The sequence below is a fragment of the Aquimarina gracilis genome (assembly GCF_035285365.1).
Classification (GTDB): domain Bacteria; phylum Bacteroidota; class Bacteroidia; order Flavobacteriales; family Flavobacteriaceae; genus Aquimarina; species Aquimarina gracilis.
On the sequence record NZ_JAYKLX010000011.1, the window covers coordinates 173,015 to 254,720 of the forward strand.

The 81,706-nt window shown below is 35.6% G+C and carries 77 protein-coding genes (1 of these 77 only partly in view); 29 read left to right on the forward strand and 48 right to left on the reverse strand.

Features of this window, described 5'->3' with window-relative positions; translation table 11 throughout:
• Nucleotides 1-387 carry the 5' portion of a porin family protein gene (locus tag U6A24_RS21525; protein ID WP_324182091.1) on the reverse strand. The gene continues 135 nt to the left of window position 1, outside the view, so 387 of the gene's 522 nt are visible here — the first part of the coding sequence; it begins with the start codon at nt 385-387; its stop codon lies beyond the left edge, outside the window.
• Between the two features lie 161 nt (nt 388-548).
• Between U6A24_RS21525 and U6A24_RS21530 the strand changes: the two genes are divergently transcribed.
• Entirely contained in the window at nt 549-2,117 is a 1,569-nt protein-coding gene (locus tag U6A24_RS21530) for an NAD(P)/FAD-dependent oxidoreductase (RefSeq protein WP_324182092.1), read from the forward strand.
• Here U6A24_RS21530 and U6A24_RS21535 read toward each other — a convergent pair.
• The 6 genes from U6A24_RS21535 to U6A24_RS21560 form a co-directional block, all read right to left on the reverse strand.
• The gene (locus U6A24_RS21535) at nt 2,114-3,328 is read right to left on the reverse strand and encodes a GAF domain-containing sensor histidine kinase (protein ID WP_324182093.1); all 1,215 of its coding nucleotides are present in this window, start codon (nt 3,326-3,328) and stop codon (nt 2,114-2,116) included. The genes U6A24_RS21530 and U6A24_RS21535 overlap by 4 nt on opposite strands.
• Nucleotides 3,329-3,582: 254 nt before the next feature.
• Nucleotides 3,583-5,418, reverse strand: a complete 1,836-nt coding sequence (locus U6A24_RS21540) for a cytochrome-c peroxidase (RefSeq protein ID WP_324182094.1) — start codon at nt 5,416-5,418, stop codon at nt 3,583-3,585.
• Between the two features lie 4 nt (nt 5,419-5,422).
• Entirely contained in the window at nt 5,423-6,880 is a 1,458-nt protein-coding gene (locus U6A24_RS21545; RefSeq protein ID WP_324182095.1) for an alkaline phosphatase PhoX, read from the reverse strand.
• A gap of 142 nt (nt 6,881-7,022) precedes the next feature.
• Entirely contained in the window at nt 7,023-7,796 is a 774-nt protein-coding gene (locus tag U6A24_RS21550) for a TIGR02757 family protein (protein ID WP_324182096.1), read from the reverse strand.
• 4 nt (nt 7,797-7,800) lie between these two features.
• Entirely contained in the window at nt 7,801-8,463 is a 663-nt protein-coding gene (locus U6A24_RS21555; protein ID WP_324182097.1) for an ABC transporter ATP-binding protein, read from the reverse strand.
• Nucleotides 8,464-8,518: 55 nt separating this feature from the next.
• Entirely contained in the window at nt 8,519-10,954 is a 2,436-nt protein-coding gene (locus U6A24_RS21560; protein ID WP_324182098.1) for a DUF5916 domain-containing protein, read from the reverse strand.
• Between the two features lie 143 nt (nt 10,955-11,097).
• Here U6A24_RS21560 and msrA point away from each other — a divergent pair, with 143 nt between their 5' ends.
• The 3 genes from msrA to U6A24_RS21575 are packed head-to-tail and all read left to right on the forward strand — an operon-like array spanning nt 11,098 to nt 12,613.
• Nucleotides 11,098-11,655: a peptide-methionine (S)-S-oxide reductase MsrA gene (gene msrA, locus U6A24_RS21565; protein WP_324182099.1), complete on the forward strand. Its 558-nt coding sequence runs from the start codon at nt 11,098-11,100 to the stop codon at nt 11,653-11,655.
• Nucleotides 11,656-11,660: 5 nt separating this feature from the next.
• Entirely contained in the window at nt 11,661-12,257 is a 597-nt protein-coding gene (gene folE / locus U6A24_RS21570; RefSeq protein ID WP_324182100.1) for a GTP cyclohydrolase I FolE, read from the forward strand.
• A 56-nt stretch (nt 12,258-12,313) separates the two neighbouring features.
• Nucleotides 12,314-12,613: a hypothetical protein gene (locus U6A24_RS21575; protein ID WP_324182101.1), complete on the forward strand. Its 300-nt coding sequence runs from the start codon at nt 12,314-12,316 to the stop codon at nt 12,611-12,613.
• On the opposite strand, the gene U6A24_RS21580 is transcribed toward U6A24_RS21575, so the two are convergent.
• The 8 genes from U6A24_RS21580 to U6A24_RS21615 all read right to left on the reverse strand — a co-directional run bounded on the left by U6A24_RS21580 (nt 12,610) and on the right by U6A24_RS21615 (nt 19,098).
• Nucleotides 12,610-13,131, reverse strand: a complete 522-nt coding sequence (locus U6A24_RS21580; RefSeq protein ID WP_324182102.1) for a DUF6787 family protein — start codon at nt 13,129-13,131, stop codon at nt 12,610-12,612. The two genes, U6A24_RS21575 and U6A24_RS21580, sit on opposite strands and share 4 nt — an antisense overlap.
• A gap of 31 nt (nt 13,132-13,162) precedes the next feature.
• Nucleotides 13,163-13,591 carry a DUF6146 family protein gene (locus U6A24_RS21585; protein ID WP_324182103.1) on the reverse strand — a complete coding sequence of 143 codons (429 nt, stop codon included), beginning with the start codon at nt 13,589-13,591 and terminating at the stop codon, nt 13,163-13,165.
• Nucleotides 13,592-13,678: 87 nt separating this feature from the next.
• Entirely contained in the window at nt 13,679-14,317 is a 639-nt protein-coding gene (locus tag U6A24_RS21590; RefSeq protein ID WP_324182104.1) for a DUF937 domain-containing protein, read from the reverse strand.
• A gap of 388 nt (nt 14,318-14,705) precedes the next feature.
• Nucleotides 14,706-15,374, reverse strand: a complete 669-nt coding sequence (locus U6A24_RS21595; RefSeq protein WP_324182105.1) for a hypothetical protein — start codon at nt 15,372-15,374, stop codon at nt 14,706-14,708.
• A gap of 116 nt (nt 15,375-15,490) precedes the next feature.
• Nucleotides 15,491-16,441: a D-2-hydroxyacid dehydrogenase gene (locus tag U6A24_RS21600; protein WP_324182106.1), complete on the reverse strand. Its 951-nt coding sequence runs from the start codon at nt 16,439-16,441 to the stop codon at nt 15,491-15,493.
• 23 nt (nt 16,442-16,464) lie between these two features.
• A complete protein-coding gene (locus U6A24_RS21605; protein ID WP_324182107.1) occupies nt 16,465-16,800 on the reverse strand; it encodes a four helix bundle protein in 336 nt (111 codons plus the stop codon).
• Nucleotides 16,801-16,847: 47 nt separating this feature from the next.
• A complete protein-coding gene (gene serC, locus U6A24_RS21610; RefSeq protein ID WP_324182108.1) occupies nt 16,848-17,912 on the reverse strand; it encodes a 3-phosphoserine/phosphohydroxythreonine transaminase in 1,065 nt (354 codons plus the stop codon).
• Nucleotides 17,913-18,036: 124 nt separating this feature from the next.
• Nucleotides 18,037-19,098 carry an acyl-CoA reductase gene (locus U6A24_RS21615; protein ID WP_324182109.1) on the reverse strand — a complete coding sequence of 354 codons (1,062 nt, stop codon included), beginning with the start codon at nt 19,096-19,098 and terminating at the stop codon, nt 18,037-18,039.
• A 66-nt stretch (nt 19,099-19,164) separates the two neighbouring features.
• On the opposite strand from U6A24_RS21615, the gene U6A24_RS21620 reads away from it, so the two are divergent.
• The 5 genes from U6A24_RS21620 (at nt 19,165) to U6A24_RS21640 (ending at nt 22,728) form a co-directional block, all read left to right on the forward strand.
• Nucleotides 19,165-19,515, forward strand: coding sequence for a 4Fe-4S dicluster domain-containing protein (locus U6A24_RS21620; protein ID WP_324182110.1), 351 nt, complete (start codon nt 19,165-19,167; stop codon nt 19,513-19,515).
• A gap of 71 nt (nt 19,516-19,586) precedes the next feature.
• Entirely contained in the window at nt 19,587-20,213 is a 627-nt protein-coding gene (locus tag U6A24_RS21625) for an outer membrane beta-barrel protein (RefSeq protein WP_324182111.1), read from the forward strand.
• Nucleotides 20,214-20,345: 132 nt separating this feature from the next.
• On the forward strand, nt 20,346-20,948 hold the full coding sequence (locus tag U6A24_RS21630; RefSeq protein WP_324182112.1) for an outer membrane beta-barrel protein: 603 nt from the start codon (nt 20,346-20,348) through the stop codon (nt 20,946-20,948).
• Between the two features lie 102 nt (nt 20,949-21,050).
• Nucleotides 21,051-21,920, forward strand: coding sequence for an alpha/beta hydrolase (locus U6A24_RS21635; protein WP_324182113.1), 870 nt, complete (start codon nt 21,051-21,053; stop codon nt 21,918-21,920).
• Complete coding sequence (locus U6A24_RS21640; protein WP_324182114.1) at nt 21,913-22,728, forward strand: alpha/beta hydrolase; 816 nt, start codon at nt 21,913-21,915, stop codon at nt 22,726-22,728. Before U6A24_RS21635 ends, U6A24_RS21640 begins: the two co-directional genes overlap by 8 nt.
• A gap of 29 nt (nt 22,729-22,757) precedes the next feature.
• Here the strand turns inward: U6A24_RS21640 and U6A24_RS21645 are convergent, their stop codons facing one another.
• From U6A24_RS21645 to U6A24_RS21660, 4 genes are all read right to left on the reverse strand, one after another.
• Complete coding sequence (locus tag U6A24_RS21645; RefSeq protein WP_324182115.1) at nt 22,758-23,120, reverse strand: hypothetical protein; 363 nt, start codon at nt 23,118-23,120, stop codon at nt 22,758-22,760.
• Between the two features lie 382 nt (nt 23,121-23,502).
• Complete coding sequence (locus tag U6A24_RS21650; protein ID WP_324182116.1) at nt 23,503-24,009, reverse strand: DoxX family protein; 507 nt, start codon at nt 24,007-24,009, stop codon at nt 23,503-23,505.
• A gap of 129 nt (nt 24,010-24,138) precedes the next feature.
• A complete protein-coding gene (locus tag U6A24_RS21655; protein ID WP_324182117.1) occupies nt 24,139-25,845 on the reverse strand; it encodes an alpha-amylase family glycosyl hydrolase in 1,707 nt (568 codons plus the stop codon).
• A gap of 85 nt (nt 25,846-25,930) precedes the next feature.
• Entirely contained in the window at nt 25,931-27,121 is a 1,191-nt protein-coding gene (locus U6A24_RS21660) for a helix-turn-helix domain-containing protein (RefSeq protein ID WP_324182118.1), read from the reverse strand.
• Nucleotides 27,122-27,206: 85 nt separating this feature from the next.
• On the opposite strand from U6A24_RS21660, the gene U6A24_RS21665 reads away from it, so the two are divergent.
• The 7 genes from U6A24_RS21665 to U6A24_RS21695 all read left to right on the forward strand — a co-directional run bounded on the left by U6A24_RS21665 (nt 27,207) and on the right by U6A24_RS21695 (nt 35,954).
• Complete coding sequence (locus tag U6A24_RS21665; RefSeq protein WP_324182119.1) at nt 27,207-28,106, forward strand: 1,4-dihydroxy-2-naphthoate polyprenyltransferase; 900 nt, start codon at nt 27,207-27,209, stop codon at nt 28,104-28,106.
• Between the two features lie 32 nt (nt 28,107-28,138).
• Nucleotides 28,139-28,819: a metal-dependent hydrolase gene (locus tag U6A24_RS21670; RefSeq protein WP_324182120.1), complete on the forward strand. Its 681-nt coding sequence runs from the start codon at nt 28,139-28,141 to the stop codon at nt 28,817-28,819.
• A complete protein-coding gene (locus U6A24_RS21675; protein WP_324182121.1) occupies nt 28,819-29,853 on the forward strand; it encodes an o-succinylbenzoate synthase in 1,035 nt (344 codons plus the stop codon). Before U6A24_RS21670 ends, U6A24_RS21675 begins: the two co-directional genes overlap by 1 nt.
• A gap of 20 nt (nt 29,854-29,873) precedes the next feature.
• The gene (locus U6A24_RS21680; protein WP_324182122.1) at nt 29,874-30,764 is read left to right on the forward strand and encodes a CPBP family intramembrane glutamic endopeptidase; all 891 of its coding nucleotides are present in this window, start codon (nt 29,874-29,876) and stop codon (nt 30,762-30,764) included.
• Between the two features lie 78 nt (nt 30,765-30,842).
• Nucleotides 30,843-31,952 (forward strand): AMP-binding protein, encoded by a 1,110-nt coding sequence (locus U6A24_RS21685; RefSeq protein ID WP_324182123.1) that lies wholly within the window; start codon nt 30,843-30,845, stop codon nt 31,950-31,952.
• Nucleotides 31,953-32,021: 69 nt separating this feature from the next.
• A complete protein-coding gene (locus U6A24_RS21690) occupies nt 32,022-34,280 on the forward strand; it encodes a TonB-dependent receptor plug domain-containing protein (protein WP_324182124.1) in 2,259 nt (752 codons plus the stop codon).
• Nucleotides 34,281-34,634: 354 nt separating this feature from the next.
• Nucleotides 34,635-35,954 (forward strand): M24 family metallopeptidase, encoded by a 1,320-nt coding sequence (locus tag U6A24_RS21695; protein ID WP_324182125.1) that lies wholly within the window; start codon nt 34,635-34,637, stop codon nt 35,952-35,954.
• Between the two features lie 112 nt (nt 35,955-36,066).
• Here the strand turns inward: U6A24_RS21695 and U6A24_RS21700 are convergent, their stop codons facing one another.
• The 11 genes from U6A24_RS21700 to U6A24_RS21750 form a co-directional block, all read right to left on the reverse strand.
• Nucleotides 36,067-36,939: a dockerin type I repeat-containing protein gene (locus U6A24_RS21700; RefSeq protein ID WP_324182126.1), complete on the reverse strand. Its 873-nt coding sequence runs from the start codon at nt 36,937-36,939 to the stop codon at nt 36,067-36,069.
• A gap of 36 nt (nt 36,940-36,975) precedes the next feature.
• A complete protein-coding gene (locus tag U6A24_RS21705) occupies nt 36,976-37,494 on the reverse strand; it encodes a hypothetical protein (protein WP_324182127.1) in 519 nt (172 codons plus the stop codon).
• 279 nt (nt 37,495-37,773) lie between these two features.
• On the reverse strand, nt 37,774-39,354 hold the full coding sequence (locus U6A24_RS21710; RefSeq protein WP_324182128.1) for a CARDB domain-containing protein: 1,581 nt from the start codon (nt 39,352-39,354) through the stop codon (nt 37,774-37,776).
• A 101-nt stretch (nt 39,355-39,455) separates the two neighbouring features.
• Nucleotides 39,456-41,210 (reverse strand): AraC family transcriptional regulator, encoded by a 1,755-nt coding sequence (locus U6A24_RS21715; protein ID WP_324182129.1) that lies wholly within the window; start codon nt 41,208-41,210, stop codon nt 39,456-39,458.
• Nucleotides 41,211-41,390: 180 nt separating this feature from the next.
• A complete protein-coding gene (locus U6A24_RS21720; RefSeq protein ID WP_324182130.1) occupies nt 41,391-41,702 on the reverse strand; it encodes a hypothetical protein in 312 nt (103 codons plus the stop codon).
• An 83-nt stretch (nt 41,703-41,785) separates the two neighbouring features.
• Complete coding sequence (locus tag U6A24_RS21725; RefSeq protein ID WP_324182131.1) at nt 41,786-42,499, reverse strand: TapB family protein; 714 nt, start codon at nt 42,497-42,499, stop codon at nt 41,786-41,788.
• Between the two features lie 4 nt (nt 42,500-42,503).
• Entirely contained in the window at nt 42,504-43,205 is a 702-nt protein-coding gene (locus U6A24_RS21730; protein WP_324182132.1) for a VWA domain-containing protein, read from the reverse strand.
• 23 nt (nt 43,206-43,228) lie between these two features.
• Nucleotides 43,229-43,861, reverse strand: coding sequence for a hypothetical protein (locus U6A24_RS21735; protein ID WP_324182133.1), 633 nt, complete (start codon nt 43,859-43,861; stop codon nt 43,229-43,231).
• A 130-nt stretch (nt 43,862-43,991) separates the two neighbouring features.
• A complete protein-coding gene (locus U6A24_RS21740; RefSeq protein WP_324182134.1) occupies nt 43,992-44,741 on the reverse strand; it encodes a LytR/AlgR family response regulator transcription factor in 750 nt (249 codons plus the stop codon).
• A 24-nt stretch (nt 44,742-44,765) separates the two neighbouring features.
• On the reverse strand, nt 44,766-46,604 hold the full coding sequence (locus U6A24_RS21745) for a tetratricopeptide repeat-containing sensor histidine kinase (RefSeq protein WP_324182135.1): 1,839 nt from the start codon (nt 46,602-46,604) through the stop codon (nt 44,766-44,768).
• A 9-nt stretch (nt 46,605-46,613) separates the two neighbouring features.
• The gene (locus tag U6A24_RS21750; protein WP_324182136.1) at nt 46,614-48,242 is read right to left on the reverse strand and encodes an acyl-CoA carboxylase subunit beta; all 1,629 of its coding nucleotides are present in this window, start codon (nt 48,240-48,242) and stop codon (nt 46,614-46,616) included.
• Between the two features lie 315 nt (nt 48,243-48,557).
• Between U6A24_RS21750 and U6A24_RS21755 the strand changes: the two genes are divergently transcribed.
• From U6A24_RS21755 to U6A24_RS21775, 5 genes are read left to right on the forward strand one after another with little or no spacing between them, the layout of a single operon-like run.
• A complete protein-coding gene (locus U6A24_RS21755) occupies nt 48,558-48,740 on the forward strand; it encodes a CAL67264 family membrane protein (protein WP_324182137.1) in 183 nt (60 codons plus the stop codon).
• A gap of 45 nt (nt 48,741-48,785) precedes the next feature.
• A complete protein-coding gene (gene ettA / locus U6A24_RS21760; protein ID WP_324182138.1) occupies nt 48,786-50,477 on the forward strand; it encodes an energy-dependent translational throttle protein EttA in 1,692 nt (563 codons plus the stop codon).
• A complete protein-coding gene (locus U6A24_RS21765) occupies nt 50,478-51,170 on the forward strand; it encodes an HAD family hydrolase (RefSeq protein WP_324182139.1) in 693 nt (230 codons plus the stop codon).
• Nucleotides 51,171-51,174: 4 nt separating this feature from the next.
• Nucleotides 51,175-51,804, forward strand: a complete 630-nt coding sequence (locus U6A24_RS21770; protein ID WP_324182140.1) for a chloramphenicol acetyltransferase — start codon at nt 51,175-51,177, stop codon at nt 51,802-51,804.
• Nucleotides 51,801-52,283, forward strand: coding sequence for a hypothetical protein (locus tag U6A24_RS21775; protein WP_324182141.1), 483 nt, complete (start codon nt 51,801-51,803; stop codon nt 52,281-52,283). Before U6A24_RS21770 ends, U6A24_RS21775 begins: the two co-directional genes overlap by 4 nt.
• 72 nt (nt 52,284-52,355) lie before the next feature.
• Here the strand turns inward: U6A24_RS21775 and U6A24_RS21780 are convergent, their stop codons facing one another.
• The 3 genes from U6A24_RS21780 to U6A24_RS21790 all read right to left on the reverse strand — a co-directional run bounded on the left by U6A24_RS21780 (nt 52,356) and on the right by U6A24_RS21790 (nt 54,616).
• Entirely contained in the window at nt 52,356-52,946 is a 591-nt protein-coding gene (locus U6A24_RS21780; RefSeq protein WP_324182142.1) for a pseudouridine synthase, read from the reverse strand.
• A 36-nt stretch (nt 52,947-52,982) separates the two neighbouring features.
• A complete protein-coding gene (locus U6A24_RS21785) occupies nt 52,983-53,783 on the reverse strand; it encodes an MBL fold metallo-hydrolase (RefSeq protein ID WP_324182143.1) in 801 nt (266 codons plus the stop codon).
• A 77-nt stretch (nt 53,784-53,860) separates the two neighbouring features.
• Entirely contained in the window at nt 53,861-54,616 is a 756-nt protein-coding gene (locus U6A24_RS21790; protein ID WP_324182144.1) for a sulfite exporter TauE/SafE family protein, read from the reverse strand.
• A 110-nt stretch (nt 54,617-54,726) separates the two neighbouring features.
• Between U6A24_RS21790 and U6A24_RS21795 the strand changes: the two genes are divergently transcribed.
• On the forward strand, nt 54,727-56,502 hold the full coding sequence (locus tag U6A24_RS21795; protein ID WP_324182145.1) for a SulP family inorganic anion transporter: 1,776 nt from the start codon (nt 54,727-54,729) through the stop codon (nt 56,500-56,502).
• Between the two features lie 12 nt (nt 56,503-56,514).
• Here the strand turns inward: U6A24_RS21795 and U6A24_RS21800 are convergent, their stop codons facing one another.
• Entirely contained in the window at nt 56,515-57,480 is a 966-nt protein-coding gene (locus U6A24_RS21800; RefSeq protein ID WP_324182146.1) for a peptidase associated/transthyretin-like domain-containing protein, read from the reverse strand.
• A gap of 393 nt (nt 57,481-57,873) precedes the next feature.
• Here U6A24_RS21800 and U6A24_RS21805 point away from each other — a divergent pair, with 393 nt between their 5' ends.
• Genes U6A24_RS21805 through U6A24_RS21815 form a run of 3 tightly spaced genes read left to right on the forward strand, consistent with a single transcriptional unit; the run spans nt 57,874 to nt 60,332 of the window.
• Complete coding sequence (locus U6A24_RS21805; RefSeq protein WP_324182147.1) at nt 57,874-58,206, forward strand: helix-turn-helix transcriptional regulator; 333 nt, start codon at nt 57,874-57,876, stop codon at nt 58,204-58,206.
• The gene (locus tag U6A24_RS21810) at nt 58,200-59,486 is read left to right on the forward strand and encodes a type II toxin-antitoxin system HipA family toxin (RefSeq protein WP_324182148.1); all 1,287 of its coding nucleotides are present in this window, start codon (nt 58,200-58,202) and stop codon (nt 59,484-59,486) included. Before U6A24_RS21805 ends, U6A24_RS21810 begins: the two co-directional genes overlap by 7 nt.
• Nucleotides 59,487-59,504: 18 nt before the next feature.
• Entirely contained in the window at nt 59,505-60,332 is an 828-nt protein-coding gene (locus U6A24_RS21815; RefSeq protein ID WP_324182149.1) for a DMT family transporter, read from the forward strand.
• 1 nt (nt 60,333) lies between these two features.
• Here U6A24_RS21815 and U6A24_RS21820 read toward each other — a convergent pair whose 3' ends face one another.
• From U6A24_RS21820 to U6A24_RS21885, 14 genes are all read right to left on the reverse strand, one after another.
• The gene (locus U6A24_RS21820) at nt 60,334-60,585 is read right to left on the reverse strand and encodes a hypothetical protein (RefSeq protein ID WP_324182150.1); all 252 of its coding nucleotides are present in this window, start codon (nt 60,583-60,585) and stop codon (nt 60,334-60,336) included.
• Between the two features lie 119 nt (nt 60,586-60,704).
• The gene (locus U6A24_RS21825) at nt 60,705-61,373 is read right to left on the reverse strand and encodes an FRG domain-containing protein (RefSeq protein WP_324182151.1); all 669 of its coding nucleotides are present in this window, start codon (nt 61,371-61,373) and stop codon (nt 60,705-60,707) included.
• Between the two features lie 80 nt (nt 61,374-61,453).
• Nucleotides 61,454-62,608: a PQQ-dependent sugar dehydrogenase gene (locus U6A24_RS21830; RefSeq protein ID WP_324182152.1), complete on the reverse strand. Its 1,155-nt coding sequence runs from the start codon at nt 62,606-62,608 to the stop codon at nt 61,454-61,456.
• 108 nt (nt 62,609-62,716) lie between these two features.
• Nucleotides 62,717-63,580 carry a DUF5694 domain-containing protein gene (locus tag U6A24_RS21835; RefSeq protein WP_324182153.1) on the reverse strand — a complete coding sequence of 288 codons (864 nt, stop codon included), beginning with the start codon at nt 63,578-63,580 and terminating at the stop codon, nt 62,717-62,719.
• 87 nt (nt 63,581-63,667) lie between these two features.
• Entirely contained in the window at nt 63,668-64,012 is a 345-nt protein-coding gene (locus tag U6A24_RS21840; RefSeq protein ID WP_324182154.1) for a GNAT family N-acetyltransferase, read from the reverse strand.
• A 79-nt stretch (nt 64,013-64,091) separates the two neighbouring features.
• Nucleotides 64,092-64,493: an ester cyclase gene (locus U6A24_RS21845; protein ID WP_324182155.1), complete on the reverse strand. Its 402-nt coding sequence runs from the start codon at nt 64,491-64,493 to the stop codon at nt 64,092-64,094.
• Between the two features lie 7 nt (nt 64,494-64,500).
• A complete protein-coding gene (locus U6A24_RS21850; protein ID WP_324182156.1) occupies nt 64,501-65,157 on the reverse strand; it encodes a hypothetical protein in 657 nt (218 codons plus the stop codon).
• 107 nt (nt 65,158-65,264) lie between these two features.
• Nucleotides 65,265-67,250 carry a type I pullulanase gene (gene pulA / locus U6A24_RS21855; RefSeq protein ID WP_324182157.1) on the reverse strand — a complete coding sequence of 662 codons (1,986 nt, stop codon included), beginning with the start codon at nt 67,248-67,250 and terminating at the stop codon, nt 65,265-65,267.
• 94 nt (nt 67,251-67,344) lie between these two features.
• On the reverse strand, nt 67,345-67,776 hold the full coding sequence (locus tag U6A24_RS21860; protein WP_324182168.1) for a GNAT family N-acetyltransferase: 432 nt from the start codon (nt 67,774-67,776) through the stop codon (nt 67,345-67,347).
• 113 nt (nt 67,777-67,889) lie between these two features.
• Nucleotides 67,890-69,716: a serine hydrolase gene (locus U6A24_RS21865; protein WP_324182158.1), complete on the reverse strand. Its 1,827-nt coding sequence runs from the start codon at nt 69,714-69,716 to the stop codon at nt 67,890-67,892.
• Between the two features lie 210 nt (nt 69,717-69,926).
• Entirely contained in the window at nt 69,927-70,283 is a 357-nt protein-coding gene (locus U6A24_RS21870; RefSeq protein WP_324182159.1) for a YciI family protein, read from the reverse strand.
• Nucleotides 70,284-70,324: 41 nt separating this feature from the next.
• Nucleotides 70,325-71,590, reverse strand: coding sequence for an RNA polymerase sigma factor (locus U6A24_RS21875; protein WP_324182160.1), 1,266 nt, complete (start codon nt 71,588-71,590; stop codon nt 70,325-70,327).
• 9 nt (nt 71,591-71,599) lie between these two features.
• Nucleotides 71,600-72,268 carry an SDR family NAD(P)-dependent oxidoreductase gene (locus U6A24_RS21880; protein WP_324182161.1) on the reverse strand — a complete coding sequence of 223 codons (669 nt, stop codon included), beginning with the start codon at nt 72,266-72,268 and terminating at the stop codon, nt 71,600-71,602.
• A 169-nt stretch (nt 72,269-72,437) separates the two neighbouring features.
• On the reverse strand, nt 72,438-73,094 hold the full coding sequence (locus U6A24_RS21885) for a DUF4386 family protein (protein ID WP_324182162.1): 657 nt from the start codon (nt 73,092-73,094) through the stop codon (nt 72,438-72,440).
• A gap of 251 nt (nt 73,095-73,345) precedes the next feature.
• Between U6A24_RS21885 and U6A24_RS21890 the strand changes: the two genes are divergently transcribed.
• The 4 genes from U6A24_RS21890 to U6A24_RS21905 all read left to right on the forward strand — a co-directional run.
• On the forward strand, nt 73,346-73,792 hold the full coding sequence (locus tag U6A24_RS21890; RefSeq protein ID WP_324182163.1) for a hypothetical protein: 447 nt from the start codon (nt 73,346-73,348) through the stop codon (nt 73,790-73,792).
• 307 nt (nt 73,793-74,099) lie between these two features.
• Entirely contained in the window at nt 74,100-75,947 is a 1,848-nt protein-coding gene (locus U6A24_RS21895; RefSeq protein WP_324182164.1) for a glycosyl hydrolase family 18 protein, read from the forward strand.
• Between the two features lie 339 nt (nt 75,948-76,286).
• On the forward strand, nt 76,287-81,077 hold the full coding sequence (locus U6A24_RS21900) for a BspA family leucine-rich repeat surface protein (RefSeq protein WP_324182165.1): 4,791 nt from the start codon (nt 76,287-76,289) through the stop codon (nt 81,075-81,077).
• An 80-nt stretch (nt 81,078-81,157) separates the two neighbouring features.
• Nucleotides 81,158-81,706 (forward strand): hypothetical protein (locus U6A24_RS21905; protein WP_324182166.1); only part of this gene is annotated, 549 nt, incomplete at its 3' end.

Here is an 81,706-nt window from a genome sequence, read left to right on the forward strand (position 1 = left end):
TAAACCAAGATCAAAACTCTCTGCTTCAGCATCAGCCAAAAGATCTTCAAAATCATCTTTTACAACAAAACCAAACTGTGGTCCTGCCTCAACACTTGCAATACCAGCAAACTTAAGTTTTGCAAGAATAGGTATATTTATATAATCGATATCAACATCATCTATACCTTGAGCTGAATACAACACCTCAGGTTGAATAGCTAAAGTTTCCATAAGACTAAACTGAAGAACTGCTCCAATATGATATCCAGTTCTTGCATCGGCATCAAAATCACCAGTTAAATCGGCAAAGTTAAGCCCACCTTTTACACCAAATTTGATGTCTTGTGCTTGAGTAGTCATAGTAAAACCGATTACTGCAATTGCTAATAAAAATAGCTTTTTCATAATTGTAAATTTAAGGTTTGTTTAGATTCAAATATAGGGACTATTACCTTAATAAAAGGTTAAATTTAAAAAGATTTGGTTATTTCATCGATAAATTTTGGACTTTATCTTTTTGAAATATACTGTATATTCGCATAAAAACAGGAAATTATATTTCAAAATTGCAGTACGAATTTAATATACAGGTTTCTCCAGAAATAGCCGCCCATGAAGATCAACTTAAAATCCATGTAGGGGCCAAAAATGGTATTCCTGTTGCGGATATAAGACATGTAGAAATTTTAAAACGGTCTATTGATGCCAGACAAAGAGCAATTAAAATCAATTTAAGACTCAAAATATACGTTCAAGAGGACTTTGTTGAAAACACCATAGGCTTGCCGGATTACCCAAATGTTACCAACGCTCCTGAAATTGTAATTATTGGAGCAGGACCTGCAGGGTTATTTGCTGCCTTGAGGGCTATAGAAATGGGCTGCAAACCAATTATTCTGGAACGTGGAAAAGATGTAAGAAATCGACGTAGAGATCTTAAAGCTATAAACCGTGATCATATTGTTAACGAAGATTCTAATTATTGCTTTGGTGAAGGAGGAGCAGGGACTTATAGTGACGGTAAATTATATACCAGATCAAAGAAAAGGGGAGATGTACAGCGTATACTAAAGTTATTAGTAGGTTTTGGAGCCACAAATCAGATCTTGGTTGAAGCACACCCTCATATAGGGACCAATAAATTACCCGGAATAATAGCTAAAATAAGAGAGAAAATAATCGAATGTGGTGGTGAGGTACATTTTGATAGCCGAGTAGTCGATTTCAAAATCAAAAATTCGGAAATTAGAGATATAATCCTGTCCAATGGAAATGCAATAGCGACTAATAAAGTTATTTTGGCTACCGGACATTCTGCTCGAGATGTTTTTGAGCTTTTATACCAAAAGAAAATAGTGATAGAGGCAAAGCCTTTCGCTCTAGGGGTTCGCGTTGAGCACTCTCAAGAGCTTATAGATCAAATTCAATATAAATGCGAAGTTCGAGGACCATATTTACCTCCTTCACCCTATAGTATCGTAAAACAAGTGCAAGGAAGAGGTATGTATTCCTTTTGTATGTGTCCCGGCGGAGTCATTGCGCCATGTGCAACGAGCCCCGGAGAAGTGGTTACCAATGGGTGGTCCCCGTCAAAAAGGGATCAACCCACATCAAATAGTGGGATTGTGATAGAGTTAAGAAAAGAAGATTTTAAACCTTTTGCAAAGTATGGTCCATTGGCAGGAATGTATTTTCAAAAGAGTATCGAGCAACGAGCATGGAAAGTAGGAGGGGAAACACAAAAAGTACCTGCTCAACGTTTGGTTGATATGGTAGAAGGAAAGGCATCAACAAATCTGCCAGTCACATCATATAAACCGGGGCTCACTTCGGCAGATATGAGTATGGTATTTCCAAAGTTTATACATAGTACGCTGCAAAATGGTTTTAAAGCATTTGATAAAAGTATGCGTGGATATCTAACCAACGAAGCCGTTGTACATGCTCCTGAGTCTAGAACATCATCACCGGTAAGAATACCAAGAGATAAAATTACCCTAGAACATACACAGATTAAAGGTTTATATCCCTGTGGAGAGGGGGCTGGTTATGCAGGAGGAATAATTTCGGCAGCAATTGATGGAGAAAAGTGTGCACAGGCTTGTGCCGAAAGCATTAATGCAAAGGTATCCTAGCAACACTTTTTAATTGAAAAATCGAATGTGGTATATTTTTTTTCTTCTGAAGTTACTTTGATCGTACCCCCAAGTTTTTCTACTAATTTTTTCACAGTAGATAACCCTATTCCATTACCCTTATTTCCACTTCTATCAACTGTATCGGCTGTGGTGAAAAGCTCAAAAATAGTATCCAATTTATCATTTGGAATTCCCATTCCATTATCTGTTATTCTAAAATAATCAAACTTATCATCCCTAAAAGCATCAATAGTAACTACAATTTGTTCTTTATCATTATACTTGATACTATTTCCAATTAGATTAAAGAAAATCTGTTTCAATGCAGATTTGTTGCAATTTAAAGTGGGGTCATCTTCTGGGAAATGAATAGTGAAGTCTGGTTTGATACTTAGTAAATCCACAATTTCTTGTAAGAGTTCATTAAGTTTAAACTTTTCGGGTTTGTTATTTACAAGAGTTTCACTTTCATAATGAGCAAGTACGTCACTGATGTAACCGCTCATCGAAAAAGATGAAGCTTTAATATATTCAAAATACTCTAGGCTTTCTTCATCAAGTTTGTCATCGAGTAAAAGCTTCAACAAATCGGTAGTAGTAACGATATTTGCCAAAGGCATTTTTAAATCGTGAGAAATAACTCTTGCAAATTCCCGCAGGGCTTGATTTTTCTTTTTAAGCTTGGATTGCATCTTTTCTAGATCATTGTTCTTTTTATTAAGCTCAAAAAGAATAATGACTTGCCTGGCCAGTGCATTTAAAGATTCTATTTGCTTTTCAGACAGCTCTCGGGGTTTATCGTCCATCACACAAAGAGTACCCAATGCAAAACCTTCTTTATCCACCAATGGAAAACCGGCATAAAAAACAACCTGTGTATTTTCTAAGCAAATGATGTCTTTATTGAATCGTTGATCTTCTCTTGTGTCTGCTATTATGAGCGGGGTTTCGGGGTTTAAGATTGCATGAGAGCAAAGAGAATTGTTTCTCGGGGTTTGGCATATCTTATCACTTATACCATGTGTTGACTTAAACCATTGTCGATCCTTATCAACCAATGAGATCAAAGCAACCTTTGTATCACAAATATAGTTGGCCAAAGCAGTAATATCATCAAACTCCTTTTCTGTTTTAGTATCAAGGATGTCCAATGATTTTAAAGCTTCTAGCCTGAAGTCTTCGTTTATGGGTATAGCAGTTGATATCATTTGCCTCAAGGAATTGATTTGTGTACGAAACAATTCTTAATAAAATTAACAAAAATAATGCACTTATTAATAATTACTTATCATCACGTATTAATTTTGCGCCTTAACCGTAATTTAAGCAAAAATAAATGTTTTTGTGCAAGGATAACGTATAGTAATACTATAATATTATCCTTGCTATATGTATTGTTTGAGGTATTTTTAGATAATGTTAAGATAATTTATACTTGTAAAAACACAAAAACCGTACACAATTAATCTATACTCGTTAGTTTAGGGTCTGACTCATACTCCTCTGAAGGCCAATCTTCCAAAGATTTCATAAACGCTATAATATCATTTATTTCATTCTCAGAAAGGTGTAATGACTCTGCAGGTAAGGTTTGATATTTTTCTTCTATACCTATACCCGCGCCACCTCCACGATTGTAAAAATCCATTACCTCTTCAAGAGAGTTATATACTCCATTATGCATATAAGGGCTTGTTTTTGAAGCGTTTCTAACAGTTGATGTTTTGAAAAAATGCTTTCTTTCTTGAGTTTTGTATACATAATACCTACCCAGATCTGGGCTAATCTTTGCATTAATAGTATCGTTGGTTTCGGGAACAGCGATTAATTCAATTTCTGATTCTTTATAATCTGGAGGTACCGTACCATTAAATACCGGGGCAAAATGACATGTTGCACATTTGGCTTTTCCATTAAATAAATTAAACCCATTGATTTCACTCTGCGTAATCGTATTTTCGATATCATTAATATTACGATCAAATTTGGAATCAAAAGGCACCAAACTACGAATATAGCTCGCTATAGCATTTCTTATTTGGACATTTGTAACCTTTCTTTTTGGATAGGATTTTTCGAAATGGGCAATATAACTACTGTCTTTCTTTATTTCATTTTCCAAAGTTTGCAGGTCGGTATGAAATTCATTTTTGTTTTCAACTACCGAAATAATTTGCCCTTCTAAACTTCCGGCTCTTTTGTCATAAAAGAATGCCTTTTGTAAAGCAGCATATAACAACGTTGGGGAGTTGCGCGTTACCCCCTTACTTATTTTAAGACCATCGGTAAAAGCTTTTTTGGGTTGATGACAGGTTGCACAACTCATCTTTTTGTCTGAAGATAGCTTCGTATCATAAAATAATCTTTTACCCAAAGCAATTTTATCTGGAGTAGTTTGACCAGAGTTTCTGTCTGAAAAATAAGCGATATTGAACGTATTTTTTGAAAAAAGTGAAGTAGCATTATTTTTTATGGCCAATTCAAAAGGAAAACTAACTTTCCAATCGTTTACCACCTGATTCCATAGTTCTAATTGTTTGTGTGTATGATTTTTTATAAAATGATATCGGTCAAACGAATTAAAATCTCCAGATAAACTGTTTATCGAAGCATCAATTTCATTGTTTAGATCTTTTAACAATGTTTTGTCTGTAAACTGATTCTCAAACAGTTTTAAATAAGTTTTCAGGCTATTATAGACCGTTTTTGATTCTTCTAACGAGTTTTCTAATACTGGTGAATCGAACCCGGTAATTCCTGTTACGGCAATACGAATAATAGATTTTCTAAATAACCACAAGAAATGATATGTTTTGAGATGGCTAAAACTGATATTTTGTCGAATTAGTTTTAATCTATTCGATACAAGATTTACATGTTTGGTAACAATTTTATGATCAACAATTTCTGCAAAAACCTCTTCTTCTAGTACTTGATAACCACTAGGGTTTTTGATTTTAATATCAGTAAAATCTTCTTCTTCTATTTTTAGAATATTGGGTTGATTTAAAAAACCATAATTTTCGATATCGAGTGCAGAAAGAATAGGTTCTGTTTTTTTGAAATACTTTCTGGATTCTAAAAAGTGTTTTTGTGTCAATTCTTGATTTTCTGGAATACTATCCAAAAAGGCTATTGCCATTGAAATATCATCTATAAATTGCTCCTTCATAAGTATATTGAAAGATGCCTTTTCTGGTTTCGCTTCTTTCGAACATGATAAAATACTTATGACGACAAAGAGGCTTATCATAAAATAAGCCCCTTTGGTAATGTTAATTTTTTTGGTAATCATCATATGTTTATCTTTCTAAACCTCGAATTACATAAAGCATACTTCCTTCTTTACGGCTATTTACCAAATCAGGATTTGCTGTCGGATCTGTAAATGGCGTTCCATCTGGCCTTTCCCAACCATGGTTTTGGGTTATTAACAAGAATGTTTCATCTACTCCAATGGTTTCAGAAATATCGATCATACCTGTAAGCTCCCATGTTCTACTAGCTGATCCATATCCTAAAGACTCTGCTCGAACTTGATCACACTCTAAAACTGTTTTCAAGGCACCAGTATTTAGGTTGTATTGATATAATCTTGCATAGTGATTTGCTGCAGCTTTAGAAATACCGTTAGGATCTTCCTGGATATAGGCATAGTTTTCTGTAACAAGGATGTTATCGGGGCTGTGAAACGCTTCAGCTTTACCGCCCTCAACATCGCCATCAAGGATACAAATAATTTTACCGGGAGCTTTAGGATCTCTTGGGTTTAAAATTACCTTGTATATTCTTCCTGCAATAGTTCCTTTTCCAATCAATCCATCTTTTTCTCTACCCGTTACAGCAAAGTATAATTCTTGATTGTTGCTTTTAGAACCTCTTCTCCAGTCAAGATCTTCTAATCTCGAGAATCCCATTACGCCTTTTTCTTTGGCTTCGGCATCCAATAGGTCGATATCTCTTTCTTGTAATTCTACAAATTCCATGTCATATTCGACACCTTCTTTCATATCCACCTCATAAGTAATTTCTGGGGACGTAACTTTAAGTCCGTATAACTTACCACCTTCGAGATCACCTGTTCTTCCAACATACATTCCTAATTGACCAGAAGGTATTTCATTATTGCTATGATCATCTCCTATAAAAACAACTGTTTTACCTGGATATGCTCTTCTACTTAGGGCAACAGCATTTTCTGTAGACCATTGTCCCATGGCTGGCAACATTCTTGGAGCAGATGCCTCTGAAGCGTCTCTATAAGGGTTGGTAGCAAAAACTCCTTTAGAATTTCCTCCCCATTCTCCTCCAGAAAGGTATAATGGACCAAAACCGTGTACCATTGGAGTGATCAAGGAACCAGAACATTGCGCCGTATTTGCTGTAGCAGTAGCATTGAGTATATGCTCACCTTTTACAGGTTTGAAAGTTTCATCAAGAGTTATTCTGGCCACAGAATAATCTGCTTCTATATTATTGATCAATGTATAGGTGCCATTTTTGTTGCGCAATAAGCCTGCGCCATCGGCCATAGATCCATAAGTGAAGCCTGGTAAATAAGTATCCTCTGAAGAAAGAATATTATAAATTTTGATATCAGAAAATTCTGGACTCTTTTCTAATAAAACAGGAGAAATAGAGTGGTTTGCAAATTCAATTTGTCCCGTTGGCGGCTTTGGATTACCTGTAAAGTCATCGACGTCACATGATGCCAAAACCAATGCTGATGCCAGCGCACCTACAATTAAATAATTTTTCATGGTTGTGTGAGTTTTTTGTTTTTACAAATTTAACTCAGGTCCTAGGTGAACAACTTTATGAAGATGTTTTATGTTTATTAAAGAAATGTGATCCTAGTGTTTAGAATGTAAAGGGAATATTATTCTTTAGAATAAATCTAATTTAGAATTTTTCAAAAACGCCAAGGCCAAACAATGCATAATCATACTTAACAGGGTCGCTCGCATCCAATTGCCGTAATTTTGTATCAAGTTCGAGTAGTGCCTTGGCATCATTCTGTTTTCGTTTAAGGAGACCTAATCTGCGAGCCACATTTCCAGAATGAACATCTAACGGGCATGATAACTGGGCAGGAGAGAGGCTGGTCCATATTCCGAGATCCACACCAGGTTTAGGATCTCGCACCATCCATCGTAAAAACATGTTAATACGTTTGGCAGCAGAGTTTTTTAAAGGATCGCTAATATGTTTCTCTGTTCTTTTGGGGTGTGGGAAACCGAAAAACTCTTTTTTGAAATGATGTATGGCATTTTGTAGACTTTCTTCATGACCAAATTGAGAATAAAAGTTTTCCATATCTCCGTGCAGGCTATATAGATGTTTAAGAGCTACAATGAAGTAAGAGAGATCTATACTGTTGAAGGTTCTATGTACAAAGCCTTTAAGATTTTGAAGATTATCTTCGGTATGATTCATGACAAAGTCGTAAGGGCTGTTTCCCAAAAGAGCCATTAATTTATGGGCGTTGGTCAAGATACTTTTTCTATTTCCCCAGGAAATGGTAGCGGTTAGAAATCCAGAGATCTCGATATCTTCTTTTTTGGTAAACAGATGAGGAATTTGAATCGGATCGGTTTCTATAAACTTTGGCTGCTCATAAAAAGCAGCCTTTTCATCCAGAAATTCTTTAAGTTCAGATTTGGTTAACTTCTTCAATGGTTTAATCAATAATCTTTCCGTCTACCATAACTAGTTTTCTATCGGCCATATTGGCAAGATCTTTATTATGGGTAACAATAACAAAGGTTTGTCCAAATTCATCTCTAAGCTTAAAGAATAGCTTGTGCAGGTTTTCTGCGGCTTCACTATCCAAATTACCAGAAGGCTCATCGGCAAAAATTACTTTTGGATTGTTTATTAATGCTCTGGCGACTGCCACTCGTTGTTGTTCTCCGCCAGATAATTCACTTGGCTTATGATCATATCTATGAGAAAGACCTAGGAAATCCAGTAATTCTTTTGCTCTTTTTTCGGCCTCTGTTTTTGGTGTTTTCTTTATAAAGGCTGGAATACATACGTTTTCGAGCGCTGTAAACTCTGGTAACAATTGATGAAACTGAAAAATGAAACCCAATTGCTCGTTTCTGAATTTGGAAAGTTGTTTTTGCGAAAGCGTATTGATGTTTGATTCGTTAATTAATAAATTACTTTCTTTTACTTCATTAGCTCTATCCAAAGTTCCTAAAATCTGAAGTAGTGTTGTTTTTCCTGCTCCAGAAGCTCCTACTATAGAAACGATTTCGCCTTTCTTTATATGAAGATCCACACCTTTTAAAACATGTAATTCTCCGTAATTTTTGTGAATGTTACTAGCCTTTATCATTTACATTTTTCAATTGAAAAGGTGAAAATAATCAATATCATTACAATCCCCAAGATTATCCTTTAGAAGAATGTTTTAAGTTATTCACATCTAGGAAATATACAACTCTAAGTGATACTGTATGTTTGATAGGTTGATTAAAAAGGTTTTCAAGACTTTCGGTATAATCCAAAGCAGATAGTTCATCTTGATTAAAAATCTGATTACGATAGAGCAATGTAGCTACGCTACCGGGAGCAAACCTCCAATTGAAACTCATATCGAGGTTCCAGATATTAAAATTGGTATTGGGGTTGTTTTCTGACAGATCGTAATTTGTTTGAGTGCGAGAACCATCATCATTAAGAACATAAAAAATGTTATCAGAATAATCTGCGGTACTCCAAAAATTTCTAAACCTCAGGTTTATAGCTTTATAGGGATCAAAATTGTAGCTTGCACTTAGAGAATTCTCTATAGTTGTAATATCTCTTTGACCAAGAAAAACATCGCCATCATTGTTGTCGATGTATCCAAAATTATTATCTTGAAAAGAATAATTGGTACTCCAAATTAAAAGTAATTTATCAGAGAATCGATATCTTGGAGATAGGTTTACTCGATATGTTTTTTGCCCATCATCAAACCAATTTCGATAGAATACTCGTGCGTCATAGGCAAACTTTTTACGGTAATCTGAAGAAACCCATGAGTTGATCCCTAGGTTTTCACTATACGTTACAAATCTTCCTTGGACTCTTGGTTCAAAGTAATCATCGGTGTCTGTGTCATAGATCACAAAACCCCCAAACCCCAATCTTTCTTTGGTAACAAAGAAGTAATTGACTCCTATTTGATTCATGGTCTGCACACTTGGATCGTACAATCTACGATGTCTTGCAAATAGATTAACACGATATTTATTAAACCACCTGGATGGTTCAAAAATTTCATATGATGCATTTACTCGGAAGCTGTTAAAGTTGTTCCTGAAATTTACTCCCAAATCATTAATATCGTATGTCGTATTGGCCAGATCGTGACCAAAGCCATACCTGAAGTTTCCCTTGATACGATCAAAATCAATTTCTGAAGCAAAGCCTGTACTATTATTACCAGGTAAATTCACGTGGCTTATGATTGATCTACCAGTGAGCCGATAAGAGTTGGCCTTGTTGGCAAGGTTCCATACCAATCCAGTAGCATTGGCATCCCTAAAGTCACTTCCATTTCTTATGACATTGGTATTGATCACAGAGACGGATGAATTATTATTAAACTGCTGATCCAAAACGAAGATGTTATAGTTTGCCAAAGGTTCTACAACTGCTTTCCTAATATCACCAGTAATTGTATCAGTTATGTTAACTTCAGTTTTTTCGGTAATGGCATTAAAAAGTCCAATACCAAGATTTCCTTGGGTTCTTCCTGAAATTTTTAGAGCATTCAGGAGATTCACTTTTGAAGGAGAATCTTCAACAATTTCATTTTCGTTAAGGTATTCATCGGGCACAGAACCTGTAGGAGCATTTCCTATTCTTCTGGAAAAGAAAATATCCCCTTTATTAAACAACTCTGTACCCTCAGTAAAAAACTGTCTGTTCTCCCCAAAAGTTTGTTCGAATGGGCCTAAGTTTAATCGTACTTCATCAAAAGCTGCCTGTCCAAAATCCGGAATTAAAGTGGCGTCCAAAGTAAAACTATCACTTAAACCATATTTTACATCCATACCAGCACTAAAATCTGTTTCTGTATTTCCGTCTTCACTAGATACTAGCCCTTGTAAGAAAGGAAAAAATGTTAGTCTTACAGGTGGATCAATATCTCGTACACCTTTTACAATACCATTATATTGTGTTCTTTGTCCCACTTCACGATTTATAAAATTCCAAGAATGAGTTTGGTTACGATGTTGTAATCTCCTATAAAAGTTTATGCTCCAATCCTGTACATCAACTTCGGGAAAACGAAGCGCATTATAAGGAATTTTAAATTCGGCATACCAACCCTTTTCATCAAATGATACTTTTGCATCAAAAACAACATTATAACTGAAATCTTCATTAAACTGGTCGGCTCTTGCATCACCAATGGTTCCTGCACTGGTAATATAAAAACGAGTTTCATTAATGCCATCATTATAGGTATTTATGGCAATCGTAAAGTAATCTGCCTGTACAAAAACATCATCTCGTTGGCTAAACTGTCGAAGTACGTCATCTATTTGATCATCTAGTAAATATACAGCAAAGTAAACCGCTTTGTTGTCATAGGCCATTTTTAGTTCGGTCTTTGTACCGGGATCTATATCACCTTCATTTCCAGGTTCCCACATCTTAAAATTACCATAGGAAGGTAATTTTCTCCACACATCTTCATCTAGAACGCCATCGATCCTGGGAGGAGTATTAATTCTTTCTGCAATGATTTCTTTTTTTTCTTGACCAATAGCATGAGCAAATAATAGTAACCAAAATATGATACTAATTTGGGAGCATAATTTTGTATTCATATACGTGTAATAAAAAACCTACTTTTTTGTTAATTGCAAAACTAGACTTTAAAAAGAAACCGGTTACTAATGAAAAGTTAAAAAGAATTAATAGGGTATCCTATCTATGTATTTTCGTGTAAAAATCATATTTTAACATTGCTATGGAAGAAAATAATTTACAGACAGCAGTCTTTGCCGGAGGTTGTTTTTGGTGTACAGAAGCTGTTTTTCAGCGATTAGAAGGCGTTGCAAGTGTAATATCGGGGTATACCGGAGGAACTATTAAGAACCCGGCCTATAGAGAAATTACCACTGGGCGAACAGGACATGCAGAAGCTGTTAAAATAGAATTTGACAGTGATGTAATTAGTTTTGAGGAGTTATTAGAAGTTTTTTTCGTTACTCATGATCCTACTACTTTGAATCGTCAAGGGGCAGACAAAGGTACCCAATATCGAAGTGCAATTTTTTATGTTAATGAGGAACAAAAGACTATTGCTTACAAAATTATAGAACATCTTGACACAGAAAAAGTTTTTGATAACCCAATTGTAACAGAGGTTGCTCCATTGGGGCCATTTTATAATGCAGAGGATTATCATCAAAATTATTATAATCAAAACAGCACACAGGGATACTGTCAATTTGTAATTAATCCAAAACTTAGTAAATTAAATACTACTTTTAGAAGCAAATTGAAAAAAGAAATACAGAAATAATTGCTATGCCATACAAAAATTTTGAAGAGTATAATATTCGAGTTACCGATGGAGTAAAGGAAAAGTTTAGCTCAATAATTGAAGATTTGGGAGAAGATATCTCTAGAGAAGGAATACAAAAGACACCAGAACGTGCTGCAAAAGCAATGATGTTTTTAACCCAGGGATATCATCAAGATCCTGCCGAGATACTGAAAAGCGCCATGTTTAAAGAAGAATATGATGACATGGTGATTGTCAAGGATATTGAATTGTATTCGTTATGCGAGCATCACATGTTGCCGTTTTTCGGAAAAGCGCATATTGCTTACATACCAAATGGATATATTGTTGGTTTGAGTAAACTACCGCGTATAGTAGATGTTTTTGCCAGAAGAATGCAAGTTCAGGAACGATTGACACATGATATTCTTGAGTGTATTAACAATACTTTAAAACCAAAAGGAGTTGCAGTAGTTATTGAGGCTTCTCATATGTGCATGATGATGCGCGGAGTACAGAAACAAAATTCGGTTACTACAACCTCTGGTTTTAGGGGGCAGTTCGAAAAAATTGAAACTCGCAGTGAATTTTTAAGGTTAATTACAGCAGATCTTGGATAATTTTTTGGAATACTATTTGTTCTATTTATTGTATATTAAACCTTAACTGAATAAATATGGCAAAAGATAAGTACAAAAAATTAGGATTAAGTCTGTTGTTTGATGGATTAGGAATGGTAACTTATATCATTCCGGGAATAGGGGAGTTTGGAGATATCCTCTGGGCTCCATTATCCGGTTGGCTAATGACCAGAATGTATAAAGGTAATGTTGGTAAGGCAGCTGGTGTTTTTACATTTGTGGAAGAAGCTCTTCCCGGTCTGGATGTTATTCCTACATTTACTATTATGTGGTTGTATACTTATGTCTTCAAAAAAGAAAAAGTAAAGGATATCATTGATGTAGATGTTTCCTAATCCTTAAAGAAGCGTGCAAATCCCAATCTGCTTAACATCTTCTTTTCAAAATTCCAAAAGAAATTAAATTGGCCAAATAACCAACCAACAACTAACAACAGGACCTGGTAAACAGGAAATATAAGAAAAATTCTTACCGGCCAGTATATCCAACCATTTGTAGTTTCACGATAGAACCCCAGAAAATTAATTATAGGGTCGGATATGCGTGCAGCTGTAGAGCCAGTTATTGCAAAGGCAATAAAGATTGCAATTAATTCCCATCGATAGGTTACCTGCCATTTATGCTCTAAAACGTTGAAAAGTCTTAGGGTAATCGCTAGAAATACACCTGTAAAGAAAATAGTTATTGTGGATAGTAATCCTATATAGGCAATATCAGTTTGAGTAAAACCAATTGATTTTAAAAGATACTTGCTAATCAAATATCCAGAGAACAATAAACCAAGCAACCCAAGTAAAGGAAAAAATAATTGCCAACTGGATTGTATTTCCCAACGATCTTTAAATTTTTGCATGCCGCAAAAATACAATTAAAAACAAACTAAATCAATAATTGCCACCTCGGGATGCAATAAATCTTTGGTGGTATTTTCGTTCGAAAAACAAAAAATAGTTGTACAACAAATAGTTTACCTCGTAACCGTAATGAATCGTGGGTTCATAATTGATTTGCTGAAGATAAAGGTTAGGATTAAATCGAAATGGTTGTAAAACACGTTGATTAAACTCTGTCACATAAATACGATTTCTTGTTTCCAGAAATTGTTCTGAGTAATATCCTCTTGGTCTTTGAGTGGCCAACCATACATTAAACCCTGGTTCGATAATAATAATTTCATATTCCAGGCTATCATTGGCAATTCTTATAGTATCTGAAGCGGTATTGGTGACTGATAGGTCCATATTTTTTTCTTTGGTCGTAGCACAACCAAAAACCAGTATTCCCGATATTACTACATAAAAAAAGATCTTCATGATTTGTTTTTTGTTATTCCCATTTCTTCAAAATACAAAAAAGCCGAAGATTTACCTTCGGCTTTAACCATTATTTATGAGAGATCTTTATTTTCCAAATAGTCCGCCCAGTAAACCACCAAGGCCACCTTTTTTCTTTCCACTACCACTTAGTAGCATTCCAGCAACATCATCAAGAATACTTCCATCTCCATCGGCATCCAAAAAAGATTCGATTAATGATTGTTGTTGAGAACCCCTGGCACCGCCAGACATATTACCTAACATACTTGCTAATCCACTGGCATCACTAACATTATTTTGAGAAGCCTGTTTCCCCAATACGCCCATTAAAATTGGCGCAGCTACTTTAAGAATTTCACCAACAGATCCTGCATCCATACCTGTTTTTTGACTTAGTGCATTTTCTACAGCAGGCTGCTTACCGCCAAGAATATGGCCTAGTATTCCGGCTCCATCATTGGTTACGCTTTGATCTACACCACCTTCAAATAACCCTCCTAAATCGTCTAAAATACCGCCCGAATGTTTACTAGATAAAGCATTTAATATACCTGAAGCACCTTCTGGTGTTGATGCATTACGTTGCATTGCGCCCATAAGCACAGGCATAGCCATACTTAAAAGGTCCCCGGTTTTGCCAGTAGATTGTCCTGTTTGAGAACTAACCCCACTTATGATTTGTTTGCCCACAGGGCTATTTAAAAGATCTAAAATTCCAGACATAGTTTTATGTTTTTTTGATGAGTTCTAAAGGTACATTTTTTATATCAGGAATTGTTAATTCTACTTTGATTTATTTTGTTGAAAATAGGATGAAATGCAAGTTCGTTGGATGAATTACAAAAAAAACACTGCTCAAGGTACTAAAGCAGTGTTTTTGATTTTTTACTTAGAAAATAATAATCTAATTACCTTTTAAAATATTTATATACAGCATAAACTATAAGTATGGCAGATAATAGAAAAAAGAATCTGTTTAAATATATCATATCAGAATCTCTAAATATTTGACCAATTATTCCAAAAAACCATCCTAAAAGTAAAAAGATTATTGGTGATTTTGTTTTTATTTTTTTCATTAAAAATGGTTTTGTTCGCGAAAACATTGCTATTATTTTTTATCGTAATCGTAAAACGTATATTCACAGGATAGGAACGCCCAACCAAGTCCAGCAGGTCCTGCCAGAACTGTTGATATCCGATCTATTGGATTGGCCCAAGTGAAATTTTCATTAATATACGCTTCCATGCATCTATCTATGTAATTACCACTAGTTTCAGTTAAACCTGGCTCAGGATTCTCTTTATTTAAGATCAATTGTGATTCATCATTTTCAATACTATATTTCAGCCATTCAAAGTCAGACAATTCCGTTATAAGAAACTCTTTTTGAGTATTGGTCAATTCTGAAGTATTAGATATTTTAGTCTTTAAAGAATTCGATAAAGTCATGTGTTCTTCAAAACTTCTGTTATTGAAATTTGTTAAAAAAGTTTTGTAAATATCTATTATGTAGTCATTTATAACTAGATCAGCTTGTCTATTCGCTTGAAGTTCCTTAATATCTAAAAGATAATTTTTTAATGTTTCTATATTTCCATTTTTTCTATACTCTTTTATTGTTTTATAGATTTCCTTTCCTATAATACTTTTTTGATCTAGCTCAAATTCTTGATTGTTAAAGTTGCTTTCTTCATTATCAACTTCACAACTTGTAAAAGTAGAGATGACTAATACGGTTAATCCTAATCTTTTTAATAATCCAATACAATTTTTCATTCAAAATTTAATAAATGAAATGCTTTAATTGTTTTTAGCATTTCGGGTTAAACTTAACTTAATTATAAATTTGACGATTGTGATTAATCAAGTTAAAACTTTTCTTCTGGGATCAATTACTTCAAAATACTAATGATTTGATCTGCTAATTCTTGACCGATACGATCTTGGGCTTCACCAGTAGCCGCTCCAATATGTGGAGTAAGAGATATCTTATTGTTCATTAGGACTTTAATTGCCGGGGTAGGTTCGTCTTCGAAAACATCCAAACCAGCAAAACTTAATTTTTCTTTTTCTAGCGCTTCTACCAATGCAACTTCATCTACAACACCTCCACGAGCGGCATTAATAATACCCGCGCCATCTTTCATTTGTTCAATTTCAGATTTCCCAATTACATATTCTTTTTGTGCGGGAACGTGTAAAGTAAAGAAATCGGCATTTTTTAAAACTTCTTCTTTGGATACCGTTTTGATCTTGAAATTAAGTGACTGCCCATCAAAAAACTCCAGTGGGATCTCAACTTCTTCAATGAAAGGATCATATGCAACTACATTCATACCTACGCCAATAGCAATTTTTGCAGTGGCTTGCCCGATTCTACCAATTCCAATAACTCCAAGTGTTTTTCCTCTCAGTTCGACACCTCCGCCATAGGCTTTCTTAAGGTTTTTGAATTTGCTATCACCTTCTAAAGGCATGTTGCGGTTTGCATCATGTAAAAAGCGAACACTTCCGTATAAATGAGCAAAAACTAATTCTGCAACCGATCCTGAAGATGCTGCGGGTGTATTAATAACATGTAGTCCTTTTTCTCTTGCATAGGCCACATCTATATTATCCATACCAACACCACCACGACCAATAACCTTAAGAGTAGGGCAGTTGTCTATGATATCGGTTCTTACTTTTGTGGCACTACGCACAAGTAAAACTGATATTTCATTCTCATTAATATAATCTACCAATTGATCCTGGGCCACGGTAGTTGTTAAAACTTCGAATCCCTCTTTTTCTAATGCGTTTATTCCGCTTTGAGATACTCCATCGTTTGCTAATACTTTCATTATTAAATGTTAAGTTATAAATGTTAAGTTTTAAGTTGGCTTGTCTTAACAATTTTGGTTAAAATTTTTATTATTTTATTTACTTCGTCAAGAAGATCTGATAAATGAAAAACTATTAGATCACTTTCTTTTAACAGACGTAACCAATATCTTGTTTCTCTTGCTTCTTTTGAAGCTATCGCCATTTTGGCAATAAAATCCTTTTTCGATTGACCGGCTCCAGCTTCTGCAACATTTGAACCAATACTAGTTGCGGATCTTAATATTTGATCTGCAAAAACATACTCGTTTGCTTTTCTCAAAGCTTTTACTAATGTAATAGTCCTAAGTGCAAATTGAAAACTACGTTCTTCAATCATACTCTAAACATTTAAAACTTACAACTTAAAACTGAAAATTTGAACTGTTATGCTTTTCTTTCTAAATCTCCCATTACATCTACAAGAGCGGCTACACTTTCCATAGTCATTGCATTATACATACTTGCTCTATAACCACCCACGCTTCTATGTCCATTTACACCATTAATACCGGCTTCTACGCACATGGCATCAAAAGTTTCTTTAAGATCTTCATTCACCAATGTAAATGTAGCATTCATATTTGAACGATCCTCTTTGGCTGCGAATCCTTTAAATAAAGGGTTCAAGTCGATTTCGGAGTATATAAGTTTTGCTTTCTTTTCATTCACCTCTTCGATTGCTTCAATACCTCCTAATTTTTTAAGCCATCTTAAGGTTAACATAGAGGTATACACAGCAAATACAGGGGGGGTATTGAACATGCTTCCTTTGCCAATATGTACTTGATAATCGAGCATAGAAGGGACCTGTCTTTGAACTTTTCCCAGTAAATCTTCCTTAATTAAAACTAGTGTTGTTCCTGCCGGACCCATATTTTTTTGGGCACCAGCGTAAATAAGACTAAACTTAGAAAAATCTAGCTGTCTAGAGAAAATATCACTACTCATATCGCAAACCAAAGGTACGTTGGTGGTAGGGAAATCTTTAATTTGTGTTCCAAAAATGGTATTATTACTTGTATAATGAAGATAATCCAAATCTGCAGGAACTTCGTATCCTTTCGGGATGTAATTGAAATTAGCATCTTTTGACGAGGCAATTTCTATTACTTCACCAAAAAGTTTTGCTTCTTTAATAGCTTTCTCACTCCAACTACCAGTATTTACATATCCTGCTTTAGACTGCAACAAATTATATGCAGCCATAAGAAACTGGGTGCTAGCTCCACCTTGAAGAAAAAGGGCCTTATACCCTTTGCCTTCTAAACCCAATAATTCTAATGCCAAGGTTCTGGCTTCTTCCATAATATCAACAAAATCTTTACTACGATGAGAAATTTCAATAATAGAAAGACCAGAGTTGTTATAATTTAGTATAGCATCAGATGCTTCTTTAAATACTTCTTGTGGTAAAATGCAGGGTCCAGCGCTAAAATTGTGCTTTTTCATCAGTAATTTTTATTGTTATTAATATTCCAGTTATTGTATTTTTTTGTTTCCAAATTAGGAAGAAAAAAACATCACAAAGGTGCTAATAATCTTGTACAAATTCATTATTAAATTGATAAATTATTTAGCTGATTTTTATTAAAAATTCAATTATATCGATACCATCTGCATAATCCGAAAGTTTTGGAGATTGAGTTTGTCCAAAATCTACAGCTTCGGGTAAAAAGTCATTGGCAACGATACATTGTATCTTTTCTTGATCGGCTTCCAATTTCTTTTCTAAGTCTGTTTTAGAATCATAAGTCTCATAAAATAGTGTAGCAATTGGTGAACTATAACTTTGGTCTTCTTTGAGCATTAAAAAGCCATTTTCAAATAGTTTATAATTACTCATTAAATATACTGCCTTATTGTAGTCATAGTTATTGGCATATTTTGCACTATTAATTATGGTATTGTAATCATAAATCGCTTTAAAAAAGTTATCAAAATTGTATGCTTTGGGAATCAATAATTTTGAAACATTTCTACAACCTAAACCATAGTATCTAAAAATGTCTTGGCCTAGTGCATTAAGCTGTTCTGAAGATTCATTACCGTTTAAAACCGCCACAGAGTTCCTGTTTTTGCGAATTATATTTGGTACGCTACCAAAGTAGTATTCAAAATAACGTGCAGTATTATCGCTTCCTGTAGCAATAATAGCATCAAAATGTTCGAATTTTTCATTGGTAAAGGATATATATTTTTCAAAACGTGGCTCTACTTTGATAAGGTATGCTACCAAAAATGGTAACAGCTGATTATCATCTGAAGATTGCTTGATCATTATCTTATGCCCGGCAATAAGCACTGAAAGAAAATCATGAAACCCAACCAAAGGAATATTACCGGCCATAATTACCCCCACGGTCTTTGGAGATGTTTCTTTTAAAGAATATGAAGAAATCCATTGGTTTAAGCGCTCTTTTTTTAAAGCATCGCTCCACTCATTTAATGAAAAAAGCACATTTTCTTCTGTAAACCACCCATTATAGTGTACTGCACTGGTGATTCTATGCGACATTTCATCAAAAAAATCATCATTATACAGAACTGATCTAACTTTCTTATTACCAGTAGTTTTAAATTGATTAATGAAGTTTCCTAATTCAATAAAAGCGTTAATCCTATCATTTAATAACATCTCTGATTTGTTTATCACTAGTTTACGAGTTATTTTTGTGTTGCAAATTTAGAATAAAAAAGAGCTATGGCAATTATAATAACAGATGAATGTATAAACTGTGGTGCTTGTGAGCCAGAGTGCCCAAACACCGCTATTTATGAAGGAGCAGATGATTGGAGATACTCTGATGGTACCGATCTTGAAGGCGATGTAGTTTTACCTGGTGGTAAAGCAGTTAATGCAGAAGAGGCACAGGAACCGGTAAGTGATGAAATCTATTATATAGTACCCGATAAATGTACCGAATGTAAAGGATTTCATGAGGAACCGCAATGTGCCGCAGTATGTCCCGTAGATTGTTGTGTACCCGATGAAGATGTGGTTGAAACAGAAGAGTTTTTATTACAGAAACAAGCATTTATGCATAAAGAATAATATTGAATTTTCAATAGATCGATCAAGCCTGTCTTTTATGACAGGTTTTTTTATAACTGATAATTAAAAAAATGAAATTAAGACTTTTTTTGCTATTGGCGTTTTTCTCAATACTCGTAACCTCTGCCCAAAACAGTATTGAATTAACCACCGGAATTACTGTTTCAAAATTAAACTTTGAAGAAAATTTTCTTTTCTCAGAAGCTGAATCAGGTAGTAGTGTTTTTGTAAATCTTGGATATCAATATGAAATTGATAAAAAAGGAAAGATGGCTTTGGTCTTTTCTGCAGAATTTTTAAAGAGAAATTCTAGTTTGGTTATCCAAAATTCTCAACCCATAACAGGGTCTACCAGTATAAGGTTCATGCAATTGGGTTTTTCTCCCAAATTCAGATATTTTCTTAGCCAGAAAGAAAATGATTACAGAGTTTTTTTGGGAGCAGGCCCTTCTTTCAGGTACAATTTTGATGCTACCCAAAACGGTTTAGAAATTGAAGAAGAGAGTTTTGAGCGATTAGTTATCGGTGGTATCTATAATATAGGGTTGAATTACTACCTATCGAATAGAACCGCTATAATTCTGGAAACAGGTGTAATGAATGATTTTCAAAACAACTTTAAAGAGTTTTTTGCCATAAATGATAAAAGTAAATTTTTTGATTTCTATGCTAGAATAGGTGTTAGTTATCAATTGTAGAGAGTTTTAAAAAAACTGTCCTTCCCTGATTCATATGAAGATTACTTTAAAAATTGTATATGCCTTTTCATGTCTTTTTTTAAATTTTAGTATTTTCGCTACGTATACAACCTCAAATCAAAACATGAAATTATGAAGAAAGTTATCTTTTTTGTTTTAGTGGCAGTTTTTACCACATCCTCTTATTCTCAGTACCGTTGGGAAGTTTCTGCTGGTGCTACGTTCTCTGATCTTAGTTTGGATAATGTCGAAACTAGCAGAGGAACGGGCTTTTTTATTAATGCCGGTTATGGGTATGTAATGGGAGTACGGGCAAAAACGAGTATTGTCTTTTCATTAGATCTTTTGCAGCGAAATAGCGAAATAGAAAACCTTGGTGATGTAAAGATCCTTCAAGCGGGGATTACTCCAAAATTCCGTTATTTATTTGGAAGAGGTAAAGATAGGTTTCGTGCTTTCATAAATGTGGGACCTTCTTTTAGAGTAAACGCAAATGTAGACATTGCTGACTTGGAAGTGGATTCTGATGACTACGAAAATGTAGTAATCGGTGGAGTGTATGGTGCTGGTTTTTCTCAAATGATTGGAGAAATGTTTGATGTAATGGTTGAAGTAGGTGCCATGAATGATTTTGTTGATAATTTTAATGAAGAATTCATTCCTGGCGGAAGTAAGTTTTTTGACTTTTATGCAAGAGTAGGAGTACGATTTAGAATATACGACGCCAGACGATAAAATATGACTTATAAATTATTTTGAATCCTGCTTCGGCAGGATTTTTTTGTACAACTAATTTTAATTTTTTGTAAATTAGATACTTACAATAGGGAATTAGACATGCCAAACTGGGGATACATAGCAATTGTTGTTTTTGCAGTATATATTATTGCGAGTATTGCTTTGTATTATCTCCAGGAGTTTTTCATCTTCAAACCAGAAAAACTAGATAAGGATTTTGAGTTTCACTACAAGAATCAGGTAGTAGAAGAATATAACCTAGAAACAAGGGATGGAGCAATTCTTAATGGACTTCATTTTATAGTTAAGAATCCTAAAGGAGTTGTTTTATATTTAAAAGGGAATTCGAAAAGTATTAAAGGATGGGGAAAGTTTGCAGTCGATTTTACCAGGCACGGTTATGAAGTTATCATGGTAGATTACAGGGGGTTTGGTAAAAGTACAGGGAGGCGTTCATTTAAAGCTCTAAAAAGAGATTTACAGTTTGTGTACAATAGAATAAAAGAAAAGGTAGACGAAAAGTATATAATTTTGTACGGACGATCTATGGGATCTGGTTTTGCAGCCAAATTGGCATCAATTAATAATCCCCGAATGCTTATTCTTGATGCACCGTATTACAGTTTAAGCAAGGTGGCAGGTAAATTTATCCCATTTATGCCCGTTTCTCTTATTATGAGGTATCCAATTCCTACCTACAAATGGCTTAAATATGTAAATTGTCCAATCCATATAATCCATGGCACCCATGATCGGTTGATCCCGTTTAAGTCTAGTGTGAAATTATCGAAAATAAGACCAAAATTAACACGTTTATATACCGTCATAGGTGGTGGTCATAAAAACTTAAATAATTTTGAATCCTATCATAAAATGTTAGGTGAAATTATTAATTCTAAAATGAAACGTTTGGATCTTTCTGATACTAGTATTGGGGTAATACATTCGTCAAAAAAAGTCAATGCCTAAATTGAAAAAAATATTAGGTTTTGGATTTTTTGCCGTCTTGTTCTATAGTATTATCATTATTATTCTATATATATTTCAAGAGAATATTCTTTTCCAACCTGAAGAGTTATCCGACGATTACGTGTTTCAATTTGATCATCCTTTTGAGGAATTTTTCATAGAAACGGAAGAAGGGGTCTGCCTCAATGGGTTACATTTTACAAATGAAAACCCAAAAGGAGTGATACTGTATTTTCATGGAAATCGGGGCAATTTAAGGAGGTGGGGGGAAATTGTTGTTTTTTTTGCAAAAAAGCAATACGATGTGGTTGTAATGGATTATAGGAGTTATGGTAAAAGTAAGGGAGAGATCACAGAGAAAAATCTTTATAATGATGCCCAATTATTTTATAACTATGTTCTTCGTAATTATCCAGAGGATCAAATCACAGTATATGGTAGATCTATTGGAACAGGAATAGCGACAAAAATTGCTTCTCAAAATCAACCGTGCAATCTTATATTGGAAACACCGTATTATGATATCAAAGATATTGTGGAAAGTTGGTTTCCTCATTTTCCAACAGATGCGCTTCTTCGGTATAAAATCCCCTCAGGTAACTTCATACAAGAAGTTACATGTACAGTAACAATTTTTCACGGCACCAATGATGGAGTTGTTCCCTATAAAACTGGTACAAAACTGTTTAAAAGTATTCCAACTTCAAACAAAGAAATGATTACCATTCCGGGAGGTTCACATAATGATTTAATTGAGTTTCAAGTTTACCATGAAACTATTGATAAGGTGCTTAGAAATGCTTATTGATCTTAATTGCAAGAAGTCAATAACGCCTATTAATAAGAATTTAAAGCATCTCTGTACTCTCTTAGATCTGCAATATTTGTTTTATTAGTAAGACTTTTGGTAAGTGATATTAAATACTTAAGACTTTCTACTGGTTCTACGTTGTCAGCAGTTACATTTGCAGAGTCATCATCAACAGGTTCATCATCGGGTATCGGAATTAAAAAAGAATCATTCTCTTCGATATGCTCATATGTATACCTTAAAACTTTTACAACCAAAGGTATTTGTTCCTCTAAAGCGAATTCTCTAAGTTTCTTTAGATCGTCTATTAATGAATCAGTATTTATACCTTTTTTATCAAGGTCTGCTAGAATTTTATCAATTAATTTGATAGCCTTTTTATTTTCCAAAGGAGTAAAGTTATGTAATGAGTTAAATAATAATCACTGCAAATTTAATTTTTTCCTGTATTATGACCTTATCAATTGCTATTATTTATTTAAAGATTCTACTTTTTTTTGCTTTACAATTATTTAACAAATCTTCGTTTTTTAATTTAAATTATTGATAATCAATTGTTTAATATGGTTTATTTCAACAAATACTACTATTCCTGCTAAAGTTTGAGGTAAAACCGTAACCTAATATGCTCTAATCCTTTTTATCTTTGAAATGTATTCCAATTACAATTTTTCCCTTACTTTTTTTGTTTTCCCCAACACTTACCTCCTTAATCCTAAGGAGGTAAGTTCTTTTATATACCTATCTGTTTTAAAGAGTTTTTTGATATTCTTATACTTTTACCATATTAGAAAGCCATTTCTTTGCAATTAAATAATCGAATCCAAACCTCCCAGAACCAAGGACAAAATTATAGATGGATAACCATAGGAATCCCATGGCTGGAAGCATTCCCCATAATCCATCATTCCATTTTTGAAAAAAGATAGCGACCAACATGGTGCACATTATAAAAAAAGAGGCAATTCTGGTTTTTAGCCCTAAAGCTAGAAACATTCCTCCAACGGCTTCACTGGCAGCACCCATCCAAGCAAAAAACACCGGAAACATCGCAAATATCCCTCCATATCCTGCTACGTCTTTTGGAAACCATTCTACGACTTCAAAGAGAGTGAGATCCGGGGATCCGTTAGGGCTCCAGGGAACACCAAATTTACTTCCTCCAAAATTAACTGCAAGAAAGTATCCACATGCTATTCTAGGAAATGCAAATAGAAGATCTGTGTACCATGGTTTCATGATTACTGGTGTAATAACCTTTACAAGAATTTTTTTCATGATTAAGCTTTTAAATATTTTGTTTTCAAAAGTCAAAAATCATTGCGAAGGTTTCGCTTCAAAACAAAATAAGACGGCTCAAATTATAATTTGAGCCGTCTTATTTTTAGATTTTGTAAACCTATATAACTAATTTTTTGGTGCTAGTAATGCAATATCTAAATCAGAGTTAAAACTTACCTGATTATTTTCTACGATTGTTTCTGTATTAGAATAATGATCTACCAAAATTGTCCCTTCTCCAAATACGGCGTTAACTTTTATGGTTTTTTGACCTTTTGGGAGATCCAGTCCTACAATTACTTCATCACTAAAATCTTCTTTTTTATATTTTCTTGAGAAAACATAGGGTGACTTCGAAATCATTTTATGATTACCTGCCCCAATAGCAGGATGGTTTTTTCTAAATGTCCCTAGTTTTTGCCAGTGCGTCAATAGTGTTTTGAATTCTTCTTTTTCAAGAGCTTCCCAATTCATATATGACCTTAGGGTCGCATCTCCTTCGGTATCTTCAATGATTAATGGTCTGGCGGTTTCATCACCATAATAAATCTGTGAAATCCCCGGGGTCAATAAAAGTTTCGTGGCAGATTCATAAAGCCTTGTACGTTCCTTATCAAAAGGATCTCCATCATCGTGAGAGCTTATGTAGTTCATTACGCTTTTTCCTTTAAGGTTGGTGCCTAATATTTTACTGTATTTACTGAATAGCTTTTCATAATCATTTTTTGCCGCATCATGTTTAAATTGAAAATTGATAAGGTTATCAAAGCCATAGGCATAATAATCAACCTTTCTGTCTCCAAAATCGTAGTAACGTTTTCCATCAATACCATATCCATAGAGTTCACCCAGAATATAAAATTCATTACCATCTAATACCTTATCAGGATTTTTTGATTTCCATTCGGCAAAGGCGATTTTGGCATGTTTTGCAAGTACACTCCATGCCTCTTCTTCAACATGCTTAACTGTATCTACTCTATAACCATCAATTCCCAGTTCTCTTACGTAATCGGTGAGCCATTTGACAATATAATTTTTGGGTGATCGTTTTAATCCAGTTTTAGTGAAGAAAATATCCAACTCAGCTAATTCTATTTCCAATCTTCCTTCGGCTTTCCACTTATCCAAAAGTACTTGGGGTAATTCAACGTCTTCGTTATTTTCTGTCTTAATATCTGGAAGATTTTCTACGAGTGTACAACGTACCGCAGTTTCATAATCTTTATACGTGCATTGTGGTGAGGTACGTACCCAGGTATCTGGCCAAACAGGATCTTTTTTAGTTGCAGGACCAGTATGATTCATTACAACATCCATAAGAATTCGGATGTCATTTTTATGTGCAATATCTACTAGATGTTTTAAGTCTTTATAGGTTCCAAAGTTGGGATCAATTTTGGTCCAGTCTTTGGCCCAATATCCATGAAAAGCATAGGTGTTACCGGTTCCCTCATCAACGCTTTCATGAATTTGCTCTACCACGGGGTTAAACCAAATTGCATTGACTCCAAGTTTTGTAAAATAACCATCCTCTATTTTTTGAATTATACCTTTTAGATCACCTCCTTCAAAACCTCTTAGTGTCCCAGTTTCTTTCGTTCGATTTAAAACTTGATCGTTAGAGGTATCTCCATTATTAAATCTATCGGTAAGAAGAAAGTATACATTTGCAGCTTCCCATATAAAAGGGATTTCTTTTATCGAGGGCGTTTCTGTAGAATTTTCAATAACAGTTTTTTGAGGTGTTTTTTCTTTCTTTTCTGAATTACTCTTACAACCAACTACCAAGCAAAGCAACATGATTGTTGTAATTTTTATAAAATTCTTCATAAGTTTTAGTGGTTTAAAGTGCTAATCTAAAAAAACTTAAACAAAAATTGTGGAAACCCGAATTGCGAAATTCATAAAAATATGCCTATCTGGCACTATCTTGTACCTGAAGATATTGTGAAGGGGATAGGCTGGTAAGCTTTCTAAACACTCTATTAAACGTAGCTTTACTATTGAAACCGCACTCATACGCTATTCCCAGAAGTGACATTTTCTTCTGTTTTCCTTCATTCAGCATATTTTGAACTGCTTGAACTCTATAAGAGTTTATAAAATCATTAAAATTCTTTTGAAAACCATTATTAATCGTTTCAGAAAGCTCTTGTACTTGAATATTAAGCATTCTGGATAATTGGGTCAAATTAAGATCAGGATCTAAATACGGTTTTTCATTATTCATAAAGTTTTCGATAATGAGTTTGCGTTCGTTTAATTCTTTATCCGTTTTTTCGAGAACAATTTTGGTTGATTTTCTAACATTAATATCGAAGTTGATGTTACTCAGTGTATTCGTATTTGTAAAGTATCCTTTTATGCCAATATAAATGATTGCTACAGCAGAAAAAAATTGATACCACCAACGCTGTGTCCAATGTAAATCAATGATAAGATTTCCAATAACATTTTGAAAAACGCTGTAGAGAAACAGGAAAGCATAAATGAATAAGAAATTACGTATCCAATTGAGCTCAAGCTTATACGTATTGGAAAAAAACTGCCTAATTTTACTTTTATAGTGGTAATAAAGCTGAAAAGTGAATGCCAAATACAACAGCATTTGTAGGTTTTCAATAATGCCAACAAGAGGTTGTACATATTTTTCATCCAAATTAAGTTTAAGATATCCATTTTGGGTTTCATTGAACCCAGGTAATGAAGCATCATAAATAAAAATTATGATTTTGTAAATCATAAAAATTAAGACCGGAACAAAATGTAGAATATCCTTTTTTACAAATTTGAAATTAATAGTGGTAATTGATTTTACATAAAAAAATAATAATGGGCCAATTGCCAATGTAAGGGCAATTAACCAATAGTTGATTTTGGTATTTCTATAAGTATCATACCAGTCCATAAAACCTATTGTATACGTTGTTCTGTGATAGCCTGTTATAAAAATCAATAGTGCGAGAATCAATGCAGGTATATATTTATTTTTGAAGTATCGGTGCAATAATAGAAAAGCAAATATAAAAGCTTGTAAAACGAGTAGCAGAAGAGGGGTGCTGTATAGATTAAAAGAAGGAAATTCGAATAGTAATATAGAACTCATATTGCTAAGTTAAAGAATTGAAAGAATTAATTTTTATTTTTTTTTTATTCAAAATGATGTTCCTTTGAATTCAAAATTGTCTTAAATGAATAAAATAAAAGCTTGGGTTTCTACAGCTCGCTTAAGAACACTGCCTTTATCGGTTTCAGGCATTATCGTTGGATCGGCATTGGGACATAAAAATTTTATCGGTACCACAGTATTTTGGTTAGCTATTGCAACGACCTTAGGGTTACAAATACTTTCCAATTTTGCCAATGATTATGGTGATGGTGTAAAAGGTACTGATAATGAGGATAGAATAGGGCCAGAGAGAGCTTTGCAAAGTGGTATAATTTCCAGAAATGAAATGAAAAAAAGTATTATCCTCACATCAATATTAACCTTGGTAGTTGCCATAGCTTTGATTTATGCTGCTTTTGGGAAGGAGAACTTTCTATATTCCATATTTTTCTTTGTTCTGGGCGTAATTGCAATAATAGCTGCTATACAATATACAGTAGGAAATTCGGCTTATGGGTATAAAGGGTATGGAGATGTATTTGTTTTTATCTTTTTCGGATTAGTGAGTGTAGTAGGGTGTTACTTTCTTTTTTCAAAACAATTAACCGGATCGATTTTTTTACCAGCAATTACCATTGGACTTTTAAGTACTGCGGTTTTGAACCTCAATAATATGCGAGATCATGATAGTGATAAAAAGGCTGGCAAAAATACGTTGGTTGTAAAACTTGGAGTTTCAGCATCCCGAAAATACCATTTCATATTAATCTTAGGCGCTATGTTGGCTATGTTTTGTTATGGACTAATACTATACGAAAAACCAATAAATCTATTATTTGTAATAGCTTTTATCCCTTTAATTGTTCATTTGCGTAAGGTGTCAAAAGTAAAACAACCAAAATTGTTGGATCCAGAACTTAAAAAAGTAGCTTTAACAACATTTTTACTATCAATCCTCTTTAGTCTGAGTCAGATTTTATAATTTTCGGTAAGCAAATCATAATTATCTAACTCATGAAAATCACTTTTTACGGTCAAAATACTTTATTAATAAAGATAAAAGACATTCATATACTAATCGATCCTTTTATTTCGGGTAATCCTCTTTCAAAGGATAAAGTAGATATACAATCGATTGAAGTCGACTATATTTTGCTTACTCATGCGCACTTGGATCATGTATTGGATGCCGAGACTATAGCCAAAGCCAATGATGCTACTATAGTTTCAAATTATGAAATAGCGATGTACTATCAGAAAAAAGGACTGCAAGTGCATCCAATGAACCATGGTGGTAAATGGGATTTTGACTTTGGACGTGTAAAATATGTAAATGCGGTACATACCAGTAGTTTTGATGATGGAACCTATGGAGGACAACCAGGAGGGTTTGTGATTGAAGGAGAGCATAAAACTATTTATATAGCGGGAGACACAGCCTTAACCATGGATATGAAATTAATTCCATTAAGTACCAAGTTGGATCTGGCAATCCTACCAATTGGTGATAACTTTACCATGGGAGTTGATGATGCTATCATTGCAAGCGATTTTGTTGAATGTGATAAAATTTTAGGAGTTCATTATGATACTTTTGGATATATTGAAATTGACCATGACGAAGCAAAACGTAAATTCTTTGAAAAGAACAAGGACTTGATGTTGTTAGAAATAGGAGATAGTCTTGAATTATAATGAAAGCTACCTATAGCCAATACACTCTACACTTCAAAAGACCAAGTGGTACCTCTCGCGGTGTTCTTAATACCAAAGAAACCTGGTTTATTAAAATAACAGATGGTTCTAGAATCGGTATCGGGGAATGCGGAATTTTGCGCACCCTTAGTATTGATGATCGACCGGATTATGAAGAACAACTTCAGTGGGTTTGTGAAAATATTCATCTTGGTGCAGAAAGACTATGGGATCAACTTATAGAATTTCCAAGTATTCAGTTCGGGATAGAAATGGCTTTTAAATCATTAGAAAGTGATTCTCCTTTTTTATTATTTCCTTCATCTCTTACCAGAAATGAAGATGTCGTTCCGATTAACGGTTTAATTTGGATGGGAGATAAAGAATTTATGAAAGAACAGATCGAGGATAAACTAAAGAATGGTTTTAAATGTATAAAAATGAAAATCGGAGCCATTGATTTTCAAACCGAACTTAATTTATTAGAAAGTATTAGGAAACAATTTTCACCTGAAATGATTGAACTACGTGTAGATGCGAATGGAGCATTTTCCAAAGAAGAAGCTCTTTACAAACTACAACAACTTTCTGAATTTGATTTGCATAGTATAGAACAACCGATCAAGCAGGGACAGTTTAAAGAAATGGCAGAATTATGTGGCAAAACACCATTACCAATTGCTCTTGATGAAGAATTAATAGGAGTTTTTCATGTAACAGAAAAGAAAGAATTACTACAAACAATACAACCACAATATATTATCCTAAAACCAAGTTTGATAGGAGGGTTTAAAGGAACAAAAGAATGGATCGATCTGGCAGAAGATTTAAGTATAGGTTGGTGGATTACTAGCGCATTAGAAAGTAATATTGGTTTAAATGCTATTGCTCAATATACCTATACCTTACAAAGTAAAATGCCGCAAGGATTAGGTACAGGAAGTCTTTATACTAATAATTTCCAGTCTCCATTAAAAGTGTTAAATGGTGCATTATCCTATGACTATAACATCGAGTGGAACGTAAACTTTTAAATTAAACAACTTAAATAGATATGTATATAGCGCAAGGTAAACAAGGAAAATTAGGATTATGGAAATACATCCCAATTCCATTGATATTTGTTGCAATTCTTGGGTTGCAATATTTGGTAATGACATTATTAAATATTGATACAGCTGCGCTCATGGAGAAAGAAATCCTTGAAAGAGGTAAGAATAGTGTATTTGTGGAAGGAATGTTATTTATGGCTGCTTTTCTTATTGCTTTACTGTTTTGGGTGAAATATGTGCATAAGCAGAGTATATTGTCATTAACAACAAGCAGAACTGAGGTTGATTGGGGTAGGATCTTTTTTATTTTCGGTTTAATGTCTTCATTCATTATTATTTCTACCCTACTGGTGTACTTTTTGTATCCCGAAATTTATGAGATTAACTTTGAACCCGTTCCCTTTTTAATACTTGCGGTTATTGCCGTTTTACTTGTGCCGTTACAAACAAGTTTTGAAGAATATCTATTTAGAGGATATTTAATGCAAGGATTAGGTATAGCTACCAAGAGTAAATTATTTGCTTTATTGTTTACTTCGATATTGTTTGGGGTTATGCATATTGCAAACCCTGAAGTGGGAAAAATAGGACCTATTATTATGGTGTATTACATAGGTACAGGTTTGTTTTTGGGAATAATTACATTAATGGACGAAGGTTTAGAACTTGCATTAGGTTTTCATGCAGCAAATAACTTAGTGTCGGTTCTTTTGGTCACTGCAGATTGGACTGCGTTGCAAACTGATTCTATATTTATAGATGTATCAGAACCGGATTCTGGTTATCAGGTTTTATTTCCTGTGCTTATTATTTTTCCTATCTTCTTATTTATTTTATCTAAAAAATATAAATGGACCAATTGGAAAGATAAGCTATTGGGCAGCGTGAATTAATAATCTATTTGTAATGTACTTTTTACAATTTGATAACATGTATAAAGGCGATAAGATAGAAATTTGGATATGCAAATCATGAATACACCTTATATCCCTGAAATACACGATAAATTTACAGTTAACAATAAAGAGGTAAAAAACCCTGAAAACCTTAAGTTGATTGCCCACGGTTTTATTCGTGAAGGCGAAGTATATGAACAAGAAGTAGGACATTTTCTCGTAGACTGGCTTAATGATAAAGAATACATTATAGTAAAGACCTCTGGTTCTACTGGGAAACCAAAAAAAATTAAGGTACGTAAAGAGCACATGATCAATAGCGCAAAAGCTACAGGTAAGTTTTTTAAAATTGAAGAAGAAACTACTGCATTACTATGTCTTCCGGCGAATTACATTGCTGGAAAAATGATGTTGGTGAGAGCTATGGTACTAGGTTGGAAAATAGATTTGGTGCCACCGAAAACAAATCCATTAGATACACTCTACAAACAATATGATTTTTGTGCAATGGTTCCGTTACAGTTGGATAATTCTGTTAATAGACTGCATTTAATTAAAAAGCTTATCGTTGGTGGTGGTCCGGTCTCCGAACATCTGAAAGAACTTATACAAGGAGTCAAAACCAAAATATTCGAAACATACGGAATGACAGAAACGGTCTCGCATATAGCAGCTCGAAGAGTAAACCCCAAAAAAAAGGATAAAAGAGAAGCACGTTTCTTTAAAGCATTACCTAATATTACTTTGGGCACAGATGATAGAAATTGCCTGGTGATTAAAGCACCACAACTTAATAATGAAACGATCATTACAAATGATGTTGTGGCTTTAAAAACCTACAAAAAATTTTTATGGAAAGGTCGCTATGATAATGTAATCAATAGTGGTGGAATCAAATTGCACCCCGAAGAGATTGAAAGTAAATTACAATTACTAATTGGTCATAGGTTTTTTGTTACCAGTATACCTGATCATGTATTGGGAGATAAATTAATTCTAATTGTAGAAAGAGATTATGACAAAATTGAAAAACTTGCTCTTCAGGAAGGTATAAATAATCTTAAAATCCTTACCAAATTCGAAATACCAAAGGAAATATACTTTCTCCCGCAGTTTGTTGAAACTGATAATGGAAAAGTTCAGCGAACAAAAACTTTGGAACTTGTTAAAGAGAGTTATCTATAATTAAAATAAAGTTTGTTAAGACTATAGTATACAAACTAACCTGAATCTCTTTTTTGTATATTTAGTACTATGAAGAGGTATTTAACTGTTTTATTTTGTCTGTTTCTGGTCAATCTTATTATAGCCAACACATCTAATATTCCCGAAAAAATTGCCATATATTGGGATGCTTCACTTTCACAAAAAGATAAAGATACCAACAAAGAGTTCGAATTTCTGGATGCTTTTTTCAAAAAACACCCCAATGTAGATTCGAAACTTTTGGTATTTAATACCAAAATGCTGGTTAATGAAACGGTATCGATACGATCATCAGACTGGAGTTTGGTGAAAGAAAAACTTAAGGCTATAAAATACGAAGGAACTCTTGATTATAGCTTGATCAATACCAAAATTGATGAAAAGCTTTTATTGTTATTTACAGATGGGCAGGGATATTTTGGTAAATATAAAAGGAATTTATATGGTCCCAAGATTATAACCATTAGTAGTGCTAAGAAAATTGATAAAAAGTTTCTTCATGAAACGTCCTTTTACAGTCTGGGTTATCATGTTAACCTATATGAATCTAAGGTTTCTGAAGCATTACAGGCTATTGAAAATGATACTAGATTACCAAAACTTGAATTCGTAACTACAGGAACCAATACTACCAATAAAAACTATATTCAAGGAGTTGTAACCAGCCAAACTGACGTTTTATCTAATGTTAATGTTCTTGTAGAAGGTAAAAATAGGGGAACTATCACCGATGAATCGGGGCGTTATAAAATAGCGGCACAATCAGGGGATGTATTGGTTTTTAGCAGTGTTAATAAAAAACAAGCCGTAGTTGTTGTAGAGAATAATGAAGAGTTTATTGATGTGGTACTTACCGATAAGGTAAATGAACTTGAACCGGCAATCTTAAAATCAAAAGCCAAAGATAAACGACAAATGATCGAAATAGATGGCCGATTGGTTAACAAAGATGCTATTGGTTATAGTATCCAGAGTATCGGTACTGATGAAATAAGTCCAGATGAGGTTGATTTGGGCCAAGCCATGGCTGGTAAGATTTCTGGTGTACAAATGGGAACAAACCAAGACCCTGGTCAAATGGTTATTAGAGGGATGAGTTCTTATTTATTAACTAATCACCCAACAATTATAATTGACGGTACTCCATTGCCAAGAAGTGACTTGGGTGTGGTGGCAATTGGTCAGCCAAAATTTGGTAAGGCTGATTACGATTTTATAGATCCCAATATTATTAAAAGTATTACTGTACTCAAGGGTTTGGCAGCGACCAATCGATATGGTCAATTAGGAAATAAAGGAGTGGTAATAATTAAAACCAAATTAGGAAACTTTGGTTCTTTTTCTAGTACTGAAGAAGAGTCCAAAGATCCCGCAGATGTCGAATATGAAACCTTTAAGCGCCCTTTGGTAGTTGCAAAAAACCGTAAGTCAGAATATGCAACAATGCTTCAACAAAAGACCAATTTTGATGAAGCCTATGCTGCATATTTAAACATGCGTGATTTTAATATTGATAATGTTAGCTTTTTTGTTGAATGTGCCGACTACTTTTTTGATAATGACCAAAAAGAAAAAGGGATTCAAATATTATCGAATCTTATCGAGCTGTTTCCCGATAATACCTCTGTGCTCAAGATTTTGGCTTTTAATCTTGAAAAAAGAGGTATGTTTGATTTATCTGGAAAAGTTTACAATAGAATTATAACTCTTTCACCCTCACAGTCACAGGCTTATTTGGATCTGGCAAACAATTATTTTCAAGAGCAAAAATTTCCTGAATCTTTAAAACTCTTCAAAAAAATAACTAGGAATAAGGTCAGTAAAATAAGCACCTTTAATGGATTAAGACCGCAAATCGAGAATGATTTCAAGAGCATATTATCACATAGAAATCAACAGTGGAATGTAAGAAACATAGATTCTTACTTTTTTATGCTTCCCAAGTATGATCTTAGGGTAGTTACCGAATGGTCGCACCCGGCAGTAGAGTTTGAAATGCAATACATAAACCCGAAGAAACAATATTTTACACTCAGCCATACCAAAGAGAAAAATGAAAAGACTATCAATCAAGAATTGAAAGAAGGTTTTACGTCAGAGGAATATATTCTCTCAAATATTGATGAAGGAGAGTGGTTTATGAATATTAAAGTTCCCAAGGGATACAAACCTGATGTAAAGAATCCAAAATTCCTTAAGGTTAAAGTATTTACAAACTTCGGTTCTTCAGAACAGAAAGTGCAGACACATCTCATTAATTTGGATAGAATATCTTCAGAAAAGATATTTTGTTCTTTCTCTAGGTAAATAGAATTAGGTCCCATACTTTTTATTTACCTTTTTACGCACTCAAAAGAGAGCTTTGTTCATTACCCATTGTTATCCCTTTTTATAGTTAGTGGTTTTTAATGATGTAGTTAAAAGTTACTAACTATGAAACTACTCAATTACTTTGTGATGTTTTCCTTTTATAGTAGTTTCATATGCATAGTAGAAATAATGCAAGCATGATTTTATTTAGACTAATAAGTTATTCTAAGAGTATAAAATAGGGTGGTTATTTAATTAGTAATAGACACCGGCAAAACATTGCAGTTGTCTATTTTTTGTAATACATTTATTTATACATTAATAAACACCAATCGTCTTATAAGACTTACCATGAAAAACTTTTTAATTACCCTATTTTTAATTAGTTACTCTCTTCAAGCACAAATTCTTCCCCAAAGGGAAAGGGCAGTGGCAATCGATATGATTCTGGATGATCGTTTTAACAACCTTCTTCCTAAGATAATGGACCGAACTGGTTTTGATATGTGGATCTTGATTTCTCGAGAGTACAATGAGGACCCGGTACTAAAAACAATGTTACCTTCGACCTGGTTAAATGCCAGAAGAAGAACTATTCTTGTCTTTTATAGAGATAAAGAAAAAAATACAATCGAAAAATTGGCTGTAGCGAGATACAATGTAGGCAAAAACATTGATTCTGCTTGGGATAAAGAAAAACAACCCGATCAATGGAAAGCCCTGGTCGATATAATTGCTCAAAGGAACCCTGCTACAATCGGGATCAACTATTCTGAATATTTTGGTATAGTAGATGGAATTGTAAAAACAGATTATGAAGCTTTTATGAATGTGCTTCCAGAAAGTTATAAGCCCAAGGTTACCTCTGCAGAAAAATTGGCAATTGCTTGGATCGAGACTCGAACTGCACAGGAGATGGAAATATATAAAGAGTTGGTGCAAATTACTCATGATGTTATTGCAGAAGCATTTAGTACGTCGGTCATCCAACCCGGTACAACTACTACAGACGATGTCGTGTGGTGGCTACGCCAAAAAGTTACCGATTTAGGATTAAAAACATGGTTTCATCCGACGGTTGATATTCAACGTAGTGGTGAGGCTTTACAAAGTCATATTGTTTCTTTTTCTAATCGACCTAAAGACAAAGTGATACGTCCTGGAGATCTGATTCACTGCGATTTTGGGATAACTTATTTGAGATTGAATACAGATTGTCAACAACATGCCTACATATTAAAGAATAATGAAACTAGTCCGCCGGAATTTTTAAGTAAGGCATTTACTGATGGAAATCGTGTGCAGGATATTTTTACTTCCAATTTTAAAACTGGAAAAACCGGAAATGAAATTTTATTGGAGTCTCTCGAACAAGGTAAAGCCGAGGGTTTGAAACCGGCTATTTATACACATCCTTTAGGTTTATATGGACATTCTTCGGGCCCAACAATTGGTATGTGGGATTCGCAAGGTGGTGTCCCTGGACCTGGAGATTATCCTCTTTATGAAGATACTGTGTATGCCATAGAATTGAATACAACGGTAACAATTCCTGAATGGAAAAAAGATATACGGATCATGTTAGAAGAAGCTGGTTTTTGGGGGAAAGAAGGATTTAGATATGTAAACGAACGTCAAACAGCGTTAATCACCATTCCAAAACGAAACTAGTGATATAACATCGCCAAACAAATAAGTAACGTCATTTTTATATAAATGGGAAATAACTAAATAGAGTTATAGTTAACCCCAGTATTAGTTTAAAATACTGGGGTTCTATTTATTAATCCATGCGATTCCAACTACTATTAGCGTCACCTCTCTTCACAGCATATCTATCTAGACTTACCAAATTAGCTCCGGCACCTCTACAATCTGGAAAAGTATAGAAGAAACTGGCATAAGGTAACCAAAAATCAAAGTCTGATTGAAACTCAAGATACTCATCTTGAGTGAGATAAATAACGGGTTGATTTGTATTGCCATTGATATTTGGTAATTCGGTAATGACTCCTGTAATTAAGTTAAGTAACATTTGAACATCAGCCTCTTCGATACGGCCGTTCGCATCAACATCAGAGGCTGCATATTGCCATAATTCATCAAATTCTATATTTTGATTGATATGATTTAAGATGGTGATAGCATCTGCAATAGTAACTCCAGAAATCCATTCGGAATAAGCGAAATTACCATCTTTTTTCCTTTTATGATAATAACACACAGTTCCGCTATCTTGTTCAATCACAAAATTATTATCTAAGTAAAAAGGGGAGAAGGTACTTATACCTGCTGTAGCAACACTGTCTTTTACTATTTCGACCAAAGTGTTACCCAGATAGGATCGACTACCATCTTGATTGATTACTTGAATTTTACCAAAAGTAAGTCCGGATGGGTTTTTGGATTTATTGTAGATTTCTGGAGTAAGATCTGGATACTCTATTGCTTCCTGTTTTTCCAGATCTTTATGTTTCGCTATCATACTTTCCATAACTTCTTTTGGAGCACCTATAAATTCTCTCCAATTCTCGGGTGTGAATGTTTCCGGATAGTTTTTTGCGTTTTGTTGTTCTGGAATAAACTCTTCATTGTCAGAGCAGGAAAATAGTAGAGTGAAAAAAACAACAGGAATAAATTTATATATTGATTTCATTGTAGGATGATTTATATGATTAAAATATTATTGTGATTATTGACAAACCTCAGGAAAGTCCAAGGCTACATTATTATATGTTGTAGCGATAAAACGAATATCTGATCTTCCAAGGTTTTGGATTTGTCCATATGCAGGTCCGAAATTAAGCCTTGTGAAAGCCGTGGGCCAAGGACCATCTTCATTTGGGATAATTCTTATTCTGAATCGATCGCTGTCAGAAAACTCACTTCCCAAAGTATAGAAGGTGAAGTTTTTATTATGTTCTACATTTAATTGAATTACTTGAGTGCAAGAGCCCGTTCCGTTGGGACAGCGTTCTAAAATCAATGTACCCGTTCTAGACCCAAATTGATGATCACCAAAATCAAGCGTAGAAGTTTGACCAAAAATTACTTTGCCTTTGAAACTGTTACAATAGCCAAACCACTTGGATTGAGTTATACTGGTGTCTTCTTTAATTTGAAGGTTTGTTTGATCTTCGATACTTTCTTTTTCACAAGAGTAAAATACAATTGAAGCAATAAAGAATAATAAAATTGATAGTTTTTTCATTTAATAATAGGTTTAAATATTTATAATTTAATTCAATGTACTTTGGCCGAAATACATGATAAATCTAACTGTAAAATATTGTTTTTTAAACTGTTATAGTGTCAGTTTTATAAATTTGATGTTACTGTTTTGGATGTGATATGAGGGGCTTAAGGGAAAACGGAATCACAACCTGTAATCTACCAGATACTTACTGAAAAAAGAAAATCACCTTAATAACTAAGGTGATTTTTATTGACAACTAACCCCTTTATTGTTAGTTTGTATAAATTGAAAAATCTACTGTCTGACAATGGTTCCAGTAAAAGGATAATAGGTATTATTTCTTCCTTTTAAGAACGAATAATGATAAACTCCAATATTACCAATTTGTTCTGCAGGAATAACTATAGTTTGCTTACCCGTTTCCCTATGAAACCTATTGGTTTGGTACTTTAAAACTCCACGTTGATCGTAGATGCTTAATTTAATATCTGTATTTGCGTAGTTTATAGGGTACTCAAACGTCACTTGTGTTGAGAAAGGGTTAGGATAAATAGTTACATAAGTTTGTTCATTACCAAATTGCCTAGGAATACTAAACCTTTTTTCATTATTTACTTCACTGATTTCATCAATGTTATTGTCGGCGTCAGCTATAAGTATTAGATCTCTACCATGTAACCTTAATGAAAAATATTGCCATGTAATATAAGTTGTCGATGTATATGACTCATTAGGTTGTAAAGAAGGAATTGTGGCTCGACTCACAAACCTTCTTGGGTACATTTCTACATAATAATCTAACTTAGAAAGATTTGCAGCAATGTTTCCTTTGTTTGAAATTGTACTCGAAATCGCAACCATGTTATTCGAAGTACGATACATTCTTACGTCAGTTATTTGAAGATCTGAAGCTACTTTTTTATAATCGACATTATTTCTCTCAAATACTTCGCTTAACTCGTCATTGGCATCGGCTTTGCATAAAAGATATTTGCCATGTAGTTCTTCAAAATCTTCTGGTTTTATTGAAAACATGTATGGTTGCCCGCTCCATCGATCAAGAGGTCCAATATTAACTTGATCTAGGTAAGTATCGGAGTCATCTAATTTTTTGTCGTCAGAAGCATATAAATGCAATCGGGAATTATAGCGATTCCTACCAAAGTTATTAAACACGTGACCTTTAACGGCGATATCGTTATTTGAAAATTTTTGTATGGTATCAATTCGATTGAATAAGTCAAAATCATAATTTGCATCATAAACTTTGTATCTAATTTCCTTTTCATCTAGTATATACCCCGGATTACCCTCCAATTTTGCGGAAACAGTAATTTTTTGGTCTCCTCTAGTAGGGTAGAATTCCTCACAAATGTAGTAACCTGGATCACCATTTATAGTTTGCCATTGGCAAATTTCATTAAGGTAAACCCACGTAAAGAATGTATTTTGTTCATTATTCTTACTGTCAATATTTTTTTTTGAATTCCTTGAATTATCTTTTGGTGGTATTTTTACAGGATCTAGAGTTGTATTAATAAAAGGCGCATAAATATCTAAAAGTATCGAATCATTGGTCTGAATGTCTTCAATGTAATTAACATAAATATCAAGCCCGAAACCTTCTGTTACCTGATATCCGTATGATCTTATTACATTTTCCACATCGTCTGGTATTCTTATTTCTATATGACGTTTATAAATATCAACATAAACGTCAAAAGCTTTTGTGTTTTGAAGGTTGGAATTGGTTGATGTCTCCTTTGAAAAAGTAGTGAATGAAAACAGGCTAAAACTAAAAAGCAGTATGTAAGATTTTTTAAAGACAAGATTAAATGAGATTATTGAATTGAACGTATAAAATATTGATTGCATAGAACTTGATTTGAATGATAATAAAACTTGAAAGGCGAATTAGTAGTTTTTAAAGATATTATGAAATAAATCTATGGTCAATTTTATAAAATTGATAAAATTTAAGCAGTATTCATCTTTGGATCAGTTTTTCCTTCTTTAAGAATTTGCTTAATGTAATAAGAATGCGATATGCCTGTTTGTTTTTTGAAAGCTGCGGCAAAAGTATTTACACTTTTATACCCTAGTTCATTTGCAATAGCTTTTATAGTATAGGATTGAAACTTTTTATTATGTTTTAATTGTGTTAGGCAATGGTCGATCCTTAACTCATTAATATACTCATTAAATGATTTTTTAAGGTTTTCATTGATTATTTTCGAAAGATATGTTGTATTAGTATCAATTAATTTTGATGTATTGTAAAGACTGCAATCTTCGGATAAGTAAAAGTTTGTTTCCTTTATATCTTTTAGACGTTTCAATAAAACGTTGGCTTTTCTATCTGTTACAAATTCTTTTTTATGATTTTGAGTATTGTTTATCGCTTTGTCGTTTTGTTTTTCCTGTAGGGCTTCAAATAATCTTTTGTTTTTTTGCTGTTTTTTGAAATGATAAACAGATAGTACAATAATACCAACAGTAAAGATGATTGTACTAGTAATATACAAGAAGTTTTGGGAAGTGAGATTTTCATTTCTCTCTTTTAGCGTATTGATATCCTGATCATACAATTTATCTTTTGTTTGAATATCATCGTGGTGCATAGAATCAATAACCCTGCGATAAGCATTTGAATATTTAAGTTGTAATTCTTTATTTTCTAATTTTTCTGCTGCCCGATAAGCCAGATCATACATTTCGTTGATTTTTTCTATTTGGGCTTCATTGGTACTTTTATCAATGATTTCAAAACTTTCAGATAGGTAATTTAATGTTTTTTGATACTGTTCTTTATTAAAAAAAACATTGGCAAGATGTAAATTATTTGTGTGTATTTTGGGATCGAAACTATCTTTTGGGTTACGTGCAATTCGATTACGTGCCTCATACAAATAGTCTAGTGCCAAATCATACATTCCCTTGGTATTATATGCTTCCCCTATAGTCATATTGAAAATAATGTAATGTTTTTCAGAATCAAACTTCTTGGTTAATTCTAATCCTTTTTTGTAATATGACAGTGCTTGATCATATTCCTCTAAGCGATAGTTACATACGCCAGCTCCCAACAAAGCAGAAAGATAATACCCCGAGTAATTAGGTATGTTTTTGTTTTTTTTATTTTCCAACAGCCTAATGATCATTTTATAAGAGGATAGAGCATCCTCATATTGATGAATCCTGGTTCGTATCATATTCATATTTGAAAGTATTCCTAAATGCAAATCTTTTGGGTTCTGTTTTTTATAGATTTTATAGGCTTCTAAATAATGCGTTAACGACAGCTCGTATTCGCGAATTTGATAGTACACATTTCCTAAATGATTTTGAGCAACTATTTTTTGATGTGTATTATTATTTTTATGACTTATAGAAACCATTGCGTTCCCATGTTCAATAGAAGAGGGATAGTCTCCTTTTTCATAAGCAATATCGGCTAAATAGTAGTATGCAATAAATTGAATTTTTAAATCCTTCTCAGTTATTCCTCTATCAAGGTAGTGTTGGTAGTATGTTTCTGCCAAAATAGTATTGGTCTCTAAAATTTTTAATAAGAAGCTTTTAACAGAATCTGTGTTTTTTTCAGTAAGAATAAAGTGTTTGTCTTTGCTTATTTGAGCTATATCGTTGTTGTTTTGTGGATTTGCTAGTGAAACATATGTTTTGAAACATAAAAAAAAGAGAAATAGACATATATAATGAGAACGTCTCATTTGTGAAAATTAAATTAGGTTTATTATTCGAAGCATATAAAATGCTAGAGCCCCAATATATTCAAAATTTATGGTTTTGATATATTGGGGCTCGTCCCTTCAAAAGTAATAAAAGAAGTAATTCCTTTTAAATAATTTCAATTATTTAATTTCGACAGTATTCCTGTTTTTTCAGTTTATTTACATAAATTGTCTTACCAACATCACAATACCTAAAACCCCAAAAATAATACCCCAGTATTGCATTTTGATCCAAAATAGACTGTGATTGGGTTTTAATATGATTTCTTCACCGGTTTCTTTATCGATAAATTTTTTTTGATTTGATTCATTCCATTTTTTACCCATTATCCAACTAAAGATACCTGCAACAAAAAGGCTAATCGCAAAAGATAAATTGTTTTGTTCCTTTGGTAAAAATGATGTTAGAGTCACCAAAACTACCGCTAATACTAATATCGAAAGGAACCCCCTTCCTGACCATACAATCATAATATATTTTTTAAGATGATACCTACTTTCATTTTAAGTCTGTTTTCGGTTTATTCGGACTTTAGCAATACCACTAACCCAGATTACCGAATCTCGCTTAATTCATGATAGTCCAATAACTTTCCTTTTCTATTATAGGACTCAGATCTTACAACAACGGCATCCTTGTAGTACCACTCTTTACCTGTTCCTTTGATATTTATGATTCCAAATTTTGATTCAAAATCAAACGTAACCTTCTGACACAAAAAGCTGCCAGCTGGAGTTGTAATTTGTTCTTCTCCAACAATTTGGCGATTAAATACTTTGAAGGTCATGGTAACTAGGGTGAAAGCGTCACTATTTACTTTTATGGATATTGTTCCGTCGTTAAGATGGTCTCCAGTTTTCATACCAACAGGGAACTCTAAGACATCCGCATCTATTTTTAGGCTTAGGTTATTCTTATTGTGCTCTGATAGTTTATCAAAATTGAAAAACCTTAGCATATCTAGGCTAAATAGTCCATTATCACAATTGGCGTTGTATTGTGTGCTAAATGTTTCTTGGTTCTTTTCGTTTGTTAGTGTAGCTTTGATAACTGCAGAAAGATTATTGTTTTCTCCAGAAACAGAGAGTGTTTCATGGGTTGTTGTTCCTTCTTTTTTACCCTTTCTATTGTACATAGTATATTCTAGCGTGGACCCTGTTTTCATAAAAGGTACCGCATTACATTCTTGAGCAAATGATGTATTCGAAACAAGAAAGTACAGCACCACCAAAAGAGTTGATATAAATATCTTGATTTTTGTAATCATGACATCACATTTTAGAAGTAATAAATGTACCGTTGTTTTCTTGGGCAAGCGTTCTCATAAAATTATGATCGGCATCCTCCCCAAATGCAATAGTGTGAATAATAATGTTATTTGTATTCACTTTTCGTATTTCGTCTAATACTGCTTGTGGGCCGCCATTGGGTAAACCATCACTCATTAGAACAATTTCTTGCACTCCGGTTGTAGATAATGCTTCAACCAACCCTAATGATGTGTTTGTGCCACCGCCGGCTTTAAGGTTTTCTACAAATATATTGGCCGAGGTACGTGACATATTACTCGCAATCCTAAGCTCTACGGATTGTTTGGTCACATCATTGTTATATGCAAATACAGCAAACTTTTTACCATCGGGCAATCCTTTTATTGCCGGGATAAGTTTTCGCTTTACAGCACCAAGTTTGGTGGCTTGTTTGGTTACTTGCTTCCCAAGTATACTTCCAATTTTACCTCCAATAGCATTACTTACTGCACTTCCGGCTTTGTTTCCTGCTTCGCGCATCACCTGATCTTTGATAGAACCTTCATCGATACCTTCCATACTTCCTGAAATGTCAATAAGGTATAAAGTGTTGTTTGTTGAAGTTTCTATGCCAAAAAATTCATCAGATTTTTTCATGACATAGCATGATTGAAACATCATTAAGATAGCGCTTATCGCTACTATAGATCGTATTCTCCCCATTTTAAATTGATTTTTGTGAATGATTAATTATTAGCTTTTTGTTCTAGTGTATTAAGATTTAATTCTTTTACTCCCTTTTTTAATTGATCAATGGCAATCTCACCTTCTAGTGTTACGATAAAACGGTTAGAGATCAAAAGGTCAACTTTTGAATTTTCACTATTGTCGTAATCATCTTTTTGGACTTCTTCAATTGCCTTATAACCATTAACGGTCACAGATTTTTTGTATCCTAGATCACTTTGTTCTTCAAAATCTCTGGTAAATCCTAATCGCGCCAGTGTAATCATGGCGCTTCCGGTTTCTCCTGCGCCGTCCATAACGGATAAAGAAATCATAGTACCATTGTCATCTTCATATTCGGCTTCGGCCATAGCAACATCGGTCATAAATTGATTTCCCACAGAGAACTTTTTTCTCGAAAACCCTACTAATGTTTCTGGCAAAAAAGCTTTGAGCTCGTCATTTGAAATTGGTGTGGCTTTTAAGAGTTTATTACTCTCTTCTTCTATTTCTTCGGCTTCCTTGGCCATTTTATTTAAATCCGAAATACCTTCAATAGCCTCAAATAAACCTGGTTCTTCATCCTTTTTCTTGTCCTTCCCACAAGAAATCAATAACGAAATAGATATAATTAGTAAGATTGCTTTTTTCATTGCCTTTTCTGTTTTTTTGATTTGTATGAAATGAATTCAACAAACTAAGTTAACTTTATAAAGAGACAGATTTTTAACAAATGAGAATTTGAACACAGGTATTTAGTATTGTAACGAGTTAAATGAGAATTCAACTTTGATTTTCGATAAGATCAATTAACTTTTTCTTTCTGCTTTGTGCAACTGGGATAGTATGATTCTCTATCAGAATAACCTCTTCTGTACGTTTGTTAAAGGAAGAAATATGAGAAAGGTTGATCAAGAAACTTTGGTGAGCTCTAAAAAAATTATACGGTGTCAGTTTTTCATCAAAGGATTTTAATGGTTTTGATACTAAAATTTCTTTGTTATGCGAAAGGGTAAACCTGGTGTAATTATTATCGGCCTTTGCATATACAATATCATCGGTTTTAATGATATGCATTGCATCGGCATTTTTGAGTACGATTTTCTTGGGAGCTTCTTTTGTGGATAAATTTTGAAGCAAGGTTTGTAATTGAAGTTGGTAATTTGCTTTATGAATATCTTCTGAAACCTTGTCAAGAGCACCTATTAGTTCTTCTTCAGAATATGGCTTTAGTAGATAGTCTAATGCACTAAATTTAAAAGCTTCAAGGGCGTATTTGGCAAATGAAGTGGTAAATATGATTTTAAAATCAATCGTTTCAAACAATTCCAGGAATTCAAAAGCATTTCCATCAACAAGAAAAACATCCAGAATAATGAAATTAGGTCGAAGCCTTTTTACCAAATCTGCGGCTTTGTGAATAGAGTCAGAGTTTCCAATGATATCGATTTTCCCATATTCTTTAACTATAGAGTGGGCATATTCATAAGCCTGCGGATCATCTTCAACAATAAAACACGAAATTGTATTCATAAGATAAAGATACGATGCATTTATTTATGCAGCTGTAAACCGTAATTTTATTTCTGTTCCTTTACTTGTGGAGTTCATAGAAATGTCTCCATTGAATCCCTTGGAGGAGTTGCTTAGGTTCTTTAACTGCTCCTTTATGATATTCATACTCATAGATTTATGTAGTCTTTTTGAGTCTTCTGTTTTTGTTTCAAATCCTTTTCCATTGTCTATTATAGAAACACATAAGTCATTTCCCCTTTTTTGGTATAAAATAAGAATCTTACCATTTTCGACGTCTTTCATTCCGTGCAATACCGCATTTTCAACAAAAGGTTGTGTAATGAGCGAGGGGAGTTGATCAAAATCTTCATCTATGCTATCTTCAACCTCAATAGAATATGTAAAGGAGTTATTATGGGTGAGTTGTTGTAGATTAAGATAAGATTCAAGAGCTAACTTGTCTTCAGATACACTAATGAAGTTTTCGTCTGATTTTTCAAGAATTAACCTAATTAATTTAGAATAACTTGCCAGGTACGAGCTGGATTTTTCTTTATCATTTTTATGGATAAAGTTTTGGATGCTCTGTAACGAGTTGAATAAAAAATGAGGATTAAGTTGAGTTTTTCTAAGTTTTTGTTTTAACAAGAGGGTATCTAATTGCTGTTTTGTTTTGTAGTTTTTAAATCCAAAATAACCCAAAATTAAAAACAATAGTCCAAAGGCTGCCAATACAATAAGTAGATATTTTTGCTGAGAAATTGTAAGTGCTTGCACCTCATTTTGTGCATCCAGAATATCAATTTGTTGTTGTTTTTTTTCTGATTCGAATTTTTCAGTTAGTTCAGCGACTTTTTCCTTTTGTTTTGCCGCGTTAATAGAATCTTTATGCTGATCCATTAAATTAGCATAATGCATTGCGGTTTTATAGTCATTAAGTCCGGCGTAGGACTCTTTTAGATTATTATAAATATAGGTTTTTAAAGTTCCTTGTGCCCCAGGCACGGCACTGTCTAGATAAGTGATTGCTTTTCTAAATTCGCCTTTCTTCAGGTAGGAATGTCCAACATTATTATAAGATATGTTAAGTGTTGGGTATTGTTTTAGTTCCTTTTTTAGTACGATTGCCTTTTTTCCATAATCAAGTGCTTTGTCATAATCGGCATCATCAGAGGTATAATAATCGGACAAATTGTTATAGATTACAGAAAGAATATTCTTGGCATTATATTTTTTGGCTAATTTTTCAGCTTCAAAGATGTTATTGGTATATCTTTTATATAATTTCTGTTCCCTATAAATATTACAAAGATTAACAAGTATTTGCAATCTTAGAACTTCATTAAAACTACTTAATGGAAGTGCTCTTTCAAGGTACAATTGTGCATTCTTAAAATTTTTCAGCGAAGCATTTATAGATCCAATATTAGTATAAGTATTTACCAATTGTTTTGAATTTTTGGCTTTTTCCAGGACTTTGGCCGCTTTCAGATAGATATCCAATGCCTTTTGAAAATCTTGCTTATAATATTGGATTGTACCTAGATTGTGTAACGTTTGACCTTCAAGATGTTTTGGTAACTGTTGGGTAAGATTATGCTGAAGAAGTGAATCGGCCTCTTTGAACCCTTTTTTAAAGATAAGAACACTACTTTTTTGCAGATGTGACTTTGCCAAAAGAGTGTCATTAATAATTGATCTGGATTGAAGGAGTGCTTCGTTAGCATAGAACAAAGAACTATCAATATTTCTACGCATCAATTCTTTGGAATGTTGCAAATCTTTCTCAATTTGTTCTGCCTTTTCAATATTAGATTGGGCGTTCAAAGTTGAAATTACAACAGAAAGTATGATAGTCAAAACAACCTGAAATATTCTCATTATTGCATATTATGCTTGGATAACCCCCAAATTAAACTTCTTTTCAATAGGGGAGTGATTGGCGGCTTCTATACCCATAGAGATGACATTTCTGGTTTCAAGGGGATCAATAATTCCATCTGTCCAAATACGGGCAGCGGCATAATATGGAGAAATCTGCTTGTCATATCTTGCCTTTATTTTATTATAAAGTGCTTTTTCATCTTCTTCAGATAATTCTTCTCCTTTACTTTTCATTGATGCAGTTTCTATCTGCAGTAAAACCTTAGCAGCTTGTGCACCACCCATTACCGCAAGTTCTGCACTTGGCCATGCATAAATAAGTCTTGGGTCGTAGGCTTTACCACACATCGCATAGTTACCAGCACCATAAGAGTTTCCAACAACAATCGTAAACTTGGGTACTACACTATTACTTACTGCATTTACCATTTTGGCTCCATCTTTTATGATTCCGCCATGTTCACTTTTACTACCAACCATAAATCCGGTTACATCCTGCAGAAATACTAAAGGAATCTTTTTTTGATTACAATTGGCAATAAATCGAGTGGCTTTATCTGCAGAATCAGAATAAATTACACCACCAAACTGCATTTCACCTTTTTTGGTTTTTACTATTTTTCGTTGATTTGCAACAATACCAACGGCCCACCCATCGATACGGGCATAACCGGTAAGAATAGTTTGCCCATAGCCCGCTTTGTACTCTTCAAAATCCGAATCATCGACCAATCTTTTGATAATTTCCATCATGTCGTATTGTTCATTTCTTGCTTTTGGAAGAATACCATAGATTTCACTGGGGTTCTCTTTGGGCTTTAAGGGCTTAGTTCTGTTAAATCCAGCTTTATCAAAATCACCAATTTTTGACATAATATTTTTAATTGTATCCAAGGCATCCTTGTCATCTTTGGCCTTATAATCGGTAACTCCAGATATTTCACAATGCGTTGTAGCTCCGCCAAGAGTTTCATTGTCTATAGTTTCTCCAATTGCAGCTTTTACCAAATAACTACCTGCGAGAAAAATACTTCCGGTTTTATCAACGATGAGTGCCTCGTCACTCATAATTGGCAAATATGCTCCTCCAGCGACGCAACTTCCCATTACCGCAGATATTTGGGTAATACCCATACTACTCATAACCGCATTGTTCCTGAAAATTCTTCCAAAATGCTCTTTATCTGGAAAAATCTCATCTTGCATAGGTAAATAAACACCGGCACTATCTACCAAATAAATGATAGGAAGTCTGTTCTCTATTGAAAGTTCTTGAGCTCTTAGGTTCTTTTTTCCGGTTATAGGAAACCAAGCACCGGCTTTTACTGTGGCATCATTTGCCACAACAATACATTGTTTTCCACTTACATATCCAATTTTAACTACAACGCCACCGCTGGGACATCCACCGTGTTCTTTATACATCTCTTCACCAGCAAAAGCTCCTACTTCGATACACTTTGAACCTTTATCGAGCAAATAATCAATACGTTCTCGGGCGGTCATTTTACCCTTTGCATGTAGTTTTTCAATTCTTTTTTCGCCTCCGCCTAATTTTACCTTTGCAAGTTTTTGTTTTAGATCGGAAACTAACTGTTTATTGTGATCTTCGTTTTTATTGAAGTTTATATCCATCTGTGTATTTGTGTGTATTGTTTGCACGAAAATACAAAAAGAGAGTTGTTTGTGCGATATTTTGAAACGGTAAATATTCAATAGAAAGAAGAAAAAATAAAATTCTATTTATTCAAATAAAAGTCTTTTAAGTAGAACACCTTATTGTTAGTTTTGGTTTTCACAAAAGTTAATTTTTAATTAACTGTAATCCAGTTGATAAGCTATTTTAATATATTAACGTTACTCTAAAAACATACTTTTTGGGGATAAAATACCGATATTTGCATCTGGTCATGTTTATATATACATTGCCAAGTAACTAAATAACAATTTATGGGAATGAATAAAAATACAGTACTTGCCTGGGCAACATTTATAATGATTTTGGTTGGGCTTTTACTTATAGGTTTAGGAGCATTTAGATATAGAGACGTTTCGGGATATGGCTTTGCTGCCGTTGGTTTAGGCTTTTTTGCTATCGCATGGGTCTTTAATGCTTTAAAAGGAAGAGTATAATCTTCAAGAATAATATTTTCAAAAATTAAAACAATTTAAGGGCTTATGTCAGACGATAAAAAGGTTATCTTCTCGATGTCCGGAGTAACAAAAACCTACAAAAGTGCAAATACTCCGGTACTTAAAAATATATATTTAAGTTTTTTTTATGGTGCCAAAATAGGAATTTTGGGACTCAATGGTTCTGGTAAATCTACATTACTTAAGATCATTGCCGGTGTAGATAAAAACTACCAGGGTGATGTAGTATTTTCTTCAGGATATACCGTAGGTTTATTGGAACAGGAACCTCAACTAGATCCGGAAAAGACGGTATTAGAAGTTGTTAAAGAAGGTGTTGCCGAAACCGTTGCTGTTTTAGATGAGTATAATAAGATCAATGATATGTTTGGGTTGCCAGAAGTGTATGAGAATCCTGATAAAATGCAGGAACTTATGGATAAGCAAGCAAATCTACAAGATCAAATCGATGCCAGCAATGCCTGGGAACTAGACACAAAGCTTGAAATTGCTATGGATGCATTGCGTACTCCGGAACCGGATAAGAAAATTGGTGTGCTTTCTGGGGGAGAAAGACGTAGAGTGGCATTATGTCGATTATTACTTCAAGAACCAGATGTATTGTTACTAGACGAGCCTACTAACCACCTTGATGCAGAGTCGGTGCATTGGTTAGAACATCATTTACAACAATATAAGGGAACTGTAATAGCGGTAACTCACGACCGTTACTTCTTGGATAATGTAGCCGGATGGATATTGGAGTTAGACAGAGGAGAGGGAATCCCATGGAAAGGAAATTATTCTTCATGGCTAGATCAAAAAGCAAAACGCTTGGCACAAGAGCAAAAACAAGCTTCTAAGCGTCAAAAGACGTTAGAACGAGAGCTGGAATGGGTGAGAATGGCTCCAAAGGGTCGTCAAGCCAAACAAAAAGCGCGATTAAGTAATTATGATAAGTTGCTAAATCAAGATCAAAAACAAGTGGATGAAAAACTTGAAATATACATCCCCAACGGACCAAGATTAGGTACCAATGTGATTGAGGCGCAAGGTGTAAGCAAAGCTTTTGGTGAAAAGCTATTATACGAAGACTTGAATTTTAATCTACCTCAAGCAGGGATTGTTGGGATTATTGGGCCAAATGGTGCCGGTAAAACCACCATTTTCAAAATGATTATGGGTGAAGAGCAGCCTGATAAAGGAAGTTTTAATGTAGGTGACACGGCAAAAATTGCTTATGTAGACCAAAGTCATAGCAATATAGATCCTGATAAAACCATATGGCAAAACTTTAGCGATGAACAAGAGTTAGTAATGATGGGCGGACGTCAAGTTAATTCCCGAGCCTATCTGAGCCGTTTTAATTTCAGCGGAAGCGAACAAAATAAGAAAGTTTCTACCCTGTCCGGTGGTGAACGTAACCGTTTGCACCTGGCAATGACACTTAAAGAAGAAGGTAATGTGTTACTTTTAGATGAGCCTACTAATGATCTAGATGTTAATACGTTAAGAGCGCTTGAGGAAGGGCTAGAAAACTTTGCCGGATGTGCTGTAGTGATCTCTCACGACCGTTGGTTCCTAGATCGTATTTGTACACATATTTTGGCTTTTGAAGGAGACTCGCAGGTATATTTCTTTGAAGGTAGCTTCTCTGATTATGAAGAAAATAAAAAGAAACGTTTGGGAGGTGATTTGATGCCTAAACGAATCAAATACAAAAAACTAGTTCGATAAATGTCGATGCAAAACATTAAAGTAATTGCTTTCGATGCCGATGATACGTTATGGGTAAACGAAACCATATTTAGAAGTGCCGAAGAAGAATTGTGTGATCTTCTTACCGATTATATGCCCAGGGAAGAAGCAGGTAAACTACTTTTTGATGTAGAAATGAAAAACTTGCCTCTTTACGGTTATGGTATTAAACCATTTACACTTTCTTTGATAGAGGCCGCTATTACTATTTCTAATGGCGATATGAAGATAGGTCTAGTAGAAAAGTTAATCGAAAAAGGAAAGCAAATGCTTGAGGAACCTATAGAGCTTATAGATGGTATTGATAGTACCCTTGAAGAGCTTTCTAAAAGGTATAGGTTAGTTATGGCTACAAAAGGAGATTTGTTGGATCAGGAGCGAAAGCTTATAAAATCTGGATTAGAAAGACATTTTCATCATATTGAAATTGTTTCTGATAAGACCGAAAAGCAATACAAAAAGTTAGTAAGACACCTGGATATTACAGAAAATGAATTTCTAATGGTAGGTAATTCTTTAAAATCAGATATTCTTCCGGTACTTAATATAGGTGCTCACGCTTTTCATATCCCGTTTCATACTACCTGGGCACACGAAATGGTGGATGGCAAAATTGAACATCCAAATTTTAGAAGCTTTACCAGAGCAAGTCAACTCTTAGAAGTATTATAAACCGATGAAAACCAAATTAGATCTCAATTCCTGGAACCGAAAAGAACATTTTGAGTTCTTTGGAGGTTTTGATGAACCTTTTTTTGGTATAAGTACTAATTTAGATTTTACAAGAGGATACCAAAAGATTAAGGATATGGGATATCCTTATTTTTTATTCTATTTACACAAGTCCTTAAAGGCTGCGAACAGTGTAGAAGCTTTTAGGTATAGAATCGAAAATAAAGAGGTGTATTTATATGATAGAATTCATGCTTCACCCACTATTGGAAGAGAAGATCATACCTTTGGATTCTCGTTTATGGAGTATAATGAAGATTTTGAAACGTTTGTTTCAAAATCACAAAAAGAAATTGACGCTGTTAAGAACAGTAAGGGATTGAGACATAGTAATGCAGCCAAACGTTTGGATACTATTCATTATTCTTCTATTCCTTGGTATAATTTTACCGGATTATCGCACGCCAGACATTTTCAATTTAAAGACAGTGTTCCAAAGATATCTTTTGGTAAGTATACAAAAACAGAAGGTAAACTCACTTTACCGGTGTCGGTACATGTTCATCATGGATTGGCTGATGGGTATCATGTTGGTCAATATCTTGAAACGTTTCAAAAACTACTCAACGAATGAGTGGAGAGGCTGGAGCAGGAGGTGTATCAAAATACTGCCATATTTACTATTCATCTGGCATGACGGTAAGTGTTGCTGCTCCACCCAATGTAGAAAACCCTGCCAATTATGTGTCTGAGTATTTTAAGGAAGCAAATATCCCTTATCAAGAAACCCTAGACAAAGTATTACCAGAGTTAGAAAGAGGTTTTGAAGCTTGGATTCCTAAATATAATCTTCCAATTGTACCGTATAATGCAAAATTTCTATACTTGGAAGGATTAATTGTTGAAGACGAAGAGAAAGGCAACAGGAATTTTCAATTGGAAAAAGAAGGAAAAAATAAGTTGGTAAATTCTAAATGCGCTATTGCAAATATTTACATTGCTTTTTCAACGAATTCATTTAAGAAAATAATACTTACGATAACAATAAATAAGCTTATGAGAAGATCTTCAATTAATGCCTTAAAGACTGAAATTCTTTGTTTTTTTGATTGATTTTTCTGTTTTTACCTCATTTGAACCGTTTAATACAACTCCTTGAAATTTGATTTTGAAGCTTTTAAGTTTTTAGGGTAGGTTATTCTCGTCAAGTTCTTTCACTTCTCCGACCTTCATTTGATTCAAACGTATATTATCAACGCGTATTCTTACTAGTCTTAGTGTAGGGAATCCAACGGCTGAAGTCATTTTACGTACTTGTCTATACTTTCCTTCTCGTAGTGTAATCGAAACCCAACTGGTTGGACCATGTCGATCATCACGTATTTTTTTTGACCGTTCAGGAAATTTAGGGATATCCGTTAATTTAAATGCTTTGCAGGGAGCAGTAATATATTTTTTACCACTAAAACCAATTTCTACACCTTCTTGCAGTTTCTTGATGGCTTCAGGAGTAATGTTGCCATTTACTTGAGCAAAGTATTCTTTTTCTATCTTACCGCTGCAAATATGATTGCTTACTTTGCCATCGGTGGTTAATAATAGCAGTCCTTCAGATTTTTCATCGAGCCTACCTATTGCCATAGTTCCTTCAGGAAAATCATAAAGCTCTCCTAGCAATCTTTTTGAGTTTTGTTTTTGTCCGTTATTTACAAATTGACTCAAAAAGCCATACGGTTTATAAATTGCAAAATGTTTATGAAGGCTATTGGTACTCATTTTTACTAAAAAAGAGCAAATATAGGTATATAAACACTATTCTGCTTTGGGATACCAATTTAGCTGAACCACTTCTATAGTTGGGTCTTTGGAAACAAGTTGTTTAAACTTTTTTATATCACTAAGGCCTTGGGGTCCGCGATAGTGATATGGATATACCTGCTTAGGTTTGAATTCTAATACGGCACTGGCCGCACTTTCAACTGTCATTGTATATGGAAGATTCATACATACAAAGGCTTTGTCGATGTATTTAAGCGCTCGCATTTCAGGAATATCTTCGGTATCGCCAGAGAAATAAATACGTTCTTTATCCAAGGTGATCACGTACCCGTTTCCTCTTCCTTTTTTATGAAATTTTAGCGCTTTTTCACGAAGATTGTACATTGGAATAGCTTCAATAGGTATTCCTTGCACTTCTTTTGTTTCTCCATTATTAATAATTACAAGACGCTCAGTATAACTTGCCGGAAGTTTTTCGGCAACAGCTTGTGGAACCACGATTTCAGCTTTTGCCATATCCAAACTATCTAATGTGTCAATATTCATATGATCACCATGTATGTCTGTAATTAGAATAATGTTAGGTGATTTCTTGTTGGTATAAGGTTTTGCACCTCCATTTGGATCAATATAGATGACTTTGTTTTTCCATTCAATGATTGCAGAGGCATGACCGATAGGATCTATAATTATATCTGCTACCTTTTTCTCGGGAGCTTTTTGGATTGTGTCTTCAACAGTTTCGTTTACTACTTCAGAATCTTCTTTTTTTTGCGATTTACATTGTATAAGGAACAAGCAAACAAATAAAAGGCAGGGGATAAAAGTTTTCATTTTAAGACGATTTTGTGTTTGTTGGATTTAGAAAGATAAGAATAATCACTTTAAAAAATAAAGGTTTTGCCATGGTTCTAGTTATCTATCCATAGTTTGATAGCCATTGCAATAACCATTATAATCAAAAAGACCTTGACAATACCATCGCCTTTCTTTACCGCCCATCTACTTGCGATCCATCCACCGGTGGCATTACCCGATGCGAGTACAAGACCATATAGATAATCAATTTGTTGATTGTAGGCGAAAACTGCTATGGCACCAATGGTATAAATAAAGACTACAAGTACTTTCACGGCATTTGACATTACCAGACTCATGTAATTGATAGAAGTTAGCGCCAATAAAATAAAGATACCTACACCTGCCTGAATAAATCCTCCATACACGCCTATAAAGAAAAATGCTATTACCGACAGCCATAAATATTTTCCAGAGGTTCTTTCAATAAGATCTTCAACTTTTACCTTGGGTTTAAAAACCATAAATAAAACTACAAAAACCATGATAATGGCGAGGATTCTGTTAAAAGTTTCTCCTTTGATATCTACTGCAATTTGCGCACCAATAAGTGAGCCTATCAAAGCGGAAACACCTAAATAAACTCCAAAAACTGAAGGTTTAACTCCCTTGCTTTTGAAACCTGCAATAGATGTAATGCTTTGGATTAATATTCCAATTCGGTTAGTCCCATTGGCCACTGCTGGTGGTAATCCCATAAAGATAAGCATGGGTAAGGTGAGTAGCGAACCACCTCCCGCCATAGTGTTAATTACACCCGCAATAAAACCAATAAGTGCTAGAAGTAGAAGAAGTAATGTTTCGCTCATTAAATTATGTTAGGAAGTGTCTCTTTGTATTCAAAAATAGAGAAAACCTGTAAATGATTTCATGAATTGTAAATTCTTTTGGCATAAATTATCAACTGTTGTAGATTTACATGATCAACCAAAATTTCAGAAAAGTCAAAACTCTGCATAAAATAATTCCCATTATTCAATTCTTTGGTACCAAAGAATACAACAAATCTATTCTTAAAAAAGATATTATTGCCGGGGTTACCGTAGGAGTAATTTTGATCCCTCAGGCGATTGCTTATGCACTTTTAATGGGGGTTCCTCCAATTTATGGATTGTACGCTTGTCTTGTACCTTTGGTTTTGTATGCTTTTTTTGGTACTTCAAGACAATTAAGTATCGGTCCGGTTGCTGTTACGGCTATTTTGGTCATGAGTGGAGTAAGTCAATTGGCCGATCCTTTTACCGATAGGTTTGTAGAACTTGTTTTATTTGCCAGCTTACTTATTGGTATGCTCCAAATTTTGATGAGCATTCTGCAGATGGGGTTTTTGGTAAATCTTATTTCGCAACCTGTAATTTCGGGCTTTATTTCGGCAGCGGCCATCATTATTATTGTTTCTCAATTTGAAGAAGGGTTTGGGATAGAAATCCCTAATTTTAAGTACACACACCAAACTATAGGGTATACCATTGGGCATATTTTTGAAACCAATTGGATAACCTTCGGAATATGTTTGCTTTCCATAGTAATGATACTTCTTTTAAAAAAGTGGAAACGGGCGTTTCCCGGCTCACTTACAGTGCTTGTCTTGGCTACGGTAGCTACATATTTTTTGAAGTTGAATGAAAAAGGTGTGGCAATTATAGAAGAAGTTCCAAAGGGTTTGCCTTCATTTATGATTCCTGAGATGAGTTATGAGAATATGGTTGCTCTTTTGCCATCGGTGCTTACCGTAACATTTATTGGGTATGTTGGTAGTATTGGGATTGCAAAATCGATGGAGATGAAAAATAGGGATCATATTATCCGCCCTAACCAGGAGTTGTTTGCTTTGGGTATGGCAAAAGTCATCGGAGCTTTTTTTCAAGCTGTACCTTCATCAGGAAGTTATAGTAGAACCGCAATCAACGATGAGGCAGGAGGGAAGACAACAGTTTCTTCTATGATAACTGCCATAATGGTCTTATTGTCGCTTTTATTTCTTACTAGCTTCTTTTACTATATACCAAAGGCAGCATTGGCGGCTATTATACTAGTTTCGGTATTTGGTTTGATTAATTATGGTGAAGCTAAATATTTATTTAAGTTAAGGCGACGAGATTTTATAGTAATGATCATTACTTTTTTTGGGACACTAATTTTCGGTGTAGAAAATGGAATATTTATTGGAGTGATTTTATCCTTCGTTTTCCTGCAATACTACAGTGCTCGTCCGCACATAGCAGAGCTGGTGAACATACCAGGGACCTCGTATTACAGAAATATCAATAGATTTCCTGATGCAATTCAATCAGAAATATACTTAATAATTCGCTTTGACAATCAGTTATACTTCGGTAATGCAGGGTATTTTAAGGACGCTATACAAGCCTATGTTTCTAGACGCGAAAAACTGCCTAAGTTTCTGATTCTGGATAACACCAATATGCATGATATTGACAGTACGGGTTTACATGTCCTGGAGGATATTCATCAATATCTGGAGGGGTTGGGGATAAAATTGTTGATCGTAGGCACCATAGGTCCCGTGCGCGATTTTCTTAAAAGGTCTGGTTTTACAGATAAGTTAGGGATATCTAACTATTATTTGACTATTTCTGATGCGGTGGACTATGTGGAAAATAAAATCGAGCATAAATCAATTCACGAAGCAGCCGTACAGTTTAATAAGAAAAGAAGATCCTTTTTGGACTAAAGTGTAAGAGATCTAATCTTCTTCGTATAAATATAATTTAAGCCCCATACCATAATTGGTATTATTGCTTTTGATCAAATTATTGTTCTCACTATACTCTCGATCAAAACGTTGCCACGTTCTATTTTTGTAGAAAATTCTTCTGGTAAAGGTTTTAAAACTACTTATTTTATCTGTAAATGGGAGTAAAGGTCTAAAAGTTGTAGAAACTTTTACAATTCCTTTTCTGGTTTCTACCTCATGATATTTTTTTGTTTGTTGTAGTTTTCCATCTTTGTCGGCATATCCTAACACCTGAACGGAAATAAAAATTCCATCTTTAGGGATGTACACTTTATATTCTGAAACGTTCAGTTCAAAATTTGGTTTATCTTTATTGGTGATCTTAAAGATTATATCTTCATAAGGTAAGCGTTTTCCTGGGAAACCATTATTATTACCATAAAACTGCATTTTGAATAACGTAGAAAACGGTTGGTCTTTTGAAGCATTTCTATTCGAAGATTCTACTTTAACCGGTAGGTATACTGAAGCAATTTTTGTTGGTTTTTCGGAGTTTTTAGGAAAGTAAACCGCAATTTCAGATTCTACAGTGGGTAACCAGGACCGGAAATAGTCATTGTGTACTTCAGAGGGTAATTTTTTCGTTTTGTATCTTCTTTTCTTTTCGGCAGTAATAATAACTTCTTTCAGCTCAGAGACGTTTTGAACAAGTAATATCTGTGAAGGTAATGAATTTGTGGCAAGCACTATTTCTTTATGTCCTAAAGCAGAGATGTACAGTGAATCTATATCAGGATACCACTTTTTGGAAAATCTAAAGTTACCATCAGCATCGGCAAAAGTTCCGTTTCCGTTACCAAATGATATTGTTGCATAAGAAATAGGGGATTTCTGTACAGAATCAAGTACAGTATATGTCTGTGAACAGACTATTTGTGCTAAAAAAAGCAGTAGTAGGGAAAACAGCTTTTTCATGTGATTTATTGGGGGTTAAAAAAACTAAAGTAATAAAATATATTTAGACAAATACTATAATCATGCCAATCCATGATTATCAATACGCAAAGTTTTTCTTTAATAAATAGAATGTCATGTTTATTTAAAATTAAATTCAATATATAAATATTTAATTAATAAAGTTTTAGCGTATTTTATTTAAAGTTTTTATTTATATTTTTTTGTTAGCTCATATCTTTAACAAAAGCTGGTTTAAAGTATATATCATTATTTATAATAAATTTAATTCGTTTTTAACGTATATATAGATATACTTTGATTATATTTGATGTATAATAGTATATTTTATTATTCTTTAATATCATTTTTAAATCTTATAGTATATTTTTATATACCTTAAATATAATAATAATGAATTTTAATAACCTTACTGATGAGCAGGTGTTGTTAGAACTTACCCAAAGGATGAGGCAACGACGACTTAATCTCAATATAACGCAGGAAGAGCTTTCCAAAAGAGCAGGGGTTCATGTCCAAACTATTAAAAATTTTGAATCAGGGAAAACGACAACATTGCTCACTTTTATACAAATATTACGAGCGTTTGGCGATTTGGAAACGTTGGATGCTATTTTTCCAACACCCGGAATAAGTCCCATAGAGCTTCTAAAATTAAAAGGAAAAGAACGAGAACGCGCATCTTCTCAAAGTAAAAAAGATAAAAACGATGGTCCAATATGGTAGATGTTATAAAAATTACACTTTGGGGTGATGAATTAGGAGCGTTAAGCTGGGATAAAGAAAGAAACTTTGCTTCTTTCGAGTTTTTCCCTTCTTTTCTTAATAAAAACCTGGATGTTTCGCCTATTCACATGCCGATCAGGTCATCCAGAAACAAAATATATAGCTTTCCTAACCTTAATCAAGATACATACAAGGGTTTACCAGGAATGTTGTCTGATGTGTTACCAGATGATTTTGGGAATCGCTTAATAGACCAATGGTTAGTTCTTAATAATATTCCAAAAACACAGTTTACTCCATTAGATAGACTGTGTTATATTGGAACCCGGGGAATGGGAGCTTTAGAGTTTCAACCGGCAAGAAATATTGCCCAGAAACAGGCTACGGCACTCGAAGTAGATAAGCTAGCCCTGCTGGCCGAGAAAATTCTAAATACACGGGAGAGTTTACAACTCAACCTTTCAGAAACCGAGCACCTTAATGAGTTAATTAAAGTTGGAACCTCAGCCGGAGGTCAGAGAGCAAAAGCAATTATAGCCTACAATCCTAAAACTCATGAGATACGATCGGGGCAAGCCAAGGCACCAAAAGGTTTTGATCATTACATTTTTAAGTTTGATGGTGTAAATGATGCAGCACTTGGTGACCCTATGGGATATGGCAGGATTGAATATGCATATTATCTTATGGCCGTAGATTGCGGTATCGAAATGGAAAAATGTATTCTTTTTGAAGAACAGGACCGTGCACATTTTATGACCAAACGTTTTGATCGTATAGATGATGATCAAAAAATTCATATGCAAACCTTATGTTCGTTGGCACATTTTGATTACAAGTCTCCGGGAGCATATTCTTATGAAAATGCTTTTGAAATTATGCGTCAGTTACGATTACCGCATACAGATGCAATTCAATTATACAAAAGAATGTTGTTTAATGTTATTGCCAGGAATCAAGATGATCACACTAAAAACATATCATTTTTGATGGATAAACGTGGTGTTTGGAAACTTTCTCCTGCGTATGATGTCACATATTCATATAACCCGCAAGGTATTTGGACCAGTATGCATCAAATGTCTGTAAATGGTAAACGTGATGAGTTCGGAATTAGAGACATGATTAATGTAGGAGAAAAAATAAGTTATAAAAATCATAAAGAAAGTATACAACAAATCACTGAAGTAGTATCTAATTGGAAAGATTATGCTAATACAGCTGGAATTCCAGAAAAACAAGCCAACAAACTAGCCAAAGCCTTTAGACTCGACCTTTGATCTTTCCAAAGTAAATAAATGAAAAAAGCTATTTATTTCATGCTTCTCAGTGCTGTATCATTTACAGCAATGAATTTGATTGTAAAACATTTGTCGCACTTTGGTAGTGGCCAACTTGTTTTATTTAGAGCTTTCGGGTCCTTGTTTTTTACTATGACTTATCTCTTGTGGCATAAAATTCCAATATTAGGTAATCAAAAGGCGCTATTGGTTTATAGGGGTTTGGTTGGAGTGACTTCTATGGGATTGTTTTTTATGTCTGTTAATTATCTGCCAATCGGTTCTGCGGTTTCTCTTCGATATATTTCCCCAATTTTTGCTACAGTCCTGGCAGTTTTCTTTCTAAGGGAAAAAGTAAAGCCAGTACAATGGATATTTTTTTTAATGGCCTTTGCCGGAGTTTTAATGATTAAAGGTTTTGATCCAAATATTGATTCTTTTGGATTAGTATTGGTTTTGGCTTCAGCGCTTTTTAGCGGAATGGTGTATGTGATCATCAATAAAATTGGGCATGGTGATCACCCTGTGGTTATTGTGAATTACTTTATGTGGATTTCTGTTATTGTAGGAGGGATACTGGCCCTGTTTAAATGGAACACTCCTGTGGGAATAGAATGGTTAATGCTACTTAGTCTTGGGGTATTTGGTTATTTTGGTCAACTTTTTATGACCAAAGCGTTTCAGTCTCAAGCAACCAATAAAATTGTATCTCTAAAATATATAGAGGTAGTTTTTACCATGGTGGCAGGCGTACTTTTGTTTTCGGATAGTTACCCCTGGTTAAGCCTGGTAGGAACTTTACTAGTTATAACAGGATTAATATTAAACATCTGGTACCGTAGATAATCTAAGAGAAATCTTCACGCAAATAAAACATCATTTTTGCCTTATCAGAAAAGCTTTTAATGGCTATGATTTCATCTGTTAATTTATTGTATATCACCTCTGCAAACAACAGGTCTATATAAAAAATACTGTAGTAAAAATCTCGGTTTCGATCGTTAATAGTGAAGAGATGTATTCCTCGGTTCCAAATGTCTTTGTATTTCTGATCTAAATGTTGAGCATTGAACTGTTGCTCTAAAGTAATTCTGTGCATAAGCGGTCAATTTTATTATGGGGTTGTCTAAACTACGGAAAAACCGTAATTAATCCAAAAAAAAATGATCTTATACCAAAAAAAACGGCATTTTAAAACTTGAAATAAAGCGTTGAGAATCAAAACATTTTGGTTTCTAGCCATTTTAAATCTCGTGCCACTCCCTCGAGCCCTGGGTAGATTAACCTTTGGTTTACCCCATACTTAAACAATGTCTTTTTTATAACAGGCTTTAACTCCTTGGGGATTACAACTTTCTTCAATTTATCATGCTCCCAAGGGATATCGGGTGCATTATGAACGGTAAATACTCCGGATTGATTTTGGATTCGCGCAGAAATATATGGAGGTCTGTATTTATATACTCTATCCAACTTATATGGATTAGTCTTATATGGATCTTGAATGGTCGAACAACCCGAGAGTATATACACTGCGCTATCATTATCTGGATTGGATTCTACTGCAAAATAAGTTGAAACCAGTGGATTGTAGCTCCAATCTAATAATCTGGTCGGCAAACCATAATGTTGTGCTACGGCCAACCATTCTAACTCGTTGTCTGGTTTATGTTCAAGATATGGGATCGATGATTCTTTGAATAACTTGGTGAGTCTTATTTCCAGACGTTCAATAGGTTTTCCCATAGCAGACTCACATCTCCCCAAAGAAGTGATAAGCTGATACTTGGAATTTGATACTCCTCTATAGACAAAGTTTTGTCCAGCTTTTTGACTTTCAAAAGCTTCTAATAACTCGTCGAACTTTTTTATCTCTTTTATTTCCATAATTTGCTAGTCTAAAGATAGACTTTTTAGCTATTATGGACGTATAGAAATAAAATAAACTTTGTTCTTAATGATTCAGTTTATTGGCTTTCGATTCTATTAATTTCAATAATACGATGTGTATTACTTGTATCACCATAAGAGTTTCCATTGGTGGCAATAAACACCCGTCCGGTAGGGGAAACAGCTATATCCCGTAATCTGCCAAAAGCTCCATTAAAGAAGATTTCTTCGTTTGTAATAGCCGTCCCATCGTTATTGAGTGTTAAGGCGACGATTTGTTGATTTTTCAGGACAGTCATGATTAATTTGTTTGTCCATTGCGGAATTCTAGTTTGAGTATAAAAAACAAGATCTGATGGTGCAATAGTTGGGGTCCAATTGTAAATTGATTCTACAGTTTGGGTAGTATTTGCAAAAGCTTCTTCATTAGGAGTGTCTATTACTCCCTGTATATTGGGCCAACCATAGTTTTTGCCAATTTCGATGCGGTTTATTTCATCGTCATTACTGGGGCCATGCTCAGAGCTATATATCATGCCATTTGGGTGTAACGTTAACCCTTGCGGATTTCTATGTCCGTAGCTATAAATATAACTTCCTGTGATAGGATTGTCATTCGGGATACTGCCATCCAGATTGAATCGTAAAATTTTACCAGCAAGAGAATTCATATTTTGTGACAAACTCGTATCACCTGCATCACCAGTGGTCATTACTAATTTTTGATCTGCTGTAATAATAAGCCGAGAACCATTATGGGTCGAATTGGCCGGAATTCCATCAAGTAGTGTAGTTTCGTTCGTCAAAGTATTATTATCATTATATGTAAAACGAACTAATTTTTCTAGTAAGCCACCTGTTCCTTCATAGGTGTAAACCGCATAAACAAAAGGGTTTGTGTCAAAGTCAGGATGATGAACCATACCTAGCAATCCACTTTCTTGCACTTGTGCAACTTCATTAATAACAAGTATTTCATCTTGTGCTCCGGTATCCGGATTAATCCTGCTTATTTTTCCACTACGTTCGGTGACCCACAAAAAATCATCGGGTCCCCAGGTTAATTCCCATGGGATACTCAAAGTATTGATTAAGGTAGTTGTAGCTTCGGTGGGTTCTCCTCCGGGATCTGGATTAGGGTTAGGATCGGTAGTGTTGTCGCTGCTATCACAACTATAAAATAGTACAATAGATAAAAGGGCAATGCTTATTAACCTAGCTATTCTTTTCATATGAATTCTCTTTAGTAGAGAGAGGGACCATGTATAGATAACCCGTTCTTTTGATATTTATTTTGTGCTGCATTGAAATTGTGATACAAAGTACCCTGGTAACATAGTTTATAAACTATCGAATTCGATCCATTCGTATTGTGGAGAAGACTCAAAAAGTTGACGTAATACAGCTGCATGACCATTACCCATAATCACCAAAATGCGATCATTGAAGTCTTCGGTAATGTTTATGATATTAGAAAATATACGAAGGTTGCGATTGTACCACCAAATAGATAGTCTGTCGGCACCTTGTCCATTTCCTGTAGAAAAAGATCCTGTTAAGTACATTCCATACCCATATTGATGGTATTCTTTACTATTCATATACTTAAAATAGTCAAGCAGTGGAATTTCTTTAATAAGCTTATCATTATAATCAAACCATTTTTTTGCCATGTCCCAATATGGATCGGGAGCGTCCCAAACCACATCTTCCAGTAAAGAATCTAAAAGAATAGAATCCTTTTTGGCCAAATCATTCTGTAAAGAACTAGCATCAACACTATAAATGGTATCTAGTTGAAAAGCCCTGGCAAGGCGCATACCCAATTGATATCGCTCGTCTCTCTTATCCTCATGAAGTCCAGTCCTGTATTCTCTAAATTTTTTACCGGCGTTCCAAGATGATCGGGCTTCTATAACTACTTTATTAGGGTTAAAACGCTTTATGTAATTAACCAAATCGGTAACTTCAGATTTCTTGGGTTCTTTTAAAACATCAATCTTATCATCTTCAGAAGTTTTATGTTCATCAAGACCAGGGTAATCAAAATGAAAGGAGCCCACCATTAATACTTGAGCACGTTTGGTTGGGAAAAAATATGAAGGTTCTTTAAGAGCTAAAGCCTCAAGCTTTTCTTGAGTTTCGGTTTGTGTATTACACCCTATTATTATCAGAGCGAGAAGAAGTGCGTATAAATTTTTCATCTATATTGGATTTGCTACTATATAGATGATTGAATTTGAGGAGTGTTACAGTAGGAGGTAAGTCTAAATATAAAAGGAGTTTAGCATTTAATCCAAACTCATTGTAAATGCTTTGCATTTATGAAATCCATGTGTATTATAAAAATGCTTTAATTCTGGTTTTGTATTTAAAAATACTTGTTCTATATCACTAACCTGCTTAAGTAACTCTTGTACTATTTGATGACCAATCCCTTTTTTGCGATAGTGATGATCCACTACAATATCGTCCAACATCGCCCGGTAAATTCCGTCGGATAAAGCACGTCCATAACCAATAAGTAATGTATCATCGCGAACCAATACATAGTTTTTGGTATTCTCAAGTAGAAACTCGATACCTTCAATAGTTCTGTTCTTTGCCCAATTTGTCTGTTTAAAGAGTCTTTGCAATTCGGAAGGCTAAGGGGGTATGTTTGTAATAATTTTATATTTCATGGTGCGTGTCTTGTTGATTGGGCTTGGATATGAATTACTTCCCAAATAGATCATCCAATAACTTTTTTAGATCCCAATAATCTCGTTGGGAAAGAAATGAATCTGTGTTAAAACGAATGACACTTACGGCAGGGATTTCGATGTATCTTCCTGTAGCGGGCTTCCCCATGATATCTCCCGTATTTGTTCCTTTTTGAATCCATTCTATCATTGCTATGCGATCTGCTGTAGTTATGTCTTTTACAACAAACTCCAGATCCGGAAAAGCGTCATAAATTCCCTGGGCATATCCCAAAATAGTTTTTCCTTTAATTTCACCGTTTAGCAAAGGATCAAAAAAGGTAGTATGCTCTCCGTACAATGTGTAGAGCCGGTCAAGGTCCTTGGCGTTCCAAACATCAATTATGTGCTGCGCACTTTGTGTTATATTTTCCATTGGAATATTAATTTTGCCTCATGTACCCCCGAAAAGAGGATTCGTTTTGAGCTATTTGAATACCTAAAAGATCATACGTTTCGTAGACCTTCTTCTTGCGCTTTACATCATAAAAAATAAAATAGAACTGATCATCATAAAAGTTTACCATTCCCATTTCTATACCATATGAAGATAACAAATTGTTTAATTCTGTAAACATTTGACTGCTTATCGTACTTTCTTTTGGGAATTTGACTAGAAGTTCTTTTTCTATTTTTGGAAAGACATCCTTTATGCAATACTCTATATTATAAATAAAATCCTCGACAGAAAAGTTATGATCCACAGCGGGTAAAAAGCAATCGGTAGGGGCGACTCTACCCAATTCGATAACATCATGATAAAACCTGATTCTGCGATCTTCTTCGCTAAGTGTTATTTGTTTATTTACATAACCACCTTCCTCATAGGACCTAATAACCTCTTCTTTTGGTGGTAGCGTAAGTGTTTTAATAGCATCAATTAAACGTTGTTTGTCGATATTATTATAGGTAAGGTCTACTAGCTTAATAAAGGCTTCTTGAGTTTCAAGATCTTCTTTTGAAAATTTACCATGGTTTTGATTACAAGCGAAAGCCATTAAAAAAGAAAATAAACCATATAACATATAATACCTTTTCATATTTATTAGGTTTTAGGTACTAAAATAGTCAATCATTCTATATGCTGACCGAAGTCTCGCTTTAAACAATATGAGACTTGCCTTGAAATCAAAATTGTAACCTTCACTTACTTCTGAAAAACAACACACATGGATATTGGAGGCACTGCAATGGTTCCGGTTACTCGTTGGGTTCCTTCTTGATCAAAATTATCTCCTAAAACAGCCAATTGCCATTCTCCATTAAGTTTATAATTGACGGCTTTCTTATTCGCATTGTAGATTACATATATATTCTTCCACGAATCTTTATTGGCATGATTACTTATTTGATAGCTAATCAATCCATTTTCTACAGTTTTGAACACGAGGTTGTTATTTACCTCGGTGGCTTTGGTCATTCTGAATGCAGGATGTGCTTTTCGTAAGGCGATTAGGTTCTTATAATAGTCTACCACATTGGCACTGGTAACTTTCCAGTTCCAGTCGATCTGATTAATTTCATCAGGAAGATTATATGAGTTATGTTCTCCTTTTTTATGTCGTAGCATTTCCGCTCCGGCGTGCATAAAAGCAGTTCCCTGTGAGGTCATTACTACAGCATTCGCCAGTTTATGCATGGCAACAATCTCTTCTTTGGTGGCATCCTCTCTCGATATCTTTAACTTATCATATAAGGTGTGGTTGTCATGACAGGAAACATAGGACATTGATTGCCAGGGCTCATTGGCCCATGGTGCTTTAGAATAATTGATTGCGCTATATGATATTTGTGGATGTTTTATGGCGCCCACAATCCCAAATTTCACAGATTCTTCGGTATCCTTGGCTCCACTAACAAACCCTGTACTTTTTTCATCAAAAACAGAACCCTTCAAACCGTCCCGAATATCGTCACTAAAGGCAGTTATTTGCGGCATTTCAAGGATATTCTTTTTTAAAGCTCTTTGGTCTATGGGTAGTGGAGAATCTCCAGCAGTCCAACCTTCACCATATACAAAAATATCAGGATTCACTTTTTTAACCGTCCTGGCTACCTCGTTCATTGTAGCGATATCATGAATGCCCATAAGATCGAATCTAAAACCATCCAGATGATACTCTTTTGCCCAATAAGCCACAGATTCTGTGATATACTTTTGCGTCATAACCCTGTCTGAAGCAGTTTCATTACCGCAGGCAGAGGCATCAGACAGTTTACCGTCATCCCAATGTCTATAATAATATCCAGGTGATTCTAAATTGAAATTTGAGTTTTCGGTCCTACCGGTATGATTGTATACGACATCCAAAATAACACCGATACCATTATCGTGAAATGTTTTCACCATCTGCTTAAACTCTTTTATTCGAACTTCGGCTTTGTATGGATCTGAAGAGAACGAACCTTCAGGAACATTATAATTTTGTGGGTCGTACCCCCAGTTAAATTGAGCACTATCCAATTTGGCCTCATTGATAGAGTAGTGGTCGTATGTGGGCAGCAGATGAACATGAGTAATCCCCATTTCTTTAATATGATCTATACCCGTTGCTACTCCATTTGGGCCTTTGGTTCCTTCTTCTACCAGACCAAGGTATTTACCAGGCATACTAGAACCAGATTCTGGATGTATCGTCATATCTCTAATGTGCAATTCATAAACAATAGCCTCATTGGGAGATGTTATTCCAGGTCCTTTATCTTGTTTCCAACCCTTGGGATTGGTTGTTTCAAAATCTAGTACCATGGCGCGCTTTCCGTTTACACCCACAGCTTGAGCATAGATTCCCGGAGTTTCCTCGAGCCATTCACCATTAATCAATACCTGATAAGTATAGTATTTTCCATGATGATCACCTTTTATGGTTTTTGTCCATATACCCTCTTGATCAATTTCCAAAGGATGAGTTTCCAGCGGTAATCCATCATTACCTTCTTTATAGAAATGCAGTTGAACTTCATCGGCCGTAGGAGACCATAGTTTAAACGTTGTAGATTCTTTGCTATAGGATAACCATAAATTGGCTTCGACTGGAGCTGGATAATCAGTATAACTGGTATATGTTATTTTCTTTTCGGCACAGGAGTTCATGACGAGGGCTAACAATAATACGCTCAATACGCGTTTCATAATTTTAGTTTTTATGTGGTTGGTTTCAATTGGTTAATTGCTCGGTATATCAAAGAAACTATTTTTCTATAGATTAAAGAAAAATATCTCCTATTTATTCTTTAAGATTAAACTCAAACAACACAATTTCTTCGATATCTTGTATTCCATTGGCCGCCAAATATGCTCTTTGTGCTGGCAGGTTAGATTTTTCTGTGGCTACCCAGGCCTCTTTACAACCCAGATTTTTACCGTATTCACAAAGTTGTTGTATTAATGCACGACCAATGCCTTTATTTTGATAAGATTCGACAACACTAGCTTCATTAATAAAAAGCTGTGGGTCTTTATCGGGGTGTACATAATGCAATCCCGAAGCCATACCCACAATAGTGTTTTCATGATACGCCAAAAGTAAATGATGTCTTGGATCGGATAAAAATTCTTGTGCCCGTTCTGGTTTTATGGGATAATCAAACAAGGTGTCACCCACTTTTATCATTGCCTCAAGATCGTCAAGAGTAGCTGTTTTATATGTAATTTTCATTGTACTCAATAACCTGGTTTTTAAAGCCCTTAAGACTTGTCTTGAAGTCAAAACGATTTTCAAATTGATGCTTCGTGGTTTCCAGCGAGATGGTTTCCTAAAAAAGCTAAGGCTTAAATCGCTTTTTTCTTTTTCTCTTGCATTTTTTCAATCATTTTTAAAGCATGGGTGTTTTCAGGATCCATTGCATAGGATTTTTTATAGTTCTCTATCGCCAATTCAAATTCCTCCAGTTTCATACACGCTTCGGCATAACTGTCATATACATTCGAACTTTTTGGATACAAAATGGTGTTTACTTTGAATATATCTTTTGCCAACTTTAATTTGTCTGAATACATCATATTATAGCCCAATCTATTGATACTCGATTCCTTAATTGCAGGATCTTCAGGATTTGTTTTCATGAGTTCTTGATATGCACTTAGAGCCTCTTCAAAGTTTCCATCTTCCAGAAATTCGACCGGTAGCTTTTCATCATCGTTTAAACGTGAAAGCGTAGCTTCTACTTTACCATTATCGACATTATGCACAAGCACGTTCATTTGGTTTATTTGATTATTCAATTTAAACTGAATGGGGCGCTCATTTTCCCTACTGATATAGGTAGTATCCGATATTTTTACCAATTCTACAGGATCTTCACCAAAGCTTTGCTTAAAAAGTTGATTTCCCCGGTTAAACACTTTGGTGTATCGATCTTTATTCAAACAATATCGACCTGCCAGTTTTTCAAGTACTGTTTCTTCAGTAGCTAATTTGCTATAGGTTGGAACAAAATCATCCCATTTGTAGGTAAGTGCCACAGATCGTATAAGTTCTGAAATAAACCTGGGGTGATTTGAGTTGGTCAGTATTACAACGCCATATCCTTTATCCTTGTGTGCGACCAATTCGCTAGAAAAGCCTTCGTCCCAACCACCATGGCCAAAATAGACTTCATCTTTCCTTTTATTAAGAAAAATCCCTAATCCGATATGGTCTTCAACAAAAGGGGTTAGCATTTTTGATACCATATTTTTTGATAATACAGTCGTATTTTCACCTTTCAGCGCTTGTTGCATATTAATAGCGAATTTGGCAAGGTCTTCGGCTGTTGTCCATAATCCTGCCGCAGCCATTTCTGGGTAGGTATGTCTTTTGCCTTTGGTCATATCACCATTGGGGACATAGCCCGTCGCTGCCAATTTTAATTGCTCTCCCGTTAAAGGTTGATTGTATGTACTATGTGTCATTTGCAGTGGAGCCAGAACCAGTTCGTTCATTAATTCGGGGAAAGGTTTCTTTTCAATATCGATCATCATTTGTTGCATGATGGTGTATCCACCTCCAGAATACCTAAAACTTTCCTCAGGGACCTTATTTACATAGATAGGAGGAGAGTTTGCCGGTTCGGTTCCATTTAAAACCTGTATTAACGAAGGAACTGGAAGGTCGGGACTGTACCCTAAAAAACCGTGAACCGTAAGACCACCAGAGTGACTTACTAAATGTTTAAGCGCTACCTTTTTTTCTTTGGTAAACTCACTATCAGGTATTTTCCAGGATTGCAAATAACTATTTACATCTTCGTCAAGATCTATTTTGTTTTGTTCAACCATTTTTAAAGCCCCGTAAGCGGCAACCGGTTTACTTATCGAACCTGCCTGAAACAACGTTTGCTTTGTAACAGGTTCTTGAGTTTCTTTGTCTACCACGCCATAGGTTTTGGACCACGCTATCGCATTCTTATTAATCACAGCAATACTCACGCCGGGTACACCGTAATGTTTCATACGATCTTCGATGGTCCAGGTCGAGTCACCTTCTATATATACAACCGGAATAAGACTTGTTTCTACTAATTTGGTGTTGTCTGGAGTTTCAACAACAGTTTTAGGAGTTTTTTTGCAAGAAGCCAATAGGCCTGTAACGCAGAAAATAACAAGGAGTTTTTTCATGATAGAAACAATTAATTGATGAATTTATATGAATATAATTATTAAATTATTTAACAATATAAATATATATGTAGGGATCATATTCATGTTTAATTAAACTTTAAGATTATACGATTTAATATTTCAAAAGATATCTATGACTGAAATAAACTGAAAAACCCCAGACAATACGACGTGGCTGGGGTTTTTATCCTTGTGTTTTAGAATAACCTAATTAATTCCTTCAACCTTTTTTATGGGTCTCACTTCGACTCTCCAAATACCTTCTTCAAACCGTGGGTCTTTTTTGGTGATTTTGATAGCTTCGTCCAGATCTTTGGCTAATAAATGATAATACCCCGAAATGATTTCTTTGGTTTCGTTGTATGGTCCATCGATGATTTTACCATCTTTATAGGATAAGATACGACCTTCCATTTCCAAAGGTTGTGCCGATTTCATTATGCCTTCTTCCATAAGACCTTTGATGTATCCACCTACTTTTTCAATATGCTGTTGTAATTGTTCTGGGGACAAATCTGCTTTTGGTGCTTCTTCACTTCGAATAAATAACATGAATTCTTTCATTGTTTTGTTTTTTATGATTTATACCCTTATTACAATCGAGTTTATGAAATAGGGACACTCTTGTTTAATTTTTTTTCTAAAAGTTCTATATCCCTTGCGTTTGTGCACAATGAAATTGCTTTTTGTAAATGTTCTTTGGTAAGTTTTTGCAGATTTTCTTGGATATAAAATTCTGCCAAGGTAGCGTGAAAAAGATAATGATGACCAATATCCGACGTATTTTCCAATGACTTTAAGAAGTCTATGGCAACCCTATTTCCTTTTACTTTGGCAAGAGGAACACTGCGGTTAAGTTGCACCAGAGGAGTGTCCTGAAGCACAATTAGGCTGTCGTATAATGACAGAATTTCATTCCAATTGGTGGTTTCGAAGCTAGGTGCGATACAATGATGCCCCGAAATGGTAGCCAGAATTTGATATACCGATACGGTTTTGCTATTTGTAGTTTGATTAAGGTAATGTATACCGGCATTCATTAGGGTAACGTTCCATTTTTGCCGATCTTGTTTATGCATTTCGACCAGAGAACCCTCTTCAATTCTGGCTTCAAATCTAGCAGCATTAAAGTACATCAAAGCCAATAGGGCATGGACCTCAGATTTTTCTGTGATGTTTTTGGTGTTTCCTAAAATTTCAGCCAAACGAATGGCTTCCAAACAAAGATCGTATCGTATAACTTTATTTTGTTGTGACGGACTATACCCCTCATTAAACAATAAATAGATCGTTTTTAAAACAATATCCAAATGCTGCACAAAATCGGTAGTAGCTTCAAAAGAAATTTTAGCAAGGCGCAATTGTTTTCGACCACGAACCAATCTTTTATTTATGGTTTCTGTTGAAGTAAAGAAAGCACTCGCAATTTCGGAAATACTGAACCCACAAAGAATTTTTAAGATTAAAGCGATCTGAGAGTTTTTTGAAATAGAGGGATGACAGCAAGCAAACATCATTTTAAGCTGTTCGTCTTTAATAAGCGCTTCAGAAATCTCTAATGTTTCTAATGCTGAATGGTGATGTACATGGCTTTGTTGGGATTCATAGTGTGTTTTATGTTTCTTTCGTTTTAAAACATTAATAGCATGATTCTTTGCTGCCGTGTATAACCATGCCTGTGGGTTTTCGGGTATACCTTGTTGCTGCCAATGATCGACAGCTTTTAGCAAGGTTTCCTGCACAATATCTTCTGCTGTTTCCACATTATTGGTGCCCACATAGCGTGTGATTACAGCGACTATTTTTCCGTACTCATTTCTAAAGAAATGATCGGTGAGTTGATGCGGCTTATGGGGATCACTAGATTTCATAGTTAATGCTTACCACGGAATTTCAGATTGAGTTTCAACGTTCCAAAACATACCATTTTTAAAATCACTGGTTACAAAATCAAATATTCCTTTGGCAGATTCCTCTGGAGAAAGCCGCCCGGAAGTATCATCGCCAGAAATCATCGTTCGTACCCAACCAGGGTGAATAACACCCACTTTGGGCGCCCCCTGAAGTCGATTTACCAAAATCTTGCTATACATATTTAAGGCAGCTTTAGACATACGATAGGCTACAGAGCAAGAAGGTTCAGTTAACGTAATAGATCCCATTTTGGAAGAAACATTGATCAGCTTTCCATTTCGATAGACGACAGGAAGTAACTGTTCTGTGAAAAATACGGTCCCGGTGGTATTTACTTCAAGAGTACGTCGGTAAGAGTCCTCTTCGGGTAGCGTAACATTTAGATCAGGTCCAATTCCTGCGTTATTGATTAAGATATCGATGGGTTTTCCTAAATCTTTAATCTGTTTACATGAAGTTGAGATACCTTCGCTTTTGGAAAGATCCAAAGCAATAGCAGTAAAATTTTGATGATCAATGGCAATTTTGCCTGTTCGACTGGTTCCTATAACATGATAACCTTGTTCAAGGAAGAGATTGGCAAGTGCAAAACCAATACCTTGACTTGACCCTGTGATCAAAACAGTTGTGTGCATATGTTGGTGTTTCTAATGGTACTACCAAAATAGGGATTTTTAAAGGAAAATTGTAGAGTAGGGATTAGAAATGATAACGGGCTTCGATTACTTGGTTCCTGAGCTTGCCGAAAGGCTCAGCCCCCGATGTTATTCGAACCCTAAGCGTATCCGAAGGGTAAATACTATGCTATACAGACACTTCAGAAGCATTGCGAATCATAAAAACGCCAAGCCATATAAACCAAATGATTTGAGTTATCCCAAAGACCTCTTTAAAAATATCTTGTGGAAAAACAGTAAGTATTCCAATGGTACCTACAAGAATACCAAGGTAGACTAGCAATTTGGGAAGGTTTTTACCCTGTAATGCGGCAAAGCTGAGTAACAATACCCAAATACCACCAACAATCTCGTTTCCGCCACCAATTCCTTCGGTAATAATAGTAATTCCGGACCAGATGGTCATGGCTTCTTCGGGATTCTCTGTGCCTATCATAATTACTTCTTGTAGACCAATATTAGAAATCATTCCGCTTGCGATCACAAGTCCCACCCACAATAAACCAAAAACAGCAGCAGTTTTGGAAAGATATGGAGATTGCTGTTTCATACGTTCATAGATAGCAATAACCAGTATAGCTAATACAACGCCAAATAAAACATATCCCATAAAGTTGAGTATAGAGAAGACTTCTACATTATTGGATAGAAAAGTAAGTCGTTGTGTAGGATTAGCATTGGGCTCAGGGTATTCGATGATGGCTCCATAAAAAATGAATAAAATAATATATGTGATACCTTCAAGGATCGCAGCTGCACCTCCTAGTTTTTGTAATGCTTTCATGTTTTTTCGTGGTTTGATTGAATATAAAATCGACGAACGTGTCGATTTTTTGTTACAAGCTATGGATATTAAGATGCTTTTTATGATCATCAGAAAAAAATGACCTAGTTTTTATATCCCTAAAAAAGTAATAATAATATGGTTTGCCGTAAGGAAATAGAGAAAATAATTAGTATCTTCACTAAATTAATTATTCCGAAGAAAAAGTACTATTGGGTGATGATTCTGAGGGCTTATGAGCAAGTATTATTATGGGATATTTAAAAGATTCTCCTTTTTACCATGACGCTATTAGTGAAAGACGGTATGACTGTGCCACCTATTATTTGTTTGATACTTATATCATAGCAGAAATCGATGAAGGTATTGTATATACCTGGGATGATCATGCCGAACCTATCGTAGCCGAGTTAAGCGAATTGTATGACCAAAAAGGCGAGGGGCTCGTCTTAATTTCCAACCGTGTACATTCATATTCAGTAAAACCTAGTGACTGGATCAAGTTTTTTAAAAGTGATTATAAATTAAAAGGATATGCCATTGTGAGCTATTCAAGAAAAGGATTTATAGCATCATTGGTAGAAAAACTATTTATGCGCAATCTATTCAAGAACTTTAATAATCTCGAAGATGCCATCGCCTGGGCCAAAAGTCTTACACAAAATGGTGGCGAAAAGTCTAAAGACAAGAGTGCGTAACAAATGTAAAATTCAAATACGAACCATCTAGAATCAATAAACAGGTCGAGAATCAAGATCAATCTTCAATGAATTCTCACTTTACTCCATTAAAACATGTTGTTAAGCAACAAATTTAAGTCGTTAAGCTAAAAAAGAAGTCATTATAGATCGTAATGCATAATTTGTCTTTATAAAAATTTTAACAATACGTTACGATGATATAACAGGCTTTTTTTACTTCTAAGCGGATTGTAAAAAACCAACAAGATATCATGTAAAGGTTACTATAATTTTTTTTTGAATAACTCTTAATACCTGTTTACTTATGAGAAAATTGTATTCTAATTTTCCACTACCTTTTTTTATAGCGTTGATGTTTGTTTTTTCGGGCTATGCACAAAAAAGAGTTGGATATATTCAAAGTTGGCGCGCACAACTTACTGCCGATCAAGCCTCTAAATTAACCCATGTGATTTATGCATTTGCCACCATTCACCCAGATTTAGATGGGAAATTAAATGCAATTGATGGGGCCTATTTAAGCAATATGGTATCCATCGCTCACTCGCAAGGTACTAAAGCTATTCTTGCAGTGGGAGGTTGGTTTCCTTGTAGCTATGCTCATCAATCTGGAGCTTGTGCTGCCGATGCCAATCCTGAAGCATTTAATGCAGTATCGCAAGGAAGCGCAAAAACAAACTTTGTAAATAACCTGTACAACATGGTTATACAGTATGACCTGGACGGCATCGACGTGGATTGGGAATATCCCAGTGCCGGTAGTCAGGGGTTATATGTAGACTTATTGGCAGCATTAAGAGCCAAGATGAATACGCATCCAACAAAAAATCTTGAACTGTCATCAGCTGTACCTGCTTCAGCATATCGAGGGCAGCACTTCTCGTCAGCCGCTTTCCAGTATCTTGATGAAATTCATATTATGGCCTATGATAATGATCCTAGAATTAATCATTCTACATACGCTTTTGCAGCCAGTGCTATTGATTATTGGCAAGGCCGAGGAGCATCTAGTTCCAAATTGCAATTAGGCCTTCCTTTTTACGGTTGGAACTCTAGCGGAAGTTCAATGGCCTACAAAGATATCGTAGCTGCCGATCCTAGCGCTCCAAATAAAATATATCCTAACAACAACACATGTGATCAGTCCAACGGGTATGGCTATAATGCCAAGAAACTAATTGAAGACAAAGTACAACTGGCTTTGAATGAAAATATTGGTGGTATTATGATCTGGGCCGTAGACCAGGATCACACGAGTCCTTCTAATTCGCTCCTTAATGTGATCGATGCCAAATTGAATGGCGGCGGTGGCGGCTCCGGTGGTGGAGGTGGGGGTGGATCAGGCTCTTGCACTGCATGGTCTGCCGGAACGCAGTATTATGTAGGTGATATTGTAACGTATAATGGCAGCAATTATATCTGCGTACATGATAACCCAGGTTACGATCCAGTGGTCAGTACGTGGTTTTGGGATCCCACTTCGCAAAACTGTGATGGTGGTGGCTCCGGCGGCGGAAGCGGCGGCGGTGGAGGATCGGGATCTTGCTCTGCATGGTCTGCCGGAACGCAGTATTATGTAGGCGATATTGTAACGTATAATGGAAGCAATTATATCTGTGTCAATGACAATCCGGGCTATGATCCAGTGATTAGTACATGGTTTTGGGAGCCTACTTCGCAGACTTGCGGTGGTGGCGGAAGTACTGGTGGAACCTGCACACCATGGTCGGCAGGTACGCAATACTATGCTGGTGATATCGTATCGTATAATGGTACCAACTATGTTTGTGAGCATGATAATCCCGGTTACAACCCAACAATCAGCACCTGGTTTTGGGAGCCTACATCTGCGGGATGTAAAACTGCCAGTCTGAATGCTATTCAAACCGGTAAAGATATGAATGTACAGCTCTATCCAAACCCATTACGTAGTAATACGCTCAACCTTAGTATTGATTCAAACAAAGGTGCAAACATTGATGTGAAAATTCTTGATATCCAAGGGAGACGCATCAAGAGCGTACACTTAGGCAAAGTAGGTAAAGGGCAAAGTAAATTACAGTTAGATGTGTCGTACCTTAAAGCAGGCTCTTATTTAATTCTAATCATTTCTAATCAAAATACAAAAATAGAGCGATTCATTGTAATGTAATTGCACACCAAAAATAGACAAACCAAACAAGAGGGGCCATTTACGGCCTCTCTTTTTTTTGATTATTATGAGATTCAGCCTGCGACTACGTGGTTCTTGAGTTTAAGGGTTCAGCCCTCGAATAATAAAGAAAAAAATGCAATCAAGCGGTCACCGAGCCTGCCAAAGGACTCAGTCCCAGGGGATACAAATGAACATAATATAGCTCCTATTATCCCGAAAATAGTGTATAACATCCCATTTTTAAGGAAGGTCGTCACCAATTTTTGGATACACGCATATTGAGGTTCTATTTTGCTATAAAATAATATACAAAAGTTAACAATAAAATCTTCCAACATGAAAAAGCAATTCCAATTACTAATAATCGCCCTCTTTTTAACAAACCTCACCGCTTATGGCCAAAATAATGCCTTCATCACTACCTGGAAGGTAGGAGAAAATGGGTATGGAGATGGAGACCTGACCGTTACCATACCCACCACAGGCGGTGGTTACAACTACACAGTGAACTGGGGCGATGGAGACATTGAGCATAACCAGACCTCCAACGCTGAACATACCTATACCACTAGAGGGAAGAAAACCATTTCCATTACAGGCAATTTCCCCAGGATCTATTTTAACAATGAAGGAGACAAGGACAAGATTCTGACTGTGGAAAAATGGGGCGATATCCAATGGGCAAGTATGGAAAAAGCTTTTAATGGATGTATCAACCTGCAGGTTGCCGCCACAGCAGATGCACCCGACCTGTCTGGAGTAACAAATATGGGTGGGATGTTCGCTGGCGCTACATCATTCAACCAGGATATAAGCAATTGGGATGTAAGCAAGGTAACGAGCATGGGGGGAGTGTTCCATGAAGCCAGTAACTTCAACCAGGACTTAAGTGGTTGGGATGTAAGTAGTGTAACAATAATGACCGGTATGTTCCAGAGAGCCACTAACTTTAACCAGGACATAGGCAATTGGGACGTAAGCAAGGTCATCTGGATGGACCATATGTTCCAGGAAGCCGTTAACTTTAACCAGGACATAGGCGATTGGGAGGTAGGCAAGGTCACCCGTATGGGTCATATGTTCCATGAAGCAGTTAACTTCAACCAGGACATAGGCCGTTGGGACGTAAGCAAGGTCACCAATATGACGTGGATGTTCCAAAGAGCTGTTAACTTTAACCAGGACATACGCAGTTGGGACGTAAGCAAGGTCACGAATATGGCATCTATGTTTTGGGGAACCACTGACTTCAATCAGAACATAGGCCGTTGGGACGTAAGCAAGGTCACCAATATGAGAAGGATGTTCAGTGAAGCCAGGAACTTCAACCAGGACATAGGCGATTGGGACGTAAGCAAGGTCGCCAGTATGGAATCTATGTTGAACGGTAGTGGCTTGTCGGTAGCCAATTATGGGGCCACATTAGAGGGCTGGGCAGCCTTACCCAATACCCCCTCAGGGATCACCCTGGGAGCACATGGATTGGAATCCGGCCCAATAGGAGCCTTTCCCAGGCAAATACTGATAGACGTTTATGGGTGGACCATCGCAGGAGATACCTATTCACCGGCGGCTCCCTTTATTACCACCTGGGCGGTGGATGCCGGTGGGTCTATTACCATTCCCATCCATGGGGATTATACCTATAACTTTACCATAGACTGGGGAGATCATACAGCAACGGCAATTGAAACAAATGATCCCAATGATGCCGACCTTACCCATACCTACACAGATAAGGGCACCTATGAGGTGCGTATTTATGGAGATTTCCCAGCTCTATTTTTTGCGAATGCAGGGAGCAAGGACAAGATACAGACCGTAAAGCAGTGGGGAGGTATTCAATGGGCAACCATGTTGGACGCTTTTCATGGATGTAGCCAACTGGATATCACCGCCACAGACGCTCCCAATCTGCAAAACGTAACGGATATGCGAGGGATGTTCAAAAGAGCTGTCGACTTCAACGGGGACATAGGCGATTGGAACGTAAGCAATGTTACCGCTATGAGTGGGATGTTCGAAGGAGCCGCTAACTTCAACCAGGACATAGGCAATTGGAACGTAAGCAATGTTACCGCTATGAGTGCGATGTTCAAAGAAGCCACTGACTTCAACCAGTACATAGGCAATTGGGACGTAAGCCAGGTCACCACTATGGGTTTTATGTTCGATGGAGCCACTAACTTCAACCAGAACATAGGCAATTGGAACGTAAGCAATGTTACCAGTATGGCAGCTATGCTCCAAGGAGCCACTAACTTCAACCAGGACATAGGCCGTTGGGACGTAAGCAAGGTCACCAGTATGGGTTTTATGTTCTGGGGAGCCAGTAACTTCAATCAGTATATAGGCGGTTGGAAGGTAGGTAATGTCACCCATATGAGATCTATGTTCGAAAAAGCCAGTAACTTTAACCAGAACATAGGCGATTGGGACGTAAGCAAGGTCACCGATATGAGATTGATGTTCGCAGAAGCCAGTAATTTCAACCAGGACATAGGCGATTGGGACGTAGGCAATGTCACCACTATGGCAGTTATGTTTCAAAGAGCCACTAACTTCAATCAGAACCTGGGCAAATGGAACGTAAGCAAGGTCACCACTATGGCAGCTATGTTGAACAGTAGCGACTTATCCGTGGGCAATTATGGGGCCACATTAAAGGGTTGGGCGGCCTTACCCAATATCCCCACAGGGATCACTCTGGGAGCAAATGAATTGGTATACAATCAAATAGGAGCTCCTCACAGGCAAAAACTGGAAGACCTTCGATGGATTATCACAGGAGATGACAGGGAAGACGACTACGAGGATCCTACGGTTACATTGGCCCTGATCACCCTGACACTGGATGAAAATGGTGAAGTCACCCTTTTGGCAACTCAATTAGGCAATGACAGCACAGACAACATTACACTAACTGAAGATCTTATATTCAGTTTTGATGCCGATGGCAATGAAACCGCTATGATCTTTGACTGCGACGACTTGGGTAATCATCAAGTGACCCTCTACGTAACCGATGAGGCTGAAAACTCATCAAGTGCGGCTACCATAGTGACAGTAGAAGAGCATTTGGACAACCTTGTAGCCATTGCCAAAGATGATATAACCGTACGGCTAGATGCCAGCGGGCTGGTAAGCATCACACCTGCGGATGTGAACAATGGTTCCAGCTATGGTTGTGACAACACTCCAAACCTAAGTTTGGATAGGGATACATTTACGTGCGATGATGTGGGCACCCCGGTAACTGTGACCCTTATCGCTACCCATGGCAATCAAACCGCCACGGCAACTGCCACAGTGACCGTAGAAGCGCATTTGGACAACTTGGTGGCCATTGCCAAAGATGATATCATCGTACAGCTAGATGCCAGCGGACAGGTAAGCATCACACCTGCGGATGTGGACAATGGTTCCAGTTATGGTTGTGACGGTACCCCGAACTTAAGCCTGGATAGGGATACGTTTACCTGCGATGATGTGGGCATCCCGATCACGGTGACCCTTACCGCTACCCATGGCAACCAAACCGCCACGGCAACCGCCCTGGTGATCGTGACCATGGAAGCGCATTTGGACAACTTGACGGCCATTGCCAAAGATGATATCATCGTGCAGCTAGATGCTAGTGGGCAGGCAATTATTACACCTGGGGAGGTGGACGATGGTTCCAGTTATGGCTGTAACGGTACCCCCGACTTAAGCCTGGATATAGATAGTTTTGATTGTGATGATGTGGGCACCCCGATAACGGTGACCCTTACCGCTACCCATGATAACCAAACCGCCACGGCGACCACCACAGTGACGGTAGAAGAGCATTTGGACAACTTGGTGGCCATTGCCAAAGATGATATCATCGTACAGCTAGATGCCAGCGGACAGGTAAGCATCACACCTGCGGATGTGGACAATGGTTCCAGTTATGGTTGTGACAGTACCCCGAACTTAAGCCTGGATAGGGATACGTTTACCTGCGATGATGTGGGCATCCCGATCACGGTGACCCTTACCGCTACCCATGGCAACCAAACCGCCACGGCAACCGCCCTGGTGATCGTGACCATGGAAGCGCATTTGGACAACTTGACGGCCATTGCCAAAGATGATATCATCGTGCAGCTAGATGCTAGTGGGCAGGCAATTATTACACCTGGGGAGGTGGACGATGGTTCCAGTTATGGCTGTAACGGTACCCCCGACTTAAGCCTGGATATAGATAGTTTTGATTGTGATGATGTGGGCACCCCGATAACGGTGACCCTTACCGCTACCCATGATAACCAAACCGCCACGGCGACCACCATAGTGACGGTAGAAGAGCATTTGGACAACCTTGTGGCCATTGCCAAAGATATCACTGTGCAGTTGGATGCCAATGGAGAGGCGACCATCTTGCCAGAAGAGGTGGACAATGGTTCCGGTTATGGCTGTAACGATACTCCGGAGCTGAGTCTTGACAGGGATACCTTTAGCTGTGAGGATGTAGGTACCCCGGTGGTGGTCACCCTTACCGCTACCCAGGGCGGTGAAATGGCCACGGCTACTGCCCACGTGACCGTGGAAGCGTATTTGGACAACTTGGTGGCCATTGCAAAAGATATCACTGTGCAGTTGGATGCCAATGGAGAGGCGACCATCTTGACAGAAGAGGTGGACAATGGTTCCGGTTATGGCTGTAACAACACTCCAGAGCTGAGTCTTGACAGGGATACCTTTAGCTGTGAGGATGTGGGCACCCCGGTAATAGTAACCCTTACCGCTACCAATGACAACAATACAGCCACGACAACGGCCCTGGTGATCGTTGAAGCGGCCGGGAATTGTGAGTCTGAGTCTGAACCCCTTGCAGATTTCAATAGCGGGTTTTCTCCTAACGGTGATGGCATTGCCGATTTCCTGGTGATCGAAGGTCTTGAAAAATATGGGAACAACGTAGTCAAGATATACAACCTAAGCCAACGCTTACTGTTCAGTACCCATTATGACGGGCCGGGCGATGCCTGGGACGGCACCCATAAAGGCAGCCTAGTTCCCGTGGGTTCCTATGTATGTGTGATCGACTTTAATGAACCGGGATTGGGCCACGAAACAAAAATGATCTATGTTAATTATTGATCTTGTCGGGTTTCGAGAGCCTCAACCCTCGACAATCGAATTCTTAACTCCTAATAATAAACTATAAATACATAATACATATGTCCAAACAAAATTTTAAAACGAAATTAGCCGAATTAGAAAACATACCACAAGACTTGGTAAAAGCACCAGCGCAACCCGTAGATGTAACTACGCAAGAAGCCGAAAACCTATTTATCTGGGCGCAAGAAGACAAAAAAGTACTGATGAGTATAGGATTGGATTGGGAAAAATATGTAGAGGATCTACCGATACGTACCGGAGCGTGCCGATATGCACAAGCCCTTTGGCACAAAGAGCGCTATAGCCAGGAAGAAGCTGCCAAGGCCTGGAAAGAAGAGTCGCCAAAAGCCTATGCCTTTAGAAATGACTTGTTGGCCGATATGCGTTTTGCGTTTAGAAAACGCCCTGATCTATTAGCACGGGTACGAACTATTGCCGGGGGCGATGGCAATGCCGATATGATCCAGGATCTGATGGATATCAGTGTACTAGGAAAAGCCAATGCCACCGAATTTGAAGCGACTAATTATGATATGGCTCGCTTTGATCTTGCCGAGCAAAAGTCAGATTGCCTGGCCGAGCTATTAGCCAAAGCCAACGGTACT

Bases quoted from the DNA above. Each gene is read 5' to 3' on its own strand.
- U6A24_RS21535 (WP_324182093.1), bottom strand. From the start codon at position 3,328: ATGATATCAACTGCTATACCCATAAACGAAGACTTCAGGCTAGAAGCT.
- U6A24_RS21540 (WP_324182094.1), bottom strand. From the start codon at position 5,418: ATGATGATTACCAAAAAAATTAACATTACCAAAGGGGCTTATTTTATG.
- U6A24_RS21545 (WP_324182095.1), bottom strand. From the start codon at position 6,880: ATGAAAAATTATTTAATTGTAGGTGCGCTGGCATCAGCATTGGTTTTG.
- U6A24_RS21555 (WP_324182097.1), bottom strand. From the start codon at position 8,463: ATGATAAAGGCTAGTAACATTCACAAAAATTACGGAGAATTACATGTT.
- U6A24_RS21560 (WP_324182098.1), bottom strand. From the start codon at position 10,954: ATGAATACAAAATTATGCTCCCAAATTAGTATCATATTTTGGTTACTA.
- msrA (WP_324182099.1), top strand. From the start codon at position 11,098: ATGGAAGAAAATAATTTACAGACAGCAGTCTTTGCCGGAGGTTGTTTT.
- folE (WP_324182100.1), top strand. From the start codon at position 11,661: ATGCCATACAAAAATTTTGAAGAGTATAATATTCGAGTTACCGATGGA.
- U6A24_RS21575 (WP_324182101.1), top strand. From the start codon at position 12,314: ATGGCAAAAGATAAGTACAAAAAATTAGGATTAAGTCTGTTGTTTGAT.
- U6A24_RS21580 (WP_324182102.1), bottom strand. From the start codon at position 13,131: ATGCAAAAATTTAAAGATCGTTGGGAAATACAATCCAGTTGGCAATTA.
- U6A24_RS21585 (WP_324182103.1), bottom strand. From the start codon at position 13,591: ATGAAGATCTTTTTTTATGTAGTAATATCGGGAATACTGGTTTTTGGT.
- U6A24_RS21590 (WP_324182104.1), bottom strand. From the start codon at position 14,317: ATGTCTGGAATTTTAGATCTTTTAAATAGCCCTGTGGGCAAACAAATC.
- U6A24_RS21595 (WP_324182105.1), bottom strand. From the start codon at position 15,374: ATGAAAAATTGTATTGGATTATTAAAAAGATTAGGATTAACCGTATTA.
- U6A24_RS21600 (WP_324182106.1), bottom strand. From the start codon at position 16,441: ATGAAAGTATTAGCAAACGATGGAGTATCTCAAAGCGGAATAAACGCA.
- U6A24_RS21605 (WP_324182107.1), bottom strand. From the start codon at position 16,800: ATGATTGAAGAACGTAGTTTTCAATTTGCACTTAGGACTATTACATTA.
- serC (WP_324182108.1), bottom strand. From the start codon at position 17,912: ATGAAAAAGCACAATTTTAGCGCTGGACCCTGCATTTTACCACAAGAA.
- U6A24_RS21615 (WP_324182109.1), bottom strand. From the start codon at position 19,098: ATGTTATTAAATGATAGGATTAACGCTTTTATTGAATTAGGAAACTTC.
- U6A24_RS21620 (WP_324182110.1), top strand. From the start codon at position 19,165: ATGGCAATTATAATAACAGATGAATGTATAAACTGTGGTGCTTGTGAG.
- U6A24_RS21625 (WP_324182111.1), top strand. From the start codon at position 19,587: ATGAAATTAAGACTTTTTTTGCTATTGGCGTTTTTCTCAATACTCGTA.
- U6A24_RS21630 (WP_324182112.1), top strand. From the start codon at position 20,346: ATGAAGAAAGTTATCTTTTTTGTTTTAGTGGCAGTTTTTACCACATCC.
- U6A24_RS21635 (WP_324182113.1), top strand. From the start codon at position 21,051: ATGCCAAACTGGGGATACATAGCAATTGTTGTTTTTGCAGTATATATT.
- U6A24_RS21640 (WP_324182114.1), top strand. From the start codon at position 21,913: ATGCCTAAATTGAAAAAAATATTAGGTTTTGGATTTTTTGCCGTCTTG.
- U6A24_RS21650 (WP_324182116.1), bottom strand. From the start codon at position 24,009: ATGAAAAAAATTCTTGTAAAGGTTATTACACCAGTAATCATGAAACCA.
- U6A24_RS21655 (WP_324182117.1), bottom strand. From the start codon at position 25,845: ATGAAGAATTTTATAAAAATTACAACAATCATGTTGCTTTGCTTGGTA.
- U6A24_RS21660 (WP_324182118.1), bottom strand. From the start codon at position 27,121: ATGAGTTCTATATTACTATTCGAATTTCCTTCTTTTAATCTATACAGC.
- U6A24_RS21665 (WP_324182119.1), top strand. From the start codon at position 27,207: ATGAATAAAATAAAAGCTTGGGTTTCTACAGCTCGCTTAAGAACACTG.
- U6A24_RS21670 (WP_324182120.1), top strand. From the start codon at position 28,139: ATGAAAATCACTTTTTACGGTCAAAATACTTTATTAATAAAGATAAAA.
- U6A24_RS21675 (WP_324182121.1), top strand. From the start codon at position 28,819: ATGAAAGCTACCTATAGCCAATACACTCTACACTTCAAAAGACCAAGT.
- U6A24_RS21680 (WP_324182122.1), top strand. From the start codon at position 29,874: ATGTATATAGCGCAAGGTAAACAAGGAAAATTAGGATTATGGAAATAC.
- U6A24_RS21685 (WP_324182123.1), top strand. From the start codon at position 30,843: ATGAATACACCTTATATCCCTGAAATACACGATAAATTTACAGTTAAC.
- U6A24_RS21690 (WP_324182124.1), top strand. From the start codon at position 32,022: ATGAAGAGGTATTTAACTGTTTTATTTTGTCTGTTTCTGGTCAATCTT.
- U6A24_RS21695 (WP_324182125.1), top strand. From the start codon at position 34,635: ATGAAAAACTTTTTAATTACCCTATTTTTAATTAGTTACTCTCTTCAA.
- U6A24_RS21700 (WP_324182126.1), bottom strand. From the start codon at position 36,939: ATGAAATCAATATATAAATTTATTCCTGTTGTTTTTTTCACTCTACTA.
- U6A24_RS21705 (WP_324182127.1), bottom strand. From the start codon at position 37,494: ATGAAAAAACTATCAATTTTATTATTCTTTATTGCTTCAATTGTATTT.
- U6A24_RS21710 (WP_324182128.1), bottom strand. From the start codon at position 39,354: ATGCAATCAATATTTTATACGTTCAATTCAATAATCTCATTTAATCTT.
- U6A24_RS21715 (WP_324182129.1), bottom strand. From the start codon at position 41,210: ATGAGACGTTCTCATTATATATGTCTATTTCTCTTTTTTTTATGTTTC.
- U6A24_RS21720 (WP_324182130.1), bottom strand. From the start codon at position 41,702: ATGATTGTATGGTCAGGAAGGGGGTTCCTTTCGATATTAGTATTAGCG.
- U6A24_RS21725 (WP_324182131.1), bottom strand. From the start codon at position 42,499: ATGATTACAAAAATCAAGATATTTATATCAACTCTTTTGGTGGTGCTG.
- U6A24_RS21730 (WP_324182132.1), bottom strand. From the start codon at position 43,205: ATGGGGAGAATACGATCTATAGTAGCGATAAGCGCTATCTTAATGATG.
- U6A24_RS21735 (WP_324182133.1), bottom strand. From the start codon at position 43,861: ATGAAAAAAGCAATCTTACTAATTATATCTATTTCGTTATTGATTTCT.
- U6A24_RS21740 (WP_324182134.1), bottom strand. From the start codon at position 44,741: ATGAATACAATTTCGTGTTTTATTGTTGAAGATGATCCGCAGGCTTAT.
- U6A24_RS21745 (WP_324182135.1), bottom strand. From the start codon at position 46,604: ATGAGAATATTTCAGGTTGTTTTGACTATCATACTTTCTGTTGTAATT.
- U6A24_RS21750 (WP_324182136.1), bottom strand. From the start codon at position 48,242: ATGGATATAAACTTCAATAAAAACGAAGATCACAATAAACAGTTAGTT.
- U6A24_RS21755 (WP_324182137.1), top strand. From the start codon at position 48,558: ATGGGAATGAATAAAAATACAGTACTTGCCTGGGCAACATTTATAATG.
- ettA (WP_324182138.1), top strand. From the start codon at position 48,786: ATGTCAGACGATAAAAAGGTTATCTTCTCGATGTCCGGAGTAACAAAA.
- U6A24_RS21765 (WP_324182139.1), top strand. From the start codon at position 50,478: ATGTCGATGCAAAACATTAAAGTAATTGCTTTCGATGCCGATGATACG.
- U6A24_RS21770 (WP_324182140.1), top strand. From the start codon at position 51,175: ATGAAAACCAAATTAGATCTCAATTCCTGGAACCGAAAAGAACATTTT.
- U6A24_RS21775 (WP_324182141.1), top strand. From the start codon at position 51,801: ATGAGTGGAGAGGCTGGAGCAGGAGGTGTATCAAAATACTGCCATATT.
- U6A24_RS21780 (WP_324182142.1), bottom strand. From the start codon at position 52,946: ATGAGTACCAATAGCCTTCATAAACATTTTGCAATTTATAAACCGTAT.
- U6A24_RS21785 (WP_324182143.1), bottom strand. From the start codon at position 53,783: ATGAAAACTTTTATCCCCTGCCTTTTATTTGTTTGCTTGTTCCTTATA.
- U6A24_RS21790 (WP_324182144.1), bottom strand. From the start codon at position 54,616: ATGAGCGAAACATTACTTCTTCTACTTCTAGCACTTATTGGTTTTATT.
- U6A24_RS21795 (WP_324182145.1), top strand. From the start codon at position 54,727: ATGATCAACCAAAATTTCAGAAAAGTCAAAACTCTGCATAAAATAATT.
- U6A24_RS21800 (WP_324182146.1), bottom strand. From the start codon at position 57,480: ATGAAAAAGCTGTTTTCCCTACTACTGCTTTTTTTAGCACAAATAGTC.
- U6A24_RS21805 (WP_324182147.1), top strand. From the start codon at position 57,874: ATGAATTTTAATAACCTTACTGATGAGCAGGTGTTGTTAGAACTTACC.
- U6A24_RS21810 (WP_324182148.1), top strand. From the start codon at position 58,200: ATGGTAGATGTTATAAAAATTACACTTTGGGGTGATGAATTAGGAGCG.
- U6A24_RS21815 (WP_324182149.1), top strand. From the start codon at position 59,505: ATGAAAAAAGCTATTTATTTCATGCTTCTCAGTGCTGTATCATTTACA.
- U6A24_RS21820 (WP_324182150.1), bottom strand. From the start codon at position 60,585: ATGCACAGAATTACTTTAGAGCAACAGTTCAATGCTCAACATTTAGAT.
- U6A24_RS21825 (WP_324182151.1), bottom strand. From the start codon at position 61,373: ATGGAAATAAAAGAGATAAAAAAGTTCGACGAGTTATTAGAAGCTTTT.
- U6A24_RS21830 (WP_324182152.1), bottom strand. From the start codon at position 62,608: ATGAAAAGAATAGCTAGGTTAATAAGCATTGCCCTTTTATCTATTGTA.
- U6A24_RS21835 (WP_324182153.1), bottom strand. From the start codon at position 63,580: ATGAAAAATTTATACGCACTTCTTCTCGCTCTGATAATAATAGGGTGT.
- U6A24_RS21845 (WP_324182155.1), bottom strand. From the start codon at position 64,493: ATGGAAAATATAACACAAAGTGCGCAGCACATAATTGATGTTTGGAAC.
- U6A24_RS21850 (WP_324182156.1), bottom strand. From the start codon at position 65,157: ATGAAAAGGTATTATATGTTATATGGTTTATTTTCTTTTTTAATGGCT.
- pulA (WP_324182157.1), bottom strand. From the start codon at position 67,250: ATGAAACGCGTATTGAGCGTATTATTGTTAGCCCTCGTCATGAACTCC.
- U6A24_RS21860 (WP_324182168.1), bottom strand. From the start codon at position 67,776: ATGAAAATTACATATAAAACAGCTACTCTTGACGATCTTGAGGCAATG.
- U6A24_RS21865 (WP_324182158.1), bottom strand. From the start codon at position 69,716: ATGAAAAAACTCCTTGTTATTTTCTGCGTTACAGGCCTATTGGCTTCT.
- U6A24_RS21870 (WP_324182159.1), bottom strand. From the start codon at position 70,283: ATGAAAGAATTCATGTTATTTATTCGAAGTGAAGAAGCACCAAAAGCA.
- U6A24_RS21875 (WP_324182160.1), bottom strand. From the start codon at position 71,590: ATGAAATCTAGTGATCCCCATAAGCCGCATCAACTCACCGATCATTTC.
- U6A24_RS21880 (WP_324182161.1), bottom strand. From the start codon at position 72,268: ATGCACACAACTGTTTTGATCACAGGGTCAAGTCAAGGTATTGGTTTT.
- U6A24_RS21885 (WP_324182162.1), bottom strand. From the start codon at position 73,094: ATGAAAGCATTACAAAAACTAGGAGGTGCAGCTGCGATCCTTGAAGGT.
- U6A24_RS21890 (WP_324182163.1), top strand. From the start codon at position 73,346: ATGGGATATTTAAAAGATTCTCCTTTTTACCATGACGCTATTAGTGAA.
- U6A24_RS21895 (WP_324182164.1), top strand. From the start codon at position 74,100: ATGAGAAAATTGTATTCTAATTTTCCACTACCTTTTTTTATAGCGTTG.
- U6A24_RS21900 (WP_324182165.1), top strand. From the start codon at position 76,287: ATGAAAAAGCAATTCCAATTACTAATAATCGCCCTCTTTTTAACAAAC.